General features: G+C 73.2%; 105 protein-coding genes, 2 tRNA genes and 1 riboswitch (2 of these 108 only partly in view). Of the genes, 39 read left to right on the plus strand and 68 right to left on the minus strand.

The window, feature by feature from the left end; all coding sequences use genetic code 11:
* The 4 genes in view from coaD to ACFO9I_RS19975 are tightly spaced (at most 13 nt apart) and all read right to left on the minus strand, a layout consistent with a single transcriptional unit that may run on beyond the window.
* A protein-coding gene (gene coaD / locus ACFO9I_RS19960; RefSeq protein ID WP_379184093.1) for a pantetheine-phosphate adenylyltransferase crosses the window boundary here: on the minus strand, positions 1–44 show its 5' portion. The gene continues 454 nt to the left of window position 1, outside the view; 44 of the gene's 498 nt are visible here — the first part of the coding sequence; it begins with the start codon at positions 42–44; its stop codon lies off the left edge, out of view.
* 3 nt (positions 45–47) lie between these two features.
* A complete protein-coding gene (gene rsmD, locus ACFO9I_RS19965) occupies positions 48–665 on the minus strand; it encodes a 16S rRNA (guanine(966)-N(2))-methyltransferase RsmD (protein WP_379184095.1) in 618 nt (205 codons plus the stop codon).
* Positions 666–678: 13 nt separating this feature from the next.
* A complete protein-coding gene (locus ACFO9I_RS19970) occupies positions 679–2,919 on the minus strand; it encodes an ATP-dependent DNA helicase RecG (RefSeq protein WP_379184097.1) in 2,241 nt (746 codons plus the stop codon).
* A gap of 13 nt (positions 2,920–2,932) precedes the next feature.
* Positions 2,933–4,609: a DAK2 domain-containing protein gene (locus tag ACFO9I_RS19975; RefSeq protein WP_379184099.1), complete on the minus strand. Its 1,677-nt coding sequence runs from the start codon at positions 4,607–4,609 to the stop codon at positions 2,933–2,935.
* Positions 4,610–4,894: 285 nt separating this feature from the next.
* Between ACFO9I_RS19975 and rpmB the strand changes: the two genes are divergently transcribed.
* Positions 4,895–5,080 (plus strand): 50S ribosomal protein L28, encoded by a 186-nt coding sequence (gene rpmB, locus ACFO9I_RS19980; protein ID WP_011756723.1) that lies wholly within the window; start codon positions 4,895–4,897, stop codon positions 5,078–5,080.
* Between the two features lie 88 nt (positions 5,081–5,168).
* Here rpmB and ACFO9I_RS19985 read toward each other — a convergent pair whose 3' ends face one another.
* Positions 5,169–6,128 carry a thiamine-phosphate kinase gene (locus ACFO9I_RS19985; RefSeq protein WP_379184101.1) on the minus strand — a complete coding sequence of 320 codons (960 nt, stop codon included), beginning with the start codon at positions 6,126–6,128 and terminating at the stop codon, positions 5,169–5,171.
* A gap of 117 nt (positions 6,129–6,245) precedes the next feature.
* Between ACFO9I_RS19985 and ACFO9I_RS19990 the strand changes: the two genes are divergently transcribed.
* Entirely contained in the window at positions 6,246–6,482 is a 237-nt protein-coding gene (locus tag ACFO9I_RS19990) for an Lrp/AsnC family transcriptional regulator (RefSeq protein ID WP_284536751.1), read from the plus strand.
* Entirely contained in the window at positions 6,483–6,989 is a 507-nt protein-coding gene (locus tag ACFO9I_RS19995; protein WP_379184103.1) for a DUF3515 domain-containing protein, read from the plus strand.
* Between the two features lies 1 nt (position 6,990).
* Here ACFO9I_RS19995 and ACFO9I_RS20000 read toward each other — a convergent pair whose 3' ends face one another.
* On the minus strand, positions 6,991–8,124 hold the full coding sequence (locus tag ACFO9I_RS20000; RefSeq protein WP_379184105.1) for a D-alanine--D-alanine ligase family protein: 1,134 nt from the start codon (positions 8,122–8,124) through the stop codon (positions 6,991–6,993).
* 32 nt (positions 8,125–8,156) lie between these two features.
* On the opposite strand from ACFO9I_RS20000, the gene ACFO9I_RS20005 reads away from it, so the two are divergent.
* Positions 8,157–9,278: a trans-sulfuration enzyme family protein gene (locus ACFO9I_RS20005; RefSeq protein ID WP_379184107.1), complete on the plus strand. Its 1,122-nt coding sequence runs from the start codon at positions 8,157–8,159 to the stop codon at positions 9,276–9,278.
* Between the two features lie 37 nt (positions 9,279–9,315).
* On the opposite strand, the gene ACFO9I_RS20010 is transcribed toward ACFO9I_RS20005, so the two are convergent.
* Positions 9,316–10,338 carry an NAD(P)H-dependent glycerol-3-phosphate dehydrogenase gene (locus ACFO9I_RS20010; RefSeq protein WP_379184109.1) on the minus strand — a complete coding sequence of 341 codons (1,023 nt, stop codon included), beginning with the start codon at positions 10,336–10,338 and terminating at the stop codon, positions 9,316–9,318.
* Positions 10,335–11,114 (minus strand): lysophospholipid acyltransferase family protein, encoded by a 780-nt coding sequence (locus ACFO9I_RS20015; RefSeq protein ID WP_379184111.1) that lies wholly within the window; start codon positions 11,112–11,114, stop codon positions 10,335–10,337. The genes ACFO9I_RS20010 and ACFO9I_RS20015 overlap by 4 nt, the downstream gene beginning before the upstream one ends.
* 140 nt (positions 11,115–11,254) lie before the next feature.
* On the opposite strand from ACFO9I_RS20015, the gene cofC reads away from it, so the two are divergent.
* Positions 11,255–11,890 (plus strand): 2-phospho-L-lactate guanylyltransferase, encoded by a 636-nt coding sequence (gene cofC, locus ACFO9I_RS20020; protein WP_379184113.1) that lies wholly within the window; start codon positions 11,255–11,257, stop codon positions 11,888–11,890.
* Between the two features lie 45 nt (positions 11,891–11,935).
* Here cofC and ACFO9I_RS20025 read toward each other — a convergent pair whose 3' ends face one another.
* The 3 genes from ACFO9I_RS20025 to leuC form a co-directional block, all read right to left on the minus strand.
* A complete protein-coding gene (locus ACFO9I_RS20025; protein WP_379184115.1) occupies positions 11,936–12,649 on the minus strand; it encodes an HU family DNA-binding protein in 714 nt (237 codons plus the stop codon).
* 313 nt (positions 12,650–12,962) lie between these two features.
* Positions 12,963–13,562 carry a 3-isopropylmalate dehydratase small subunit gene (gene leuD, locus ACFO9I_RS20030; RefSeq protein ID WP_379184117.1) on the minus strand — a complete coding sequence of 200 codons (600 nt, stop codon included), beginning with the start codon at positions 13,560–13,562 and terminating at the stop codon, positions 12,963–12,965.
* 19 nt (positions 13,563–13,581) lie between these two features.
* The gene (gene leuC, locus ACFO9I_RS20035) at positions 13,582–14,982 is read right to left on the minus strand and encodes a 3-isopropylmalate dehydratase large subunit (protein WP_379184119.1); all 1,401 of its coding nucleotides are present in this window, start codon (positions 14,980–14,982) and stop codon (positions 13,582–13,584) included.
* Between the two features lie 129 nt (positions 14,983–15,111).
* Between leuC and ACFO9I_RS20040 the strand changes: the two genes are divergently transcribed.
* Positions 15,112–15,834, plus strand: a complete 723-nt coding sequence (locus tag ACFO9I_RS20040; RefSeq protein WP_379184121.1) for an IclR family transcriptional regulator — start codon at positions 15,112–15,114, stop codon at positions 15,832–15,834.
* Positions 15,835–16,016: 182 nt separating this feature from the next.
* Here the strand turns inward: ACFO9I_RS20040 and ACFO9I_RS20045 are convergent, their stop codons facing one another.
* Positions 16,017–16,502, minus strand: coding sequence for a methylated-DNA--[protein]-cysteine S-methyltransferase (locus tag ACFO9I_RS20045; RefSeq protein ID WP_379184123.1), 486 nt, complete (start codon positions 16,500–16,502; stop codon positions 16,017–16,019).
* Between the two features lies 1 nt (position 16,503).
* Positions 16,504–18,027: a DNA-3-methyladenine glycosylase 2 family protein gene (locus tag ACFO9I_RS20050; protein WP_379184125.1), complete on the minus strand. Its 1,524-nt coding sequence runs from the start codon at positions 18,025–18,027 to the stop codon at positions 16,504–16,506.
* Between the two features lie 131 nt (positions 18,028–18,158).
* On the opposite strand from ACFO9I_RS20050, the gene ACFO9I_RS20055 reads away from it, so the two are divergent.
* Positions 18,159–19,268 carry an LCP family protein gene (locus ACFO9I_RS20055; protein WP_379184127.1) on the plus strand — a complete coding sequence of 370 codons (1,110 nt, stop codon included), beginning with the start codon at positions 18,159–18,161 and terminating at the stop codon, positions 19,266–19,268.
* Positions 19,269–19,462: 194 nt separating this feature from the next.
* Here the strand turns inward: ACFO9I_RS20055 and ACFO9I_RS20060 are convergent.
* The 5 genes from ACFO9I_RS20060 to ACFO9I_RS20080 form a co-directional block, all read right to left on the minus strand.
* A tRNA-Glu gene (locus ACFO9I_RS20060) sits at positions 19,463–19,535 on the minus strand.
* Between the two features lie 89 nt (positions 19,536–19,624).
* Positions 19,625–19,696 (minus strand) — tRNA-Gln (locus ACFO9I_RS20065).
* 46 nt (positions 19,697–19,742) lie between these two features.
* Entirely contained in the window at positions 19,743–20,699 is a 957-nt protein-coding gene (locus ACFO9I_RS20070; RefSeq protein ID WP_379184129.1) for a CPBP family intramembrane glutamic endopeptidase, read from the minus strand.
* Position 20,700: 1 nt separating this feature from the next.
* Positions 20,701–22,143, minus strand: coding sequence for a glutamate--tRNA ligase (gene gltX / locus ACFO9I_RS20075; protein WP_379184131.1), 1,443 nt, complete (start codon positions 22,141–22,143; stop codon positions 20,701–20,703).
* 23 nt (positions 22,144–22,166) lie between these two features.
* Positions 22,167–22,976, minus strand: coding sequence for a fumarylacetoacetate hydrolase family protein (locus ACFO9I_RS20080; protein ID WP_379184133.1), 810 nt, complete (start codon positions 22,974–22,976; stop codon positions 22,167–22,169).
* 32 nt (positions 22,977–23,008) lie between these two features.
* Between ACFO9I_RS20080 and ACFO9I_RS20085 the strand changes: the two genes are divergently transcribed.
* From ACFO9I_RS20085 to ACFO9I_RS20100, 4 genes are read left to right on the plus strand one after another with little or no spacing between them, the layout of a single operon-like run.
* The gene (locus tag ACFO9I_RS20085) at positions 23,009–23,866 is read left to right on the plus strand and encodes a 3-methyladenine DNA glycosylase (protein ID WP_379184135.1); all 858 of its coding nucleotides are present in this window, start codon (positions 23,009–23,011) and stop codon (positions 23,864–23,866) included.
* A gap of 9 nt (positions 23,867–23,875) precedes the next feature.
* Complete coding sequence (locus ACFO9I_RS20090; protein ID WP_379184137.1) at positions 23,876–24,448, plus strand: M23 family metallopeptidase; 573 nt, start codon at positions 23,876–23,878, stop codon at positions 24,446–24,448.
* Positions 24,445–24,714, plus strand: coding sequence for a DUF2087 domain-containing protein (locus ACFO9I_RS20095; protein WP_379184139.1), 270 nt, complete (start codon positions 24,445–24,447; stop codon positions 24,712–24,714). Before ACFO9I_RS20090 ends, ACFO9I_RS20095 begins: the two co-directional genes overlap by 4 nt.
* Positions 24,707–25,315, plus strand: coding sequence for a pentapeptide repeat-containing protein (locus tag ACFO9I_RS20100; RefSeq protein WP_379184141.1), 609 nt, complete (start codon positions 24,707–24,709; stop codon positions 25,313–25,315). The genes ACFO9I_RS20095 and ACFO9I_RS20100 overlap by 8 nt, the downstream gene beginning before the upstream one ends.
* Before the next feature lie 85 nt (positions 25,316–25,400).
* Here ACFO9I_RS20100 and ACFO9I_RS20105 read toward each other — a convergent pair whose 3' ends face one another.
* Complete coding sequence (locus ACFO9I_RS20105) at positions 25,401–25,967, minus strand: TetR/AcrR family transcriptional regulator C-terminal domain-containing protein (protein ID WP_379184143.1); 567 nt, start codon at positions 25,965–25,967, stop codon at positions 25,401–25,403.
* A gap of 112 nt (positions 25,968–26,079) precedes the next feature.
* Between ACFO9I_RS20105 and ACFO9I_RS20110 the strand changes: the two genes are divergently transcribed.
* Genes ACFO9I_RS20110 through ACFO9I_RS20120 form a run of 3 tightly spaced genes read left to right on the plus strand, consistent with a single transcriptional unit; the run spans position 26,080 to position 27,979 of the window.
* Positions 26,080–26,691, plus strand: a complete 612-nt coding sequence (locus tag ACFO9I_RS20110) for a biotin transporter BioY (protein WP_379184145.1) — start codon at positions 26,080–26,082, stop codon at positions 26,689–26,691.
* Positions 26,688–27,377: an energy-coupling factor ABC transporter ATP-binding protein gene (locus ACFO9I_RS20115; protein ID WP_379184147.1), complete on the plus strand. Its 690-nt coding sequence runs from the start codon at positions 26,688–26,690 to the stop codon at positions 27,375–27,377. Before ACFO9I_RS20110 ends, ACFO9I_RS20115 begins: the two co-directional genes overlap by 4 nt.
* Positions 27,374–27,979: a CbiQ family ECF transporter T component gene (locus tag ACFO9I_RS20120; protein WP_379184149.1), complete on the plus strand. Its 606-nt coding sequence runs from the start codon at positions 27,374–27,376 to the stop codon at positions 27,977–27,979. The genes ACFO9I_RS20115 and ACFO9I_RS20120 overlap by 4 nt, the downstream gene beginning before the upstream one ends.
* A gap of 40 nt (positions 27,980–28,019) precedes the next feature.
* Here ACFO9I_RS20120 and ACFO9I_RS20125 read toward each other — a convergent pair whose 3' ends face one another.
* The gene (locus ACFO9I_RS20125; RefSeq protein ID WP_379184151.1) at positions 28,020–28,202 is read right to left on the minus strand and encodes a hypothetical protein; all 183 of its coding nucleotides are present in this window, start codon (positions 28,200–28,202) and stop codon (positions 28,020–28,022) included.
* On the minus strand, positions 28,202–29,197 hold the full coding sequence (bioB, locus tag ACFO9I_RS20130) for a biotin synthase BioB (RefSeq protein ID WP_379184152.1): 996 nt from the start codon (positions 29,195–29,197) through the stop codon (positions 28,202–28,204). The genes ACFO9I_RS20125 and bioB overlap by 1 nt, the downstream gene beginning before the upstream one ends.
* Positions 29,198–29,270: 73 nt before the next feature.
* Here bioB and ACFO9I_RS20135 point away from each other — a divergent pair, with 73 nt between their 5' ends.
* Genes ACFO9I_RS20135 through bioD form a run of 3 tightly spaced genes read left to right on the plus strand, consistent with a single transcriptional unit; the run spans position 29,271 to position 32,367 of the window.
* Entirely contained in the window at positions 29,271–30,569 is a 1,299-nt protein-coding gene (locus ACFO9I_RS20135; RefSeq protein WP_379184154.1) for an adenosylmethionine--8-amino-7-oxononanoate transaminase, read from the plus strand.
* Positions 30,566–31,687 carry an 8-amino-7-oxononanoate synthase gene (locus tag ACFO9I_RS20140; protein WP_379184156.1) on the plus strand — a complete coding sequence of 374 codons (1,122 nt, stop codon included), beginning with the start codon at positions 30,566–30,568 and terminating at the stop codon, positions 31,685–31,687. The genes ACFO9I_RS20135 and ACFO9I_RS20140 overlap by 4 nt, the downstream gene beginning before the upstream one ends.
* Positions 31,684–32,367, plus strand: a complete 684-nt coding sequence (bioD, locus tag ACFO9I_RS20145; RefSeq protein WP_379184158.1) for a dethiobiotin synthase — start codon at positions 31,684–31,686, stop codon at positions 32,365–32,367. Before ACFO9I_RS20140 ends, bioD begins: the two co-directional genes overlap by 4 nt.
* Positions 32,368–32,471: 104 nt before the next feature.
* Here bioD and ACFO9I_RS20150 read toward each other — a convergent pair whose 3' ends face one another.
* Together ACFO9I_RS20150 and ACFO9I_RS20155 are read right to left on the minus strand one after the other, a co-directional pair.
* Positions 32,472–33,887: an amidase gene (locus ACFO9I_RS20150; protein WP_379184160.1), complete on the minus strand. Its 1,416-nt coding sequence runs from the start codon at positions 33,885–33,887 to the stop codon at positions 32,472–32,474.
* Positions 33,888–33,927: 40 nt separating this feature from the next.
* Positions 33,928–34,473, minus strand: a complete 546-nt coding sequence (locus ACFO9I_RS20155; RefSeq protein ID WP_379184162.1) for an NADPH-dependent FMN reductase — start codon at positions 34,471–34,473, stop codon at positions 33,928–33,930.
* Between the two features lie 131 nt (positions 34,474–34,604).
* On the opposite strand from ACFO9I_RS20155, the gene ACFO9I_RS20160 reads away from it, so the two are divergent.
* Together ACFO9I_RS20160 and ACFO9I_RS20165 are read left to right on the plus strand one after the other, a co-directional pair.
* A complete protein-coding gene (locus ACFO9I_RS20160) occupies positions 34,605–35,207 on the plus strand; it encodes a TetR/AcrR family transcriptional regulator (RefSeq protein ID WP_379184164.1) in 603 nt (200 codons plus the stop codon).
* 67 nt (positions 35,208–35,274) lie between these two features.
* Positions 35,275–36,129, plus strand: a complete 855-nt coding sequence (locus tag ACFO9I_RS20165; protein WP_379184166.1) for a hypothetical protein — start codon at positions 35,275–35,277, stop codon at positions 36,127–36,129.
* Between the two features lie 28 nt (positions 36,130–36,157).
* Here ACFO9I_RS20165 and cimA read toward each other — a convergent pair whose 3' ends face one another.
* From cimA to ACFO9I_RS20190, 5 genes are all read right to left on the minus strand, one after another.
* The gene (gene cimA, locus ACFO9I_RS20170; RefSeq protein WP_379184168.1) at positions 36,158–37,753 is read right to left on the minus strand and encodes a citramalate synthase; all 1,596 of its coding nucleotides are present in this window, start codon (positions 37,751–37,753) and stop codon (positions 36,158–36,160) included.
* Between the two features lie 211 nt (positions 37,754–37,964).
* Complete coding sequence (locus ACFO9I_RS20175) at positions 37,965–39,596, minus strand: serine/threonine-protein kinase (protein WP_379184170.1); 1,632 nt, start codon at positions 39,594–39,596, stop codon at positions 37,965–37,967.
* Positions 39,597–39,645: 49 nt separating this feature from the next.
* The gene (locus ACFO9I_RS20180; protein WP_379184172.1) at positions 39,646–40,719 is read right to left on the minus strand and encodes a branched-chain amino acid aminotransferase; all 1,074 of its coding nucleotides are present in this window, start codon (positions 40,717–40,719) and stop codon (positions 39,646–39,648) included.
* A 149-nt stretch (positions 40,720–40,868) separates the two neighbouring features.
* Entirely contained in the window at positions 40,869–41,948 is a 1,080-nt protein-coding gene (locus ACFO9I_RS20185; RefSeq protein WP_379184174.1) for a 3-isopropylmalate dehydrogenase, read from the minus strand.
* A gap of 10 nt (positions 41,949–41,958) precedes the next feature.
* Positions 41,959–42,096, minus strand: coding sequence for a hypothetical protein (locus tag ACFO9I_RS20190; RefSeq protein ID WP_379184176.1), 138 nt, complete (start codon positions 42,094–42,096; stop codon positions 41,959–41,961).
* A 408-nt stretch (positions 42,097–42,504) separates the two neighbouring features.
* Between ACFO9I_RS20190 and ACFO9I_RS20195 the strand changes: the two genes are divergently transcribed.
* Positions 42,505–43,071 carry an O-methyltransferase gene (locus tag ACFO9I_RS20195; protein WP_379184177.1) on the plus strand — a complete coding sequence of 189 codons (567 nt, stop codon included), beginning with the start codon at positions 42,505–42,507 and terminating at the stop codon, positions 43,069–43,071.
* Between the two features lie 56 nt (positions 43,072–43,127).
* On the opposite strand, the gene ACFO9I_RS20200 is transcribed toward ACFO9I_RS20195, so the two are convergent.
* Both ACFO9I_RS20200 and ACFO9I_RS20205 read right to left on the minus strand, forming a co-directional pair.
* Positions 43,128–45,704: a hypothetical protein gene (locus tag ACFO9I_RS20200; RefSeq protein ID WP_379184179.1), complete on the minus strand. Its 2,577-nt coding sequence runs from the start codon at positions 45,702–45,704 to the stop codon at positions 43,128–43,130.
* A gap of 132 nt (positions 45,705–45,836) precedes the next feature.
* Positions 45,837–46,538 carry a YczE/YyaS/YitT family protein gene (locus ACFO9I_RS20205; RefSeq protein ID WP_379184181.1) on the minus strand — a complete coding sequence of 234 codons (702 nt, stop codon included), beginning with the start codon at positions 46,536–46,538 and terminating at the stop codon, positions 45,837–45,839.
* Between the two features lie 62 nt (positions 46,539–46,600).
* On the opposite strand from ACFO9I_RS20205, the gene ACFO9I_RS20210 reads away from it, so the two are divergent.
* Positions 46,601–48,049 (plus strand): PLP-dependent aminotransferase family protein, encoded by a 1,449-nt coding sequence (locus tag ACFO9I_RS20210; protein WP_379184183.1) that lies wholly within the window; start codon positions 46,601–46,603, stop codon positions 48,047–48,049.
* Between the two features lie 10 nt (positions 48,050–48,059).
* Here the strand turns inward: ACFO9I_RS20210 and ACFO9I_RS20215 are convergent, their stop codons facing one another.
* Both ACFO9I_RS20215 and ACFO9I_RS20220 read right to left on the minus strand, forming a co-directional pair.
* Positions 48,060–48,575 (minus strand): hypothetical protein, encoded by a 516-nt coding sequence (locus tag ACFO9I_RS20215; protein ID WP_379184185.1) that lies wholly within the window; start codon positions 48,573–48,575, stop codon positions 48,060–48,062.
* Between the two features lie 11 nt (positions 48,576–48,586).
* Positions 48,587–49,051 (minus strand): hypothetical protein, encoded by a 465-nt coding sequence (locus ACFO9I_RS20220; protein ID WP_379184187.1) that lies wholly within the window; start codon positions 49,049–49,051, stop codon positions 48,587–48,589.
* Positions 49,052–49,211: 160 nt separating this feature from the next.
* Between ACFO9I_RS20220 and ACFO9I_RS20225 the strand changes: the two genes are divergently transcribed.
* Together ACFO9I_RS20225 and ACFO9I_RS20230 are read left to right on the plus strand one after the other, a co-directional pair.
* Positions 49,212–51,206: a sensor histidine kinase gene (locus ACFO9I_RS20225; RefSeq protein WP_379184189.1), complete on the plus strand. Its 1,995-nt coding sequence runs from the start codon at positions 49,212–49,214 to the stop codon at positions 51,204–51,206.
* Positions 51,203–51,865, plus strand: coding sequence for a response regulator (locus ACFO9I_RS20230; protein ID WP_379184191.1), 663 nt, complete (start codon positions 51,203–51,205; stop codon positions 51,863–51,865). Before ACFO9I_RS20225 ends, ACFO9I_RS20230 begins: the two co-directional genes overlap by 4 nt.
* 34 nt (positions 51,866–51,899) lie before the next feature.
* Here ACFO9I_RS20230 and serA read toward each other — a convergent pair whose 3' ends face one another.
* On the minus strand, positions 51,900–53,486 hold the full coding sequence (serA, locus tag ACFO9I_RS20235) for a phosphoglycerate dehydrogenase (protein ID WP_379184193.1): 1,587 nt from the start codon (positions 53,484–53,486) through the stop codon (positions 51,900–51,902).
* A 195-nt stretch (positions 53,487–53,681) separates the two neighbouring features.
* Here serA and ACFO9I_RS20240 point away from each other — a divergent pair, with 195 nt between their 5' ends.
* Entirely contained in the window at positions 53,682–55,334 is a 1,653-nt protein-coding gene (locus tag ACFO9I_RS20240; protein ID WP_379184195.1) for an ABC-F family ATP-binding cassette domain-containing protein, read from the plus strand.
* 158 nt (positions 55,335–55,492) lie between these two features.
* On the opposite strand, the gene efeB is transcribed toward ACFO9I_RS20240, so the two are convergent.
* The 9 genes from efeB to ACFO9I_RS20285 form a co-directional block, all read right to left on the minus strand.
* Positions 55,493–56,761, minus strand: a complete 1,269-nt coding sequence (gene efeB, locus ACFO9I_RS20245; protein ID WP_379184197.1) for an iron uptake transporter deferrochelatase/peroxidase subunit — start codon at positions 56,759–56,761, stop codon at positions 55,493–55,495.
* Between the two features lie 2 nt (positions 56,762–56,763).
* Positions 56,764–57,924 (minus strand): iron uptake system protein EfeO, encoded by a 1,161-nt coding sequence (efeO, locus tag ACFO9I_RS20250; protein ID WP_379184199.1) that lies wholly within the window; start codon positions 57,922–57,924, stop codon positions 56,764–56,766.
* Between the two features lie 44 nt (positions 57,925–57,968).
* Positions 57,969–58,847, minus strand: a complete 879-nt coding sequence (efeU, locus tag ACFO9I_RS20255) for an iron uptake transporter permease EfeU (protein ID WP_379184201.1) — start codon at positions 58,845–58,847, stop codon at positions 57,969–57,971.
* Positions 58,848–59,279: 432 nt separating this feature from the next.
* On the minus strand, positions 59,280–59,999 hold the full coding sequence (locus ACFO9I_RS20260; protein WP_379184203.1) for a DsbA family oxidoreductase: 720 nt from the start codon (positions 59,997–59,999) through the stop codon (positions 59,280–59,282).
* A 117-nt stretch (positions 60,000–60,116) separates the two neighbouring features.
* Complete coding sequence (gene ilvC, locus ACFO9I_RS20265; protein ID WP_379184205.1) at positions 60,117–61,145, minus strand: ketol-acid reductoisomerase; 1,029 nt, start codon at positions 61,143–61,145, stop codon at positions 60,117–60,119.
* 51 nt (positions 61,146–61,196) lie between these two features.
* Positions 61,197–61,739: an acetolactate synthase small subunit gene (gene ilvN / locus ACFO9I_RS20270; protein ID WP_379184207.1), complete on the minus strand. Its 543-nt coding sequence runs from the start codon at positions 61,737–61,739 to the stop codon at positions 61,197–61,199.
* A gap of 28 nt (positions 61,740–61,767) precedes the next feature.
* Positions 61,768–63,534, minus strand: coding sequence for an acetolactate synthase large subunit (locus ACFO9I_RS20275; RefSeq protein WP_379184209.1), 1,767 nt, complete (start codon positions 63,532–63,534; stop codon positions 61,768–61,770).
* 269 nt (positions 63,535–63,803) lie between these two features.
* Entirely contained in the window at positions 63,804–64,469 is a 666-nt protein-coding gene (locus ACFO9I_RS20280) for a 4a-hydroxytetrahydrobiopterin dehydratase (protein WP_379184211.1), read from the minus strand.
* The gene (locus ACFO9I_RS20285; protein ID WP_379184213.1) at positions 64,466–64,882 is read right to left on the minus strand and encodes a VOC family protein; all 417 of its coding nucleotides are present in this window, start codon (positions 64,880–64,882) and stop codon (positions 64,466–64,468) included. The genes ACFO9I_RS20280 and ACFO9I_RS20285 overlap by 4 nt, the downstream gene beginning before the upstream one ends.
* 47 nt (positions 64,883–64,929) lie before the next feature.
* Between ACFO9I_RS20285 and ACFO9I_RS20290 the strand changes: the two genes are divergently transcribed.
* On the plus strand, positions 64,930–65,277 hold the full coding sequence (locus ACFO9I_RS20290) for a UBP-type zinc finger domain-containing protein (RefSeq protein WP_379184215.1): 348 nt from the start codon (positions 64,930–64,932) through the stop codon (positions 65,275–65,277).
* A 6-nt stretch (positions 65,278–65,283) separates the two neighbouring features.
* On the opposite strand, the gene ACFO9I_RS20295 is transcribed toward ACFO9I_RS20290, so the two are convergent.
* Positions 65,284–66,270 (minus strand): GlxA family transcriptional regulator, encoded by a 987-nt coding sequence (locus tag ACFO9I_RS20295; protein ID WP_379184217.1) that lies wholly within the window; start codon positions 66,268–66,270, stop codon positions 65,284–65,286.
* Positions 66,271–66,469: 199 nt separating this feature from the next.
* Between ACFO9I_RS20295 and ACFO9I_RS20300 the strand changes: the two genes are divergently transcribed.
* Complete coding sequence (locus tag ACFO9I_RS20300) at positions 66,470–67,483, plus strand: DMT family transporter (RefSeq protein ID WP_379184219.1); 1,014 nt, start codon at positions 66,470–66,472, stop codon at positions 67,481–67,483.
* On the opposite strand, the gene ACFO9I_RS20305 is transcribed toward ACFO9I_RS20300, so the two are convergent.
* From ACFO9I_RS20305 to ilvD, 3 genes are read right to left on the minus strand one after another with little or no spacing between them, the layout of a single operon-like run.
* Entirely contained in the window at positions 67,369–68,586 is a 1,218-nt protein-coding gene (locus ACFO9I_RS20305; protein WP_379184221.1) for a kynureninase, read from the minus strand. The genes ACFO9I_RS20300 and ACFO9I_RS20305 overlap by 115 nt on opposite strands.
* A complete protein-coding gene (locus ACFO9I_RS20310) occupies positions 68,579–69,565 on the minus strand; it encodes an FUSC family protein (protein ID WP_379184223.1) in 987 nt (328 codons plus the stop codon). The genes ACFO9I_RS20305 and ACFO9I_RS20310 overlap by 8 nt, the downstream gene beginning before the upstream one ends.
* Positions 69,566–69,609: 44 nt before the next feature.
* Complete coding sequence (ilvD, locus tag ACFO9I_RS20315; RefSeq protein WP_379184225.1) at positions 69,610–71,313, minus strand: dihydroxy-acid dehydratase; 1,704 nt, start codon at positions 71,311–71,313, stop codon at positions 69,610–69,612.
* A gap of 118 nt (positions 71,314–71,431) precedes the next feature.
* Here ilvD and ACFO9I_RS20320 point away from each other — a divergent pair, with 118 nt between their 5' ends.
* Positions 71,432–72,370, plus strand: coding sequence for a phosphotransferase enzyme family protein (locus tag ACFO9I_RS20320; RefSeq protein ID WP_379184227.1), 939 nt, complete (start codon positions 71,432–71,434; stop codon positions 72,368–72,370).
* 7 nt (positions 72,371–72,377) lie between these two features.
* On the opposite strand, the gene ACFO9I_RS20325 is transcribed toward ACFO9I_RS20320, so the two are convergent.
* Positions 72,378–72,836, minus strand: coding sequence for an SRPBCC family protein (locus ACFO9I_RS20325; RefSeq protein WP_379184229.1), 459 nt, complete (start codon positions 72,834–72,836; stop codon positions 72,378–72,380).
* 115 nt (positions 72,837–72,951) lie between these two features.
* On the opposite strand from ACFO9I_RS20325, the gene ACFO9I_RS20330 reads away from it, so the two are divergent.
* The gene (locus tag ACFO9I_RS20330; protein ID WP_379184231.1) at positions 72,952–74,622 is read left to right on the plus strand and encodes an APC family permease; all 1,671 of its coding nucleotides are present in this window, start codon (positions 72,952–72,954) and stop codon (positions 74,620–74,622) included.
* Between the two features lie 67 nt (positions 74,623–74,689).
* On the opposite strand, the gene ACFO9I_RS20335 is transcribed toward ACFO9I_RS20330, so the two are convergent.
* Positions 74,690–75,772, minus strand: coding sequence for a WD40/YVTN/BNR-like repeat-containing protein (locus tag ACFO9I_RS20335; RefSeq protein WP_379184232.1), 1,083 nt, complete (start codon positions 75,770–75,772; stop codon positions 74,690–74,692).
* Between the two features lie 74 nt (positions 75,773–75,846).
* On the opposite strand from ACFO9I_RS20335, the gene ACFO9I_RS20340 reads away from it, so the two are divergent.
* From ACFO9I_RS20340 to ACFO9I_RS20355, 4 genes are all read left to right on the plus strand, one after another.
* Positions 75,847–76,698, plus strand: coding sequence for an EamA family transporter (locus ACFO9I_RS20340; protein WP_379184234.1), 852 nt, complete (start codon positions 75,847–75,849; stop codon positions 76,696–76,698).
* Positions 76,699–76,803: 105 nt separating this feature from the next.
* On the plus strand, positions 76,804–77,046 hold the full coding sequence (locus tag ACFO9I_RS20345; RefSeq protein WP_379184236.1) for a hypothetical protein: 243 nt from the start codon (positions 76,804–76,806) through the stop codon (positions 77,044–77,046).
* A 91-nt stretch (positions 77,047–77,137) separates the two neighbouring features.
* Entirely contained in the window at positions 77,138–78,052 is a 915-nt protein-coding gene (locus ACFO9I_RS20350; RefSeq protein ID WP_379184238.1) for an alpha/beta fold hydrolase, read from the plus strand.
* 1 nt (position 78,053) lies between these two features.
* The gene (locus ACFO9I_RS20355; protein ID WP_379184240.1) at positions 78,054–79,214 is read left to right on the plus strand and encodes a PQQ-dependent sugar dehydrogenase; all 1,161 of its coding nucleotides are present in this window, start codon (positions 78,054–78,056) and stop codon (positions 79,212–79,214) included.
* Between the two features lie 110 nt (positions 79,215–79,324).
* Here ACFO9I_RS20355 and ACFO9I_RS20360 read toward each other — a convergent pair whose 3' ends face one another.
* The 8 genes from ACFO9I_RS20360 to gatC form a co-directional block, all read right to left on the minus strand.
* On the minus strand, positions 79,325–80,149 hold the full coding sequence (locus tag ACFO9I_RS20360) for an ECF transporter S component (RefSeq protein ID WP_379184242.1): 825 nt from the start codon (positions 80,147–80,149) through the stop codon (positions 79,325–79,327).
* Complete coding sequence (locus ACFO9I_RS20365) at positions 80,146–81,723, minus strand: ABC transporter ATP-binding protein (protein WP_379184244.1); 1,578 nt, start codon at positions 81,721–81,723, stop codon at positions 80,146–80,148. Before ACFO9I_RS20365 ends, ACFO9I_RS20360 begins: the two co-directional genes overlap by 4 nt.
* On the minus strand, positions 81,720–82,829 hold the full coding sequence (locus ACFO9I_RS20370; RefSeq protein WP_379184246.1) for an energy-coupling factor transporter transmembrane component T: 1,110 nt from the start codon (positions 82,827–82,829) through the stop codon (positions 81,720–81,722). Before ACFO9I_RS20370 ends, ACFO9I_RS20365 begins: the two co-directional genes overlap by 4 nt.
* Positions 82,826–83,746: a hypothetical protein gene (locus ACFO9I_RS20375; protein ID WP_379184248.1), complete on the minus strand. Its 921-nt coding sequence runs from the start codon at positions 83,744–83,746 to the stop codon at positions 82,826–82,828. Before ACFO9I_RS20375 ends, ACFO9I_RS20370 begins: the two co-directional genes overlap by 4 nt.
* Positions 83,746–84,819 (minus strand): hypothetical protein, encoded by a 1,074-nt coding sequence (locus ACFO9I_RS20380; RefSeq protein WP_379184249.1) that lies wholly within the window; start codon positions 84,817–84,819, stop codon positions 83,746–83,748. Before ACFO9I_RS20380 ends, ACFO9I_RS20375 begins: the two co-directional genes overlap by 1 nt.
* A gap of 100 nt (positions 84,820–84,919) precedes the next feature.
* Positions 84,920–85,010: riboswitch (cobalamin riboswitch) on the minus strand.
* 364 nt (positions 85,011–85,374) lie between these two features.
* Complete coding sequence (gene gatB / locus ACFO9I_RS20385; protein WP_379184251.1) at positions 85,375–86,871, minus strand: Asp-tRNA(Asn)/Glu-tRNA(Gln) amidotransferase subunit GatB; 1,497 nt, start codon at positions 86,869–86,871, stop codon at positions 85,375–85,377.
* A complete protein-coding gene (gene gatA / locus ACFO9I_RS20390; RefSeq protein WP_379184253.1) occupies positions 86,868–88,382 on the minus strand; it encodes an Asp-tRNA(Asn)/Glu-tRNA(Gln) amidotransferase subunit GatA in 1,515 nt (504 codons plus the stop codon). Before gatA ends, gatB begins: the two co-directional genes overlap by 4 nt.
* The gene (gene gatC, locus ACFO9I_RS20395; RefSeq protein ID WP_379184255.1) at positions 88,379–88,678 is read right to left on the minus strand and encodes an Asp-tRNA(Asn)/Glu-tRNA(Gln) amidotransferase subunit GatC; all 300 of its coding nucleotides are present in this window, start codon (positions 88,676–88,678) and stop codon (positions 88,379–88,381) included. Before gatC ends, gatA begins: the two co-directional genes overlap by 4 nt.
* A gap of 541 nt (positions 88,679–89,219) precedes the next feature.
* Here gatC and ACFO9I_RS20400 point away from each other — a divergent pair.
* The 4 genes from ACFO9I_RS20400 to ACFO9I_RS20415 are packed head-to-tail and all read left to right on the plus strand — an operon-like array spanning position 89,220 to position 93,243.
* Entirely contained in the window at positions 89,220–90,557 is a 1,338-nt protein-coding gene (locus tag ACFO9I_RS20400; RefSeq protein ID WP_379184257.1) for a PP2C family protein-serine/threonine phosphatase, read from the plus strand.
* The gene (locus ACFO9I_RS20405) at positions 90,554–91,573 is read left to right on the plus strand and encodes a cobalamin B12-binding domain-containing protein (RefSeq protein WP_379184259.1); all 1,020 of its coding nucleotides are present in this window, start codon (positions 90,554–90,556) and stop codon (positions 91,571–91,573) included. Before ACFO9I_RS20400 ends, ACFO9I_RS20405 begins: the two co-directional genes overlap by 4 nt.
* A 55-nt stretch (positions 91,574–91,628) precedes the next feature.
* Complete coding sequence (locus ACFO9I_RS20410) at positions 91,629–92,147, plus strand: SigE family RNA polymerase sigma factor (RefSeq protein ID WP_379184261.1); 519 nt, start codon at positions 91,629–91,631, stop codon at positions 92,145–92,147.
* Entirely contained in the window at positions 92,140–93,243 is a 1,104-nt protein-coding gene (locus tag ACFO9I_RS20415) for a hypothetical protein (protein WP_379184263.1), read from the plus strand. Before ACFO9I_RS20410 ends, ACFO9I_RS20415 begins: the two co-directional genes overlap by 8 nt.
* Positions 93,244–93,293: 50 nt before the next feature.
* On the opposite strand, the gene ligA is transcribed toward ACFO9I_RS20415, so the two are convergent.
* The gene (gene ligA / locus ACFO9I_RS20420) at positions 93,294–95,450 is read right to left on the minus strand and encodes an NAD-dependent DNA ligase LigA (RefSeq protein ID WP_379184265.1); all 2,157 of its coding nucleotides are present in this window, start codon (positions 95,448–95,450) and stop codon (positions 93,294–93,296) included.
* A 39-nt stretch (positions 95,451–95,489) separates the two neighbouring features.
* On the opposite strand from ligA, the gene ACFO9I_RS20425 reads away from it, so the two are divergent.
* The 3 genes from ACFO9I_RS20425 to ACFO9I_RS20435 all read left to right on the plus strand — a co-directional run bounded on the left by ACFO9I_RS20425 (position 95,490) and on the right by ACFO9I_RS20435 (position 98,513).
* A complete protein-coding gene (locus ACFO9I_RS20425; protein ID WP_379184267.1) occupies positions 95,490–96,116 on the plus strand; it encodes an alpha/beta hydrolase in 627 nt (208 codons plus the stop codon).
* A gap of 122 nt (positions 96,117–96,238) precedes the next feature.
* The gene (locus tag ACFO9I_RS20430) at positions 96,239–96,841 is read left to right on the plus strand and encodes a TetR/AcrR family transcriptional regulator (protein WP_379184269.1); all 603 of its coding nucleotides are present in this window, start codon (positions 96,239–96,241) and stop codon (positions 96,839–96,841) included.
* Between the two features lie 31 nt (positions 96,842–96,872).
* Complete coding sequence (locus tag ACFO9I_RS20435; RefSeq protein WP_379184271.1) at positions 96,873–98,513, plus strand: MFS transporter; 1,641 nt, start codon at positions 96,873–96,875, stop codon at positions 98,511–98,513.
* Positions 98,514–98,582: 69 nt separating this feature from the next.
* Here ACFO9I_RS20435 and ACFO9I_RS20440 read toward each other — a convergent pair whose 3' ends face one another.
* The 11 genes from ACFO9I_RS20440 to ACFO9I_RS20490 all read right to left on the minus strand — a co-directional run.
* Positions 98,583–100,343, minus strand: coding sequence for a type 1 glutamine amidotransferase domain-containing protein (locus ACFO9I_RS20440; RefSeq protein ID WP_379184272.1), 1,761 nt, complete (start codon positions 100,341–100,343; stop codon positions 98,583–98,585).
* Positions 100,344–100,374: 31 nt separating this feature from the next.
* Positions 100,375–101,388, minus strand: a complete 1,014-nt coding sequence (locus ACFO9I_RS20445; RefSeq protein WP_379184274.1) for a methionine synthase — start codon at positions 101,386–101,388, stop codon at positions 100,375–100,377.
* Positions 101,385–102,494: a tRNA 2-thiouridine(34) synthase MnmA gene (gene mnmA, locus ACFO9I_RS20450; protein WP_379184276.1), complete on the minus strand. Its 1,110-nt coding sequence runs from the start codon at positions 102,492–102,494 to the stop codon at positions 101,385–101,387. Before mnmA ends, ACFO9I_RS20445 begins: the two co-directional genes overlap by 4 nt.
* On the minus strand, positions 102,491–103,684 hold the full coding sequence (locus ACFO9I_RS20455; protein ID WP_379184278.1) for a cysteine desulfurase family protein: 1,194 nt from the start codon (positions 103,682–103,684) through the stop codon (positions 102,491–102,493). The genes mnmA and ACFO9I_RS20455 overlap by 4 nt, the downstream gene beginning before the upstream one ends.
* Positions 103,685–103,738: 54 nt before the next feature.
* Positions 103,739–104,395 carry a nucleotidyltransferase domain-containing protein gene (locus ACFO9I_RS20460; RefSeq protein WP_379184280.1) on the minus strand — a complete coding sequence of 219 codons (657 nt, stop codon included), beginning with the start codon at positions 104,393–104,395 and terminating at the stop codon, positions 103,739–103,741.
* A gap of 9 nt (positions 104,396–104,404) precedes the next feature.
* A complete protein-coding gene (proB, locus tag ACFO9I_RS20465) occupies positions 104,405–105,520 on the minus strand; it encodes a glutamate 5-kinase (protein WP_379184282.1) in 1,116 nt (371 codons plus the stop codon).
* Positions 105,517–107,058 carry a GTPase ObgE gene (gene obgE / locus ACFO9I_RS20470; protein ID WP_379184284.1) on the minus strand — a complete coding sequence of 514 codons (1,542 nt, stop codon included), beginning with the start codon at positions 107,056–107,058 and terminating at the stop codon, positions 105,517–105,519. The genes proB and obgE overlap by 4 nt, the downstream gene beginning before the upstream one ends.
* 98 nt (positions 107,059–107,156) lie before the next feature.
* A complete protein-coding gene (gene rpmA / locus ACFO9I_RS20475) occupies positions 107,157–107,411 on the minus strand; it encodes a 50S ribosomal protein L27 (RefSeq protein WP_379184286.1) in 255 nt (84 codons plus the stop codon).
* 35 nt (positions 107,412–107,446) lie between these two features.
* On the minus strand, positions 107,447–107,755 hold the full coding sequence (gene rplU / locus ACFO9I_RS20480) for a 50S ribosomal protein L21 (protein ID WP_379184288.1): 309 nt from the start codon (positions 107,753–107,755) through the stop codon (positions 107,447–107,449).
* 281 nt (positions 107,756–108,036) lie between these two features.
* A complete protein-coding gene (locus tag ACFO9I_RS20485; protein ID WP_379184289.1) occupies positions 108,037–111,336 on the minus strand; it encodes an Rne/Rng family ribonuclease in 3,300 nt (1,099 codons plus the stop codon).
* Between the two features lie 341 nt (positions 111,337–111,677).
* Positions 111,678–112,296: the 3' portion of a TIGR03936 family radical SAM-associated protein gene (locus tag ACFO9I_RS20490; protein WP_379184291.1), read on the minus strand. It continues 98 nt past the right edge of the window; the window shows 619 of its 717 coding nt (coding positions 99–717); its start codon lies beyond the right edge, outside the window — the gene reads right to left on this strand; the stop codon is at positions 111,678–111,680.

Below are 112,296 nucleotides of genomic sequence, written 5' to 3' on the forward strand. Positions count from 1 at the left end.
TTGGTGACCGGGTCGAAGGATCCGGGACAGACGGCTCGGCGCACTTGCTACTCCTCGGGGGCTGGCGTTGAGGCGGCGTGACCGTACCAGAGCACGGTCTCGCCGTAGCGCTTCTCCCGGGTGCCGCTGAAGCCCTCGGGCCAGCGGGGCTCCGGGCTGCGGGCGGACCGCTCGACGACCACCAGCGCGCCCGGCACGAGCCAGTGCTGGGCCACCAGCGCCCGCAGGTCGGCGGCCACGGCGGTGTCCTCCAGGGGGTACGGCGGGTCGAGGAAGGCGACGTCGTACGGCGCCGCGGGGGGCCGGCGCAACGTGGTCGAGACCGGGGCCGCCACCACGTTGGCCCGGCTGAACCCCAGCGCGCGGGCGTTGTGGGAGATCAGCGCAGCGGTCCGGCGGTCCTGCTCCACCAGCGTGACGACGCCGGCGCCGCGCGACCACGCCTCCAGGCCCACCGCGCCGGAGCCGGCGTACAGGTCGAGGAACCGCAGGCCGTGCAGCGAGCCGCACCACGACTCCACCGCCGAGAAGAGCGCCTCGCGCACCCGGTCGCTCGTCGGCCGCGTGCTGGCGCCGCGCGGCGTCGTGATCCGCCGTCCCCCTGCGGCTCCGCCGATGATCCGCGTCATGCCCCACCCCCGTGCGACAAGGAGAGCCCCGAGCACCCGGCGCGGGCGCTCACGACTTCTCCATGAACTCAGACTGCACCGACCGCTCCATCTCTTCCACCGCCGCGGCCAGGCCCGGAGCCTGGCGCAGCTCGAAGTCGGCGTCGAGCAGGTCCTTGGCCGCCGCGCGGGCGTCGAGGATGGTCTCCTCGTCGCGCAGCACGCGGAGGTTCTGCAGGCTGGACCGGAAGCCGGACTGGTTCTTGCCGAGGACGTCGCCCTCGCGCCGCTGCTCGAGGTCGACCCGGCTCAGCTCGAACCCGTCGGTGGTGCGCGCGACCGCCTCGAGGCGGTCGCGGGCCGGCGAGCCCGTCTCGGCGCGGGTGACCAGCAGGCACAGCCCGTGGTGGCCACCGCGACCCACCCGGCCGCGCAGCTGGTGGAGCTGGGAGACCCCGAACCGGTCGGCGTCGAGGAGCACCATGGCGGTGGCGTTGGCCACGTCGACCCCGACCTCGATCACCGTCGTCGAGACGAGCACGTCGATCTCGCCCGCGGCGAAGGCGCGCATGGTGCGGTCCTTCTCGTCGGCCGCCAGCTTGCCGTGGAGGACCCCGATGCGCAGGCCGGGCAGCCGGGCGTCGGCGAGGTCGGCGGCCACGTCGACCACCGAGCTGAGGCCGGTGCCGGTGCGGTCCACGACGAGGTTGCCGTCCTCGTCGAGGTCGAGCTGGTCCCGCTCCCCCTGCTCCATCTCGTCGCGGACGATGCGCGGGCAGACGACGTAGGCCTGGTGGCCCTTGCCGACCTCCTCGCGCAGCCGCTCCCACACCCGGTTGATCCACAGCGGCTGCTCCCCCAGCGGGACCACGTTGGTCTGGATGGGGGCGCGACCCGACGGGAGCTCGGTCAGCGTGGAGGTCTCGAGGTCACCGAAGACGGTCATCGCGACCGTGCGCGGGATCGGGGTCGCGGTCATGACCAGGACGTGCGGGGGGCTGGCGGCCTTGTCGGTGAGGGCGGCCCGCTGCTCGACGCCGAAGCGGTGCTGCTCGTCGACGACCACGAGGCCGAGGTCGGCGAACATCACCCGGTCCTCGAGCAGCGCGTGGGTGCCCACCACGATGCCGGCCTCGCCGGTGGCGATGCGCGAGAGCGGGGCGGTGCGCTGGGCCTTGGTCATCGAGCCGGTCAGGAGCTCGACGTTGGTGGCGTCGGCGGCGCCGCCGAGCATGCCGCCCGCGGCCAGGTCGCCGAGCATCGCCGTGATCGACCGGTGGTGCTGCTGGGCCAGGACCTCCGTGGGCGCCAGCAGCGCCGCCTGGCCACCCGAGTCGACGGTGCGCAGCATCGCACGCAGCGCCACCACGGTCTTGCCGGAGCCGACCTCGCCCTGGAGCAGCCGGTGCATGGGGTGGGGCTGGGCCAGGTCGGCCTCGATCTCGGCGCCGACGGTCCGCTGGCCCTCGGTGAGCTCGAACTGCAGCCGCGCGTCGAAGGCCTCGAGCAGCCCGCCCGCGCGGCCGGTGCGCGCCTGCGCACCGAGCGCCATCAGCTCGCGCCGCCGTCGGGCGAGCACCAGCTGGGTGACCAGGGCCTCCTCGAAGCGGAACCTGCGCTGCGCGCGGCGCACCTCGCCGAGGTCCTGGGGCGCGTGGATCCAGTGGTAGGCCTCCTGGATGTCGAGCAGCCGGTAGGTCTCCCGCACCTCCGCGGGGAGCAGCTCGGGCACGTCGTCGAGGACCGTGAGCGCGAAGGTCACCGCACGCTGCAGGTCCCAGGAGTCGACGCCCTTGGTCTGCGGGTAGATCGGGTAGAGGTCGCGCATCGCGTCCAGCGACATCTGCGCGGCGTCCTCCTCGCCGGACCCGAACAGCACCGTCTGCGGGTTGGTGAGCTGCCACTCCCCCCGGAAGGTGCCCGCCTTGCCGAGGAAGATCCCGCGGCGCCCGACGCACATCCGGCCGGCCTGCCACTCGCTGATGCGCTGGGACTTGGCGAAGAACGACATGCGCAGGGACGGGCCCTCGGTGCGCACCACGACATCGAGACGGTACGCCGGGCGGCCGGTGCGCCGGTCCTGGTAGGTGTTGACCTTGCTGCGGACCACGTCGCCGACGATCGTCAGCAGCTGTCCTTCCTGCAGGTCCTCCAGCCGCGAGACCTCGCCGGTCTCGAGGTACCTGCGGGGGAAGTGGCGCAGCAGGTCGCCCACCGTGCGCAGCCCGAGCCCCTCCACGATCCCGGTGCGCAGACCGCGCTTGGCGTTGCCCCCGAGCACGGACTCGACGGGTGAGGAGAGGGTGATCATGCGCGGCTCCGGCTCACTCGACCGACATCAGGAGCTGGTAGCGCTCCTGACCCCCGTCGTACACCACGACGTCGACAGCGGGGTGGTGCTCCTCGACCCACGCGGCGCTCCGCGCGGCCAGCTCGGCGGGGTGGGGGTGCGCTGCGGCGTCGTCCGCGGGCGCCCCGGCGACGATCGTGACCAGCTCGCCGCCACCGCCCAGGAGCCGGTCGAGCACGTCGGTGGCCACGGCGTACAGGTCCTCGCCGACGAGCGCGAAGTCGCCCGCGACCACGCCGAGGACGTCACCCGGCTCGCAGGGCCCGGCCATCGTGATGGCCCGACGCGCGGCGATGGTGACGGCCCCGTGCCGGGCGTGCCGGGCGGTGGCCGTCATCTCGAGCACGTCCTGGTCGAAGGTGCGGCCGGGCTCGTGCACGGCCAGCGCCGCCAGCCCCTGCACCTGGGCCTGGGTGGGGATGACCGCGACGCGCAGCCCGTGGTCCTCCTCGGCGGTGCGGGCCGCGATCTCGGCCACCCGCACGGAGTCGGGGTCGTTGGGGAGCACCACCACCTCCACCGCACCGCAGGTGGTGATCGCCTCGAGCAGCTGGCCGGTGGAGGGGCGCCGCCCCGGGCCGCCGTCGACCACCACCGCGCCGGCCTCGACGAACAGCTCGGCCAGGCCGGGGCCGGCGGCCACCGTGACGATGCGCCGACCCGCCCGCTCGCGGGCGCGCTCGCGGGCGCGATCCACCTGCTCGGCGAAGTGTGTGACCCGTACCCGGTGGGGGCGTCCGGCCTCGATGCCCGCCTCGATCGCGGCGCCGACGTCGTCGACGTGGACGTGGACGTTCCAGAGCCCCTCGCCACCCACGACGACCAGCGAGTCGCCGAGGCCGGCCAGGGTCTTGCGCAGCACCGCCACCCGGTCGTCGTCGGCGTCGAGGAGGTACATCACCTCGTAGGCGGGGCCGTCGGCGGTGAGGTCGCCCTCCCGGGCCTCGGGGTGCGGCACGGGGATGTGGTGCCGGCCGAACGGCGCAGTCACGGGCGTCGGGCGGCGCCCGGTGAGCACGGTCTCGGCGGCGTCGAGGATGACGCTCACTCCCCGCCCGCCGGCGTCGACGACCCCGGCGTTGGCCAGCGCCGGGAGCTGCTCGGGGGTCCGCGCCAACGCCTCGCGGGCCGCCGCGGCGGCCGCCGTGAACACGTCGCGGGCGCGGGCGCCGGGGTCGACCGCCCGCTCCTCGGCGGCCTCCGCCGCCGCGCGGGCGACGGTCAGCATGGTGCCCTCGACCGGCGTGCCGACCGCGGCGTAGCTGGCGTCGGCGGCCCGCCGCAGCGCCTCGGCCATGACGACCGCGTTGCGCTCGTCGGGGCGCGACGCGGCGATCCGGTGGCAGATGGCGCCGAGCATCTCGCTGAGGATCACCCCCGAGTTGCCGCGGGCCCCGAGCAGCGCACCGCGGCTGCACGCGGCCAGGGCGGGCCCGCGCTCGGCCCGGGGGTCTCCCCCGGTCGCCTCCCGGATCGCGTCGCGTGCGGCGGAGACGGTGAGGAACATGTTGGTGCCGGTGTCCCCGTCGGGCACCGGGTAGACGTTCAGCGCGTCGATCTCCTCGCGCGCCTGCGCCAGGGCGTCGGTGGCGATGTCGACGAAGCGCAGCACGACGGAGAGCTCGATCGTGCCCCCGTGCGGTACTTCCATCGCCTGCCTCTGCCGCCTGCCTGTGACCCTGCCGTCCGACCTTGCCGTGCGACCCGAGCCCGTCGCCCGCTCCGGAGCGGTCACGGGTACGCCGGGTGAGGGCCACAGGATAGGGCGTGGCACCATGGAGTCGCTCCGCACCGCCCGCAGGACGTCGCGGGCGCGGGTCGCCCCAGCGGCGGCCCGTCACGATTCGCACCGGGCCGGGGGCATCGGATACTCTGGCTCGGTTGCCCGCTCGCTCGGGCCCATTTTCTGGTACCTCGATTTCTTCAGGAGTTCACGGTGGCTGCCGTCTGCGACATCTGCGCCAAGAAGCCTGGCTTCGGCAACAACCGGCCGTGGTCGCGCAAGATCACGAAGCGACGCTTCGACCCCAACATCCAGCGCGTGCGGGCGACCGTGAACGGCACCCCCAAGCGCCTCAACGTGTGCACCGGCTGCCTCAAGGCCGGCAAGGTCACGCGCTGACGCAACCACGAAGGCCCCCGAGAGCGCACCGCGCTCCCGGGGGCCTTCTGCGTGCGTGAGCAGGGGCCGGCTCGCCGCTCCTGCTGCGTCAGAAGTGCACCCAGCCGGTGGGGCCGTCGTACGCCGCACCGTCGACCGTGACCACCGGGCCGTCCTCGCCCGCCTCGGCGACCGAACCGACCACCGACCACCCCTCGGGCACCGAGCCCTCGGGGAAGGTGGCCAGCAGGGCGTGGTCGTCACCGCCCCCGAGGATGAACTGCAGCGGGTCCGCGCCCAGGGCGGCGCCCACGGCCTGCAGGGGGTCGGGCACCGCGAAGGCCGAGCGGCGCACGTCGATGGTCACCCCGGAGTCCGCGGCGATGTGCCCGGCGTCGGCGAGCAGCCCGTCGGAGACGTCGATCATGGCGGTGGCGCCGGCCTCGGCGGCGACCTGCCCCGCGGCGTACGGCGGCTCGGGGCGCCGGTAGGCCTCGACGAGCACCCGCGGTGAGCGGAACCCGCGGCCGAGCACCGCCAGTCCCCCGGCCGCCCAGCCCTGGCGTCCGCAGAGCGCGAGCACGTCCCCGGGCTCGGCCCCGGACCGCACCACGGGCGCCTGCGTGCACGCGCCGAGCACGGTCACCGCGATGACCAGCTGGTCGGACCGGGTCACGTCCCCTCCGACCACGCTGGCGCCGACGAGCGCGCACTCGTCGGCGAACCCGCGGGCGAAGTCGAGCGCCCACTGCACCGGCAGGTCCGCCGGGGCGGCCAGCCCGATGGTCAGCGAGGTCGCCCGGCCACCCATGGCGTTGACGTCGGAGAGGTTCTGCGCGGCGGCGCGGTGCCCGACGTCCTCCGCCGAGGCCCACTCGCGGCGGAAGTGGCGACCCTCGACCATGAGGTCGGTCGAGACCACCACGTGGCCCGTCCGCACGCGCAGGACGGCGGCGTCGTCACCGGGGCCGATCAGCACCTGCTCCCCCTGCTCGAAGACGTCGGTGAGGGCGCTGATGAGACCGAACTCGCCGGCGTCGGCGAGCGTGGCGTCGGGGGGAAGGGCCATGCGCTCATCCCACCAGATCCCACTCCACGGCCCGGACATGGGCGCACCTATCGACAGCCGCGGGTCGCACGGTAGGTTGACCGGCACACGATCCCCGCACCACACGAGGAGTCCACGATGGTCGTCCAGGCGTACATCCTGATCCAGACCGATGTCGGCAAGGCAGCCGAGGTCGCCTCAGCCATTGCCCAGGTCAAGGGGGTCACCCTCGCCGAGGACGTCACCGGCCCGTACGACGTGATCGTCCGCGCCGAGGCCCGCAACGTCGACGAGCTCGGCAAGCTGGTGGTCTCGAAGGTCCAGAACCTCGAGGGCATCACCCGCACCCTGACCTGCCCGGTCGTGCACATCTGAGTGCCTGACCGCACCGCACGTCGACGACGCCCCGGGTCCACCAGGACCCGGGGCGTCGTCGCGTCCTCCTGCCTGCTGCTGGTCGCGTGCAGCGCCGGTCCCCCGGAGATCGACAGCGGCGACCTGTCCGCCGCCGACGCCCGGACCTGCCGCGAGCTGGTGGCCGACCTCCCCGACACGCTGGTCGGACAGCAGTCGGTGGAGGTCAGCGGCGACAGCGCGTACGGCGCCGCCTGGGGCGACCCTCCGATCGTCCTGACCTGCGGCGTCGGACCCGCCGACCTCAGCGACCTCCCCGGCTGCTCCCAGGTCGACGGTGTCGGCTGGCTGGTGCCGCCCGACGAGACCGGGGGCGACCGGGACGCCACGTTCACCGCGGACGGCTACCGGCCGCGGGTGCGGCTGGAGGTGCCCCGCGACTACCTGCCCGAGAAGGCCGCGGCCGCGCTCGGCGAGCTGGCCGGCCCGGTCAAGCGACACCTGGAGCGCGTGGAGCGCTGCCTCTAGCTCAACGCAGGCCGGTGTCGCGCTGCAGGGCCAGCTGGATGAGCCGGTCCACCAGCGCGGGGTAGTCCAGCCCGCTGGCGGCCCACATCTGCGGGAACATCGAGGTGGGCGTGAAGCCGGGCATCGTGTTGATCTCGTTGACGACCAGCGAGCCGTCGGGCATCACGAAGAAGTCGACCCGGGCCAGGCCCTCGCACCCGACCGCGTCGAAGGCGCGGGCCGCCATGTCCCGCAGCGCGCCGGAGAGGTCGTCGGGCAGGTCGGCCGGGATGTCGATCTCGGTGTGCTCGCCGGGGAGGTACTTCGCGGCGAAGTCGTAGAACTCGTGGTCGCCGCCGACCCGCAGCTCGGCGGGGAGACTGGTCTCCGGCGTGCCGTCGAGCGCCTGGAGCACGCCGCACTCGACCTCACGGGCGCCGTCGGCCGAGACCTCGACGAGCACCTTCGGGTCGTGGCGCAGGGCCTCCTCGATCGCCTCGTCGATCTCGGAGGCGTCGTGGGCCTTGGAGATCCCGAAGCTCGAGCCGCCCCGGGCGGGCTTCACGAAGAGCGGGTACCCCAGCGCGGCCGCTCGCTCGCGGCACGCCTGCGGGTCCCGCGCCCACTCCCGCGCCGTGACCGTCACCGACGGCATGACCGGGAGGCCGGCCGACTGCAGGACCACCTTCATGTAGGCCTTGTCCATGCTCACCGCGGAGGCGAGCACGCCGGCGCCGACGTACCGCACCCCGGCCATCTCGAACATGCCCTGGATGGTGCCGTCCTCGCCCCACGGACCGTGCAGGAGCGGGAAGACCACGTCGACCTCGCCGAGCTTCTGCGGCGGCTGGGAGGGCTCGCTGACGACGAGGTCGGTGGAGCCGACCTGCTGGGCCAGCGCGACCGAGGACCCGGTCGGGTCGACCTCGGGCAGCTTGTCCGCGCTCTCGATGCGCAGCCGGTCGGGGTCGCCGGACTCGAGCACCCACCGGCCGTCCGTGGCGATGCCGACCGGCACCACGTCGTACTTCGTGCGGTCGATGGCCTGCAGCACGCTGCCGGCCGTCACGCACGAGATGCCGTGCTCGCTGGAGCGGCCGCCGAAGACGACGGCGACACGAGGCCTGTGCTGGGTGGCGGGGGTGGGCTCGTTCATCGCCCTGACACTATCCACCTAGGCTCGGGGCCATGTCCCAGGACTCGCCCGCCACCCCCCAGCCAGTGTCCGGCCCCACATCCGTGCCGCTCGACCCGTCGTGGAGGCCCTCGACGGTCGCGGTGACCGCCGGGCGGCCGGGGCACGCCCCCGACCAGCCGCTCAACGAGCCGCTCGTGATGGCCTCGACGTACGTCGCCGGCGGCGACCTGGAGTACGGCCGTTACGGCAACCCGACGTGGACCGCGTTCGAGGAGGCGCTCGGCGCCCTCGAGGGTGGGCGGTGCCTGACCTTCGCCTCGGGTCTCGCCGCGGTCGCCACGGTGCTCGACCTCGTCGGGAACGACGCCAAGGTGGTCGCACCGCGGCACGCCTACAACGGAACCGTCCTGCAGCTCGGCGACCTCGAGTCGCGGGGACGCCTGCGGACCGAGCTGGTCGACATCACCGACACCGACGCGGTCGCGGCCGCCTGCGAGGACGCGGCCCTGGTCTGGCTGGAGTCCCCGACCAACCCGGCGCTGGAGGTCGCCGACATCGAGACGATCCGCAAGGCGGCGCACGACGCCGGGGCCTACGTCGTCGTCGACAACACCTTCGCCACTCCCCTGCTGCAGAAGCCGCTGGACCTCGAGGTCGACCTCGTCGTCCACTCCGCCACCAAGTACCTCGCCGGCCACAGCGACGTCCTGATGGGGGCGGTGGTCACCCGCGACGAGGAGCTGTACGCCGTGCTGAAGGGGCGGCGCGACCTGCTCGGCGCCGTGCCGGGCACGCTCGAGTCGTGGCTGGCCCTGCGCGGGCTGCGCACCCTCCACCTGCGCGTGGAGCGGGCCCAGGCCAACGCCCAGGAGCTGGTGCGGCGGCTCTCCGCGCACCCGGCGGTGGGCGAGGTCCGCTACCCGGGGTTCGGCGGCATCGTGTCGATCGTGCTGGCGCAGGGGGCCATGGCTGCGGACCTGCTGACCCGCAAGACCAAGCTCTGGGTGCACGCGACCTCGCTCGGTGGCGTGGAGTCGACCTTCGAGCGGCGGCGCCGCTGGAAGTCAGAGCCCGCGACGATCCCCGACGGCCTGGTCCGGCTGTCGGTGGGCATCGAGGACGTCGACGACCTCTGGGACGACCTGGCGCGGGCGCTCGACACCCTGGTGTGATCGCGGCACGCTCGCTGCTCGCGCGCCGCCGCCCTGCTCAGTCCGTCTCCGCCTTGGTGTCGCGGGCGATGAAGGCGTCCATCATCTCGTTGGCCGTCATCCGCCCCGCCACCACGGCGTCCACGTGCTCGGCGATCGGCGCGTCGATGCCGGTCCGCCGGGCCAGGGCCAGCAGCGAGGAGCAGGACTTCGCGCCCTCGGCGACCTGCCGGGTGGAGGCGTAGATCTCCTCGGTGGTCATGCCCTGGCCGAGCTTCTCGCCGAAGCTGCGGTTGCGCGAGAGCGGTGAGGAGCAGGTGGCGACCAGGTCGCCGAGGCCGGCCAGGCCCATCAGCGTGAGTGGATTGGCGCCGAGGGCGGTGGCGAGGCGAGCCGTCTCCGCGAGCCCGCGGGTGATCACCGACGCCGTCGTGTTGTCGCCGAAGCCCAGGCCCACCGCCATGCCGACGGCGAGGCCCACGACGTTCTTGTAGGCGCCTCCGAGCTCGCAGCCGAGGACGTCGGTGCTGGTGTAGGGACGGAAGGCGGGCGAGTGGATGCGGTGCTGGATCAGCTTCGCCACCGACTCGTCCTCGCAGGCGACCACGGAGGCGGCCGGCTCGCGTCGGGCGATCTCCGGGGAGAGGTTCGGGCCGCTGACGACGGCGATCCGCTCCGGGCCGGCACCGGTGATCTGCGCGATGACCTCGCTCATCCGCTCCAGCGTGCCGAGCTCGACGCCCTTCATCAGGGAGACGATCACGGCGTCCCGCTCGATGTACGGCGCCCACTCGGTCAGGCTCCCACGCAGGGACTGCGAGGGGGTCGCGAGCACCACGATGTCGGCGCCGTGCAGGGCCTTCTCGACGTCCGAGGTGGCCGAGACCGTCCGCGGCAGCTCGATGCCGGGCTGGTAGTCGGGGTTCTCGTGGCCGTCGTTGATCGCGCGCGCCAGCTCCTCGCGACGGGACCACAGGACGACCTCGTTGCCGGCGTCGGCCAGCACGATGGAGAACGCCGTGCCCCACGACCCGGCGGTGAACACGGCGACCTTGCCATGCTTCGTCGGCTCGTGGTTCATGGGCGCTCCTTCTTCCGGGACTTCTTCTCGGGCTTGTTCGGGTTGCCGGTCTGGCGCACGCCGGCCTTGCGCATGTCGAACCGCTCGGCGGGTGCCTGCTCGCCGCGGATGTCCTCGACCAGCGAGGTGATCGCGGCCATGATCCGCTCGGTCGCCTGGTGGGTGACCGCGGGCGAGGGCGGCAGCGCGAGCAGGTCGGCGAGGTCGACCGGGTCGCCGACCTTCATGGTGATCCGCTTGCGCGGGAACAGGTCGGGCTTCCTGGCGTAGGGAGCCAGCAGGTCCTGGGCGCCCCACTGCCCCACGGGGATCACCGGGCATCCGGTGGCCAGCGCGATCCGTGCCGCGCCCGACTTTCCGGTCATGGGCCACATGCCGGGGTCGCGGGTGATCGTGCCCTCGGGGTAGACGACGACGCACTCGCCGTCCTGCACCGCGCGCACGGCGGCGTCGTACGCGCCGACGGCGTTGCGGCTGAGCCGCTCGACCGGGATCTGCCCTGCGGCCGAGAGGAAGTACGCGAGCGCCTTGTTCCTGAACAGGCCGGACTTCGCGAGGTAGCGCGGGAGTCTGCCGTGGTCGTAGACGATGTGCGCAGCGGTCAGCGGGTCGATGTGGGAGATGTGGTTGAGCACGAGGATGAAGCCGCCGGTCTCGGGGATCTTCTCCCCGTCGATCCACTCGTGCTTCGTCGTCGCGAGCAGCGCGGGCTTGACGATGGGCACGGCGATGTTGAACGCCCATCCACGCCGCTGCTGCAGCTTGCGAACCTTCACGTGCGTCCCTGTCCTCACTCCGGCCCCACGGCCGTGGCGCTCTCTACGTGGAGTGCAGGCTACTCGGTCGTAGCCGTCGGGTGCCTCGCCACGACACACCGGCGCGACCGCTCTCAGGACGGCCTGACAGGATCGTCACGATGACTTCTCCGCAGTACGTCGTGCTGGTCCCGGTCAAGCCACCGGCCCACGGCAAGTCCCGGCTCGCGGGCGCCTCCGACGAGCGCCGCCGCGAGCTCGCGGCCGCGTTCGCCCTCGACACCGTGTCCGCGTGCCTCGCCGCCGACCGCGTCCACGCGGTGCTGGCCGTCACCGACGATGCTCCGTTCGCCGCTCGACTGGCCGCCCTCGGCTGCTCGTCCATCCCGGACGGCGTCACCGGCGACCTCAACGCCACCCTGGGCCAGGCGGCAGCCGAGGTGGACCGGCGCTGGCCGGGGCTCGTTCCGGTCGCGGTCTGCGCGGACCTGCCGGCGCTGCGTCCCGAGGAGCTCGACGACGTGCTGGGCCGGGTGCCGGCGGACACCGCGGCGTTCGTGGCCGACCAGGAGGGCGTCGGCACCACGCTGTACGCCGCGCCGTACGCCCTGTTCGCGCCGCGGTTCGGTCCGGGGTCCCGCTTCGCGCACCTGGGCACGGGCGCGCTCGAGATCGAGGGTGCGCTCCCGACCCTGCGCCGTGACGTCGACGACCTCGACGACCTTCGCGGGGCCCTGGCACTCGGGGTCGGCCGCCACACGGCCGCGGTCACTGCGTCGGCGCCCGAAATGCAGTGATGGTGGGCCTCCCGGAGGAGGCCCACCATCAGGCGCCGCAGCTGGTCAGGACTTCTTGGCTGCGGTCTTCTTCGCTGCGGACTTCTTCGCGGGCGCCTTCTTGGCCGGCGCCTTCTTGGCCGGCGCCGCCTTGGCGGTGCTGGTCTTCTTGGCCGGGGTCGACTTCTTGGCCGGCGCCGACTTCGCGGTGCTGGTCTTCTTGGCTGCCGCGGACTTGGTCGCCGTGGCGGTCTTCTTGGCGGGCGCCTTCTTCGCCGGCGCCGCCTTGGCGGTGGTCGTCTTCTTGGTGGGCGTCGACTTGGCAGCCGTCTTCTTGGCCGGCGCCGACTTCGCGGTGCTGGTCTTCTTGGCGGCCGTCGACTTGGCAGCCGTCTTCTTGGCCGGCGCCGCCTTCTTGGCAGCGGACGCCGCGGCCTTCGCGGGAGCCGCAGCCTTCTTGGCCGCGGTGCCCGAGGCCGCCAGGGTCAGCTTGGGCAGCTTCTTGGCGCCGGAGACGACGTTCTTGAGGTCCTGGCCGGGGCTGAACTTGGGGACCGCCGTCTTCTTCGCCTTGATCCGCTGGCCGGTCTGCGGGTTGCGGACCCAGCGCGCCTCGCGGATGCGCTTCTCGAAGGAGCCGAACCCGGTGATCGCGACCTTCTCGCCCTTGGCGACCTCGCGAGTGATCGTGTCCAGCACGGAATCGAGCGCGTGCGCGGCAGCCTTCCGGTTCCCCTCGTACCGCTGGGCCAGCGCGTCGATGAGCTGAGTTTTGTTCACTAGCTTCCCTTCCAATGAACTGTGGGCCGAGCCCGTGCTCGACTTTCTTCAACGCACGCTAGGTATTCGTGGCCTTTGCCACAATCACCACGCCGACTATTTGGCGTTCTTTTTTCGCGGCCGTCCAGACCGATATCCCGCATGGAATCAGGGAATCGCCGTCGATTCGCGTCGTCGCGTGAAAGACGAAGTGCCCGAATCCCCAGTCCTGCTTGGGGATTCGGGCACCTCGAGGTCGGGTCAGTCAGGGACAGATGCGAGCAGTCCCCCGGCAAGGCGTCGTCACGGGCCGGCTCCCGCCCGAGGCCGAATGTCAGAGCGTGGCGGGCTTCCAGGCCGGGCGGGAGGACTCGTACGACGCGATGTCCGCCTCGTGGCCGAGGGTGATGCCGACGTCGTCGAGGCCCTCGAGCAGGCGCCAGCGGGTGTAGTCGTCGATGTCGAAGGAGTCCTCGATCGCGTCGGGGCCCTCCCCCGCGCGGACGGTGCGGGACTCGAGGTCCACGGTCACCGTGGCACCCGGGCTCTCCTCCAGGAGGTCCCAGAGCCGCTGCACGACCTTCTCGTCGACCTTGGCCGCGACCAGGCCCGCCTTGCCGGCGTTGCCGCGGAAGATGTCGCCGAACCTCGGCGAGACGACGGCCTTGAACCCGTAGTTCTGCAGGGCCCAGACGGCATGCTCGCGCGACGAGCCCGTGCCGAAGTCGGGGCCCGCCACGAGCACCGAGCCGCCGGCGTACGCCGGGTTGTTGAGCACGAAGGACTCGTCGTTGCGCCAAGCCGCGAAGAGGCCGTCCTCGAAGCCGGTGCGGGTCACGCGCTTGAGGTAGACCGCCGGGATGATCTGGTCGGTGTCGACGTTGCTGCGGCGCAGCGGGACGCCGACGCCGGTGTGGCTGGTGAACTTCTCCATCGGATGTCCTTCGGTGGTCTCAGTCGAGGTCGGCGGGCGAGGAGAGGGTGCCGCGGATGGCGGTGGCGGCGGCGACCGGCACCGACACCAGGTGAGTGCGGCCGCCCTTGCCCTGCCGCCCCTCGAAGTTGCGGTTGGAGGTCGACGCACTGCGCTCACCGGGCTGGAGCTGGTCGGGGTTCATGCCCAGGCACATCGAGCATCCGGCCCCGCGCCACTCGGCGCCCGCCTCCTTGAAGATGACGTCGAGCCCCTCCTGCTCGGCCTGGAGGCGGACCCGGACCGAGCCGGGCACCACGAGCAGCCGGGTGTCCTTGTCGACCTTGCGGCCCTCGACGATGGCCGCGGCCGCGCGCAGGTCCTCGATGCGGCCGTTGGTGCACGACCCGACGAAGACGGTGTCGACCTTGACGTCACGCATCGGCGTGCCGGCCTCGAGGCCCATGTACTGCAGGGCCTTCTCCGCGGCGATGCGGTCCTGGGCGTCCTCGAAGTCCGACGGGTCCGGCACGCTGGCTCCCAGCGGGACGCCCTGCCCGGGGTTGGTGCCCCACGTGACGAACGGGGTCATCGTGCCCGCGTCGAGGACGATCTCCTCGTCGAACTGCGCGTCCGCGTCGGTGACCAGCGTCCTCCAGTGCTCGACCGCGGCGTCCCAGTCCGCGCCCTTCGGCGCCTCGGGACGACCCTCGATGTAGTCGAACGTCGTCTGGTCGGGAGCGATGAGGCCGGCCTTGGCGCCCCACTCGATGCTCATGTTGCACACGGTCATCCGGGCCTCCATCGAGAGCTCCTCGATGGCCTGGCCGCGGTACTCCACGATGTAGCCCTGGCCGCCGCCGGTGCCGGTGTGCGCGATCAGGGTGAGGACGAGGTCCTTGGCGGTGACACCCTCGGGCAGGCTGCCGTTGACGGTGACCGCCATGGTCTTCGGCTTGGCCTGCGGCAGCGTCTGGGTCGCGAGCACGTGCTCGACCTCCGACGTACCGATGCCGAAGGCGATGGCGCCGAAGGCGCCGTGGGTGCTGGTGTGGCTGTCGCCGCAGACGATCGTCATGCCCGGCTGGGTCAGCCCCAGCTGCGGGCCGACGACGTGCACGATGCCCTGCTCGATGTCGCCGAGCGGGTGCAACCGCACCCCGAACTCCTCGCAGTTCTTGCGCAGCGTCTCCACCTGGGTGCGGGAGACCGGGTCGGCGATCGGCTTGTCCCAGTCCACCGTGGGCACGTTGTGGTCCTCGGTGGCCAGGGTCAGGTCCGGGCGGCGAACGGTCCGGCCGGCGAGACGCAGGCCGTCGAACGCCTGCGGGGAGGTGACCTCGTGCAGGAGGTGGAGATCGATGTAGAGGAGGTCCGGCTCTCCGTCGGCGGTCCGGACGACGTGCTCGTCCCAGACCTTCTCGGCCAGGGTCTTGCCCATGACTGTCTCCCTCTTGCTCGTTCGTCTTCTCTGTTCACCTCGGCGGTCGACCCGGTGGGGACCACGCTCTCGAGGACGTCACACAGGCTACCGCTTGCATCCCATGATCTGAGACGGCAGTATTGCCATATGGACAACTCTAGCGGAGTCGGCGTCCTCGACAAGGCCGCCCTCGTGCTCACCGCCCTCGAGTCCGGCCCGGCGACCCTGGCCGGCCTCGTCGCCGGCACCGGCCTCGCCCGCCCGACGGCCCACCGGCTGGCCGTGGCGCTCGAGCACCACCGTCTGGTCGCCCGGGACATGCAGGGCCGCTTCGTGCTCGGCCCCCGGCTCGCCGAGCTCTCGGCCGCCGCCGGCGAGGACCGGCTGCTCGCGACGGCCGGGCCGGTGCTGGCCCGGCTGCGCGACATCACCGGGGAGTCGGCGCAGCTGTGGCGCCGCCAGGGCGAGCACCGGGTCTGCGTGGCCGCCGCCGAGCGGCCCAGCGGCCTGCGCGACACCATCCCGGTGGGCTCGCAGCTCACGATGCGGGCGGGCTCCGCCGCGCAGGTCCTGCTCGCCTGGGAGGACCCCGAGCGGATGCATCGCGGGCTCCAGAACGCCGCGTTCTCCGCCGCCGCCCTCTCCGGCATCCGCCGTCGCGGCTGGGCCCAGTCGGTGGGCGAGCGCGAGCAGGGCGTGGCCTCGGTCTCCGCCCCCGTCCGCTCCCCCAGCGGCAAGATCATCGCCGCCGTCTCGGTGTCCGGGCCGCTCGAGCGGCTCTCCCGCCAGCCCGGCCGCATGCACGCCCCCGCCGTCCTCGCCGCGGCCGAGCGGCTCTCGGAGTCCCTGCGCCGGGCCGCCGCCGAGTAGTCGAGTCGGCGCAACTGCCGCCGCGAACGACGTCGAGTCGGCGCAACTGCCGCCCCGAACGACGTCGAGTCGGCGCAAGTGCGTCGCGTTGCTCACGAGCTTGCGCCGACTCGAGCTCTATTGCCGGCGAGCTTGCGCCGACTCGAGCACTTTTTCCGGCGAGCTTGCGCCGACTCGACCCTTCAGAAGAGGGCGTGGGCGGCCTGCTCGAGCTCGAGGAGCGTCTGCTTGCGCTCGAGCCCGCCGGCGTAGCCGGTGAGGGTGCCGTCGGCGCCCACGACGCGGTGGCACGGAACCACGATCGGGATCGGGTTGCGGCCGTTGGCCAGGCCCACCGCCCGGGAGCCGTGGCCGGTGAGGCCGAGGCGCAGGGCGATCTGGCCGTACGTCGCGGTCTCGCCGTACCCGATCGTGCGCAGCTGCTCCCAGACCCTCTGCTGGAAGGCCGTGCCCACCGGCGCGAGCGGAAGGTCGAACTCCTTGAGGTCGCGGTCGAAGTAGGCGCGCAGCTGGCGCACCGCCTCCACGAGCACGGGGAGGCTGTCGTCGCGCTCCCCCCGCGGCCGCGTGCCGCCGTCCTCGAACGGCGAGAACTCGATCGCGGAGATCGCGCCGTCGGTCTCGATGATGCGCAGCTCGCCCACGGGGCTCTCGGTCACGGTCCACATGTCAGTCCTCCTCGTTCTCGGGTCCCGATGCCGCCGACACGGGCGGCATCAGGGTGTTCCACAGGTGCATCAGGGCGTAGGAGCGCCACGGGCGCCAGTCGTCCTGTCGGGCGACGGCGGCGGCCGGGTCGTGCCCGAGGCCCGTCAGCGCATTGCGCACGCCCACGTCGGTGGGCAGGAAGACGTCGGGGTGCGCCAGGGCGCGCAACGCGACGTAGTCGGCCGTCCACGGCCCGATGCCGGGCAGCTCCAGCAGCGCGGCCCGGACGCCGTCCCGGTCAGGGCCGCGGTCCAGGGCGACCTGGCCGGACGCGAGCGACCGTGCCAGGCCGACCAGCGCTCTCCCCCGCGCCCGCGGCATGGGCAGTGACTCCGGATCCACGTCGGCCAGGGCCTCGGGGGTCGGGAACAGGTGGCTGAGGCCGGGGATCGAGCTCTGCACGGGCCGGCCGTGCTCGGCGACGAGACGACCGGTCACCGTGCAGGCCCCGACGACGCTGACCTGCTGGCCGATCACGGTGCGGATGGCGACCTCGTCCCCGTCGACCTGGCCGGGCACGCGCAGACCGGGCTGCCGTCGCACCAGCGGCCCGATGACCGGGTCGCCGGCGAAGTGCTGGTCCACCGCGAGCGGGTCGCAGTCGGCGTCCACGAGGCGCCGGGTCCGCTCGACCGCGGCCGCGGTGTCGCGCAGGTCGTGCAGCTCGAACGTCGCGGCCACGAAGGCGGTCTGGCCCTCCTCCAGGGCGTCACCGACGTCCAGCCGCACGGTGCCCGGCCCGTGCGGCAGGTCCAGGGTGCGGGCGTACCAACCGTCGCCGGCGACCTCCACGCCCGGCACCAGGTGGTAGGCCAGGAAGTCCAGCAGCGCCCGGCCTGCGAAGGGCGTTCGTACGGCGAGCCGCATCGTGACCGTGCCCGTGGCCGGACGCCCGCCCCGGCGGCCGCGCAGCTCGGTCGGCGAGGCGGCGTACACCTCGCGCAGGGTGTCGTTGAACTGCCGCACGCTGGAGAACCCGGCCGCGAACGCGACGTCGGCGTAGGTCAGCTCCGTGGTCTCGATGAGCACGCGAGCGGTCTGGGCGCGACGCGCCCGCGCGAGCGCGAGGGGTCCGGCGCCGAGCTCGGCGGCGAGGATCCGGCTGAGGTGACGGGGGGTGTAGCCGACCCGGCGAGCGAGCCCGTCCACGCCCTCGCGGTCGACGACCCCGTCGGCGATCAGCCGCATCGCCCGGCCGGCCGCGGTCGCGGCGACGTCCCAGTCCGGGCTGCCCGGCGTCGCGTCGGGCAGGCAGCGCTTGCAGGCGCGGTAGCCCGCCGCCTGGGCCGAGGCGGCGCTCGGGTGGAAGGTGACGTTGGCGAACGCCGGGGTGCGCGCGGGACATGACGGACGGCAGTAGATGCCGGTGGTGCGGACGGCGGTGTAGAAGACACCGTCGAAGCGGCGGTCCCGCGACTTCACGGCCCGGTAGCAGGACTCTCGGTCGAGTCCTGCAGCCGAAGTGGTGCTGGGGGCGGTGTCCATGCGTCCATCATCACCCACGCCACCGACCGGTTCTGGCGGGAATCGGACACGGCCTGTGCCGGCGGTGCAACACTGAGCGCCCGGATCTCGTCATAGTCTCCGAGACCTCACCCGCGGACCGAAGGACGACGATGCCCGCAGCCACCGATCGGCGTCACCGCTCGCGCGTGCTGCGCGTCATCCTCGTCGCGGAGCTGGTGGTCGCGCTGGTCACCGGCGTGGGCGTGGTCCTGGCCTACCGGCACCTCGACGCCAACATCACGGCCGGCCCGGCCATCAAGCACCACAACACCAAGTTGCCCAAGGCCGCCGACCAGCCGCACGAGCCGCTCAACATCCTGATCATGGGCAACGACACCCGCGACTGCGCGGGCTGCCACGTCGACGGCGAGACGGGCGGCGGGGTCTCGGACACCACGATCCTGCTCCACGTCGCGGCCGACCGGAAGTCGGCGTACGGCATCTCGGTCCCCCGCGACCTCCTCGTCGACCGCCCGGACTGCACGGTCGACGGAAAGGTCGTGCCGGGCGGGAAGGACGTGCTCTGGAACGACGCCTTCGCCCGCGGCGGCCCGGAGTGCACGGTCGAGCAGTTCGAGTCGGTGTTCGCCCCGGTGTACGTCGACGAGTACCTGACGATCGACTTCGCCGGCTTCAAGGACATGGTCGACGCGATCCACGGTGTGGACGTCTGCATCCCGGAGCCGCTCGACGACCCGACGTACCTCCACGTCCACTTCGACGCCGGCGCCGACGTCCATCTCGACGGTCGGCAGGCCCTCAGCTACGTGCGGTTGCGCCACGTCCTCAGCGGCACCGACATCGGCCGGATGAAGCGTCAGCAGTCCTTCATCGCCGCGATGACCAACAAGGTCCTCTCCGCCGACACCCTGACCCGGCCCGACCGCCTGCTCGGCTTCGCTAACGCACTCACCAGCTCGCTCCAGGCCAGCCCCGACCTGGCCAGCGCCAGCGCGCTCGTCGACCTCGCGGGGCAGCTCAAGGACGCCGATCCGACGCACATCAAGTTCGTCACCATGCCGAACTTCCTCTACGCCCCGGGGACGGCCGGCTACCCGCACGTGGGCCTCGACCCGTCGTACGAGAAGCTCATCCAGCACGTGCACGACGACGCCCCGCTGGGCTCGTTCGTGCGCGACTCGCTGTCGGCCGACGGCCCGAAGAGGCACGCCTCCAGGGCCCAGCGCGACGCAGCCGCGGAGGCGGGGATCTGCGCCTGAGTCGCGAGCGTCACACCGTCGCTGCGGCCGGGCGCGGTCACCGATGCAAGAAGGCCCGGTCCTGGTGGACCGGGCCTTCTCTGTTGCGCACCCCCGACCGGATTCGAACCGGCGCTACCGCCTTGCCACGCTGCGCGGCGTGCCAGCACGCAACAGGCCCCCAGCCCGGAGGGCTGGGGGCCTGTTCTGGCTTGTACCCCCGACCGGATTCGAACCGGCGCTACCGCCTTGAGAGGGCGGCGTGCTAGGCCGCTACACAACGGGGGCTTGCCTTGCTGCTCTTCTCGAGCAGCGGGTGAAACCTTAGCGAAACCGCCGGTTTCACACCAAATCCCGGCCGGCTGACCGGGACTTCGCTGGGATACTAGGACTCGAACCTAGACTAACTGAACCAGAATCAGTCGTGCTGCCAATTACACCATATCCCATTGACTTTGGCTGGTTCGGATCACCGCCCCGAGCCGAGAAGGAACCTTACACGCGACCTCTCGGGGCCGCCAAAACGGCCTCGCGCGACGTCGTTTCCAGGCCCGTGCGGCGGGCCACGAGCAGCGCCAGGCCGAGGTAGACCAGCGACTGGGTGAGGGTCACCGGCAGGGTCCACCAGCTCCCTCCCGTGGGGTTCAGGGTCGACCCCATGTCGCCGAACGCGAGGGCGAGGCCGAAGGCCAGCCAGTTGTTCAGCACGTGCATCGCGATGCCGGCCTCGAGGCCCCCGGTGAGGACCACGAGCGTGCCGGCGACCACGCCGAACGCGAAGCGGTCGAAGAACACCGGCGCGCTCTGGGCGCCGTGCGCCAGCGCGAACAGGACGGCCGGGCCCACGACCGCCGCCCACCGGCTGCGGAACAGGCCGCCGAACGCCTGGGTCAGGTAGCCGCGGAAGGCGTACTCCTCCCCGGCGGCCTGCAACGGCGTGAGCAGCAGCACGACCAGCAGGAAGTCGCGCGTGGTGCTGGTGAAGTCGTTGACCGAGGCACTGACCTGCGGGTCGCTGGACGACGACGGCACCATCGCCGAGACCATCAGCGTCGCGATCAGCGAGAGGACGGCCAGCCCCAGGCAGGTCGCGAACCAGCGCCAGCGGATCCGCGGCCGGACCGACGCCAGCCAGCGCGGCAGGATGCCGTGCACGAGCCGGACGACCGCCCAAGTGACCGGGATCGCCGCAGCGAGCACCAGGTTGAGGTAGGCCAGCCCCAGGGGCGTCGGGTCCTCCAGGTCGACCAGCCGTTGCAGGCTGTCGCCGACGTCACGCCCGGCGACGGCGTACCCCAGGGCGAAGAGCACCTGGAGCAGCAGCGGCACCACGCCCAGCATCACCACCACGAACCCGACCGTCCCCACCACCGGGCGCCACCAGCCGGGCCGGCCGCCGCGCTGGACGAGGTGGTAGGGCAGCCCCTCCTCGGGGACGGACGGGCCGCTCATGTCAGGCCAGGGCGCTGCGCAGTCGACCGAGCCCGCGCTCGCGGCCCAGCAGCTCCAGCGACTCGAAGAGCGGCGGCGAGACCCGGCGACCGGTGACGGCCACCCGGACCGGCCCGAACGCGACGCGCGGCTTGAGCCCCATCTCCTCGACCAGCGTGGCCTGGAGGGCCTCCTGGATCGCCGCCGCCGACCACTCGTGCAGACCGGCGAGGGCGTCGTACGACGCCTGGACGACCTGCTTGCCCTGCTCGTCGAGCACCTTGGCCACGTCGGCCTCGTCGCGCGTGAACGACTCCTCGTCGGCGAACAGGAAGCCGAGCATGTCGACGGCCTCGGTGAGCTTGTTGATCCGCTCGGCGACCAGGGGCATGGCCAGGTCGAGCAGCTGCCGGTCCGCGAGGTTCCTGGGGTCCATGACCCCGGCCGCCTCGAGGAACGGCAACACCCGCTCGGTCATCTCCTCGACCGACAGCATCCGCATGTGCGCGGCGTTGATCGCCTCGGCCTTCTTCAGGTCGAAGCGCGCCGGGTTGGGGTTGACGTCGCCGATCTCGAACGCCTCGACCATCTCGTCGAGCGTGAAGATGTCGCGGTCGCCCGAGATCGACCAGCCCAGCAGCGCGAGGTAGTTGAGCAGCCCCTCGGGCAGGAAGCCCTGGTCGCGGTAGGCCATCAGGTGGGCCTGCGGGTCGCGCTTGGAGAGCTTCTTGTTGCCCTCGCCCATGACGTAGGGCAGGTGGCCGACGCGCGGCACCGTTCCGTTGCCGACGCCGATCTGGTTCAGCGCGTCGTAGAGGGCCAGCTGCCGCGGCGTCGAGCTGAGGAGGTCCTCGCCGCGCAGGACGTGGGTGATCTCCATCATCAGGTCGTCCACCGGGGCGACCAGCGTGTAGAGCGGGGCCCCGCTGGCCCGGCACAGCGCGAAGTCGGGGACGAACTCGGTCTGGAAGGTGATCTCGCCCCGGACCAGGTCGTCGAAGGTGATCTCGCCCTCGGGCATCCGGAAGCGCACGATCGGCTCGCGGTGCTCGGCCCGGAAGGCCTCGACCTGCTCGTCGCTCAGCTCGCGGCAGAAGCCGTCGTACCCCATCACCTTGGAGCCGGACGCCTTGCGGCGCGCCTCGACCTCCTCGGTGGTGCAGTAGCAGTCGTAGGTGAACCGGCTCTCGCGCAGCCGCGCCAGCACGTCGGTGTAGATCTCCGAGCGCTCGGACTGGCGGTACGGCGCGAACGGGCCGCCCTTGAGCGGCCCCTCGTCCCAGTCGAGGCCCAGCCACTGCAGCACCTCGATGAGGCCCTCGTAGGACTCCTCGGTGTTGCGGGCGGCGTCGGTGTCCTCGATGCGGAACACGAACGTGCCACCGTGGTGGCGGGCGAAGGCCCAGTTGTACAGGGCCGTCCGGGCGAGCCCGACGTGCGGGCTGCCGGTCGGGGACGGAGCCATCCGGACGCGGACGGGAGTGCTTGTCAACGCAGTGCCACCTTGTTCGTGAGAGTGCCGAGTCCGGCGATCGAGACCTCGACCTCGTCGCCGACGTTCATGGGGCCGACACCCTCGGGGGTGCCGGTGAGGATGACGTCGCCCGGGAGCAGCGTCATCACGCTCGAGACGTGAGCGATGAGCGTGGGGATGTCGAAGATCAGGTCGCTGGTGCTGCCGTCCTGCACGACGTCGCCGTTGAGGAACGTCTGGATCTTCACGCCGTCGGCGAACGTCTGCGGGTCCAGGTCGGTCTCGATCCACGGGCCCAGCGGGCAGAACGAGTCGAAGCCCTTGGCGCGCGTGAACTGCACGTCGGACTTCTGCAGGTCGCGCGCGGTCACGTCGTTGGCGATCGTGTAGCCGTGGATGACGTCGGTGGCCTGCTCCGGCGGCACGTCGCGGCAGATGCGGCCGATCACGACGGCCAGCTCGCCCTCGTACTGCAGGTTCTGGGTCTGCGGCGGGTAGAAGATCGGGTCGCCCGGGCCGACCACGCTGGTGTTGGGCTTGAGGAACATCAGGGGCTCGGAGGGCACGTCGTTGCCGAGCTCGGCGGCGTGGGCGGCGTAGTTCCGGCCGATGCCCACCACCTTGCTGCGCGGCAGCACCGGCGCCAGCAGCCGGACGTCCTCGAGGCGGTGCTCCTGGTCGAGCAGCTTGACCCCGACGTACAGCGGGTCGCCGGCCAGGGCCACGACCATGCTGTCCTCGGCGGGTTGCCCGAACTCGTCGAGCTCCCCCGTCACGACTCCGTAGAGCGGGTCTTCTCCGGTGGTGAATCTCGCGATGCGCACCTGCCGAGCCTATCGACCTAGGGTTTGTGCCCGTGGAGGTGCTGGACGAGGTCGAGTGGAGGGCGTGCGCTGCCGCACACGCCGAGCGCGTGGACGCGTTCGTGCAGCCGCACCTGGCCCGCCGCGAGTCGCGGGTCAAGCACCCCGTCCACGACTTCCTGTTCACCTACTACTCCCAGCGCCCGGCGCAGCTGCGCCGCTGGCACCCGGGGTACGGCGTGGGGCTGAGTGGCGACGCCTCGGCGTACGCGGGCCTGAAGGGGTACGTCGACGGCGACGTGGTCACGGTCTCCGAGGAGCACGTCGCCTCGCAGCGTCTGCTGCTCGAGTCGCTGCACACGCTGCTCTCGGCGACGGCGGGCAGGACCCCGAACTTCGGCTGCTTCGGCATGCACGAGTGGGCGATGGTCTACCGGCTCGCCGAGGACGAGACCCGGCACGCCGACTGGCCGCTGCGGCTGGGGCCGGAGGGGACGGACGCGGTGGTCGAGTCGCACCGGATCGCGTGCTCCCACTTCGACGCCTACCGGTTCTTCACCGGGCCGGCGCGTCCGCTGAACACGCTCTCCCCCACCTCGGCGGACCGGCCCGCTTTCGAGCAGCCGGCCTGCCTGCACGCCGGGATGGACCTCTACAAGCACGCCTTCCGGCTCACCCCGATGATCTGCTCGGACCTGGTGGCCGACTGCTTCGAGCTCGCGCGGGACATCCGGGTGCTCGACATGCGCGCCGCGCCGTACGACCTCGCCGACCTCGGCTTCGACCCGGTCCGGGTCGAGACCGCCGAGGGCAAGCAGGAGTACGCCGCCGCACAGCGGGTCTTCGCCGAGCGGGGTGCGCCGTTGCGTGCCCGGCTCGTCGCCGAGTGCGAGCGCCTGCTCGCGGTCTAGCGTGGGCGCATGCGACTCGGACGTGCCCTCGCCGCCCTGCTCCTGCTGCCCCTGCTCCTGGGGGTCCTGACCGCGCCGGCCGACGCCGGGGGTGACCCGCGCTGGGTCTTCTACACCAACGAGAAGACCCGCTACACCTCGCCGTGGTACGCCGGGGCGCACCGGATCATGGTCCGCTACGGCTGCACGCCGGCGCCCTACTACGACCCCGACCCGCGCTGCGCGCACGACCGGGGCTTCCACCACGGGATCGACATCGCCATGAAGTGCGGCACCCCGCTGTACGCGCGCTTCCGCGGCCGGGTGGTGTCGCACGAGTCGCTGGGGCCGGCGTACGGCACCAACCCGATGCTGATCCGCAACCGCCACCGCGGCTACGACCTCGTCATCGGCCACACCCGCAAGGTCTTCGCCCACCCGGGCGACCGGGTCCGCCGGGGCGAGAAGATCGCGCTGGTCTCCGACAACGGGGCCCCGGACGGGTGCCACCTGCACTTCGAGCGGCGGGCGGTCGGGGGCGGGCTCGACAGCGCCGTCCTGCCGCGCCGGCTGCTCAAGCTCACCGCGAAGGAGAAGTCGTGACCGACGACCGGGTCCTGCGCAGCTTCCTGGACGCGGACGGACGGCTGCACACCATCCCGTCCAAGCGCTCCAAGCTGCTGGTGGTGCTCGACCACCTCGCCCAGTCGTTCGAGCCGGGCGAGCGCTACCCCGAGGCGAAGGTCAACGAGGTCCTGAACGAGTTCCATCCCGACCACGCCGCGCTGCGCCGCTACCTCGTGGAGAGCCAGTTCCTGACCCGTGAGGACGGCGTCTACTGGCGCAGCGGGGGCACCGTCGATGTCTGAGGCCTCGACCGGCACCGGCTTCCGCGACGAGGACTGGTACGGCGAGGACCTCGGCGCCGCGCGCTTCGAGGAGTGCACGTTCACCGGCGTGGACCTCAGCGAGGTCAGCACCGCCGGTGCGACCTTCGACCGGTGCACCTTCCACAACTGCCGCTTCAACGCGTCGGTCCACCAGAGCTCGGCGTTCGTGGCCTGCGACTTCCGTCGTACCAGCTTCTTCGACACGACGTTCGAGGGCTGCAAGATGCTCGGCTCGGTGTTCTCGGAGTGCACCCTGCGGCCGATGCGCGTGACCGGCGGCCAGTGGCGCGGCGTGACGGTCCGCGGCGCCAACCTCTCGAAGCTCGACCTGGCCGGCCTCGACCTGCGCGAGGCGGACCTGTCCCTCGCCGACCTGAGCGGGACGTCGCTGCGCGGCGCCCGGCTCGAGGGGGCCACGCTCCGCGACACCGACCTGGGCGAGGCCGACCTGCGCGGAGCCCGGCTGGACCGGGTCGACCTGGCCGCCGCCCGCCTGCGGCGTACCCGCCTGGACCTCGCCGGTGCCGTCCTGCTCGCCGAGCTGCACGGCGCCGAGGTGGACGTCGCTCCCCCCGGATAGTCCGGCACCTTCTCGTCGTCACCGGGACAGTCCGGCACGTTCCGGTCACGCCGGCACCGGGGCGAGGTGCAGGAAACGTGCCGGACTACCGGGTGGCAGCGTCCTGGTGCAGCCGGATCCCGTCGACCACGATCGCGAGGCCGAGGTCGAAGTCGGACTCCTCGCGGGGGGCTCCGTCGATCGCGCCGGCGCTGCCGGCCTGGAGGTGGGTCTGCTCCTCCGAGACGTGGCCGAAGACGAAGTGCAGGAGGGTCCGCGCGGCGGTACGACGCAGCTCGGGGGCCAGGCCGCCGTCGGCGAGGGCGTCCCCGAGGGCCTGCTCGGGCTCGGCGGCCCCGAGCCCGAACGCGTGCACGGTCGCGACCACCTCGGCGCCGTCGCGGTAGGCCAGCATCGCGTCGCGCAGCTCGGAGCAGACGGCGACCACGCGCTCGTCCCAGGCGAGCCCGACGGCGCGCTCACGACGACCCCGGGCCAGGATCTCGTCGGCGACGGCCGCCAGCAGGGTCTGCTTGTTGGCGAAGTGGTGATAGAGCGCGCTCGGCTGCACCCCCAGCTCGGAGCCGAGCCGCCGCATGGTCAGGTCGGCGAGGCCGTAGGTGTCGAGCACGGCGATCGCCCGCTCGACGACGTCGGACCGTTGGTAGCGCATGGGACTCCTGGGCTCGGGGCGGCCCCGCTTTGACGGGCACCGGCCCCGAACCTAACCTGAACGCCGTTCACCTGACCACCCGGACAGGCCGCTCCCCCGAGAAGGAACCCACGTGACGAGCAACGACTCCGCCCGGCGCAGCACCGACCTCGCCCTGATCGCCGGCTTCGCCGCGCTCGTGGCGGTCTGCGCCGTGCTGCCGTCGATCAACATCACCGGCCCCGTGCCGATCACGCTGCAGACCTTCGGGGTGCTGCTGTCCGGTGCGGTGCTCGGCGCCCGGCGCGGCTTCCTGGCCGTGCTGCTCTACCTCGTCGTGGGAGCCGCCGGCCTGCCGGTCTTCGCGAACGGCGCCTCCGGGCTGGCCGTCTTCAGCGGCCCGACGGTCGGCTACCTGGTCGGCTTCCCGCTGGCCGCCGGCCTGTGCGGCCTGATCGTGGAGCGCCTCCCCCGACGCACGATCCAGTCCAGCGTGCCGGCGATCTTCCTGGCCGGGCTGGTCAGCAGCGCCCTGTGCATCCACACCCTCGGCATGGCCGGACTGGTCTGGCGCATCGACGGCATGACCTGGTCGGCCGCCTTCGACATCGACAAGGTCTTCTGGATCGGCGACGTCATCAAGAACGTCGCGATGGCGCTGGTCGCCACCGCGGTCCACCGCGCCTTCCCCGACCTGCTCGACCGCCGTCCGGTCGAGTCCCGGGAGAGCTCGCTCGCCGCGTGAGCACCATCCGGCTCGACGCGGCCACCGTGCGCGTCCCCACCGCCGACGGGGACGTCTGCATCCTCGAGGAGACCACCCTCGAGCTCACCGAGCAGCGGATCGCGCTGGTGGGGGCCAACGGCTCGGGCAAGTCCACCCTCGCCCGGTTGCTCAACGGCCTGGTCTCCGCCACGAGCGGACGGGTGCTCGTCGACGACCTCGACGTCGCCCGCCAGGGACGGGAGGTACGCCGCCGGGTGGGCTTCGTGTTCACCGACCCGGCGGCCCAGCTGGTGATGCCGACGGTGGTCGAGGACGTGGCGCTGTCGCTGCGGCGGACCCACCGGAGCAAGGCGGACCGCCGCCTTGCGGCCCTCGAGGTGCTGGCGTCGTACGGCCTCGAGGAGCTCGCGGACCGGAGCGTGCACACGCTCTCGGGCGGGCAGCGCCAGCTGCTGGCCCTCGCCGGTGTGCTGGCGACCGGGCCGCGGGTGCTGGTGGCCGACGAGCCCACGACGCTGCTGGACCTCGCGAACAGCCGCCGCATCGGCGAGCTGCTGCTCGGTCTCCCCCAGCAGCTGGTGCTGGTCACCCACGACCTCGAGCTCGCCGCCCGGTGCGAGCGGGCGCTGCTGGTCGACGGAGGGCGGGTCGTCGCCGACGGCGAGGCGGCCTCGGTCGTGGAGCACTACCGGGCCACGGCATGAGCATGCTCGGCCTGCACCAGCCGGGCTCGACGCTGCTCCACCGCCTCCCGGCCGGAGCCAAGCTGCTCGGGCTCCTCGTCGCGGGCGTGCTCGTGGTGGCGCTGCGCGGGCCGCTCAGCAGCCTCGTGCTGCTGGTGGCCGCCGCGTCGCTCCTCGCCTGGTCGGGCGCGGGCGTGCGGGTCACCCTCCGGGCGCTGCGCGGCATGCTGCTGGTGGCCGTGGCCCTGGGCGCCTACCAGCTCTGGCAGCGGGGCTGGCCGCGCGCGGTGGAGTCGGTGGGTGACCTGCTCGCCCTCGTGCTGCTCGCGACCGTGCTGACCGTCACCACGTCGGTCGACGAGATCCTCGACACCGTCACCCGGGCGCTGCGGCCGTTGCACCGCCTGGGCGTCGACGCGGACCGGGTGGCGCTGGCCTTCGCGCTGATGATCCGGGCCGTCCCCACGACGATCGCGATCGCGGACGAGACCCGGGACGCCGCCCTGGCGCGCGGGCTCGAGCGGGATCCCCGGGCGCGGCTGACGCCGATGGTGATCCGGGTGGTCGCGCACGCCCGGGCGACGGGCGACGCGCTGCACGCCCGCGGGATCGGCGAGGACTGACGGATGAGTCACCGGTTCACCGGCGACTCCGCCGGGTGCCTCACCCCGTGCGGACGCCGTGCTCCACGCACTCCGCCGACCACCCCCGCGGGGTGACCTGGACCTTCATCCGGCGGCGGCAGGAGGGGCAGAAGCGCGGGGGCTCCAGCACCAGCCGACGGGCGCACGACGCGTGGTCCCGCTCGTCCCGGAGCTCGCCGCAGAGGCCGCAGTAGGTCTCCACTAGAGGGTCTTCGCGAGTTCCTTGATCGGCATCCTGAGGTCCGAGAGGAGTGCGAGGTCCTGGTCGGCGTCGCGGCCGAGCGTCGTCAGGTAGTTGCCGACGATCACCGCGTTGATCCCACCGAGCAGGCCGTCGCGGGTGCCGAGGTCACCGAGGGTGAGCTCGCGGCCGCCGGCGTACCGCAGGATCGTGCGCGGCATCGCCAGCCGGAACGTCGCGATCGTGCGCAGCGCGTCGGCGGAGTCCATGACCGGCAGGTCCCCGAAGGGGGTGCCGGGGCGGGGGTTGAGGAAGTTGAGCGGGACCTCGTGCGGGTCGAGCTCGGCGAGCTGGGCGGCGAGCTCGGCCCGCTGCTCGAGGGTCTCGCCCATGCCGACCAGGCCGCCGCAGCACAGCTCCATCCCGGCTGCACGGACCATCTCGCAGGTCTCCCAGCGCTCCTCCCACGTGTGGGTGGTCACCACGTTCCTGAAGTACGACCGTGCCGCCTCGAGGTTGTGGTTGTAGCGGTGCACGCCCATAGCGGCGAGGTCGTCGACCTGCGCCTGGGTGAGCATGCCCAGCGAGCAGGCGACGTTGATGTCGACGGCCTCCCGGATCGCCCGGATCCCGTCGCGGACCTGCGACATCAGCCGCTCGTCGGGACCGCGGACCGCGGCGACGATGCAGAACTCGGTGGCCCCGGTCGCTGCGGTCTCCTGCGCCGCCCGGACCAGCTGCGGGATGTCGAGCCACACCGATCGCACCGGCGAGGTGAACTGGCCGGACTGGCCGCAGAAGTGGCAGTCCTCGGGGCAGCCACCGGTCTTGAGGCTGATGATGCCCTCGACCTCGACCTCCGGGCCGCAGTGCTTCAGGCGTACGCCGTGGGCGAGCTCGAGCAGCTCGGGGACCCGGTCGTCGGGGAGCCGGAGGACCTCCACCAGCTCGTCGTACGACAGGCCTTCGCCGTGGTCGAGGGTGGTGGTGCGGGCGCGCTCCAGGATGTCGGTCACGGACGTCATCGTAGACCAGAACTGAACACCGTTCTGAACGGCGTTCAGGAATGGGCCTAGACTCGGGTCCGCCATGAGCCGCACTCCCGAAGCCCCTGCCGCCCACGAGGCCCTGCTCGATCTCGACCGCACCCACGTGTGGCACCCCTACACCTCGATGACCGAGCCGGCACCGACGCGGCTGGTCACCGGCGCCCGGGGCGTGCACCTGACCCTGGCCGACGGCACCGAGCTCGTCGACGGCATGTCGTCGTGGTGGGCGGCGATCCACGGCTACAACCACCCCGCACTCAACGCGGCCCTGACCGGGCAGGCCGCCCACTTCGCGCACGTGATGTTCGGCGGCCTGACCCACGAGCCGGCCATCCGGCTCGCCCAGCGGCTGGTCGACCTCGCCCCGGCCGGGCTCCAGCACGTCTTCCTCGCCGACTCCGGGTCGGTGAGCGTCGAGGTGGCCCTGAAGATGGTGCTGCAGTACCAGCGCGGCGTCGGCCACCCCGAGCGCACCCGGATGCTGACCGTGCGCGGCGGCTACCACGGCGACACGTTCGGCTGCATGAGCGTGTGCGACCCGGTCGGCGGGATGCACTCGATGTTCGTCGACGTGCTGCCGCAGCAGGTGTTCGCGCCCCGCCCACCCGCCTCCGAGGACGGCGTCGCCGCCTGGGCCGCAAAGCTCGAGGCGGTCGCCGCCGAGCACGCCCACGAGCTGGCCGGCATCGTGGTCGAGCCGCTGCTCCAGGGCGCGGGCGGGATGCACGTCTACCCGGCGGCCTGCCTGACGGTGATGCGGGAGGTCGCCGACCGGCACGGGCTGGTGCTGGTCCTCGACGAGATCGCGACCGGGTTCGGCCGCACCGGCAGCTTCTTCGCCGCCGAGGCCGCGGGCGTGACGCCCGACATCCTGTGCCTCGGCAAGGCGCTCACCGGCGGGTACCTCACCCTGGCCGCCACGCTGTGCACACCGCGGGTCGCGGCCGGGCTGTCGCACTCCGAGTCCGGGGTCCTGATGCACGGGCCGACGTACATGGGCAACCCGCTCGCCTGCGCGGTCGCGCTCGCCAGCCTCGACCTGCTCGCCGGTGGGGACTGGCGGGCCGACGTCGCGCGCATCAACGCCGGGCTGCGTGCGGGACTGGCACCCGTGCGGCACCTGCCGGGCGTCGCCGACGTCCGGACGCTCGGCGCCGTCGGGGTGGTGCAGCTCGACCACCCGGTCGACGTCGCCAAGGCCACCGAGGCCGCGATCGAGAACGGCGTGTGGCTGCGCCCGTTCCGCGACCTGATCTACACGATGCCGCCGTACGTCTCCACCGACGACGACGTCGCCCGCATCTGCGCAGCGATCGAGGCCGCGGCGGGTGTCGCATGAGCCGCTGGGAGGAGTGGCTGGCCGGGCAGGCCGAGCAGCGAGACCGGGACGGGCTGCGGCGTACGCTCACGCCGCGCGCGGCCGGCGACCGGGTCGTCGACCTGGCCGGCAACGACTACCTCGGGCTCTCGCGACACGCCGCGGTGGTCGCGGCGACCGCGGCCGCGGCCCGCACCTGGGGCGCCGGCGCCAGGGCATCGCGTCTGGTGACGGGCACCTTGCAGGTCCACGCCGACCTCGAGTCCGCGCTGGCGGCGTACCTCCGCCAGCCGGCGGCGCTGGTCCTCTCGTCCGGCTACCACGCCAACCTCTCGGTCGTCGGCGCCCTGGCCGACCGTGGGTGCACGGTGGTCTCCGACGCCCACATCCACGCCTCGCTCGTCGACGCCGTCCGGCTCTCCCGGGCCTCCCTCACCGTCACCCCCCACAACGACGTGGCCGCGGTGCGGGCCGCGCTGGCCGGCGCCGGCGAGCAGCGCGCGCTGGTGCTGGCCGAGTCGGTCTACTCGGTGCTCGGCGACCGGGCGCCGCTGGTCGAGCTGGCCGCCGTCTGCGAGGAGCTCGACGCCCTCCTGGTCGTGGACGAGGCCCACGGCCTCGGCGTCCACGGCCCGGGTCTCGTGGCGGAGCTGGGCCTGGCCGGCCTGCCCCACGTCGTGGTCACGGCGACGCTGTCGAAGTCGCTCGGCAGCCAGGGCGGAGCCGTGCTCGGCCCCGGCGCCGTCGTCGAGCACCTGGTCAACCGGGCGAGGCCGTTCATCTTCGACACCGGCCTGGCCCCGACGTCGACCGCGGCCGCGCTCGCCGCCCTGGAGGTGCTGCGCGACCACCCCGACCTCCCCCGGCTGGTGCACAGCCGGGTCGCGGACCTGGCTGCCGCGCTCGGCGTCGCGCCACCCGCCGGTGCGGTGCTGTCGGTGCCGATGCCGTCACCGCGGGCCGCCCTCGCCGCGCAGGCGCAGGCGCTCGCGCACGGCGTCCGCGTCGGGTGCTTCCGGCCGCCGTCGGTGCCGGACGGAGTCTCCCGGCTGCGGGTGACGGCGGGCGCCGGAGTTGCCGCCCGGGACTGGGCACGCGCCGTCGAGGTGCTCGTCGCGGTCGTGAAGGACCACGCGTGAACGCCCGGCCCGGCCGCGTCGTCGTCGTCACCGGCACGTCCACCGGTGTCGGCAAGACCGTCGCGACCGCCGCCCTGGCCCGGCGCGCCCTCGACGCGGGCGAGGCGGTCGTGGTGGTGAAGCCGGTGCAGACCGGCGTCGCCGATGGCGACTCGGACGCCGAGGAGGTGCACCGGCTGACCGGGTGTGCGGTGCAGGAGCACACGGCGCTCGACGAACCCCTCGCCCCCGACACCGCGGCCCGTCGCGCCGGGGTGCGGATCCCGTCGGTGGCGGAGCACGCCGACCGGGTCCGGGTGCTCACGGAGTTCCACGACACGGTGATCGTCGAGGGCGCGGGCGGGCTGCTGGTGCGGCTGGACACCGACGGCGGCACGTTGCTCGACCTGGCCGCCGCGCTCGCCGAGTCGGTGCCGACCGAGGTGGTCGTGGTCGTGGCAGCCGGGCTCGGCACCCTGAACCACAGCGAGCTGACCGTCGCCGCGCTGCGCGCCCGCGGGCTCGAGCCGGCCGGACTCGTGGTCGGCTCGTGGCCCGCCGCACCCGGGCTGGCCGAGCGCTGCAACGCCGAGGACCTGCCCCGCGTCACGGGCGTCCCCCTGCTCGCCACGATCCCTGCGGGGGCAGGCGCGCTGGACCGGCCGGCCTTCGCGGAGCAGGCGCCGGGCTGGTTCGATTGAGCCGGTGCCGGGCCGGGCACTTGTGACGCTCCGTTGAGGGCTCTGGTGCTCCGTTGCAGGGGGGGTCCCAGAGTCCCTGACGGAGCGTGACAGGCAGCGGGCGCTCACCACCCCGGCGGGTGCCGGTCCCTCCAGGGGGCGGCGGCCTCGACCTGCGCGGCGAGCGAGAGCAGCAGCTCCTCCTCCGCGGGCCGGGCGGCGAGCATCACGCCGACCGGGAGGCCGGACACGGTCTGGTGCAGGGGCAGCGAGACGGCCGGCATGCCAGTGACGTTCCACGCCGAGGTCCAGGGTGTGAACGCCTTCTGGGCCTCGAAGTCCGCGGCCGGGTCGTCGTCGTCGCGCAGCGCACCGACCGGGAGCGGTGGGGTGGCCAGAGTGGGGGTCAGGACCGCGTCGTACGACGCCAGAGCGGTCAGCGCCTCGGCGGCAAAGCGGCGCATCGCCCCGATCGCCAGGCCGAACTCAGGCCCGCTCACGGCCCGGCCCCGCTCGGTCAGCCACCGGGTCAGCGGGCGCAGCAGGTGCTCACGCTCGGGCGGGACGACGGAGAGCGCGGTCAGCACCGACCAGCAGGTCTCGAAGACCGGCACCGCCTCGCGCGGCAGCGGCACGGGGACGTCGACGACCTCGTGGCCGAGCGACTCCAGCAGCCGCGAGGCGTCCTCCCAGGCCTGCACGCAGTCCGGGTCCACCGCCACGTCGGCGATCACCGGCTCCACGAACCGCGCGACCCGCAGCGGCCCCGGTTCCCGGTCGCACGCCGACAGGAAGGACGCGGCGGGGGCGGGCGCCCACGACGGGTCCCCCGGGCGGCGGCCGGCGAGCACGTCGAGCAGGGCCGCGGCGTCGCGCACCGTGCGGGCCAGCGAGCCGGCGGTGGCCAGCCCCACCGGGTCGCCGTACATCGGGAACCCGCTGATCCGCCCGCGGCTCGGCTTGAGGCCGACCAGCCCGCAGCACGACGCGGGGATCCGGATCGAGCCGCCGCCGTCGGACCCCTGGGCCACCGGCACCAGCCCGGCAGCCACGGCCGCGGCCGCGCCGCCCGAGGAGCCGCCGGCCATCCTGGTCGGGTCGTACGGCGTCACGGACGGGGCCGCCACGTCCGGCTCGGTGTAGCAGGGCGAGCCGAACTCGGGGGTGCTCGTCTTGCCGATGCTGACCATGCCGGCGGCCTCGATGGACAGCGTCACCCCGTCGGAGACGTCGGGCACGAAGTCGGCGAAGGCCGCGGAGCCGAAGGTCGTGCGCACCCCCGCGGTCAGGTTCAGGTCCTTGATCGCGGTGGGCACCCCGAACAGCGGCGAGGCCGCCTGCTCCCCCGACCCCAGCTCCCCCAGCGCCAGCGCGGCGGCCCGCTCCCGCGCCGGCTCCGGGGTGAGCGTGACGAACGCGCCGACCGAGTCGAGCCGGTCGGCGCGTTCGAGGTAGTGCTCGACGAGCTCCGCGGGTGACACCTCGCGGCGCCGCACGAGCTCGCCCTGCTCGAGCGCGGTCAGGTCGTGGAGGTCGGCCATGCGCCGACGCTACCCACCCCGCGCGAACGGGCAGCCGCGGTCAGGCGGCGACCGCGGCGTCGTACTCCGCCAGCGTGGTCACCGCGCCGACGAGGCGCTCGAGCACGGCGGCGTCGCTGAGCACGTCCACCTCGAGGGCGGACTGGGAGACGGTGACGTCCTCGACCACCACGGCGCCCGCGATGCCGGCGGAGCGGGCGGTGTCCTGGTGCGCCCACTTGCCGCCGTACGGCGTGGGGGTGGCACCGACGACACCGAACGGCTTGCCCTTGATCGCGCCCTGCCCGTAGGGGCGGGAGAGCCAGTCGATGGCGTTGTTGAGCACGGCCGGCATGGTGCCGTTGTACTCGGGGGTGACCGCCAGGACGCGGTCGGCGCCGCCGACCAGGTCACGCAGCGCGGAGGCCGCGGCGGGCACGCTCTCGCCGTCGAGGTCCTCGTTGTAGAACGGCAGCTCGTGCAGGTTCTCGGCGATCTCGACGGTGACGCCGGCCGGGGCCAGCTCACGCAGCTTCTCGGCGATCCGGCGGTTGAGCGAGTCGGCGCGCAGGCTGCCGACGAGGACGACGATGCGGGTGTCGGTCATGGAATGACTCCTGAGGGGTCGGGGGTGGTCCAGTCACGAGGCTAAACGGACCGCAGTCCGTTTCGCATTCCCCAGTCGGGACCTTCTTCCCGCGACCTCGCCGCCCGCCCCCGCCTAGAGTGAGCGACGTCATGTCCGAGCACACCCTTCTCCCCCTCGTGGACGCGCCCACGCGCGAGCGCCGCGACGCGGCCCGCAACCGGCTGGCGCTGCTCGAGGCGGCCCAGCGCCTGGTGGACCGCTGCGGCGTCGACGGGGTGACCATGGACGCCGTGGCCGCGGCCGCCGGGGTGGGCAAGGGCACGGTCTTCCGACGCTTCGAGTCCCGCGAGGGGCTGATGGCGGCGCTGCTGAACCACTCCGAGACCGAGTGGCAGGCCGCGGTCATGTCGGGGCCCCCTCCGCTGGGTCCGGGCGCGGACCCGTGGGACCGGCTGATGGCCTTCGGCCGCTCGCGGCTGGAGACCACGTTGCTGCACGCCGACCTGATCCGCGAGGCCGGACGGGCCGGCTCCCGGTCGTACGCCGCCTACTCGTTCGCGGCCATGCACGTGCGCTACCTGCTCGGGCAGCTGCAGGTCAGCGGCGACCTCCCACTGCTCGCGACCGCGCTGATGGCGCCCCTGGAGGCGCCGATCCTCGACCAGCAGGTGCGGATCGAGGGGATCGACGTGGACCGCGTGTACGCCGGCTGGGTCGACCTCGCGCGCCGGATCGTCGGCCGGCCCGCCTGAGCCGGGAACCCGGAGCCGGCCGCGCGCGTCCGACCTCCAGGAACGGGGGCGAGAGATGGGGGCACCAGTGCGCACGATGATCCTGGCCGCGGCCGGACTGCTGCTCGCCGCCTGCGGCGAGACGCAGGTGGGCGTGGACAGCCCGGTGGCCGACCCGTACGACGGCCCGCTGACCGTCGCGCCGCGCCCCGACAGCCCCGACCCGGCCAAGCGCGGCGGCTCGGCGGCCCTGGCCCTGGAGTGCGAGGGCGACGTCTATGCCGCCGGCGGGGGCGACTACGCCGACAGCGGGCTGGAGACGGTCCAGGACGACCCGCGCGCCGCGTTCTCGGACTTCGCCGACCAGGAGGGGGGCGCCTACCCCGGACCCGTCGACGACTTCGTGGTCGAGCGGGTCGAGGACGGCCGGGTGCTGCTCTCCTACGACGTGGACGGCGAGACCAAGGTGGCGCTGGTCGTCGCCGACGGCGTCCGCGACTGGAAGGACGACACCGGGTGGGGCGTCGAGGCCTGGGCGCAGTGCGACCCCGCGGAGCTTCCGGCCGGGGTCGCCGAGGCGCACGGCGACGAGGTCTGGGAGGACGCGCAGGGCAACCGGGTCCCGGTCACGACCGTCACGTCCCACCGCGGGCCCGAGCACTGCGACTGGCAGGACATCGTCTTCCTGAGCATGGGCAGCGAGAGGTACCCCGCCGACCACCTGTTCCTCCGCGACGAGGAGGGCCTGCTCCAGGACCTGCTGCGCACCACCTTCTCCGACTCGGTCGCGCTCCCCCGCGACGCGACCGACACCGGCTACCAGCACGACGGCCGCCGGCTGTGGCTGGCCGCCGACGGCAGCGCGGCGTACCTGGTGAGCACCAGCGACCGGACCGACGTCGAGCGCTGGCCGGCGGCGAGCTCGCTCATCGGCTGCGACTGAGCGCCGCCGGTCCGGGCCGGGCGGGCGCTCAGCCGGTGTGGTGCCGGCGCAGGCCGAACGTCAGCCCGTCGACCAGGGCTCCCCACGACGCCTCGATCACGTTGTGGCCGACGCCGACGGTGACCCACGACGACTCGCCGTCGCTCGTCTCGATCAGCACCCGGGTGATCGCGTCGGTGCCGTGTCCCTGGTCGAGGATGCGGACCTTGTAGTCGATCAGCTCGAACTTCGCGACCTCCGGGAACGCCTGGCCGATCGCCGAGCGCAGCGCCGCGTCCAGCGCGTTGACCGGGCCGTTCCCCTCCCCGGTCACGACGTAGCGCACACCCGCGGCCCTCAGCTTCACCGTGGCCTCGGAGACCGCCTCGTCGTCCACGGTGCGGTTGCTCAGGGTCTCGGTGATGACCCGCCACGACTCCACCTCGAAGTACGACGGCCGCACGCCCTCGACCTCCTCCAGGAGGAGCAGCTCGAAGGAGGCGTCCGCGGCCTCGAAGGTGTAGCCGCGCGACTCCAGCTTCTTGACCCGGTCGGTCACCCGGGTCACGAGGTCCCTGTCGCCGGACAGGTCGAAGCCCAGCTCCCGGCCCTTGAGCTCGATCGAGGCCCGGCCGGCCATGTCCGAGACGAGCAGCCTCATGTCGTTGCCGACCTCGACCGGGTCCAGGTGCTGGTAGAGGTTCGGGTCGACCTTGATCGCGCTCGCGTGCAGCCCGGCCTTGTGGGTGAACGCCGACGTGCCGACGTAGGGCTGGCGGGAGGCCGGCGGGACGTTGGTGACCTCGGCGACCGCGTGCGCGATGCGGGTCGCCTCGCGCAGCAGCCCGTCGGGCAGCACCCGGTGGTCCAGCTTGAGCTGGAGGTTGGCCACCACCGAGACGAGGTCGGCGTTGCCGGTGCGCTCGCCGTACCCGTTGATCGTGCCCTGCACGTGGCTGGCGCCGGCGGCTACCGCCGCGAGGGTGTTGGCCACCGCGCAGCCGGTGTCGTTGTGGCAGTGGATCCCCACCCGGACGCCGGTGGTCTCGATGACGTCGTGCACCACGTCGGCGACCCAGCCCGGGAGCATGCCGCCGTTGGTGTCGCACAGGGCGACCACCTCGGCGCCCGCGTCGTACGCCGTGGTCAGCACCTCGAGCGCGTAGTCCCGGTTGGCGCGGTAGCCGTCGAAGAAGTGCTCGGCGTCGAGGAAGACCTGCTGCCCCTCGGCCCGCAGGTGGGAGACGGTGTCGCGGACCATGGCGAGGTTCTCCTCCAGGGTGGTCCGCAGGGCCAGCTCCACGTGCCGGTCGTGGGACTTGGCGACCAGCGTGACCACCCCGGCGCCGCTGTCGCGCAGCGCGGCCACCAGCGGGTCGTCGGCGGCCCGCACCCCTGCCCGGCGGGTCGCCCCGAACGCCGCGAGCTGCGCGTGCCGGAGGTCGAGCTCCTGCGCGGCGCGGCGGAAGAACTCGGTGTCCTTGGGATTGGCGCCCGGCCAGCCGCCCTCGATGTACCCGACCCCCAGGCCGTCGAGCTGGCGCGCGATGCTCAGCTTGTCGGCGACGGAGAGGTTCAGCCCCTCCTGCTGCGCACCGTCGCGCAGCGTGGTGTCGTAGACGTGGAACGCGCCGTGCAGGTCCATCGGTCAGTCCCTTTTCCTTGAGCAGTCGTGAAGCGGTCCGGGCAACAAAAAAACCTCCCGTGGCACGAGAGGTTGGCGCGTCGGCGGCCCCGGTCGGGGCGACGACGCGCTAGGGAATGATCCCGTTCTGCTGCATGCCGTCCATGCTGCCACGGGTGTCCGCAGGGCGGGCGTGGATCTCGCCATACGAACCACCCCCCCCGGCCGCGGCTCAGCCCAGCGGGAGGCCGTCGGGAATCGTCAGCCCCGCGAACGGCTGGTCCCGGAACGGGACCCACGAGGTGCCTGCGGTGTCGACCCGGATGGCCAGCAGCAGCGTCAGCGCGAGGACCACCAGCACCGCCCCGATCCAGGCCTGCGGCGACGCCGAGGCCGGGTTGACGAGCCGGCCCAGCGGTGAGCGGACCCGGGACCCGCCGGGACCGAGCCACAGCGACGCGGCGAACACCGCGCCGCTGGCGGCGAGCGTCGTGGACACGCTCGCGGCCACCGCGTAGCAGATGAGCGCGGCGGCGACAGCGAGGCCGAGGCTCCAGAGGGCGAGGAGGACGCTGCCCGCGATCGAGCGGACCAGGTGCCACGGCGCCGCGACCAGGAACTGCACGCCGTCGTACCACTTCCGGCCGCGCAGGCGCCGGCGGTCACCGGCCGCGCTGGCGGCCAGGGACCCGCTGCGCAGGAGCCAGGTCAGCGCGACCAGGAGTGCCGTGGCCGGCCACGGGAACGCCGCGACCGCCCCACCGGCCGCGAGCGCAAAGCCGCCGAGCAGCAGCCCGCGGCGCAGCCGCTCGGGCCACGGCACTGGCGGCGCTGCGGCCGGCCAGGGCTGCGCGTCGTCCGACCAGCCCTCGTGCTGCCGGTCGGACCACGCGGGACCCTCGTCGGGGAAGATCCGGGTGGTCGGCTCCGGGCCGTCGACCAGGGTCTCGTGACGGAGCTGGTCGGTGGGGTCGTCCGCCGCTGACTGTGCCGCGAGCGCCAGCGGGACGGTGTAGGGGTCCTCGGCCGGCGCGGCGGCCGGCGGGACGCGGGTCGCGTCCGGGCGCAGCCAGCGCAGCAGGTCCTCGACCGTGGGGCGGCGAGCAGGGTCCGGGTCGAGGGCGGCGCCGACGATGCCCCGCAGCTCGGCGGGCAGCCCGTCGAGGTCGTGCTCACCGCGGCGGACGCGGTCCATGATCGCCATCGACGGGCCGCGTCCGAACGGCGGCCGGCCGGTGCCGGCGTACGCCACCGTCGCCGCCCATGAGTGGACGTCGGACGCGGTCGTGGCGTCGTCGCCGTAGAGGATCTCGGGGGCGAGGTAGCCCGGGGTGCCGAGCAGCCAGCCCGTGTGGGTCAGCTTGGGGTCGTCGGCGACCCGGGCCAGGCCGAAGTCGATGAGGATGGGCGTGCGCCCCTCCATCAGGACGTTCGAGGGCTTGACGTCGCGGTGCAGCACGCCGACCGCGTGCACCGAGGCCAGCCCCTCCGCGAGGCAGCCGGCGAACCAGGTCAGGTCACCGCCGGTGATCGGCCCCTCGTCGACGACGTGGTCGTGGAGCGAGAGCCCCGGGACGTAGCGGGTGGCGACGTACGGGACCTCCGCCCAGGGGTCCGCGTCGACGATCTCGGCGACCCACCGGCTGCGGATCCGGCTCAGCGAGCTGACCTCGCGGGCCAGCCGCTGACGCGCCTCGTCGTCACCGACGATGTGGGGGCGCAGCACCTTCAGCGCCACCCGCTCGCCGCCCGGCCTGCGGGCCAGGTGGACGACGCCCATGCCGCCCTCGCCGATGCGCGCGAGGAGGGTGTAGTCGCCCACGGTCCTGCTGACGGGCAGGTCGGGGCGTGGTGCGGTCGTCACGGGAGGAGGTTACCTGCGCCGGCGTGCCGGCGCGGTCGGGCGCGCTGCCTCAGACGATGCGGTGCATCCAGCCGAAGGTGTCCTCGGCGCGGCCGTACTGGATGTCGACCAGGGCCTGGCGCACCTTCGTCGTGAGCTCGGTGCTCGCCGGTGCGGGCACCTCGCCGCCGTCCCACTTCAGCGAGCCGACGGGGGTCACCACCGCGGCGGTGCCGCAGGCGAAGATCTCGGTGATCCGGCCGCTCGAGACGCCCTCGCGCCACTCGTCGATCGAGAACTTCCGCTCCTCGACCTGGTGGCCCAGCTTGCCGGCGAGCTCGATGATGCTGGAGCGGGTGATGCCCTCGAGGATGGTGCCGGTCTCGGGGGTCACGATGCGCCCGTCGTCGAAGACGAAGTACATGTTCATCCCGCCGAGCTCCTCGACGTACCTGCCCTCCTGGGCGTCGAGGAACACGACCTGGTCGCAGCCCTGGGCGGTCGCCTCCTGCTGCGCGACCAGCGAGCTGGCGTAGTTGCCGCCGGTCTTGGCCGCGCCCATGCCGCCCCGGCCGGCGCGGGTGTACTCCTCGGTGAGCCACAGCGTCACCGGCTTGACGCCGCCCTTGAAGTAGGAACCCGCCGGGCTGGCGATCACCATGAACGTGACGTGCTGGCTGGGTCGCACGCCGAGGAACTTCTCGGTGGCGATCATGAACGGGCGGACGTAGAGGCTCTTCTCCCCCTCCGCGTCCGGCACCCAGCGCCGGTCGACCTTGACGAGCTCGTCGACGGCCTCGACGAAGTCGGCGACGTCGAGGACGGGGAAGGCGAGCCGCTTGCTCGAGCGCGCCATCCGGGCGGCGTTCTCCTCGGGCCGGAACGACCAGATCGAGCCGTCCTCGTGGCGGTAGGCCTTCATGCCCTCGAAGGTCTCCTGGGCGTAGTGCAGGACCGCCGTGGCCGGGTCGAGCGTCAGCGGCCCGTAGGGCTCGATCCGGGCGTCGTGCCAGCCGGCGTCCGGGGTCCACTCGACGGTGAACATGTGGTCGGTGAAGTGCTGGCCGAACCCCGGGTTGGCGAGGATCTCGGCGAGGCGCGCGTCGTCGACCGGCTGGGCGTTGTGGGTGGTGCTGATCTGCATGGGGCTCACGGTAGTCGACCTTTCGGGAAGCGGGAGGGGCAGCCGGGGGCCGCGCGGTCGACTTGTCAGGTGAGACCGGCACTCGTCAGGGGACGCACCACCTGGCAAGTGCCGGTTCCACCGGCTGACCGGTGGAGCTGCGCGCGGCCTCAGCCCGCTACTCGCGCGGCGATCGCGTCGCCGACCTCGGAGGTACGACGCGTGGTGCCGGGGGCGCGGTCGGCCAGGTCGGCGATGACGGCGGTCTCGACGGCCGCCGCCGCGTCGGCGTACCCGAGGTGGTCGAGCAGCAGCGAGGCGGACAGGATCGCCGCGGTGGGGTCGGCCTTCTGCTGCCCGGCGATGTCGGGAGCGGAGCCGTGGACCGGCTCGAACATGGAGGGGGCGGTGCGGTCCGGGTTGATGTTCCCGGACGCCGCCAGCCCGATGCCGCCGGTGATCGCGGCGGCGAGGTCGGTGATGATGTCGCCGAAGAGGTTGTCGGTGACGATCACGTCGAAGCGCGCGGGGTCGGTCGTCATGAAGATCGTCGCCGCGTCGATGTGCAGGTAGTCCACGGTCACGTCGGGGAACTCCTCGGCCACCTCGTTGACCAGGCGCGACCAGACGGCCCCCGCGTTCACCAGCACGTTGGTCTTGTGGACCAGGGTGAGCTTGCGGCGGGGCCGGCGCTGGGCCCGCGCGAACGCGTCGCGGACGACCCGCTCCACGCCGAACGCCGTGTTCACCGAGACCTCGGTCGCCACCTCGTGGGGGGTGCCCACGCGCAGCGCGCCGCCGTTGCCCGTGTAGGGGCCCTCGGTGCCCTCGCGGACGACCACGAAGTCGACGTCGCCGGGGTCGGCCAGCGGGGAGGAGACGCCCGGGAAGATGCGGGACGGGCGCAGGTTCACGTAGTGGTCGAGCTCGAAGCGGAGCCGCAGCAGCAGTCCCCGCTCGAGGATCCCGGGCGGGAGGTTCGGGTCGCCGGGCTTGCCGCCCACCGCGCCGAGCAGGATCGCGTCGTGGCCGCGGATCTCCTCGAGCACCGAGTCCGGGAGCACCTCGCCGGTCGCGAGGTAGCGCTCCGCGCCGAGGTCGTAGCGGGTCGGCTCGAACTTCACCCCGCTGGGCGCGCCGGCCTCGAGGACCTTGAGCGCCTCGGCGGTGACCTCCTGGCCGATGCCGTCGCCGGGGATGACGGCGAGCTTGAGCGTGCCGGAGCTGGGGTTCGGGCTGCTGGTGGACATGGGCGGAACGTTAGTTGTCGTCGGGGCGCTGGCCGCCGTTGTCCCGCAGGTCGAGCGAGGCCTGGACCGCCGCGTGCGTGTTCTCGACGCTGCGGGGGTTCTCGGGGTGGTGGCTGGCGGGTCCCCACTCGGGATACATGTCGTACATCGGAGTTCTCCTCTGGTGATCGGTGCCGCTGGTCGGGCGACTGCGGCTGCTGGATGAGTCGTGCACGTGGGTCGTGCGCTGAGACGCCCCGCGGCGGGGGCTGGTCGACTCATGGATCACATGAGAGGAAACGGGAACCATCAGGTTGCGGGTCGCGCACGTGCTGTGGGGTGCGGTCCCGCCGCGGAGGCGTCTTCAGATGAGACGTGAAGCCGTGCAACGCCGAACTCCGCGGCGAGGTGGCCTCACTCGCAGTGCTACTGCTGGGCCTCGCCGCGGCGCTCGATAAGTACGAACACGCTCCGCATGGTGTGGAAACCGTACGACGCGGGCCCGGGTCGGCGACACGTCTTTTCGCGGACTGCTCAGGATGCGAGACGACGTTCCCAGGATGAAAGACTCCGCAGCATGAGTGCCCCACCCGAGCTCCCCGACATCGTGTCCCGCGCGTTCGCCGTCTCCCGCAAGTCGGGCTACGTGTCGTTCTGCCGCAACGAGACCGGGCGCCTGCTGGCCACGCTGGCCGCGACCCGGGGCGGGACGATGGCCGAGTTCGGCACCGGGTGCGGGGTCGGGACGGCCTGGCTGCGCTCCGGCGTGCGCGGCGACGCGCGGATCGTGACCGCCGAGCTCGACCCGAAGCTGGCCGGCGCGGCCGCGGAGATCTTCGTCGACGACCCGCAGGTGGAGGTGCTCGCAGCGGACTGGTCGACGCTGCTGGACAAGGGACCGTTCTCGCTGCTGTTCCTCGACTCCGGGGAGCCCACCGAGGTCGGCGTCGACGCGATCGCCGACCTCGTCGAGGAGGGCGGGATCGTCGTCCTCGACGACTTCACGCCGTGCGAGATCTGGCCGCCCATCTCGGGCGGTCGCGTCGACACCCTGCGCGAGCAGTGGCTCACCGACGAGCGGTTCACCGCCGTCGAGGTGATGGTCGCCTCGGACGCCTCCACCCTGATCGCCACCCGCCGCTGACGCGGCACCGGGCCGGCGCACCTGGGCGCCGGCCCGACGCGTCTACGGCTGCGACCTCACCTCGCCCTGACCTTCTTCCACCTGGTCGCGCGCAGGACGTGGTCGCTGCTGTCGAGGCTCGTGACCCGCCAGCTGTACCGCCCCTTGGCCAGCGCTGTCGTCGGCGCATAGCTGGTGGACGCCGTCGTGGCCGTCTGCTCGACGTACGAGCCGCGTCGGAGCTCCCACCGGTAGGAGGCAGCCTGCCGGGTGGCCCGCCAGGTGAAGAGCCCGTGCGTTCGGCTGACCCTGCGACCGGGCTGCAGCAGCTTCGGCAGCTGGGCGGCCACCCGGAAGCGGTGCCACGGGCCCCATGCACCGGCATGGACGTCGTAGTCGGTGCGGCGTACCCGCCACACGAAGTCCTTGCCGAGCGCCTGCAGCGGCTCGCTGGCCGTGTAGGCCGCCTGGCGGATGTTGGTCACCTTCAGGGCCAGGTTGGCCGGCGACGCCGTGGTGTCGCTGTTCCGGTAGACCTCGAGGTCGTAGTAGTGCGCGTACGGCAGCGGGCGCCACCGGAAGGGCTGGACGCCGTTGACGACGTCGCCGTCCGACGGCGACGTCACGTCCGGCCTCGGCGAGCTCTTGGTGAACTGGCGCACCGGGCTCCAGGTGAGACCGTTGCCGGCGCCGTCGATCGCCTGCACCCGCCAGTAGAGGACTCCCTCCGGGTAGGAGTGCGCGAACTCGGTGTACGTCGTCTGGTCCACCACCTGCTCGTAGACCGCGTCCTGCCGAGTCGCCGCGAACGACGGGTTCTGCGACACCTGGATCCGGTAGCTGCGAGCGGCCTGCGTCGGGTGCTCCCCCGTCGCCGGGTCGGTCGTCGCCTGGTTGGTGGCGAGGTAGTCGGTCCAGTCGAAGGTGACCTGGTCGGCCACGACCGCGTCGTCGGCGGGCGAGACCAGGTTGATCGCCGGCGACTTCTTCTGGAAGGCGTTGGACGCCTCGTCCGGTGTCAGTCCGCAACCGCTGGCGTTGCAGGAACGGATGAACCAGTAGTACGCCTCCCCGGCCTGGGTGTCCGGCAGCGCCTCGAACGGGGCGAAGCGGGTGTTGGACGTGCGGACCCAGGTCGACGGGCTGCCGATGTCGCCGTAGCCGTCCACCATGTTCGTGAAGTTGCGGTCGTGGGCCAGGTAGACGATGTACGACGTCGCCCCCGGCGCCGGGTCCCAGTCCAGCACGGGCGTCGAGGTCACGCCGGCGCAGACCCCACCCCCGTCGGCGAGCGAGGCGGTGCAGGGCGAGGATCCGTTGCCGTCGATGACGAGCCGCTGGCCGGTGACCGGCCCGAGCTGGCCGGTCGGCGCGGCCGGCGGGTCCCAGGTGAAGGAGCCCACCTCGGAGAATCGGCCGTTGACGTCGGGGCCCCACTGGCTGTTGTCGTCGATGGCGCGCACCCGCCAGTAGTACGTGCCCTTGGCGCCGGGCATGCAGTGCTCCCAGTAGTACGAGTAGCCGGACCAGCCCGGCGTGTAGGTGGTCTGCGTGGTCGGGCAGGACCCGAAGCTCCCGGGGATCGAGAAGCCGGGGTCGGTGCCCACGTCGAGGATGTAGCTCGCGGCGTGCTGCGCCGGGGTCCACTGGAAGGAGAGGTCGCCGGCCGGCGTGGAGTTGGAGGCAGGGCTCACCAGGGTGGGCTTGTCCGGCCAGGTGCGCCGGAAGACGCCGGTGCGGTCCGGGTAGACGGGCCACTCCTCGGTCTGGCCGAACACGTCGCGGGCCCGGACCTGCCACCAGTACGACGCGTTGTCGTAGGTCGTGGGAGGCGAGTAGCGGGTCCCGGTGACGTACTGGCGGTCGGTGATGACGTTGAAGCCGTTGTCCGTGCTGACCCGGACCTCGTAGTCGACGGCGCCAGGGACCGGGTCCCACTGCAGCACCACGTCCTCCATGGTGTCGTCCGTCGCCTTGAGGCCGACCCGGGGCAGCGGCGAGATGGAGTAGGACCACTCGGCCGAGGGACGGGAGTTGACCTCGTTGCCGAAGAACGCGCGCACCCGCCACCAGTAGGTGCCCGGCTGCTGGGTCTCGGTGGGCACCAAGGACGTGGTCCGGGTCGTGTAGGACTCGGTGTCGACCCAGTCGCGCTCCTCGCCGTCGATCTCCACCTGGTAGCTGCGGGCGCCCCGGACCGGGTCCCACGTCAGCACCGGGGGATGTGCGGGCTGGTCGAGGACCGACCCGTCGGCGGGCTCGGCCAGGACCGGGCCGCTGCGCTGGGAGTGGTTGAACGAGGCCGTGGCCCACTTGCTCCAGCCGCCGCCCCTGGTCGCCGAGACGCGCCAGTAGACCTTGCCGAACGGCACGACCGCGGTCGGCGTGGCGTGGGTGTTGACCGTGACCACGTCGAGGATCGAGTCACCGAACGACCGCGTGGTCGCGGCCTGCACGTGGTAGGACGTCGCGCCCCTGACCGGCTTCCAGGACAGCACCACGGCCGTCTTGCTCGACTGGCTGTCCAGCCCCGACGGCCTCGCCACCGCGGCCAGGGCCGGCGTTCCGGCCCACCCCACGAGCAGTGGCGCCAGCACCGCCAGGACCAGCATCCCGATGCGCGCGCCGGATCGGGCGCGACGTGTCTCCCCCATTGTTCCTCCCCCTGTCGTCAGGGGACGCAGCGTTGCAGCGCACCTGCGGCGTCGGGGGGCGAACAGACCAAGCGGGAACGACCGGCCGGAGGCGGCTGGCCCGATCGGGGGGTCCGGTCGACACCGGGGGGACTACTCCGGATCGTCCGTCCGGACCGGGCCGGCGGCAGGGGTCGGGGTCAGGTCGACGGTCCAGCGCGGCAGCCAGCGCTGGGTCAGCGGTCCGATCGCGAGCGCGTAGAGCACCGTGCCGAGGCCGGCGACGCCGCCGAGCAGCAGCCCGACCAGCACGACGGCGACCTCGAGGGCGGTGCGCACCAGGCGCAACGACAGCCCGGTGCGCCGGTGCAGGCCCGTCATCAGGCCGTCACGAGGCCCGCGACCCAGCTGGGCCCCGATGTACATCGCGCTCGCGAGCCCGCACAGCAGCACGCCGCCGACGGTCAGGCCTCCGCGCAGCGCCAGCTCGTCGGGACGACCCAGGAGCGCGAGCGTGGCGTCGGCGGAGAACCCGACCACGAGCGCGTTGGAGATGGTGCCGATCCCGGGTGCCTCCCGCAGCGGGATCCAGGCGAGCAGCACCACGAAGCTCATCACCACGACCGCCTGGCCCAGACTGATCGGCACGTGCCGGATCAGGCCCGAGTGCAGCACGTCCCAGGGCGCCAGGCCCAGGTCACCGCGGACCATCATCGCCAGCGAGACGCCGTACAGCACCAGCCCGACGTAGAGCTGGGGCAGCCGGCGGGCCAACCGGCCCGCACGCAGCTGGGCGACTGGGCCGAGGTCGGTCAGCCCGGGACGGGCGGTGACGGGGGTGGCGATCACGGACATGGTGCCATCCTGACGAGCGATTGGCCTTCTCCTCAATAGCCAATTGTGGTTCAGTGGACTGCATGACCCAGTCCACAGCCCGCGCCGTGAGTGCCACCCGGGTCGCCACCCTGGTGGAGGGCTTCGACCGCACCCCGGCCTACGCCGGCCTCGCCGACGCGCTCACCCTGCTCATCGGCGACGGCCGGATCGGCCTCGGAACCCGCCTGCCCAGCGAGCGCGAGCTGACCGAGGCCCTCGGCGTCTCGCGCACCACCGTGACCCGGGCGTACGCCGCCCTGCGCGACACGGGCTACGCGGAGGCCCGGCAGGGATCGGGCACCTACACCCGGGTGCCGGGAGGACGGGCCCGCGCGCACGACCGGGCCCTGCTCCCCCGACCCGGCGACGACGAGGCCATCGACCTCAACTGCGCTGCCGCGTCCGCGCCACCCGGCGTGGCGGCGGCGTACGCCGAGGCCGCGGCCGACCTGCCGGCGTACCTCGGCGGCCACGGCTACTTCCCGGCCGGTCTCCCCCAGCTCCAGCAGGCCATCGCCGCGACGTACGACGCCCGTGGCCTCCCGACCCACCCCGACCAGGTCATGGTGACGCCGGGAGCGCTGAGCGCCGCCTCGATCGTCGCGCAGGCGTTCACCGGCCCCGGGGACCGGGTGCTGGTCGAGTCGCCGGTCTACCCGAACGCCACCCAGGCGATCCGGCACAGCGGCGCCCGGCTGGTGCCCGCCCCGGTCGACCCCGACGGCTGGGACCTCGACGCCGTCGGCGCCACCCTGCGGCAGTCGGCCCCGAAGCTGGCCTACCTGATCCCCGACTTCCAGAACCCCACCGGCCACGTGATGACCGACGCCCAGCGCGAGGAGTACGCCGCAGCCCTGCGCCGCACCCGCACCGTCGCCGTGGTCGACGAGGCCCACCAGGCGCTGGCGCTCGAGGGCCAGGAGATGCCGCGGCCGTTCGCGGCGTACTCACCGGAGGCGATCACCATCGGGAGCGCCAGCAAGAGCTTCTGGGGTGGCCTGCGGCTGGGCTGGATCCGCTCGCCCGAGGGCCGGATGGACGACCTGACCCGGGCGCGGGTCGGCCTCGACCTCGGCGCGCCGGTGATGGAGCAGCTGGTGCTCGCCCGGTTGCTGGCGGACGCCGGCCCGATCCTCCGCGACCACCGGGCGCGGCTGCGCGAGCAGCGCGACGCCCTGGCCGCCGCGCTGCGGGACCTCCTTCCCGAGTGGCGCTTCCGGCTGCCCGCGGGCGGCCTGGCCCTGTGGTGCGAGCTGCCCGGTCCGCTCGGCACCGTCGTGGTCGCGGAGGCCGAGCGGCGCGGTGTGATCATCGCGCCCGGTCCGGTCTTCGCCGCGGAGGGTGGGCTCGACCGGTTCGTCCGCATCCCGTGGACGCGTCCTCCCGAGGAGCTCGAGGAGGCGGTGCGGCGCCTGGTCGCTGCGTGGGAGGTCGTGCGCGGCCGCACCGGCCGGGCCGAGAGCGGCGCCGGCCGGGTGATGGTGGCCTGACCGAGGCGCCTCACGCGCAGGTGAACTGCTCGCGGTCGACGACCAGCTCACCGTGGGCGTTGAGCGTCACCTTGCCCGAGCCCCGCAACGTGTACGTCGACCCGTCGGTCCCGCGCAGGGTGCTGCGCAGCCGGAACTGCGCGACCCGCAGGAGGTCGTCGCCCTCCGGGGTGGTGCCCAGGAATATGCCGTCGACCTTCTCCCGGTAGGTGCCGGTGTAGGTCGGCAGTGCGGTGTCATCGGGGATCAGCTCGACCAGTCCGTCGACCGCCCCGTTGACGTGCACCTCGCCCGGCTGCTGGCCGCCCGGCGCGGTGACGGCGCGGTACCCCCCGTGCCGCACCTCGTGGAAGGTGCCGGCCCAGGGGACGCACAAGCCCTCCCCCGCGGCGAAGTGCTCGGCCGCGTCGTAGTCCTCCGGGACGAAGCCGTGCTCGGCACCGGCGGTGGCAGGGGCCGGGGTGCCGACGAGCGCTGAGACCGCGGCGGCTGCGGCGACGACGGAGAGCAGGGCGCGCTTCGACATGTCGATCCCCGTCAGCCGATGACGCAGAACAGCGCTGCGACGGACAGGGCGAGGGCGCCGACGACGGCCGCGCCTGCGCTGGTGGCGGACAGCGACCCGAGGCGGCGCCGGTGCTCCATCGCCAGGGCGACCGCGGTGGCGCCGAAGACCAGCGGCCAGCTCGACCAGAAGGCGACGACGGTGACGGCCGCGGCCACGGCGAGCCCGAGGGCGGTGCGCGACAGCCGCCGGGGTGATCCTGCCCGTGCCCAGAGGCCCAGCGAGACCGCGATCACCGCGGCGGCGAGGACGAAGCCGGCGTAGGCGAGCAGGTCGCTCGTCCCCACCCCACTGTCCGACCCGGAGTCGGCGTTGAGGTCGAACGCCTCGCCCGCGGCCATGGAGGTCGCGAAGACCGCGGCCCCGAAGGCCGAGGCCACCAGCGGATGGAGGACGTCCACGCCGTGCGAGTGGACGGTCGTTGCCGGTGTGGTCATTGGCTTGCTCCCTCTCCTGGGGTGTGGGACCCGGCCAGCACAGCACCGCGACCGCCGGGCCGGATGAGCCTCGAGACCCGGCCCGCCCGGGAGGGTCTCCCGGGTGTCCCGAGACCCCGGTCCCGGGACAGCACGGCCCTCGCGGGCGCACACTGCAGACATGTGGGCCGAGCGTCACGAGCGGTGGGTGCGGGCAGCCGGCTGGTCCCTGGCCGCCCTCGCCCTCCTGCTGCTCGCCACGGTGCCGTTCTCCATCTCCGGGGGCGTGTACACGCGGCCGGACGTGGTCGCCCCGGCGCCCGACGGATGGGTCGCCCCGGCCGTGGTCTCCTTCGCCCTCTCGGGAGCGGCGCTCATCCACCTGCGACCGCGCAACGCGATCGGCTGGCTGCTCGTCGGGTCCGCGCTCCTGCAGGTCGCCAACGTGGCCGCCGACGCCTACGCGACGCGCGCCCTCACCGACCCCGACGGCTCGCTGCCGCTCGGCCTGCCCGCTGCCTGGCTGGCGTCGTTCACGTGGTTCCCGTCGCTGCTGCTGCCGATCATCGTGCTGCCGCCGCTCTACCCCACCGGCCGACCGGCGTCACGGTTCTGGTCCTGGCACGTGCGCGTTGCGCTGCTGGGCATCGCCCTGGCCGTGCTGGCCGTCGCGACCGGGCCCGGCGGCGTCGACGACACCGTGCGCGGCACCGAGCTCCCCTGGGACGCACCCTCCTGGTGGATGTACGTCGTCGGCCCGCCGGCCGGCGCGCTGCTGATCGGGACCGCCGCGGTCACCATCGTCGGCACCCTGGTCCGCGTGGTGGGCGCCCGCGCACCCGAGCGGCAGCAGCTGCTGTGGCTGCTCGTCGTGGTCACCGCGATGCTCGCCACGGTCTTCAGCGAGTACCGCGTGCTGTTCGTGGTGTCGTACTGCCTGGTCCCCGTCGCCGTCGCGGTGGGGGTGCTGCGGTACCGGCTGCTGGGCATCGAGGTGGTGGTCCGCCGCACGCTGCTCTACGTCCCGCTCACGCTGCTCGTCGCCCTGGTCGTCGGGGGCCTCACCACGACCCTCGCCCGACTCGCACCCGACGGACCGCTGCCGCTGCTGGCCGCCTCCGCGGTCGTGGCGGTCCTGGTCATCCCGCTCGCGGCCCGGCTGCGGGTGCTGGTCGACAGGTTCGTGCGCGGACAGCAGGCGGACCCCCTCGCCGTCGTCGACCGACTGGGCGCCGGGCTGGCCGTCGAGCACGACGACCCGGTCGTCGCGATGCTCGAGGCCGTCGCATCCGCGGCCGGTGCGACGTACGCCGCGGTACGCGACGACGAGGGGCACCGGCTCGCGGCCGTCGGGGAGCAGACCGCGGTCACCCTCGACCTGCCGCTGCGCCACGGCGGCTCCGTCCTCGGCACGCTCTCGGTCGGCCCCCGACGCGGCGCGCGCGAGGTGGCGGACACCGACGCCCGGCTGCTGCTCGCGCTCGCGCCCCACCTCGCGGTCGTCGTCCGCTCGCAGCGGCTGACCGCTGACCTCGCACAGGAGCGGGCGCGCGTCACCGAGGCGACGCTGGCCGAGCGCGACCGCCTGCGCAGGGACCTGCACGACGGCCTCGGGCCCTCCCTGTCCGGCATCGCGCTGGGGCTGGAGGCGGCCGCCACCGCGCTGCGGAGCGACCCGGACGCGGTCGCCGAGCTGCTCGCCCGGACCCGGGACGAGTCCGAGGCAGCGGTGCGCGAGGTCCGGCGGGTCATCGACGGGCTGCGGCCGACGTCGCTCGACCTGCATGGCCTGGAGGGCGCCGTCCGCGACACGGCCTCCTCGCTCGGCATGGGCAGGCTCGGCGCCCCCTGCCTCGAGCTCTCCGCGGACCGGCTCCCGGCCCTGCCACCCGCCGTCGAGGAGGCCGCCTTCCGGATCCTCTCGGAGTCGCTCACCAACGTGGTGCGGCACGCGGACGCGCGGCGCTGCGCCGTACGCCTGGCCCGCGCCAACGGCGACCTGCGCCTGCTCGTGACCGACGACGGCCACGGCTTCGCCGCCGGGCCCGGCCCCGGGCACGGTCTCGACTCGATGCGGCGGCGGGCCGCGGACCTGGGCGGGACCCTCGAGGTGGGGCCGGCCCGTCCCCACGGGACCGTCGTCAGCGCCGTGCTGCCCCTGGCAGGGACGTCATGACCATCCGCGTGGTGCTGGCCGACGACCACCCGATGTACCGCTACGGCCTGACGGCGGTGCTGCAGCAGGCGGACTCGATCGACGTCGTGGCGGACGTCGGGGACGGCGCCGAGCTCGTGGTGCGCGTCCGCGAGCTGGAGCCGGACGTGGTCATCACCGACCTGTCGATGCCGGGCCTCGACGGCCTCCAGGTGACGCGCCGGTTGCTGGAGGCCAGCCCCGACCTGCCGATCCTGGTCCTGACCATGCACGAGGACGACGAGCACGTGTTCGCCGCGCTGCGCGCGGGTGCCCGCGGCTACCTGGTGAAGGGGTCGGACGGCGCGGAGATCGTGCGCGCCGTGGAGTCGGTCGCAGCGGGCGAGGCGGTCTACGGCGCGTCCGTCGCGCGGCGGATCGTCGCGTACCTGGGCGGCCCCGACCGCACCCCGGCCGCTCCCCCGACGCCGGCCTTCCCGCACCTCACGCCCCGCGAGCGCGAGGTCCTCGAGCTGCTGGCCGAGGGCTGCCGCAACCACGAGATCGCGCGGCGTCTCGGCATGTCGGAGAAGACCGTCCGCAACCACATCTCGCAGGTGCTCGCCAAGCTCCAGGTACCGGACCGCACCGCGGCCGCCCTGCGCGCCCGGGAGGCGGGGCTGCGCCCTCCGAGCGGGTGAGTGCCGGTTCGTCCAGAACGTGCCGGACCATCCGTCAGACCAGGTTGACCGCGCGCACCGACACGGCGTCGATGGCCTGCTGGATCTCGGCGAGTGCCTCGTGGGGGATGGCGGAGTCGACGGAAAGGGCGACGAGCGCCTGGCCACCCTTGGAGTCGCGGGCGACCTGCATGCCGGCGATGTTCACGCCAGCGTCGCCGAGGATCCCGCCGACCGTGCCGACCATGCCGGGCCGGTCGGAGTAGCGGAAGAACGCGAGGTGGTCGGTCGGCTCGATGTCGACGTCGAAGCCGTTCACCTCGACGAGCCGTTCCTTCTGGTTGATCCCGATCAGGGTGCCGCTCACCGAGACCTGTGACCCGTCGGCGAGCGTGCCGCGGATCGTGATCAGGTTGCGGTGGTCGGGGCTCTCCGGGTCAGCGACGAGGCGTACGGCGCAGCCGCGCTCGGCCGCGAGCAGCGGTGCGTTCACGTAGGAGACCTGCTCCTCGACGATGTCGGCGAACACTCCCTTGAGCGCGGCGAGCTCGAGCACCTTGACGTCGTAGTCGGTGATCTCGCCGCGGACCTCCACGTCGATCTGCTGGGCCACCTCCCCCGCCAGCCCGGTGAAGACCCGCCCCAGCTTCTCGGTCAGCGGGATGCCCGGCCGCACGTCCTCGGCGATCACGCCGCCCTGCACGTTGACGGCGTCGGGCACCAGCTCGCCGGCCAGCGCGAGCCGCACCGACCGGGCGACCGCGAGGCCGGCCTTCTCCTGCGCCTCGTCGGTGGAGGCGCCGAGGTGCGGCGTCGCGACGACGTTCTCGAGCTCGAACAGCGGGCTGTCGGTGCAGGGCTCCTGCGCGAAGACGTCGAGCCCGGCGGCCGCCACGCGGCCCTCCTTGAGCGCGGCGTAGAGCGCGGTCTCGTCGACGATGCCCCCGCGTGCGGCGTTCACGAGGACGAGGGAGCGCTTGACCTTCGCGAGCTGTTCGGCGCCGATCAGCCCGATCGTCTCGGGGGTCCTCGGCAGGTGCACCGACATGAAGTCGGCCTCGGCGAGCAGGGTGTCGAGGTCGACCAGGCGGACCCCCATCTGCGCGGCGCGGCCGGCCTGCACGTAGGGGTCGTGGGCCACGACCCTCATCCCGAAGGCCGAGAGCCGCTGGGCGACGAGGACGCCGATCCGGCCCAGCCCGACGATGCCCACGGTCTTCTCGTAGAGCTCGGTGCCGGTGTAGCGCGACCGCTTCCACTCACCGTGCCGCAGGGCCTGGTGCGCGGGCGAGATGTGCCGGGCCGCGGCCAGCATCAGCCCGACCGCGAGCTCGGCGGCCGAGACGATGTTGGAGGTGGGGGCGTTGACCACCATGACGCCGGCCTGGGTGGCCGATCGCACGTCGACGTTGTCGAGTCCCACGCCCGCGCGCGCCACGACCTTCAAGCGGGACGCGGCGGCCAGCGCCTCGGCATCGACCTTCGTCGCCGAGCGGACCAGGATCGCGTCGGCGTCGGCGATGGCGGGCAGCAGCTCGCCACGGTCCGCGCCGTCGCAGGAGCGGATCTCGAAGTCCGGGCCGAGCGCCTCGACGGTGGCCGGGCTCAGCTCCTCGGCGATGAGTACGACGGGCTTGGTCACAGCGGTGTCCTCGCTCCTGGAGGTACAGGTTGGCATGCACGACGCTGTGCGGCTTTCCACACTACCCGAGCGCACGTCGCGAAATCGGTTGTGTCCGCGCCCATCCTCGCCGCTACTCTTCCTCCGTGGACATCGCCTGACGACCTCGAGCCCTCCCGCCCGCGCGGGGCCCTTCTCGTCATACCTGGAGCGCCCATGTCCACCACTCTCACCATTGCCGGCCTCGACGTCTCGTTCGCCGCCCGCACGCTCTTCACCGGCCTCGACCTGGTCCTGGCCGACGGCTCGGTGACCGCCGTCGTCGGCCCCAACGGTGCCGGCAAGTCGACCCTGATGCGGACCATCGTCGGTGAGCTGCCGGTGGAGTCCGGCTCCATCAGGCTGGCCCCGCGCGACGCGACCGTCGGCTGGCTCCCGCAGGTGGTGCCCGACCCGACGGAGTCCCTCCTCGACTACGCCCGCCGGCGTACCGGCGTCGGGGCCGCCGACCGCGACCTCGAGCGCACCACCGCGGCCCTCGCGGCGGAGGAGCCCGGGGCCGACGAGGAGTACGCCGCGGCGCTGGACCGCTGGCTGGCGCTCGGTGCCGCGGACCTCGAGGACAGGCTGCCGCAGGTGGCCGCGTCCGTGGGTCTGGACGTCGCCCCGGACCGCCCCCTGGGCAGCCTCTCGGGCGGCCAGGCGGCCCGGGCGGCGTTGGTGGCCGTGCTGCTCAGCAGGTACGACGTGCTGCTGCTCGACGAGCCGACCAACGACCTCGACGCCCGCGGGCTCGCGCTCGTGGTGGACTTCGTGACCTCGCACCGCGGGCCGGTCCTGATCGCCAGCCACGACCGCGCGTTCCTGGACCGGGTCGCCACCGACGTCGTCGAGCTCGACCTTCCCCAGCAGCGGATCGGCCACTACACCGGCGGCTGGTCGGAGTACGCCGCCGCCCGCGAGCTGGTGCGTCGCCAGGCCCGGGAGGCCTACGAGACCTACGCCGGCCGCCGCGACGACCTGCTCTCCCAGGCCCGGCGCCGCGACGACTGGGCCGCCAAGGGTCGCCGCAACGTCGCCGGCGGGGACGAGCCGGACAAGCACATCAGGGAGAAGCACCGGGCCCGCGCGGACCGGCAGGGCGCCAAGGCGGCGCGGCTGAAGAAGGCCGTCGACCGCCTCGACGCGGTCGAGCAGCCCCGCAAGGAGTGGGAGCTGCGCTACTCGATCACGCCGGGACCGGACCCGGCGGCCGTGGTCGCCACGTTGGACGGCGCCGAGGTGGTCCGGGACGGCTTCCGGCTCGGACCGGTCGACCTGACCGTGGGACGCGGCGACCGGATCGCGATCGCGGGCGACAACGGCAGCGGCAAGACCACCCTGGTCAAGGCGCTGCTGGGCGACCTCCCGCTGTCCGCCGGCCGGCAGTCGCTCGGGACCCGGGTCCGGACCGGCGTCCTGGACCAGCGCCGGACGTTGCTCGACTCCGACGCGTCGGTGGTCGACGTCGTGCGCGCCGAGCTGGCGGGCCCCGACGGCCAGGGGCCGGGCCGCGGGGAGGTGCGCACGCTGCTGGCGAAGTTCGGCCTCGGCAGCGAGCACGTCGACCGCCCCGCCCGCACCCTGTCCATGGGTGAGCGGACCCGGGCGCTGATGGCGGTCTTCCAGGCGCGGGAGGTCAACGTGCTCGTCCTCGACGAGCCGACCAACCACCTCGACGTGGCCGCCATCGAGCAGCTGGAGTCGGCCCTCGCCGACTACCCGGGCACCCTGCTGGTGGTCAGCCACGACGAGGCGCTCGTCGAGTCGCTGGGGGTCACCCACCGCTGGCACGTCGACGCGGGCCGGGTGTCGGTCTCCCAGCCCTGACGTCGACCCGTCGCGAATTCACCTGCGAGAACGTCGACCCGTCGTGAATTCACGACGGGTCGACGCCCTGAGGCGTGAAGCTGCGACGGGTCGGCGCCCTGCGCCGTGAAGCTGCGACGGGTCGGCGCCCTGCGCCGTGAAGCTGCGACAGGTCGGCCTCAGGTGAAGAGCGCCTGGCCGACGTACTCCCCCGGCCGCGCGCCCGGCGGGACCGCGAACAGCGCGGAGCCGGAGACCTTGAGGTACTCCATCAGCGCGTCGACCTTCGCCATCTTCGTCTGCACCGGGATGAAGTGGGTCCGCGGGTCGCGCACGTAGGCGAGGAAGAACAGGCCGGCGTTGAGGCCGCCGAGCGCGTCGGTGCCGTCGACGAAGTTGTAGCCGCGGCGCAGCATCCGCACCCCGTCGTTGTGGTCGGGGTGCACGACGCTGACGTGGGAGTCGCGCGGGATGATCGGCCCGTCGCTCCCCGGCATCGAGAAGTCGGGCTCGCTGAACTCCTCACCCCCGGACAGGGGCGCACCGCTGGCCTTGGTGCGGCCCACGAACGCCTCCTGGTCACCGAGCGGCTGCCGGTCCCAGACCTCGATGGTCATGTTGATCCGGCGCGCGACGAGGTAGGAGCCACCGGCCAGCCAGTCGGCCGCCGCGTCGTCGCCGGCACCGACCCAGACGTGCTCGTCGAGCGCGTCGGACTCCTCCGCCTTGACGTTGGCGGTGCCGTCTTTGAAGCCGAACAGGTTGCGCGGCGTGGACTGGGCGGTCGAGGTGGTGGAGGTGCGCCCGAAGCCGAGCTGCGACCAGCGCACGGCGACCACGCCGAAGCCGATCCGGGCGAGGTTGCGGATCGCGTGCACGGCCACCTGCGGGTCGTCGGCGCACGCCTGGACGCACAGGTCGCCCCCCGAGCGCGCCGGGTCGAGGTTGTCACCCGGGAAGTGCGGCAGGTCGCGCAGCGCCTCGGGTTGCCGGTCAGCGAGGCCGAAGCGGTCCTTGCCGTCGGCGTCGCGGAACAGGCCGGGCCCGAAGCCGAACGTGATCGTCAGGCCGCCCGGGTCCAGACCGATCGCCTCGCCGGTGTCGTCGGGCGGCAGGTTCGCGGCACCCTCGACCGGCCCGATCTCACCGGCGGGCAGCCCCCGGGTCATCCGGTCCGCCGCCTCGGTCCAGGACTCGAGCAGCGCGATGAGCTGGGCCCGGGACCTCGTGGTGACGTCGAACGCGGCGAAGTGGAGGCGGTCCTGCGCGGGGGTGACGATGCCGGCCTGGTGCTCGCCACGGAAGGCGTACGCCGCGCCGGCACGGCCCGGCGTGCCGACGCTGTCGTCGGCGGTAGCCCGGCCGGCGACGAACGCGCCGGCCACGCCGACGGCGGCGGCGCCGCCCCCGACCAGGCCGCGGCGGGAGACGTTCAGCGGTCCGGACATGGTCAGCCGATGACCGCCGCGGTCAGGTGGGACAGCGGCTCTGCGAGGGCGTTGACCGCGTCGGCGAGCTGCTTGACCTCCTCCGGCGAGAGGTAGTCGTAGGTCCGGAAGCCGTCGCCCTCGCGCTGCGCGTCGAGCAGCTCCTGGAGCGCGTCGAAGCGCTCGTCGAGGGTCTCCTCGAGCTCGGGGTCGTTGCGCTCGAGGACGGGCTCGAGGACCTCGAACGCCTTCTTGGCGCCGTCGACGTTGGCCTGGAAGTCCCACAGGTCGGTGCGCGACCAGTACTCCTCCTCGCCGGTCACCTTGCCGGTCGCGACCTCCTCCATCAGCCCGCGGGAGCCGTTGGCGATCTGGTCGACGGTGAACTCCAGCTCACCGATGCGGCCGTCGAGGGTCTTGGTGTTGGCCAGGAGGTCGTCGGCGAAGACGGCGCGCTGCTTCATGGTCAGCGACTCGTACTTCTCGGCACGGGCCGGCCAGAGGTCCTTCTCGATGCGGTGCCAGCCGGTCCACTTCTGGCCGGGCTCGAGGTCGGCCTCGCGGGCGTCCATCTTCGGGTCGAGGTCACCGAAGGACTCGGCCACCGTCTCGATCCGCTCCCAGTGGGTGCGGACCTCCGGGTAGAGCGCCTTCGCGGTCCGGTCGTCCCCCGACTTGTACGCCGCGACGAACTTCGCCGTGCCGGCGAGCAGCTGGTCGGACTCGTCCTGGACGAACTCGCCGTACTCCTCCTGCGCCTTGTCGACCATGGCCTGCTCGTCGGCGGAGGTGTCGACCTTCTCCCCCGAGTCGGTGACGGTGAAGTCGGCCCGGATGCCGTCGCCCTTCATGCCGGGCTTGCACGCCGTCACGTAGGTGCCCGCGGCGGCGTTGACGACCAGCTGACGGGTGAGGTTCGGCCCGATGTTCTCCACCTCGCCGACGATGCGCTCGCCGTCCTCGTCGTACAGGTAGAACTCGGTGACCTTCGAGCCGTCGTTGGTGACGTCGAACGTCAGCTTGCCCGACGGGGCCTCGTCGACCGAGAGGTCGCAGGCGTCGTCGGTGGAGCTGACCGTGATCGTGCGGTCGTCGTCGCTCGCGGTGTCGGTGGAGCCGTTCTGGGTGCAGGCGGCCAGGGCGGGGACCGCCAGGAGGGCGGCCGTGAGCAGGGGAAGACGCATCGGGGTGAGGGTCCTTCAGGTGCGTGCGGTCAGGGCGGGGACGGTCAGTGGGCGACCGGGGCGGGCTGCGGCTGCTTCGCGGGCTGCGGCTGCGCCGAGCGGCGGCGTACGCCGAGGAAGAACAGGGTCATCGTCGGCACCGCGTAGAGCAGCCAGGCGACCGCCTCGAGCACCGTGGTGACCGGCGAGAAGTTGAAGACGCCCTTGAGGAGCGTGGCGTACCACGTGCCGGGGTCGATGGTGCCGGACACGTCGAACGCGATGGTGTTCAGGCCCGGCAGGATGCCGGCCTCCTGCAGGTCGTGGATGCCGTAGGACAGCACGCCGGCGGCGACCAGGATCAGGAACGCGCCGGTCCAGGTGAAGAAGCGGCTGAGGTTGATCGAGATCGCGCCGCGGTAGATGAGGTAGCCCAGCACGACGGCGGTGGCCAGCCCGAGCGCGGCACCGAGCAGCGGCTGCCAGGTGGCGGTCGCGGCACCGGCGGCCTCGCGGGTGCCGGCCTGGGTGGCCGCCCACAGGAAGAGCGCGGTCTCCAGGCCCTCGCGCCCGACGGCGAGGACGGCGACGAGCGCCAGAGACCAGCGGGTCCCGTCGGCGGCCCTGTCGATCTGGCCGCGCAGCTCCCCGCCCATGGCGCGGGCCGCCCGGGCCATCCAGAAGATCATCCAGGTCACGAAGCCGACGGCGACGATCGAGAGCGTGCCGCCGATGGCCTCCTGCGCCTCGAACGTGAGGCCGCGCGGACCCCAGGTGAGGAGCGCGCCGAACGCGAGGCTGACCGCGACCGCGAGCCCCACGCCGGCCCAGATGCGGGGCAGCAGGTGACGGCGGTCCGTCTTCACGAGGTAGGCGACGAGGATGCTCACGACGAGCGCGGCCTCGAGGCCCTCGCGAAGGCCGATCAGGTAGTTGGCGAGCACGGCGCTTTCCTTTGCAGGTGAGGCTGGGCTTACTTAGGTACGCCTAACCTTACAGCCGCCGCCCCGGTCCGCGGAACCCGCGTCCGGCCCCCGGTCCGCGCGAACTGGGTCACACTCCCCCGTCGAGTCGGCGCAAGCTCGCCGCAGCAAGAGGTCGAGTCGGCGCAAGCTCGCCGCAGAAAGAGGCCGAGTCGGCGCAAGCTCGCCGCAGAAAGAGGCCGAGTCGGCGCAAGCTCGCCGCAGCAAGAGGCCGAGTCGGCGCAAGCTCGCCGTGAAAAGAGGTCGAGTCGGCGCAAGCTCGCCGCAGCAAGAGGCCGAGTCGGCGCAAGCTCGCCGCGAAAAGAGGTCGAGTCGGCGCAAGCTCGCCGCAGAGAGAGGTCGAGTCGGCGCAAGCTCCTCACTCAGCGCGGAGCCGGCGCCGACCCGACAGGGTCAGACGGCGCAGCCGTCCGGGCCACAGGCGTCCCCACCGCCGACCAGGTCGAGGCCGGGCCGCGACTCGGCCCAGGCGCGCTCGAGGACGTGGTCGAACACCTCACCCGGCTGGGCCCCGGAGACGCCGTACTTCTCGTCGATGACGAAGAACGGCACGCCGGTGGCGCCGTAGGCCCGGGCCCGGGCGACGTCCGCCGCGACGGCCTCGGCGTACTCGTCGGTGGTCAGGACCTCCTTGACCCGGACCTCGTCGAGGCCGACGCCGGTGGCGACGGCGGCAAGGACCTCGTGGTCACCCACGTCGCGGGCGTCGAGGAAGTACGCCGCGAGCAGCGCCTCCTTCAGCTGCACCTGGAGGGCGGGACCGGCGGTCTCGAGTGCCAGGTGCAGCAGACGGTGCGCGTCCACGGTGTTGGTGTGCACGTTGTCGAAGAGCCGGAACGCCAGGCCCTCCTCGGCGGCGAGGTCGATAAGCTGCTGCTGCATCTGCCGCATCTCGGCCTCGCTGCGGCCGGACTTGCGGGCCAGCACGCCGGTCGTCAGCTCGTGGCCGTGGTGCGGCGCCGAGGGGTCGAGCTCGAACGAGCGGTAGACCACCTCGACCCGGTCGGCCGCAGCCGGGTCCGACTCCGCGAGCCGGGCCAGAGCACCCTCCAGCCGGCGCTTGCCGACGTAGCACCACGGACAGACGACGTCACTCCAGATCTCGATGCGCATACGTGGTGGAACGTTCAACCATCCCGGTCTTGTTCCTGAAATGCGATAGTCCGGCACGTTCCTGACATGCAGGAACGTGCCGGACTATCCGTCAAGAACGTGCCGGACTATCCGTCGTCAGCGGGCGGAGGTGCCCTCGACGTAGTCGGAGTCGTGGCTCTTCACCCACGACATCAGCTTGCGCAGCTCGCGACCGGTCTTCTCGATCGGGTGCTGCTCGGCCTGCTCGCGGAACTTCTTGAACTCCGGCGAGCCCGCCTCCTGGTCGTCGATGAAGCGCTTGGCGAAGGAGCCGTTCTTGATGTCCTCGAGGACACCCTTCATGTTCTCCTTGACGTGCTCGTCGATGACCCGGGGGCCGGAGACGTAGTCGCCGTACTCCGCGGTGTCGGAGACCGACCAGCGCTGCTTGGCGATGCCGCCCTCGTACATCAGGTCGACGATCAGCTTGAGCTCGTGCAGGCACTCGAAGTAGGCGACCTCGGGCTGGTAGCCGGCCTCGGTGAGCACCTCGAAGCCGTACATCACCAGCTGGCTGGCGCCACCGCACAGCACGGCCTGCTCGCCGAACAGGTCGGTCTCGGTCTCCTCGGTGAAGGTGGTCTTGATGCCGCCCGCGCGCAGGCCGCCGATCGCCTTGGCGTAGGACAGCGCGAGGTCCCAGGCCCGGCCCGAGGCGTCCTTCTCGACCGCGACCAGCACCGGCACGCCGCGCCCGTCGACGTACTCGCGCCGGACCAGGTGGCCGGGGCCCTTCGGCGCGACCATGAAGACGTCCACGCCCTCGGGCGGGGTGATGTAGCCGAAGCGGATGTTGAACCCGTGGCCGAACACCAGGGTGTCGCCCTCGGCGAGCTGCGGGGCGATCTCCTCGGCGTACAGCTTCCGCTGGTGCTGGTCGGGCGCCAGGATCACGATGACGTCGGCCTCCTCGGCCGCCTCCGCCGGCGTGAGCACGCGCAGGCCCTCGGCCTCCGCCTTCGCCCGGCTCTTCGACCCCGGCTGCAGGCCGACCCGGACGTCGACGCCCGAGTCGCGCAGCGACAGGGCGTGGGCGTGGCCCTGGCTGCCGTAGCCGATGACGGCCACGTTCTTGCCCTGGATCAGGGCGAGGTCGGCGTCGTCGTCGTAGAACATCTCAGCCACTGGGGCTCTCCTTCTGGGTTGTCTTCTGTGTACGTCGGGTGGTGCTGGTGGTCAGCCGGTGGCCGCCGGCGGCGCGGGGATCGGGACGGGGCGCAGCGTCCGCTCGCTGATGGACCGGGAGCCGCGGCCGATGGCGACCATGCCGGACTGGACGAGCTCGCGGATGCCGAAGGGCTCCACGACCTTCAGGAACGACGCGAGCTTGTCGCCGTTGCCGGTCACCTCGATCGTGATCGCGTCGGTCGCGACGTCGACGACCCGGGCCTTGAACAGGCCGACGGCGTCGAGGACCTGGCCGCGGGTGTCCGCGTCGGCCCGGACCTTGACCAGGAGCAGCTCGCGGTTGACCGAGGCGGTCCCGTCGAGCTCGACGATCTTGATCACCTCGACCAGCTTGTTCAGCTGCTTGGTCACCTGCTCGAGCGGGGACTCCTCGACGTTGACCACGATGGTCATCCGGGAGACCTCGTCGTGCTCGGTCGGGCCCACGGCCAGCGAGTCGATGTTGAAGCCGCGGCGGCTGAACAGGCCCGCGATCCGGGCCAGGACGCCCGGCTTGTTCTCGACCAGGACGCTCAGGGTGTGCTTGCTCATCGACGTCCTCCGTTGCTGCGTCGCTCACTCACGGGTTCCGGACCTCCCAGTCGTCCTCGACGTCGTCGAACTTCGGCGCCATGTCGCGGGCGTACTTGATGTCGTCGTTGCTGGTGCCGGCGGCCACCATCGGCCACACCATCGCGTCGCGGTGGACCCGGAAGTCCACGACGACGGGGACGTCGTCGATCTCCATCGCCTTGGCGATGGTCGCGTCGACGTCGGCCGGGCTGTCGCACGAGAGCCCCACGCAGCCGTAGGCCTCGGCGAGCTTCACGAAGTCGGGGATCCGCTTGGAGTGCAGGTCGGTGTTGGAGTAGCGCTCGTTGTAGAAGAGCGTCTGCCACTGACGCACCATGCCGAGCGACTCGTTGTTGATCACCGCGACCTTGATCGGGATGTCGTTGATCGCACAGGTGGCCAGCTCCTGGTTGGTCATCTGGAAACAGCCGTCGCCGTCGATCGCCCACACCGTGGTGTCCGGGCAGCCGACCTTCGCACCCATGGCGGCGGGCACGGAGTAGCCCATGGTGCCGAGACCGCCGGAGTTGAGCCAGGTGTTCGGCTTCTCGTAGCCGATGAAGTGCGCGGCCCACATCTGGTGCTGGCCGACGCCGGAGGTGTAGATCGCGTCCGGGCCGGCGATCCTGCCCAGCCGCTCGATGACGTACTGCGGCGCGAGGCTGCCGTCGGCGGGCTCGTCGTACCCCAGCGGGTAGCGCTGCTTGATCCCGGCCAGGAACTCGACCCAGGCCTCGTAGTCGCCGGTGTGCCCGGCGTCGGCCTCGGCCTTGAGCGCCACCAGCAGGTCGCTGATCACCTCGCGGCAGTCGCCGACGATCGGGACGTCGGCGATGCGGTTCTTGCCGATCTCGGCGGGGTCGATGTCGGCATGGACGACCTTGGCACCGGGGGCGAACGAGTCGAGGTTGCCGGTGACCCGGTCGTCGAAGCGCGCCCCGAGGCTGATGATCAGGTCGCTGCGCTGGAGGCCGGCCACCGCCGCGACGGTGCCGTGCATCCCGGGCATGCCGAGGTGCTGGGGGTGGCTGTCGGGGAACGCGCCCCGCGCCATCAGCGTGGTGACCACGGGCATGCCGGTGAACTCCGCGAGCACCTTCAGCTCGCGCGACGCCCCGGCCCTGATCGTGCCGCCGCCCACGTAGAGCACCGGCCGCCTGGCCTCGAGGATCAGCTTGGCCGCCTCGCGGATCTGCTTGGAGTGCGGCCGCGTGACGGGACGGTAGCCGGGCAGGTTCAGCTCGGTCGGCCAGCGGAACGACGTGGCGGCCTGGAGGGCCGACTTCGCCACGTCCACGAGCACCGGGCCGGGCCGCCCGGTCGAGGCGAGGTAGAACGCCTCGGCCACCGTCCGGGGGATCTCGGCGGGGTCGGTCACCAGGAAGTTGTGCTTGGTGATGGGCATCGTGATGCCCCGGATGTCGGCCTCCTGGAACGCGTCGGTGCCGATCATCGACGCGCCGACCTGGCCGGTGACCGCCACCATCGGGACCGAGTCCATGTGCGCGTCGGCCAGCGGCGTCACCAGGTTGGTCGCGCCCGGGCCGGAGGTGGCCATGCAGACGCCCACCTTGCCGGTGGCGGCGGCGTACCCCTGGGCGGCGTGGCCGGCCCCCTGCTCGTGGCGCACGAGGATGTGGCGGATCGCCCGGGAGTCCATCAGGGGGTCGTACGCCGGGAGGATCGCGCCGCCCGGGATGCCGAAGATGTTCTCGGCACCGGCCGCCTCCAGCGACTTGATCAGGCTCTGCGCGCCCGTGATCTGCTCGCTCATCTGGTGCTTCCTCGTCCTCACTGTCTGCGATCTCGCCCGTCCGGGCCCCGGCCAACAAAAAACCCCTCGGCCGTTGGGCAACGAGGGGTCGACGCGCGTGCTGTGGTCGGTGGACTCAGCTCACGCGTCGCGTGCGTACAAGAATCTGCTGGCGCATGCGAGCACGGTAGCCGTCGGGCCTCGTGTCCGTCATCCGAGTCTGTCAGGCGTCCCACTATCTGGTACGCCGGTCCCGGGTTCCGAGACGCTCAGGCGGCTGAGGTGGACCCTCAGCCGCGTCCCTCCGGCGTGCACACGCAGGCCCGGTTGCCCTCCGCGTCGGCGAGCACCCAGAACGCCGGCGCCTCCTCGTCAGAGACCATCGTGCCGCCGGCCGCGAGCGCCGCGTCGATGCGCGCCTGCGCCTGCTCGATCGGCACGATGACGTCGAGGTGCCACCGCTGCCGGGGGGTGTCGTGGGCGTCGGTCTCCTGGGTCCAGACCGTCGGCAGCCGGCCGTCGCGGTCGAGGATCTCGCGACCGGGGAAGGACCGGCTGTCGTCGAAGCCGAGCAGCGCACGCCAGAACGGGAGCACCGCGTCGCGGTCGGCCGTGTCGAGGCCGAGCTCGAGGGTGGAGATCCTGTCGGGCGCTGCCGGCACGCCCTGCGCCGCCGCGAGCTCGCTGATCCGGCGGGCGAGCCGCAGGTCGCGGTCGGTCACACCGCCCACGTCGTGGCTGACCAGCTTCACGGCGAGGAACGGGTAGCGCAGGTCGAGGTCGGGATGGTGGTCGGCCTCCTCGGCCGCCGCCGCGATGGCGTCGGCGAGGGCGATGCCGGTCGCGAAGTCGCCGGTCGCGAACCGGGCGTGCAGCCCGCCGACCAGCCAGCGCCAGTCGTCGAGGCCGGCCTCCTTGACCTCGGCGTACCTGCGGATCGTCCTGTCGTCGCTCACGGCAGCACCTCCTGTCCGATCGGGCCTGGGTTGACGGCGATCTCCCAGCGGAAGCCGTCGGGGTCGCCGAAGTAGCCGGTGTAGCCGCCCCAGTCGCGCCGGACCGCCGCGGTGACGGGGTCGGCCCCGGCCGCGCGGGCGGTCTCGAGGACGGCGTCGGCCTCCTCCTCGGTGCGCACGTTGTGGGACAGGGTGATCGGCACGAGCCCCTCGCCCCGGCGGATCGGGCCGACCTCGGCCTCGAAGCCGCTCTCGCTCCACAACGAGAGCACGACGTGCTCCCCCACCTTGATCATCAGCACCTCCCCCGGGACGTCGAGCGCCGGCGTCCACCCGAGGCCCTCGACGTAGAAGGCGCGGGTCGCGTCGAGGTCGCGCACAGCCAGGGTCACGAAGCTGATCCGCTGGTCCATGGCGACACTGTGACACAGGCCACCGACATGCCCCTACGCTCGTGAGGGTGAGCCACGACGACATCGACCCGACCGTGCCGCCCTCCGGGACCGGATGCGTGGAGTGCGACGCCGGCGGCGGCTGGTGGGTCCATCTCCGGCGCTGCGCGCGGTGCGGCCACGTCGGCTGCTGCGACAGCTCGCCGGCGCAGCACGCCACCGCCCACTACCGCGCGACCGGGCACGCGGTCGTCACCAGCTTCGAGCCGGGCGAGGACTGGTTCTGGGACTACGCCCGGGAGAAGGGGGTCGTCGGCGTCGCGCTGGCGCCACCGACGTCGCACCCCGAGGACCAGCCGGCGCCGGGTCCGCGCGGCCGGGTCCCCGCGGACTGGCGGGACCACGTGCACGGCTGAGTGTCGCTACCCCGCCGTGATGCGCTCGAGCTCGGGGTGGGCGTCGCGCGAGAACGTCGCACGGTAGTCCCGCGGCGAGGTTCCCAGCGAGCGCTGGAAGTGGCTGCGCAGCGTGACCGCCGACCCGAAGCCGCTGCGGTGCGCGACGACCTCGACCGGCAGGTCGGTGGTCTCCAGCAGCCGCTGGGCCAGCAGCGTGCGCTGCTGCAGCAGCCACTGGTGGGCACTGGTGCCGGTTCGCTGGCGGAACTGGCGGGTGAAGGTGCGCCGGCTCATCACGGCCCGGTCGGCGAGGTCCTCGACCCCGAGGGGCTCGTCGAGGTGCTCGAGCGCCCAGCGCATGGCGACGGCCAGCCCGTCGTCGTCGCGCACGGCGGGGACGGGTACGTCGACGTACTGCGCCTGGCCACCCGACCGGTGCGGCGGCACCACCATCCGCCGGGCGACCGCGTTGGCCACCTCGGCACCGCTCAGGCTGCGCAGCAGGTGCAGGCACAGGTCGATCGCCGCGGCGGTGCCGGCCGAGGTGAGCACGTCCCCCTCGTCGACGTAGAGCACCTTCGGCTCCACCCGCACGAGCGGGTACCTCGTGGCCAGCTCGTCGGCGTACCGCCAGTGGGTCGTGGCCCGGCGCCCGTCGAGCAGCCCCGCCTCGGCGAGGACGAACGCTCCCCCGCACAGCCCGGCGATCCTCGCCCCGCGGGCGTGCGCGCGGCGCAGCGCGGCCAGCAGCCGGGCGGGCGGGGCCTCGCCGGCGAGCCGCCCCCACCACGGGACGATGACGATCTCGGCGTCCTCGAGGACCTCGAGGCCGTACGGCGTCTGCAGCGTGACCCCGCTGCTGGTCTGCAGCGGGCCACGCTCGGCCCGCGCCACCAGCACCTCGTGGCGCGGCAACCCCATGTCGCTGCGGTCGGCGCCGAGCACCTCGCAGGGCACGGACAGGTGGAACAGCGGGGTCCGGTCCATGGCGACCACGGCGATCCTGGCCATCGGGCCTCCTTTCGTCGGCCCCAGCCTAGGGACCGGACGTCGCCGTCACCACGGCCCGCGGGCCATCTGTCGCTCGGTTCGGGCCACACGCGCATCGATGGCCCGAATCTGGCGAACCCTGTCCTGCGGGCCACTGTCGACTGGCCCCGGCCGGTCGCACGCTGGGCGGGTCAGATCCACCCGTCCGGAAGGTCCTCAGATGCCCAACCCCCGCTCCCTCGGCGCCGTTGCCGCGGTCGTCACGACCCTGACCTGGGGTGGTCAGTTCGTCGTCGCCGCCTCGGCCTTCGACCAGGTCGACCCCGTCTGGCAGACGGCCATCCGGTACGGCTCGGCCGGTCTCGTCCTGCTCGTCCTGCTCGCCGCCGTGGAGGGGCGTACGGCGTTCGCCCGCGACGCGCAGCTCCCCCGCGTGGCGGTGCTCGGCACCATCGGCTTCGCCGGCTTCAACCTGCTCGCCTTCGTCGGTCTCACGATGACGACCCCGCAGGCGGCGTCCCTGATCGTCTCGACGATGCCGCTCATCACGGCGTTCGTGCTGTGGGCCCGTACCGGCGTCGTACCTCGGCCGGCCACCTGGTGGACCAGCGCCGTCGCCCTCCTCGGCGTGGCGCTCGTGCTCGGCGACGGGCACGTCGGGCGGGTGCTGCACGGCGGCGTCGGGTGGGGCGAGCTCCTGGTGCTCCTCGGTGCCACCTCGTGGGTCGTCTACACGACGGGGGCGGCGACGGTGCCCGGCTGGTCGCCGCTGCGCTACACCGCGCTGAGCGCCAGCGCCGGCAGCGTGGTGATCATCGCGATCGCGGTCGCCCTCAGCGCCGTCGGCGTGCTGCACGCGCCGGCCCCCGTCGACGTGGCGGCCGTGGGGTGGCAGCTCGCCTACATCACGCTCGCGGCCGGGGTCGTGGCCGTGCTCTGCTGGAACCACGCCATGCGCGCGCTCGGCGCCCAGGACGGCGTCCTGTTCATCAACCTGGTGCCCGTGACGACGTTCGCGCTCCAGGCGCTGCGCGGCGACTCACCCCACCCCGGGGAGCTGCTCGGCGTCGCGGTCACCCTGGCCGCGCTGGTCGCCAGCAACCTGCTCGCCCGGCGGGCTCAGCCCACCTCGGCCACCAGCACCTCGCGGACGGCCTCGAGCCCGCGGCGTACCTCCTCGAAGGAGGTCGAGAGCGGCGAGAGCCCGATCCTGAGCCCGTCCGGGTCCCGGTAGTCCGGGATCACGTCGCGCTGCCACAGCGTCGCGGTCACCTCGCGCATCCGCGGGTGGTTCAGCGTCACGTGGCCACCGCGTCGCTTCGGGTCCCGGGGCGAGGCGAGCGTGACGCCGGCCGGCGCGAGCAGCTCGTCGGCCACCGCGACGGCGTACTCGGTCAGGGCCACCGACTTGTCCCGGACCGCGGGCATCCCCACCTCGTCGACGAGCGCCAGCATGTCCTGCACGGCGAGCATCCCCAGGATCGGCGGCGTCCCGGACAGGAAGCGCCTGATCCCGTCCGCGGGTGCGTACTCGGGGCCCATCAGGAACGGGTCGGCGGCACCCATCCAGCCCTGGATCGGCTGGGTGAGGTCGGCGAGGTGGCGCTCGGCGACGTAGACGAAGGCCGGCGAGCCGGGTCCGCCGTTGAGGTACTTGTAGGTGCAGCCCACGGCGAGGTCCACCTCGGCCGTGTCGAGCTGCAGCGGCACCGATCCGACCGAGTGGCTGAGGTCCCACAGCACGAGCGCGCCGGCGTCGTGGGCGATGCGGGTCAGCTCGGGCAGGTCGGCGAGCCAGGCCGAGCGGTAGGCCACGTGGCTGAGCAGCACCAGCGCCGTCTGCGCTCCGACGGCCCCCGCGAGCTGCTCGGCGGTCACGCCGGCGGTCGGGTCCGCGTCGATCCAGCGCAGCCGGACACCGCACTCGCGCTCGAGGCCCTGGGCCAGGAAGCGGTCGGTCGGGAAGTTGTCGCGGTCCACGACGACCTCGGTGCGTCCCGGCCGTGCCGCGAGGGCCGCGCGCATGGCCTTGTAGAGCAGCACGGTCGTGGAGTCGCCGATCGTGGTCTGGCCGGGACCCGCACCGAGGCAGGTCCGCCCGAGCTCGTCCCCGATCGCGAGGGGCAGCTCGAACCACCGCTCGTCCCACCCGCGGATCAGCCGGCCGCCCCACTCCTCCTCCACGAAGCGGGCCAGCCGCGGCCCGGTCACCCGCAGCGGACGGCCCAGCGAGTTGCCGTCGAAGTAGACCAGCGGCGCCTCCGCACCGACGAAGTGGTCACGGTACGACGCCAGCGGGTCGTCGCGGTCGAGCTGCTCGGCCATGGGATCAGTCACGCGCCATGTCTACCGGACCCGGTGCCTCCCGGGCCGGCCGACGCGTCAGCCAGCCGACGCCGAGCCCGATCACGACGCCGATGACCGTCTCGACGCCGCGGTCCCAGAGCAGGGTGCCGGCAGGGGTCGGCGCGACGACGTGCACCATCAGCAGCGCCAGCGGGGTGACCGCCACCAGCGCCAGCGCGTAGTTGCGGCCGACGAGCAGCTCCGCGGCGACCTGGAGCAGCACGATCACGCCGATGAGCACCAGCCCGCGGGGGTCGAGCGCGAACAGCACTGCCGCGACGGCGAGCCCCAGCCCGGTGCCGACGACGCGGTGCAGGCCGCGGGAGGCCTGGTGGCCGAGGTCGCGAGCCGCCAGCGGCACGACCGCGGAGACCATCGCCCAGTACGGGTGCCCGATCCCGGCCGCCGTCGCGATCGTCCCGGCGAGCAGCACCGCGAGAGCGTTGCGCAGCGCGTGCCGGCGCGCGACCTCGGCGTACCCGCTGCGTCGTACGGCGGGGCGTGGCGCGGCAGGCTCGGTGCGGGCCCGGCGCCACCAGCCCCCCGCCGCGCCGACGAGCACGGAGAAGGCCGCGGAGGAGCCCGCGACGGCCACCGCCGCGAGCACGTCGACGGGAGCGCTCGGGAGCGAGGCGCACGCCGCGAACGCGAACACCAGGAACAGCGGCCCGGGCGGGTGCCAGTCCTGGGCGTCGGAGACGAGGGACCCGCCGGCCGCCACCAGTGCCGTTGCGGGCACCGCCAGCCAGGCTCGGTGCGGCGAGAGGCCCACGACGACACCGGCCGCGGTCGCCGCGGTGAGCAGCACCGCCAGCGTGGCCTGCATACGGGTCCGCGACAGCTGCAGGTGGTTGCGCCCGTAGAGCGAGGTGAACGCGCCGAACGCCGCGTAGATCGACCACTCCTGCCGGCCGACGGCCCACAGGGCCAGCAGCGGGACGAGGACGCTGACGCCGGCCCGCAGGGCCACCCGGTGGGCGCCGGCGTGGGGGCCGACCGCGAGCAGCCGGGAGGTCAGCTGGTGACCGCGCCGTGGGCGGCGGACTGCACGACCTTGGCGTACTTGCCGAGCACCCCGCGGGTGTACTTCGGCGGGTGCGGCTCCCAGCCCTGCTTGCGCGCCCCCCACTCGTCGTCGCCGTCGATCTCGACGTCGAGCCGGCGGTTGGCGACGTCGAGCGTGATCCGGTCACCGTCGCGGACGAAGGCGATCGGGCCGGCGTCGACGGCCTCGGGGGCGACGTGGCCGACGCACAGGCCGGTCGTGCCACCGGAGAACCGGCCGTCGGTGAGCAGCAGCACGTCCTTGCCGAGACCGGCGCCCTTGATGGCGCCGGTGATCGCCAGCATCTCGCGCATGCCGGGACCGCCCTTGGGACCCTCGTAGCGGATCACCACGACGTCTCCGGCGGTGATCCGGCCGGCGGCCAGGGCGTCCATGGCGGCCCGCTCGCCGTCGAACACCCGGGCCGTGCCGGTGAAGACCGACTCGTCGAACCCGGCGGACTTCACCACCGCACCCTCGGGCGCCAGTGTGCCCTTGAGGATGGTCAGGCCTCCGGTCCTGTGGATCGGCCGGTCGAGCCTGCGGATGACGTCGTCGTCGACGGCCGGCGGGGCCAGCGCCTCGAGGTTCTCGCGCATCGTGCGCCCGGTGACGGTCAGGCAGTCGCCGTGCATCAGGCCGGCGTCGAGCAGCGCCTTCATCACCATGGGGATGCCGCCGACCTTGTCGACGTCGTTCATGACGTACTTCCCGAAGGGCTTGAGGTCGCCGAGGTGCGGGACCTTGTCGCCGATCCGGTTGAAGTCGTCGAGGGTCAGGTCGACCTCGGCCTCGCGGGCGATCGCGAGCAGGTGCAGGACCGCGTTGGTGGAGCCGCCGAGCGCCATGACGACGGTGATGGCGTTCTCGAACGCCTCCTTCGTCATGATCTGGCGGGCGGTGATGCCGCGCCGCAGCATCTCCACAACCGCCTCCCCGGAGCGGTGCGCGAAGCCGTCCCGCCGCCGGTCCACGGCCGGCGGCGCGGCCGATCCGGGCAGCGACATGCCGAGCGCCTCCCCCACCGCGGCCATGGTGTTGGCGGTGTACATGCCACCGCAGGCGCCCTCACCCGGGCAGATCGCGCGCTCGATGCGGTCGACCTCCTCGCGGCTGATCTTGCCGGCCAGGCAGGCACCGACCGCCTCGAAGGCGTCGATGATCGTGACGTCCCGGCCGTCGACCTGCCCCGGCATGATCGACCCGGCGTAGAGGAACACGCTGGCCAGGTCGAGCCGCGCGGCCGCCATCAGCATGCCCGGCAGCGACTTGTCGCAGCCGGCCAGCAGGACCGAGCCGTCGAGCCGCTCGGCCATCATCACGGTCTCGACCGAGTCCGCGATGACCTCGCGCGACACCAGCGAGAAGTGCATGCCCTCGTGACCCATGGAGATGCCGTCGGAGACCGAGATCGTGCCGAACTCGAGCGGGTAGCCGCCGGCCGCGTGCACGCCGTTCTTCACCGCCTTGGCGAGCCGGTCGAGCGACAGGTTGCAGGGGGTGATCTCGTTCCAGCTCGACGCGACACCGATCTGGGGCTTGGCGAAGTCCTCGTCCCCCATGCCGACCGCGCGCAGCATGCCGCGGGCGGCCGCCTTCTCGAGGCCGTCGGTGACGTCGCGGGAGCGGGGCTTGATGTCGATCTGTCCGTCCTGGGCGCGCTCGTCGGTCATGGCGTGGAGCCTAGTCCGGGTCGAGGGCACCGCCGGGCCCAGGCTCGTACGCCGAGAAGGTGCACGGGTGCGGCCGGAAACCCCTCGCGACCGTCCCGGCCGTGCCTACAGTGCCGTCATGCTGGAGCCGCACCTCGGCGCTCGGGTGGCCGGGGCCTTCGCGCTCGGCGGGCACGCCACCCTGACGGGGCCGGTGGCCGCCGGCCGGCTGGGACGCGTGTGGCGGCTGGAGACCGACCGCGGGACCTGGGCGGTCAAGGACACCCCGCACCCGGTCTCGGCCGCCGAGGTGGCGCGGGACGCGGCGTACCAGGACACCGTGCGGGCGCACGGTGTGCCGATGCCCGCGGTGGTCCGCGCCCCCGACGGCTCGGCACTCGTCGACGTGGAGGGGCCGGTCCGCGCCTACAGCTGGGTCGACGTGCAGCCACGTGAGCAGCGGCTGGACCCCGTCGCGGTCGGCCGGCTGCTGGCGGCCGTGCACGCCGTGCGGGTGCCGACCCGCGAGCCCGTCGACGGGTGGTACGTCGACGCCGTCGACCACGCGGTCTGGGACGTCCTGGTCACCCGGCTGGAGTCCGCCGGCGCGCCGTTCGCCGGTCGGCTGGCCACACTGCTGCCGGCGATGGGCGAGGCGGCCCGCGTGCTCGCCCCGCCGGACGACGTCCAGCTCTGCCACCGCGACCTCTGGGCCGACAACCTGCTGCGACGCCACGACGGTGGCCTGGTCGTCCTCGACTGGGAGAACAGCGGCCCGGCCGGCCCCGCCCACGAGCTCGCGATGGTGACCTACGAGTTCGGCTGCGGCGAGCCGGCCCGGATGCGGGCCGTGCGTGACGCGTACGCCGACGCGGGCGGAACCGCCCGGATCACCGGACCCGCCGACCTCACCATGCTGGTGGCCCAGACCCACCACATCCTCCAGACCGGGTGCGAGCGCTGGCTCGCGTCGGTCGACGAGGAGGGGCGCGCGGACAACGAGGCCTGGGTCTCGGAGTTCCTCGACGACCCGGTCGACGGCGGTACCGTCGAGCTGCTGCTCTCCGCCCTGGCCTGACCGGGGGTCAGCCGGCCTCGGCGACCGCCCTGAGCCGGGCGAGCCCCTTCTCGAAGTCCCTGCCGACCAGCCTGTCCATCGGCACGACCTTCGCCAGCACCCTGCCGAAGCCGCGGTGCTCGCCGTCCATCCGCCAGGTGACCTCGGTCCCGGACCCGGTGGGCACGAAGGTGAACGTGACGTCGTTCGTGGCCGCCCACGGCTTGAGGAAGGCCAGCTTGATCCCGATCGCCTCGGACGTCGACGACGTGATCTCCATGCTGCCCTCACCGGCCTTGCGGTTGCCGGCCCACGCGTAGTAGGCCCCCACCCCCGAGTCCGGCCCGGAGTAGGTGCGCCGCAGGTCGGGGTCCAGCCCCTCCCAGGGCGACCAGGCGGTCCACGCGTGGAAATCGACCACCAGTGCGTGCACCCGCGCCGGCTCGGCCTGGACCTGCGTCGAGCGGACGACCTCGAAGTGGCTCATGCCGACATCCTGCTGCGTCCGCCTCGGGTTTGCCACGTCACACGTCGGGTATCGGAAAGTGTTCGGCCGAATCGCCGGACCCAGCCCGACCCTCGGTGGAAAAGAGATGGTGCACATGTCCACGGACACCCAGCCCAGATCGGCGGAACGGACCGATCTCAAACGTCATGTCGGAGTGGTCGGCCTGCTGTTCGCCAGCGTCGGCTCCATCATCGGCTCCGGATGGCTGTTCGGCGCGCTGAACGCGGCCGTGGCGGCCGGGCCGGCGGCCATCATCTCCTGGGCGCTCGGTGGCGTGATGATCCTGCTGATCGCCCTCGTCTACGCCGAGCTCGGGACGATGTTCCCGCTGTCCGGCGGCGTCGTCCGGTTCCCCCACCTGGCCTTCGGCTCGTTCGCGAGCTACTCCGCCGGCTGGATCACGTGGGTGGCGGTCGCGACCACGGCCCCCATCGAGGTCGAGGCTGCGCTGCAGTACGCCACGAAGTACGCCCCGTTCACCGCGGCCCACACGGTCGCCGGCGAGACCGTCTACACGCTGACCGGCCTGGGCTACGTGAGCGCCGTGATCCTGATGGCCCTCTTCGTCGTCGTGAACTTCTTCGGCGTCCGCTGGTTCGCCCGGGTCAACAACGCCCTGGTCGGGTGGAAGGTCTTCATCATCCTCGTCGTGATCGCCGCGTTCCTCCTGAGCGCGGTGCACGGCGAGAACTTCACCAGCCACGGCTTCATGCCGCAGGGCTGGCACGGCGTCTTCACCGCCATCGCGACGTCCGGCGTCGTGTTCTCCTACCTCGGCTTCCGCCAGGGCATCGAGTTCGCGGGCGAGACCGACAACCCGCGTCGCAACGTCCCGATCGCGGTCGTCGGCTCAGTGCTGATCACCGGCCTGATCTACATCGCCCTGCAGGTCGCCTTCATCGGCGCCCTCGACCCGGCCAACCTGGAGAAGTCCGGCAGCTGGTCGGCACTGTCGTTCAGCGGCGACTTCGGGCCGCTCGCCGCGGTCGCGACCGCGCTCGGCCTCGGCTGGCTGGCGGTCCTGCTGTACGCCGACGCCATCGTCTCCCCCGGTGACACCGGCCTGATCTACACGACCACGACCTCGCGCATCTCCTATGCGATGGCGAAGAACCGCAACGCGCCGCAGGCGCTGGCCCGCACCACCGACCGCGGGGTCCCGATGATCTCGCTGATCGTGACGTTCTTCGTCGGCCTGATCGTGTTCCTGCCGTTCCCCAGCTGGCAGCAGCTGGTCGGCTTCATCACCTCCGCCACGGTGCTCTCGTTCGCCTCGGGCCCGCTGGTGCTGGGAGCGCTGCGCCGCCAGCTGCCGAACGCCGAGCGGCCGTTCCGGGTCCCGGGCGGCCACGTGATCCCGGTGCTCGCCTTCTGGGCCTCGAACATGATCGTGTACTGGTCCGGCTGGGACATCGTCTGGAAGCTGGGCGTCGCCGTGGCGATCGGCTTCGTGCTCCTACCGATCTACAAGGTGCTCGGCAACGACGTGCCCGAGCTCGACTTCGCCGCCGGCGCGAGCTGGGTGCTCCCCTGGCTGGGCGGGCTGGTGCTGCTGTCCTGGATCGGCAACTACCCCGAGCCGGCCGCCGGCAACCTCAACCTCCTGACGTTCCAGTCCTCGGTCCCGCTCATCCTCGTCTTCTCGGTCGCCATCTACGCGCTGGCGATGAAGTTCTGCCTCCCCACCGGGGAGATGGAGCGCCACATCGAGAACACGCGCGCCGAGGCCGCGCTCGAGGACGAGGAGCTCGAGGGCTCGCACTGACCCGAGCCGTCGCACGAGCACGCCAGACCCGCCCCGGCCGTCGTCGGGGCGGGTCTGCTGTTCGGGGTCAGACCGCCGCGGCCCGCACGCACATCACGTCGGGCAGGTCGCTGACCACGTTGCGCCAGGTCTCGCCGCCGTCCGCCGAGCCCCAGACCGCGCCGTTGCGGGCGCCGAAGTAGAGACCCGCCTGCTCGTGGCCGTCGGCGCACATGGCGTCGCGCATGACCGCGACGTAGAACCCGTCGGGCAGCCCCTTGCCGAGCTCCTCCCACGACTCCCCGGCATCCCGCGAGCGCCAGACCCGCGCCTTCGCCTGCGGTGGGTAGCGCCCGTCGCCGCCGTTGATCGGGAAGACGTAGACGGTGTCGGGCTCGTGCGGGTGGACCACGACCGGGAAGCCGAAGTCGGCCGGCAGTCCGTCCGCGATCGACTGCCACGAGGCGGCGTGGTCGTCGGAGCGGTAGACACCGCCGTGGTTCTGGAGGAAGAGCCGCTCGGGGCGGGAGGGGTGCCGGGCCACCTTGTGCACGCACTGGCCGAACTCGGGGTACTGCTGCCCCTCGGGCAGGAACTCCGCCCGGATGCCCTGGTTGCGCGGCTCCCACGAGGCACCGCCGTCCGCGGTCTGGTAGACGCCGCCGGTCGAGAGCGCGGCCGTGACCGAGGCCGGGTCGGTCGGGTGCGGGAGCACGGTGTGGAAGGCCTGGCCGCCGAAGCCGGCGTTCCACTGCGGGCGGTGCGGGTGGTCCCAGAGCGCCTGCTCGAGCGCGAAGCTCGCACCGCCGTCGGTCGAGCGCCAGACCGCGCCCGGCTCCGTGCCGGCGTACACGACGCCGGGCTCGGCGCCGGGAACGAGCTGCCACACCCGCTCGACCTTGGCGTCGGAGCCCTCGGGGAAGCGGATCGCGCCGCCCGGGGTCTCCTCCCAGGAGGCGCCGAGGTCGTCGGAACGACGCACCTGGGGACCCAGCCACGGACTGGAGGTGCCGACGAGGAGCCGTGGCCGCTCCCCCCGCGTGTCGACCAGGCAGGAGTAGACCTCCTCCATGTCGAAGTGGGGACCGGTGAACCGCCACTCCTCGCGCGCCTCGTCGGAGGTTCCGATCCACAGGCCCTTGCGGGTGCCCACCAACAGCACGGTGTCCATCCAACTGCTCCCTTCGCGACGCGCCCCTGACCCCGTTGATCACAGCATGCGCCGCCGACACCTACATTGACCCGGTGACGTCTCGGATTTCACCGGTCTGGCTGGTGCTTGTCGGGATCCTGTCGGTCCAGTTCGGCGCGGGCGTCGCGAAGAGCCTCTTCGACGAGGTCTCCCCCACGCTGATCGTGTGGCTGCGGCTGGTCACCAGCGCGGTCGTGCTGGTCGCGATCGCGCGCCCGGCGCTGCGGCGTACGGGCCGGGACTGGCTGGTCGTCGCGGGGTTCGGGGCCAGCCTCGGGGTCATGAACTGGGCGATCTACCAGTCCTTCGCCCGGATCCCCCTCGGCATCGCGGTCACCGTCGAGTTCGTCGGCCCGCTCGCGCTGGCGGTGCTCGGCTCCCGGCGCCCGCGGGACCTGGTCTGGGTGGGCCTGGCGGCGCTGGGCGTCGCCCTGCTGGGCCTGGAGCGCGGCGACGTCACCCTCGCGGGCGTGCTGTTCGCGCTGCTCGCCGGCATCGCCTGGGCGACCTACATCCTGCTGAGCGCGCAGACGGGACGCCGGTGGCCGGGCCTCGACGGGCTGGCGGTGGCCAGCGTCGTGGCCACCCTGCTGCTCACCCCGCTCGCCCTGGGCGCCGGTGGCTCCGACCTCGCGGACGGGCGGGTGGTGCTGCTGGGCGCGCTGGTCGGCCTGCTCAGCTCGGTCATCCCCTACAGCTGCGAGCTCGTCGCCCTGCGGTCCCTGAGCCCCGCGGTCTTCAGCATCCTGATGAGCCTCGAGCCGGCCGCCGCCGCGCTCGCCGGCATCGTGGTGCTCGGGGAGTTCCTCGAGCCCGTGCAGTGGGTCGCGATGGCCTGCGTGGTGATCGCGAGCGTCGGCGCGACGCGCAGCGGCCACGCCATCACCGAGCCCGTCCCGGACTGATGCGGACCGGGGCAGGCGGAGTTCACGTAGACGTCACACGACGTTGACGCCGGTGACGCGCACGGCTCCTAGCGTGGAGGCACGACCACGTCACGGGAGCCGCTCATGTTCACCACCGCACTGCTGACCCAGCCGCTGTCGCCGCTCACGCAGCCGGCCCACCGCCTGGCGAGCGCCGTGCTGAGCTGGCCCGTCGAGTCCCAGCAGCGGGCTCGACGCAACGCCCTGATCGCCTCCACGGCACTCGCACAACGGCGTGCGGAGCTCGACGAGGTCGAGGAGTTCCTCGCCGCTCTCGGCAAGGGCTCGTTCGCGGAGGAGGCAGCCCGCAGGGCTGCGAACGGCTGAGCTCACCGGGCTCTCCCCCCTCCCTGGGGGACCCGGTGAGCTCAGCCACTCCTCCCACGTCGCAGCTCGACGCTGGGGCACAATCGGGCGCATGCCCGCCCCCGCCACGCGCACCGCGACCACCACCGCGGTCGGCTTCCACGACGTGCTCTCCGACGACGGGACCCGGCTGCGGGCCTGGACCAACGACCCGGACGGCGTCATCGACGGCCCCACCGTGGTGCTCTGCAACGGCCTCGGCACCAACCCGTGGGCCTGGCCGGCGCTGCTGAGCCCGGACTGCGGCGTCCGCGTCGTGTCGTGGAACCACCGGGGCACCGGCGGCTCCGACCGACCCACCGATCCCGACCGGGTCGGCATCGAGGAGTTCGTCGAGGACGGGCTGTCGGTCATGGATCACTTCGGCATCGACCGTGCGGTGCTGGTCGGCTGGTCGATGGGCGTCAACACGATGTTCGAGCTCGCGCTCGCCCACCCCGAGCGGGTCTCCGGCCTGTTCGCGGTGGCCGGCGTCCCGGGCGACACCTTCTCCACGATGCTCGGCCCACTGCTGCTCCCCCGCTTCGCCGCCCGAGCGATCACGGTCAACCTCTCCCGCGCGCTGAGGCTCGGCGGCCGGCTGCTCACCCCCGTCGCCTCCCGGCTCCCGGTCGGGCCCCGGGGCATCGCCGTGCTCTCCCGCACCGGCTTCATGTTCCCGGTGCCCGACCCCGAGCTGGCGGCGCACGCGGTCGCGGAGTTCCTCAAGACCCCGGTCGAGTGGTACTTCCACCTCGCGCTGCGCACCTCCGAGCACGCCCGGGTCCCGCTCAGCCAGATCCGGGTCCCGGTCGTGCTGGTGGCCGGCACCTTCGACGTGCTCGCCGGCGCCCGGCACATGGCCACCGCGGCCGAGCGACTCGTGGACGCGACGTACGTCGAGCTGCGGGGCAGCCACTTCCTCCAGATGGAGCACCCCGACCGCGTCCACGGCCTGCTGCGCGCCTTCCTGGAGCGGGTGGGCTGACGTGCGGACGCGCGAGGCGTCGTCCCTGGCCGGGTGCCTGCTCGCGGCGTGCGTCCTCGCGGGGTGCTCCGAGAACGGGTCTCCGCGCCCCGACGAGACGGTCACCGCCACCGCGTCGCCGACCGGTGGCGCGTCGTCGCAGGAGCCGTCCACGCCGTCCACGTCCTCGCCCCGTCCGGCCCGGCCGCCGCGCGTCGTGGGCACCGTCGCCACCGGCCTCAGCGTGCCGTGGGGCATCGGCTTCCTGCCGGGCGGAGACGCGATCGTCACCGAGCGGGACACCCGCCGGGTGCTGCGCATCCACGGCCCCGCACACCGGGTCGAGGTCGTCGACACGCTCGACGACCCGGTCGGGCCCGGCGACGCCGGCGAGTCCGGGCTGCTCGGTGTCGCGGTGTCCCCCGACTTCCGCAGCGACCGCACGCTGTACCTCTACCTGACCACCGCGGTCGACAACCGGATCGTGCAGACGACGTACGACGGTGGACGCCTGGGACCGCTCGAGGTGGTCCTCGACGGCATCCCCAACGGCTTCATCCACGACGGCGGCCGGCTCGCGTTCGGCCCCGACGGCTACCTGTACGCCTCGACCGGTGAGACGGGGGTCGGCGACCTCGCCCAGGACAAGGACTCCCTGGCCGGCAAGATCCTGCGGATCACCCCCGACGGCGACCCCGCCCCCGGCAACCCCTTCCCCGGCTCGCCGGTCTGGTCCTACGGGCACCGCAACGTGCAGGGCCTCGCCTTCGACGACCGCGACCGGCTGTGGGCCTCGGAGTTCGGCCAGGACACCTTCGACGAGCTCAACCTGATCGAGCCGGGGCACGACTACGGGTGGCCGATCGTCGAAGGGCGTGGCGGTCGCGACGGGCTCACCGACCCCCAGGTGGTCTGGGACCCCGAGGTCGCCTCCCCGTCCGGGCTGGCCTTCGCCGACGGCCACCTCTGGCTCGGCTCGCTGCGCGGGCAGCGGCTGTGGCGCATCGACGTCAGCGGTCCCCGGGCCACCGACCCCACGGACTTCTTCGTCGGGCGGTACGGCCGGATGCGCACCGTCGTCGTCGCACCCGACGGCCGGCTCTGGGTGACGACCAGCAACCGCGACGGCCGGGGCGACCCGGTCGCCGGCGACGACCGGATCCTCCTCGTCGACCCCGTGTGACCCGGTGGACGAGGTCGTCCCGACGAGGCCGAGCTGCGCTCCCGCGGTGTCGCCGTGCACCGGACGTCGTAGAACGACCAGGACCCGCGCAGCAGGGCACGCAGGATCGGCTAGCCCGCCGCCCGGCTCGGCTCGCGGGTGCCGATCGTGCCGGTGACGGTCGCCCGCCGCGACGCCCGCCGCAGCGTCGTCAGCACGGCCGGGCCGAGCACCACCAGCGCGAGCGAGTTGGTGATCGCGCGGCCGGTGTCCCAGCTGCCCGTGGAGGTCAGCAGCGTGTAGACGCCGAACCGCTGCAGGTTCTCCCACACCGGGTCACCAGGCACGAACGACAGCGAGCCCTCGTGGCCCGGCACCTCGATGCCGAGGGTGAAGGGCCAGCTGGAGAGGTTCATCAGCAGGCCGAACGCGTACGCCGCGAACACGCCGTACACCACCAGCATGAGGATCTCGGCCCGACCGGTCACGCGTCCCGGGAGCAGGCCGGCACCCATCCCGACCCACGCCGACACGAGCATCTGGAACGGCAGCCAGGGCCCCACCCCGGCCGTCATCAGCGCCGAGGCGAACAGCGACGTGCAGCCGAGCACGAAGCCGAAGCCGGGCCCGAAGACGCGGCCGGCCAGGATCAGCAGGAAGAACACCAGCTCCACGCCGGCCACGCCCGCCGAGAGGCCGCGCAGCAGCGCGTTGATCGCGCTCAGCACGCCCAGCACCGCGAGGACCCGCGGGTCCATGCCGCCCTCGCTCACCTCCGCGAGGACCACCGCGATGACGATCGGCAGCAGGGCCAGGAACAGGAACGGCGGATCCACACGCGCGTGGTCGGGCACCCGCACCAGCAACGGCCAGGCGAGCATCATCAGGCCGGCGATCGAGGCGACGGCGAGCACCACCGCAGACCGGGGCGCGAGCGCGACGGCGGGGCGGCTCATGAGGCGTCCAGCGCGGCGACGACCTCGTCGACGCGCAACCACGGGGCGCCGAGGACCTTGGTGACCTGGGGGGCGAAGGCGGGCGACTCGGCGACCACCCGGCGTACCGGCCCGGAGGAGACGACCTCACCCTCGGCCAGCACGACCACGTCGTCGGCCGCCTGGGCCACGAACTCGACGTCGTGGGTGGCCACCAGCACCGCGTGCCCGTCCGCGGCGAGGTCGCGCAGGATCCCGGCCAGCACGTGCTTGGCGGCGTAGTCGAGGCCGCGGGTCGGCTCGTCGAGGAGCACGACGTCGGGTCGGGTCGCCAGCACGAGCGCCAGCGCGAGCGAGAGCCGCTGCCCCTCGGAGAGGTCGCGGGGGTGGTGGTCGTCCGGGATCCCCGGCACCAGCCGGTCCAGGATCCGGCGGCACTCGCCGGAGCCGCCGTCCGCCGCGGCGCACTCCTCGCCGACCGTCTCGAGATAGAGCAGGTCCGCGGCACTCTGCGGCACCAGCCCGACCAGCGAGCGACGCCCGGCGGCATCGAGCCGCGCGGGGTCCAGCGCCCCGACCCGCACGTCCCCGGAGTGCCGGCGACCGCTGCCCTGCAGCGCCCACAGCAGCGACGACTTGCCGGAGCCGTTGCGCCCCATCAGGGCGGTGACGCGACGACCGGGGAGCGCGACGTCGACGTCGCGCAGCGCCACGGTCGGCCCGTGCACCACGGTCACCCCCTGCGCCTGCAGGCCCGCCTCGGTCGCGACCTCGGGCTGCAGGGGCGGCGTGCCCAGCCGCTCGCCGAGGCCACGGGCCCGACGCCGCGCGTCGCGGACGCTGAGCGGCAGCGGGTGCCAACCGGCGGCGCGGCCGAGCTCCACGATCGGCGGCACCACCGGGGAGTCGGCGAGCAGGTCGACCGGCTCCCCCACCCGCACGGCGCCGTCCCCGGTCATCAGGCACATCCGGTCGACGAACGGCACCACGCGCTCGAGGCGGTGCTCGGCCAGCAGCACCGACACCCCGAGGTCGTGCACCAGCCGGGTCAGGGTGGCGAGCACGTCCTCGGCCGCCGTGGGATCGAGGGCGGACGTCGGCTCGTCGAGCACCAGCAGCCGGGGGTGCATGGTCAGCACGGAGCCGATCGCGACCCGCTGCTGCTGCCCGCCCGAGAGGGTGCGCAGCGCCCGGTGCCGCAGGTCGGCGATGCCGAGCAGGTCCAGCGTCTCCTCGACCCGGCGGCGCATCGTCTCCGGCGGTAGCCCGAGCTGCTCCATGCCGTAGGCCAGCTCCTCCTCGACCGTGTCGGTGACGAAGCCGGCGGCCGGGTCCTGGCCGACGTACCCGACGACGTGCGCGCGCTCGCGCGGCGGACGACCCACGACGCTCTCGCCGTCCAGCAGCACGTCGCCGTCGAGACGACCGCCGCTGAACCGCGGGACCAGCCCGGTCACGACCCCGAGCAGCGTCGACTTGCCGACCCCGGTGGGGCCGGACACGAGGACCAGCTCGCCCTCGTCGATGGTCAGGTCGACCCCGTCGAGCACCGGGGCGTCGTCGTAGGCGAAACGGATGCCGCGCAGCTCGATCATGCCGCCACCTCCTGCCGGACGGGTCGCGGGGCGACGTACGGCGTGGGGGGCGGCGGCGCGCAGAGCCCGCCGCCGAGCGCGACCGCGACCGCGAGCAGCGACACCGCGCTGACCTGGGGGAACGTCGATAGATCGGGGAACGCGAGCGGCACCTGGTGGCGCGACACCCACCAGCCGAGCGCGCCGGTGACCACCCCGGCGGCGACCACGGCGAGCTCCGGCCACTCCCAGGGGTCGGGCCGGTAGCGGGACCGCTCGACCCGGCGCCCCGCGCTCAGCAGGCCCACGACGGCGGCGAGCGTGCCGGCGGCGAGCATCGGGAGCGCGAGGTAGCGCGGGGCGGTCCGGTCGAGCACCGCGTAGACACCCACGCAGATGCCCCCGAGACCGGCCAGCATCAGCGCGCCGGTCAGCCGCCGGCGCCCGGCCGAGAGACCGCCGGTGCGGCCGTAGCCGCGGGCGTCCATCCCGGCGGCGAGCGCCAGGGAGCGCTCGAGCGCGTCCTCGAGCACGGGCACCAGGAACCGGCGCAACCGGCCGACGCGGCTCGTGTCCCCGGCCCGGAGGCTCTGCGCGGCGCGCACCCGCCGCGCGCTGTCGGCGAGCTGCGGCAGCACCGAGACCGCGACGACCAGCGCCGTGCCGATCTCGTAGAGGGCCGGCGGGACCGAGCGCAGCAGGCGCTTGGGGTTCGCCAGCGAGTTGGCGGCGCCGACGCAGATCACGATGGTGCCGAGGCGGAGGCCGTCGTAGAGCCCGGCCAGCAGCGACTCCAGGGTCACCGGCCCCAGCAGCGTGATGCCCGCGACCCAGTCGGGCAGCGGCACCTCGGGCAGGTCGAGCAGCACGGTGCCGGCGTACCCGCCCCCGAAGACCAGCCGGAAGACCACCCGCACGACCACGATCACCACGGCCATCCCGACGTAGAGCCGGAAGGACCGCGCCCACGGCTGGTCCGACCGCCGCGCGACCACCACCACCGTCGTCGCCGCCACCAGGAGCAGCAGGACGAACGGGTTGGTGGTCAGCGAGGCGGCCGTGGCCAGGCCGATGGCCCACAGCCACCAGGCCACGGGGTGCAGGTCGCGCGGGAGTCGGGAGCTCACGGTCCGGGGGTCCCCCGTCTGCGGCGTACGACGGCCGTGCCCGCCGCGGCTGCGAACAGCAGGCCGATGGCGGCCGGGGCCACCCACGACGGCAGGCCACCCGAGTCGGTGCCGGGCGGGTCCGAGGTCGCCGAGGCGGGGCTGGGGGACGCACTGTCCTCCGCGGAGGGCGACGCCCCGTCGGTCGGACCGTGGGTGTGCTTCTTCTTCTCCGCGGAGTCCCGCTTCTCCGAACGCTTGCCGGCCTCCTGCTTCGCCATCTGGTCGTCCGGGACCGCCGAGCCCGAGGCCGACGGCGACGTCGAGGTGGAGCCCGACGGGGAGCTGCCGTCGGTCGTGCCTCCGGACGGGCTGCTCCCCCCGGTCCCGGGACCGGTGCCACCGCCGCTGGTCGTGGGATGGGCCGTGGGGTGCGGCGTCGGGCTGGGAGAGCTGCTCGCGTGGGCCCTCGGGGCCGCCCCCGGCGGGGACTTGGTGGAGCTGCCGTTCCACGACAGGGCCACGTAGCCGCCCTCGGGGACCTCGAGCGCGTCCACGCCCTCGGTCGCGTAGGTCCAGGTGCCGGAGGTGCCGTCGGACCACCACAGGCCCCAGTAGGCGTCCGCGGGAGGCGTGCGGACGCAGGACTCCTCGTCCTGGGTCGGCAGGCCGTCGACGCGGCAGACGAAACCGGGCTGCTGCTGCACACGGGTCAGCGTGAAGCCGGACTCGGTGAGCTGCTGGGCGGCGGTCTTGCCGGCGCCGCCGGAGTCACAGACCTGCTGCAGCCCTCCCCCGAGCTCGTGGTAGTCGACGACCACGGTCACGCCGTCGGCGTCGGGGCAGGCGGCGGCCGTCGCCGGCGCGGCGGGTACGACGAGCCCGGCCGCCGCGGTCAGCACGACCGCGGCGGCGAGGCGGGCGACGAGCGCGCGCATCAGCGGCAGTTCTCGACCTGCAGGTAGGCCAGGGCCGGGGCGGCCTGCGAGGTCGCCCGACGCCACTGGTCGCGCTGCGCGTCGCCGATGCCGTCGCTCTTGGCAGCCTTGAACGCGGCGCGGTCGTAGGCGATCGCGCCCTTCTCGCCCGCGAGCGGGGTGCCGGACACGTCGCCCGAGACCTGCAGGCCCTTGACCCACCGCGCAGCCCTGGCCGCGGGCTTGCAGGCGCCCGCCTCGGCCAGCGCCCACCCGGCCAGGCCGGTGCTGTTGGCGTTGCTGGCCTCGGTGGCAGGGCCGCCGCCGAAGCTGCCGTTGTCCTTCTGGTGCCGCTTCAGCCAGGCCACGGCGTCCTTGATCGCGGACCGCACGGCCTTCGTCTTGTGGGGCGTCGCCCTGAGGTTCAGCACCGCCAGCGCCGTCACGTCGGTGTCCGGGGCGCTGGTCGTGGCGCGCTTGCCCGCGTCGCAGCTCTGGTCCTTCTTGGCGAGGCCGGCGAAGTTCAGCCGAAAGTAGCCCGCGCTGCACTGCTGCTCCAGCAGGAACCGGACCGCCTCGTCGGCCTTGCCCGACCCGGCCTTGGCGAGCCCGCGGGCCGCGAGCGCCTGGCCGATGGTGTTGGCGTAGTCCGTCTGGGCCTTGTCCTGGATCCGGCCGACCGTGGGCTTGCTGCTGCTGACCCGGGCCGCCAGTCGCTTGACCAGGTCGACGCCGCCGAACGAACGCGGATCGGCACCGGTCGTCTCGGCCAGCACGAGGGCCTTGGCCACCGAGCCGGCGTAGACGTCGTCGCCGAAGGTGGTCCAGGCGTCGACGTTCCCGGCGAGCGCCTTGCGCACCTGCTTGACCGCCGGGCGGTGGCCGCCGATGGCGTCCAGGGCGATCGCGGTGTCGGCGGTCAGGCCGTAGTCGTCGAAGTCGTACTGGTCGTTGTGGACGAGCCCGTCGGTCAGCTGGCGGTCCAGCCACTGCCCGCTCCGGTCGGCGGGGGCCGCCTGGGCGGCGCCGGCGATGGTGGTGGCGATGAGGGCGCCGGCGGCCAGGACGGCGGCCGGACGGTGGAGGTGACGCATGGTGTTTCCTTCCCGCTGCAGAGCGGGCAGGAACCGAGGCCGGAGGCCGGGCGCCACCCGCTGCTTTCCTCGACAGCGTGTGATCAGGACGCGTCGCAGCGGGTGCTCCGGCTCGCAGTCCCGATCCTGCCGGGGCAGGTGCGGGACGGCCTACGGTTGCGGGTCAGCGCCGGACTTCGACCGGCTTTCCCCAGTGCGGGCGTGATGAGTGGTGGCGGCAGCCTACCAACGCCGGACGGCCAGGTGTCAGTGCCGTCCGTCACCGCCCCGGAACGACGCCGACTCGGCGCAAGCTCGCCGCACAACGACGCCGAGTCGGCGCAAGCTCGCCGCGCAACGACGCCGAGTCGGCGCAAGCTCGCCGCACAACGACGCCGAGTCGGCGCAAGCTCGCCGCACAACGACGCCGAGTCGGCGCAAGCTCGCCGCACAACGACGCCGAGTCGGCGCAAGCTCGCCGGTTGCCGACGAGCTTGCGCCGACTCGACCCGAATTCCCACGGCACTTGCGCCGACTCGACCCGGATTCCCACGGCACTTGCGCCGACTCGACGTCCTAGGAGAGCTTCTCCAGGATCAGCTCGCGGACCCGGGCGGCGTCGGCCTGGCCGCGCATCTCCTTCATGACCGCGCCGATGAGCGCGCCGGCCGCCGCGACCTTGCCGTCGCGGATCTTGTCCGCCACGTCGGGGTTGGCTGCGATGGCGTTGTCGACCGCGGTCCCGAGGGCGCCGTCGTCGGAGACGATCGCGAGCCCGCGGGACTCGACGATCTCGTCGGGTGTGCCCTCGCCGGCCAGCAGTCCGTCGAAGACCTGGCGAGCCAGCTTGTCGTTGATCTTGCCCTCGTCCACCAGCGCCTGGACGCGTGCGACGTCACCCGGGGTGACGGCCAGCGAGGTCAGCTCCACGCCGGCCTCGTTCGCGCGTCGCGCCATGTCCGAGAGCCACCACTTGCGCGCCGCCTGCGGGGTCGCACCGGCCGCGATGGTCTGCTCGACCAGGCCGAGCGCGCCGGCGCCGACGGTGTCGCGCATCTCGAGGTCGGAGAAGCCCCACTCGGCCTGCAGGCGGGCCCGCTTCTGGGTGGGGTTCTCCGGCAGCGTGCCGCGGAGCTCCTCGACCCACTCGCGCGACGGCGCCACCGGCACCAGGTCCGGCTCGGGGAAGTAGCGGTAGTCCTCGGCGTCGGACTTCTCACGACCGCTGGTCGTGATCCCGGTGTCCTCGTGCCAGTGCCGGGTCTCCTGCAGGATCGACCGGCCCTCCTCGAGGACCGCTGCGTGCCGCGACATCTCGTAGCGGACCGCCCGCTCGACCGAGCGCAGGGAGTTGACGTTCTTGGTCTCGGTGCGGGTGCCGAGCACCCCCGAGCCCTTGGGGGCCAGCGAGAGGTTGACGTCGGCGCGGATGGAGCCCTGGTCCATCCGGGCGTCCGAGACACCGAGCGCGACGATCAGCTCGCGCAGCTGGGCGACGTACGCCTTGGCGATCTCCGGCGCCTTGGCGCCGGCGCCCACGATCGGCCTGGTGACGATCTCGATCAGCGGGATGCCGGCGCGGTTGTAGTCGACCAGCGAGTAGTCGGCGCCGTGGATGCGACCGGTGGCACCGCCGACGTGCAGGGACTTGCCGGTGTCCTCCTCCATGTGGGCGCGCTCGATCTCGACCCGGAACGTGTCACCGTCGACCTCGACGTCCATGTAGCCGTCGAAGGCGATCGGCTCGTCGTACTGGGAGGTCTGGAAGTTCTTCGGCATGTCCGGGTAGAAGTAGTTCTTCCGGGCGAACCGGCACCACTCCGCGATCCGGCAGTTCAGCGCGAGGCCGATCCGGATCGCCGACTCCACGGCCTTGCCGTTGACGACGGGCATCGCACCGGGGAGACCGAGGCAGGTCGGGCAGACCTGGGTGTTCGGCTCGGCGCCGAACTCCGTGGGGCAGCCGCAGAACATCTTCGAAGCGGTGTTGAGCTCGACGTGGACCTCGAGGCCGAGCGCCGGGTCGAAGCGCTCGAGCACCTCGTCGAAGGGGACCAGGACATCGGCGGTCATCGGGCCGCTCCTTCCAGGGCAGGGGCCTTGTCGAGCAACGGGCCGCCCCACTGCTCGAGCAGCGCCGCCTCGAGGGCGGCGCCGACCCGGTAGAGCCGGTCGTCGGCCAGGGCCGGGGCGAGGACCTGGACGCCCGCGGGGAGCCCGTCCTCGTCGGCCAGCCCGCTCGGCACCGAGATGCCGGGCACGCCGGCCAGGTTGGCGGGGATGGTCGCGAGGTCGTTGAGGTACATCGCGATCGGGTCGTCGAGCTTCTCGCCGAGCTTGAACGCCGTGGTCGGAGCGGTCGGCGACACCAGCACGTCGGCCTTGTCGAACGCGGCGGCGAAGTCGCGGCTGATCAGGGTCCGGACCTTCTGCGCCTGGCCGTAGTAGGCGTCGTAGTAGCCGCTGGACAGCGCGTAGGTGCCGAGGATGATGCGGCGCTTCACCTCGTCGCCGAAGCCGGCGTCACGCGTGGCGCGCATGACCTCCTCGGCGCTCGGGTTCTCGATGTGCTCCGGCAGCACCCGCAGGCCGTAGCGCATCGCGTCGAACTTCGCGAGGTTGCTGGAGGCCTCGGCCGGCAGGATCAGGTAGTACGCAGCCAGGGCGTGCACGAAGCTGGGGCAGGACACCTCGACGACCTCGGCGCCGGCCTTGACCATCAGGTCGACCGACTCCCGGAAGCGCGCCAGCACGCCGGCCTGGTAGCCGTCCCCGCCGAGCTCCTTCACGACGCCGATGCGCACGCCGGTCAGGTCGCCGGCCGCACCCTGCCGGGCCGCGTCGACGAGCGACGGGAGCGGCTGGTCGATGCTGGTGGAGTCGAGCGGGTCGTGGCCGCCGATCACCTCGTGCAGCAGCGCGGAGTCGAGCACGGTCCGGGTCACCGGGCCGGCCTGGTCGAGGGAGTTGGCGAGCGCGACGAGCCCGTAGCGCGACACACCGCCGTACGTCGGCTTCACGCCGACCGTGCCGGTGACGGCACCGGGCTGCCGGATCGAGCCGCCGGTGTCGGTGCCGATCGCCAGTGGTGCCTCGAACGCGGCGACCGCAGCGGCCGACCCGCCTCCGGAGCCGCCGGGGATCCGGTCGAGGTCCCACGGGTTGTGCGTGGGCCCGTAGGCCGAGTGCTCGGTGGAGGAGCCCATGGCGAACTCGTCCATGTTGGTCTTGCCGAGGATCGGCAGGCCGGCCTGCTTCAGCCGGGCGACGACGGTGGCGTCGTACGGCGGGATCCAGCCCTCGAGGATCCTCGAGCCGCAGGTGGTGGGCAGGCCCTCGGTGGCCAGCACGTCCTTGACCGCGATCGGCACGCCGTCGAGGGCCGAGGCGGGGTTGCCCGCCGCCCGGCGCTCGTCGGCCGCGGCGGCCTGCGCGAGCGCACCCTCGGCGTCGACGTGGAGGAACGCGTGGACGGCGCCGTCGACCTCGGCGATCCGGTCGAGGTGGGCGCGGGTGACCTCGACCGAGGTCGTCTCCCCTGCCGCGAGCGCGTCGGCGAGCTCGGCCGCCGTACGGCGGATCACTGCTCGTCCCCGAGGATGCGCGGCACCGCGAAGCGCTGCTGCTCCTGCGCCGGGGCGCCGGCCAGCGCCTGCTCGGCGGTGAGGCACGGGCGCACGACGTCGTCGCGGAAGACGTTCGTCAGCGGGATCGCGTGGGAGGTCGGGGGGACGTCTTCGCCGGCGACCCCGCTGATCGACGCCACCGACTCCAGGATCACCGACAGCTGCGGTGCGAGGTGGTCGAGCTCGGCGTCGTCGAGGTCGATCCGGGCGAGGTCGGCCAGGTGGGCGACCTCGTCGCGGGTGATATCGGGCATGGGCTCAATCCTAGGAGAGCCCGGCGCGGCGGCTCCCCCCGCCCGGCACCGGGCGGCGGCGCGACGTCCGTCAGCCCTGACCTGGGCGGTGCTCGCCGTCCTTGGTCCGCTTCCCGTGGGACGCGGCCCACGGCGGCTTGCCGGGGTGGGAGCCACGCTGGGTCGTGCCAGGGGACGGTTCGGAGGGCGCGGACCGGTCCGCCGGCGGTGAGGACGTCGGGGACGGGGTGTCCGACGACCCGCCGGAGCGGCTCGGCGTCGACCGGCCGTGCTCGGGGGCGGGCACCGTGGCCCGCGGCGGCACGCTGCCCGGGCGCGGTCAGCCAGGTGGCGACCGGGCGTCGCGCGCCCCGGTGCCGGTGTGCGGGGCGCGTGGTGCGTGGAGAATCCGCGCCACCGGAGTGGCCGTGCCGCTTCACCCTTTGGGGCGGACCTTCGTGGTTTCACGCCCGTTGGTGCCCGGATCCCTCCCGGCTCCGCCTAGAATCCGCGCACGGGACGCATACGCCACTCGGGCCTGCGCGCGACGGCGGGAGCAGCGGTGACCACCTCGGTCCGGGAGCGGCACGCACGTCTGCTCGCCGAGTCACGCTCGGCCGAGCCTCGGGCCCGGCTCGCGCAGGCCTCCACGCGCGCGGAGTTCCTGCTCCGCCTGTCCCGCACCGTCTCGGCGATCCAGAACCCGCAACGTGCCCTCGAGACGCTGGTCGCGGTGCTGCTCGAGGAGATGGTCGACGTCGCCCAGGTGGTCGTGCGGACCGGCCAGTGGCAGCTGGTGGCCGGCGCCGTCCAGGACGGACCACTGCGCAGCCGGTCCTCGCGGCTGGTCGACGGCACGCCCGTGGACCTCGACAACGCCCTGCGCCGGGGGCTTCGTGACGACGTCGTGGTGCCAGCGGGCGGGCCCGCGCGGCGCGAGGCGCTCGCGGCCTTCCTCCCCGACCCCGACCTGCTGGCCGAGGTCGACGCGCTCGGCACCGAGCAGCTCGCGGTGCTGCCGCTGGCGGCCCGGGGGCGCTCATTCGGCGTGCTGGTGATCGGCCGGGCCCCCGGGTTCGGCTTCGGCGACGCCCAGAACTTCCTCGACGACCTCGCCGCCCGCGTCGCGGTCGGCCTCGACGCCACCCTCGTCGTGGCGGAGAGTCGGTACGTCGCCTCGGTGCTGCGCCGCTCGCTCGCGCCTGCCGAGATGCCGCGCGTGCCCGGCCTCCAGCTCGCGACGTACTACCGGGTCGCCCACCAGTCCCAGGAGCTCGGCGGGGACTTCCTGGACGTGCACGGCCCCGACGACGACCTGATCCTGCTGTGCGGCGACGTCGCCGGGAAGGGCGTCGAGGCGGCGGTCCACGCCAAGCGGATCCGCAACGCGGTCCGGACCGCCTCGCACGTCGACCGCGCACCCAGCTGGATCCTGGGCCTCACCAACCGGGTGCTCGTGGCCGAGGCCGAGGAGTTCTCCGAGGGCATGGCGACCGGCGTCTGCGCCCGCCTGCGTCCCTGCGACGGCCACCTGCGCGTCGACCTCGCCAACGCCGGGCACCCCCCGGCGCTGGTGGTCCGGGCGGACGGCACGCTGGAGGAGGTGACCGCCGACGGGGTCGCCCTGGCCCTGCTCGACGGCGCCGTCTACGGCGAGACGCAGGTGCAGCTCGGGCCGCTCGACACGTTGCTCGTCCACACCGACGGCGTGACCGAGGCCCGTGGCGCCGACGACCTGTTCGGCGACCACCGCCTCCGGGCGGCGTTGCGCGACCTCGGTGGCCTGCCGCCGTCCGCCCTGATCGAGTCGGTGGCCGTCGCGGTGTCCGACCACCTCGGCGAACGCGCCCACGACGACATCGCCCTGCTCGCGGCCCAGTTCAGCCCGGACTCCCCGTGACCGGGGCGACGGCCGCGGTGGAGGGCGCCGACCTCGACGCCTACTGGTCGGCCGTCGCGTCCGGGGACGAGCGGACGGCGCACGCCACTGCGGCAGCGGTCCGGGAGCGCGGGGTCCCGCTCGACGTGCTCCTCGACGGGCTGGTCATCGCCACCCAGCGCCGGGTGGGCGCCCTGTGGGCGGCCGGCGAGTGGACCGTGGCCAGGGAGCACGCCGCCACCGCGGTGAACGAGGCGGTGGTCCGGCGGCTCGGCGACACCCTCGCCCCCGTGGACACCGGTCCGCTGCTGGCCGTCGCCTGCGTCGAGCGCGAGTGGCACTCGCTCCCGGCCCTGGTGGTGGCGGTCGGCCTGCAGGCGCACGGCTGCCGCGTGGCCTACCTCGGGCCCAGCGCCTCGCGTGACCACCTCGTGAGCGCGATCCTCGACACCGGCCCGCGGGCGGTCCTGCTCAGCGCCTCCCTGACCTCGTCGTTGCCCCGGGTCCGCCGCGCGATCGAGGCGGTGCGCGGGACCGGGACACCGGTGGTGGTCGGCGGCCGGGCGTTCGACGACGACGGGGTCCGGGCGCAGCGGCTCGGCGCCACCGGCTTCGCCCCGAGGCCGGAGGACGCCGTGCGGCTGGTCGCCTCCCTGCCCGTCCACGCGGCCCCCGTCCCGGCCCTGCGGCACCCGGGCGCGCTGGAGGCGCGCAGCATCGAGGCCGAGGTCGACACCATCAGCCGGGACGTCATCGCCGCGATCGGCGCCACCCTGGGCCTGGACACCGGGACCGGGGCGACCAGCGTCGACGACTGGCGGGTGGTGCTCGCGACCTTCGTCCCCCACCTCGTCGACTGCCTGGCCGGCGCCCTGCTGACCGAGGACCCCCGCGTCGTCGCGGAGAACCGCGGCTGGCTGGAGGGCGTCCTCGCCGGACGCGGCGCGCCCCCCGGCGCGGTACGGGTCACCGAGGAGGCACTCCGGCAGCGCCTGCACGACCACCCCGAGGCCGTCCGCCTCCTCGACGGGGTGTGACCCAACCGATCCGGGACCCACCGCATCCTTCGTGGTGACCACTCGAGGAGGATCGATGGCACGACCACTGACGGACGACGAGTTCACCGAGTTCGTCCATGCCACCTGGCCGGGGCTCTACCGCACCGCCTATCTCATGCTCGGCGAGCACCAGCTCGCCGAGGACCTGGTGCAGACGTCGTTGGCCAAGACCTACGCGTCCTGGCGCAAGGTGCAGGACCTCGCCGCCGCACCGGCGTACGCCCGCGTCGTGCTCGCGAACACGGCCGCGTCGTGGTTCCGGCGCCGGTCCTGGCGCAACGAGCACCCCACCGAGCTGCTGCCGGAGCAGGAGCTCCACCACGACCCGAGCAGCCGGCCCGCCGTCGTCGGCGCACTGCGGATGCTGCCGCCGCGACAGCGGGCGGTCGTCGTCCTGCGCTACTACGACGACCTCAGCGTCCGCGAGGTCGCCACCGCCCTCGGCGTCAGCGAGGGCACCGTCAAGAGCCAGACCTCGGACGCGCTGGCCCGCCTTCGCGGCCTCCTCGGCGACGCCGTCGTCCCCCAGACCCTGGGAGCCCTCCATGACTGAACGACTCTCCACGCTCCTCCACGAGGAGGCCTCCTCCCTCGAGGTCCCGACCCCCGCCGCCGGGGCCGTCCTCGCCCGCGGGCGCACCCTGCGCCGGCGCCGGCGCGGCGCCGTCGTGGTCGCCGCGGCGGCGGCGCTGGCCGTGCTGGGCTCGGGTGCCACGCTGGCGACGGACGCGTTCCGCCACGACGACCGCGCCGTCGAGCCCGCCGGGACCACGTCCGACTTCGCCTCCACCGGCGCCTTCGCGATCGGGTCCGACCTCCACATCGGCGGCCGGGTCGTCGACCTCGGGGAGCCGGTCAAGGCCGTCTACTACACCTCCGCGGGCGCTGTCGTGCGCAGCGGAGACCGCGCCGCGACCGATGCGGCCGGCGACTCCCACTACACGCTGGTGACCCCGGACGGCGCACGGTCCGCGATCGACGTGACCACGGGCGACCGGATCGTCGGCCTGGAGCCCGACAGCACGCACCTCGCGTACGCCGCGGCGCACGGCGACCGCTGGGACGTGGTGGTCCACGACGTCGTCTCCGACACCGAGCTGGCCCGGGTCACCGTCGACGGCACGTTCACGTGGGGCGGCTGGGAGGCACCCCCGGTGGTGCTGGACGGCGACACGGTGTGGGTGCACTTCGACGGCCGGTGGACCGAGGTGGACTGGCGGACCGGACGGGCCCACGAGGTCCCCGGCACCGACGGCGTGTTCGAGGCCGCGGACGGGTCCTACGCGACCCGCGACGCCGGGGACGCGTGGACCGTCCATGCCATGGCGGACGGCCGGGTGACCGGGACCGTGCCGCTGCGCAGGGGGTGGTACGCGTTCTTCTCACCCGACGGTCGCTACCTGCACGCCTTCGACAACGAGGGCATGGGCGACGACGGCCCGGCCGCGGTCGTGTACGACGCCCGCACCGGGCGCGAACGCGACGTCGCCGGCCCCCTGGACGACCTCGGCTGGACGCCGGACGGTCACACCATGGAGGTCCGCGGCCACACGCTCTCGACCTGCACGCCGGTCGGCGGCGACTGCACGGCGTACACCGTCGAGGGCGGCGGGCAGCTCAAGCTCGGCGGGAACCCGTACGGCTCCTGACGTCACTGCCGTCACGGCGCCGCGCCCCCGGGCCGGCGCCGTGACGTCGCTCAGAGAGCGTCCGGTCCCCCGTCGAGCAGCCGCTTGAACGCATCCTCGTCGAGGACCGGCACGCCGAGCTGCTCGGCCTTGTCGGCCTTGGAGCCGGCGTTCTCCCCGACCACCACGTAGTCGGTCTTCTTCGACACCGAGCCGGCGGCCTTGCCACCGCGGGCCAGGATCGCCTCCTTGGCGGAGTCGCGACTGAAGTCGACCAGGGAACCGGTCACCACGACCGTCAGCCCCTCGAGGGTGCGCGGGGTCGACTCGTCGCGCTCGTCGGCCATCGAGACCCCGGCGCGCTCCCACTTGTCGACGATGTCGCGGTGCCAGTCGACCGAGAACCACTCGATCACCGACTCGGCGATGGTCGGCCCGACCCCCTCGGCCGCGGCGAGCTCCTCCTCGGTGGCCGCGCGGATCGCCTCCATCGAGCCGAACTCGGTGGCCAGCGCGCGGGCCGCCGTGGGCCCCACGTGGCGGATCGAGAGGGCCACCAGCACCCGCCACAGCGGCACCTGCCTGGCCTTGCCGAGGTTGTCGAGCAGGCGTCGGCCGTTGGCCGAGAGCACCGGCTGGTCGCCCTCGTCCTTCTTCGGGGCGCGCGTGAACAGCGGCGCGCGGCGCAGCGCGGCCTCGTCGAGGTCGAACACGTCGCCCTCGTCGGTCACCACGCCGGCCTCGAGCAGCGCCACGGCCGCCTCGTAGCCGAGCCCCTCGATGTCGAAGGCACCCCGGCCGGCCACGTGGAAGATGCGCTCGCGCACCTGGGCCGGGCACTTCTGGTGGTTGGGGCAACGCAGGTCCTTGTCGCCCTCCTTCTGCTGCACCAGCGGGGTGCCGCAGGCGGGGCACTCGGTCGGCATCACCCACTCCGGGAGCCCCTCGGGCCGCAGCGCCAGCACCGGCCCGACGATCTCGGGGATCACGTCACCGGCCTTGCGCAGGATGACCGTGTCACCGGGCCGCACGTCCTTGCGCTTGACCTCGTGGGCGTTGTGGAGCGTCGCCATCTCCACCGTCGATCCGGCCACCCGGGTCGGCACCATCCGGCCGAACGGCGTCACCCGCCCGGTCCGGCCGGTGTTGACCTCGATCGCGAGCAGCTCGGCGTTGACCTCCTCGGGCGGGTACTTGTAGGCGATCGCCCACCGGGGGGCCCGGCTGGTCGAGCCGAGCCGCCGCTGCAGCTGCACGTCGTCGACCTTGACCACCACGCCGTCGATCTCGTGCTCGACGTCGTGGCGGTGCTCGCCGTAGTGCTCGATGAACTCCTCGACCTCGGCCAGGCTGGAGAGCACCCGGACCCGGTCGGAGACCGGGAGGCCCCAGGCCGCGAGCGCGTCGTAGGCCCGGGACTGCGACGCGGGCTCGAAGCCCTTCCGGGCGCCGATGCCGTGGCAGACCATGCCGAGCGCGCGGGTGGCCGTGACCCGGGGGTCCTTCTGCCGCAGCGAGCCGGCGGCCGCGTTGCGAGGGTTGGCGAACATCGGCTTGCCGGCGTCGGCCATCGACGCGTTGAGCCGCTCGAACGCCTCCACCGGGAGGAACACCTCGCCGCGCACCTCCACCAGCGCCGGCACGGGGAACTCGTCGGTCGGGGTGAGCCGGTGCGGCACCGAGTCGATGGTCTTCACGTTGGGCGTGACGTCCTCCCCGGTGCGGCCGTCACCGCGGGTCAGCGCGCGGACCAGGCGTCCGTCCTCGTAGAGGATGTTGATGGCCAGGCCGTCGACCTTGAGCTCGCACAGCAGGGCGGGGTCGGCCACGCCGTCGCGGGCCAGCCGGGCGTGCCAGGCCGCGAGCTCCTCGGCCGAGAAGGCGTTGTCGAGGCTCTCCATCCGCTGAAGGTGGTCGACCGCGGTGAACTCGGTCGAGACCGCTCCCCCGACCTTCTGGGTGGGCGAGTCGGGAGTACGCAGCTCGGGGAACTCCTCCTCGAGCTCCTCGAGCCGTCGCATCCTGAGGTCGAAGTCGGCGTCCGAGAGCGTCGGGTCGTCGAGGACGTAGTAGCGCCAGCGCGCCTCCTCGACCTCCTCGGTGAGCAGCCGGTGCTCGTCCCGGGCCTCGTCGGTCGCCGGGGTCGGGGCAGCGTCGGTCTTCTCCACGGGTCTATCTTGCCGAACACCACCGACAGCCCGGTGACGCCGACACCCGCGAAGGCCCATCCGCGCGCGGGGCGGCTCCGAACCACCGACGTGGCAGCCGTGGAGACGACCGTGACCGACCCCTCGCTCCGAGTCCTCGACCCGCCCGGGCGCCCGCGCGCGGTGGTGCTGATGCTGCACGGCGGCAAGGAGCGCTCCACGACGCCGGTCGACGGGCGCAGCGCCTCGTGGCGGCGTACGGCCGCGATGCAGCGCGCCATCGCCCCGCGCGTCCACGCGGCGGGCGCGAGCACCTGGCTGCTGCGCTACCGCGAGCGTGGCTGGAACGGCGGCAGCGGGCCGGTCGCGGACGGGCGCCGGGCCCTCGAGCAGGTACGACGCGCGCACGGCGACGTCCCGGTCGTCCTGCTCGGCCACTCGATGGGCGCACGCACCTCCGTGCACGTGGCCGACGACCCGTCGGTGGTCGGCGTGGTGGGCCTGGCGCCGTGGTTCCCGGCCGACGAGCCGGTCACCGCCCTGGCCGGCAAGCAGCTCGTGGCCGCCCACGGCCGGCGCGACCACATCACGTCGTACCGCGCCACGGAGGCGTTCGTCGCCCGCGCCCGGGGCGTGGCCGCGCGGGCCGAGCTGCGGGACATGGGACCGGTCGGCCACTACATGCTCAAGCGGGTCGCGGCCTGGAACGACGTCGCCGCGGAGGCGGCGCTCGCCCAGCTGGGCTGACCCCGGGCAAGCCGGCCGGGTGGACCAGACCACCCGGGGTAATTCGGTCGAGGGGGAATGGTGCCCCGGCCTACCCTGTTCGACGAAACGAAACCGTTTCGTTTCATCGACGCAGGAGAGCCATGACACCCGCCCCCGCCACCGACACCGCGGTCAGCCGACCCCGCGTCGAGGGCGACCGTGAGCAGCAGATCCTCGACGCCACCCTCGAGGTGCTGGCCGACGTCGGCTACGACCGGCTCACGATGGACGCGGTCGCGACCCGCGCCAAGGCATCGAAGGCCACGCTCTACCGCCGCTGGAACGGCAAGGTGAGCCTGGTCATCGACGCCCTGCTCTCGGTCAAGACCACGCCCGAGGTGCCCGACACCGGCTCGCTGCGCGGCGACCTGATCGCCTCGTTCTGCGGTATGGGCGGCCTCACCGACGAGCAGTCGGTCGGGACGTTCGCCAGCGTCCTCACCGCGATCCACCGCGACCGCGACTTCGCCGAGGCGTTCCGCCGCGACGTCATCGGCCCCAAGTCCCAGATCGCCCGCACCGTCTTCGAGCGGGCACGGGACCGGGGCGAGCTGGCCGAGGGCGTCGACATCGACCTGTTCGCGCCGGCGCTCGCCGGCATCGTCCTGCACCGCATGTACGTCATGGGTGAGCTGCCCGACGAGGCGCTCATCACCCGTGTCATCGACCAGATCATCCTCCCGGCCGCCACCGGCCGGCGCTGACCGGATCCACACACACCGAAGGACCTCTCTCATGACCGACGTCACCCAGACCGAGGCGCGCGCCCCCGGGCAGCACGCCCACCTCGGATGGGCCCTGGTGCTCATCTCGGTCGCCCAGCTGATGGTCGTGCTCGACGCGACGATCGCCAACATCGCCCTGCCCTACATCGGGCAGGACCTCGACATCTCCCAGGCGAACCTGTCCTGGATCGTCACCGGCTACGCGCTGGCGTTCGGCGGCCTCCTGCTGCTGGGCGGACGCCTCGGCGACCTCTACGGCCGGCGCCGGATCTTCATGACCGGCCTGATCGTCTTCGCGGTCGCCTCGCTGCTCGGCGGCCTCGCCCAGAACGAGGCGCTGCTGCTGGGTGCCCGGGGCCTGCAAGGCTTCGGCGCCGCCCTGGCCTCCCCCGCTGCCCTGGCGCTGATCACCACGACCTTCCCGGCCGGCCCGCAGCGCAACCGCGCCTTCGCGGTGTACGCCGCGATGTCCGGCGCGGGCGCGGCGGTCGGCCTGATCCTCGGCGGCTGGCTGACCGGCCTCGACGGCGTCGGCGGCCTCGAGTTCAGCGGCTGGCGGCTGACCTTCCTCATCAACGTGCCGATCGGCCTGGCCGCGGCCGCGCTGGCCCCGCGCCTGCTCGCCGAGTCCGAGTCCCACCACGGGCAGCTCGACATCCCCGGCGCCCTGACCGGCACCCTGGGCCTGCTCGGCATCGTCTTCGGCCTGACCCGCGCCGGCGAGGCCGCGCACGGCTGGGACGACCCGTGGACGATCGCCTCGCTCGCGGCCGGTGTCGCGCTGCTCGGCCTCTTCGCCTGGGTCGAGTCCCGGGTCGAGCACCCGCTGCTGCCGATCCGCATCCTCCAGAACCGCACCCGCGCGACCAGCTTCGTCGTGATGATGCTGGTGCCCGCGGCGATGTTCGCGATGTTCTTCTTCCTCAGCCTGTTCATCCAGCAGCTCGTCGGCTACAGCCCGCTGCGCACCGGCTTCGCGTTCCTGCCGTTCTCGGTCGGCATCGTGATCGGCGCGGGCCTGTCGTCCAACCTCGTGGCCCGGATCGACCCGCGCTGGATCGCCGGGGTCGGCACGCTGCTCGCCGCGGGCGCGCTCTTCGGCTTCTCGAGGCTCGCGATCGACGACTCGCCGTCTGCCGTGGTCCAGGCGATCGCCAGCGGCACCCCGGCCGGCGCCGACGTGAACTACTGGACCTCGATCCTGCCCTTCATCGTGATGATGTCGATCGGCATGGGCATGACGTTCGTGCCGCTCACCCTGACGGCGGTCCACCACGTCCGTCCCGAGGACTCCGGCATCGGGTCCGGGGTGCTGAACACCATGCAGCAGGTCGGTGGCGCGCTCGGCCTGGCCACGCTGAGCACGGTCTCCCTGCACTTCACCAACACCCGTGCCGACGAGATCGGTCCGGGCCTGGCGCAGGCCGCCCAGGGTGCGGGCATCGACCCCACGGCGCAGGTGCCCGGGACGTCGCTGTCGTTCCTGCAGGCCGCCGGCTTCCAGGCCACGTTCACGGAGGGCGCGACGCACGCGTTCCTCGTGGGCTCGGGGATGATCCTGCTCGCCTCGCTGCTCATCTGGGTCTTCCTCGACGTCAAGCACGAGGAGCTGGCCACCGACGGCCCCGAGGGTGCCGTGCACGTGGGCTGACGCCCGTCGTACGACGAGGGCCCGGTCACCGCAGTGGTGACCGGGCCCTCGTCTCTTCGAGGGTGCGGCTCAGGACAGCGCGTCCTCCAGGGCCTTGATGAACGCCGGCAGGTCGCCGGGGTTGCGGCTGGTGATCAGGTTGCCGTCCACGACGACCTCCTCGTCGACCCAGTCACCGCCGGCGTTGCGCACGTCGTCGGCGAGGCTGGAGTACGACGTCAGCCGCCGGCCCTTCGCGAGCCCGGCCGAGACCAGCAGCCACGGCGCGTGGCAGATCACCGCGAGCGGCTTGCCGGCCTCGGTGACGGCCCGGACGATGGCCTGCGCCTTCGCGTCGGTGCGGATCGTGTCGGCGTTGACCGTGCCGCCGGGCACCACCACCGCGTCCACCGCACCGGTGTCGAGGTCGTCGAAGGTGCCGTCCACCTCGATCTTCTGCTTCGGCTCGGTGTCACCCTCCACGGCCTGGATGGGATCGGTCCCGCTGGAGTAGATCCTCACCTCGGCGCCCGCCCGGGTCAGGGCGTCGCGCGGCTCGACGAGCTCGGCCTCCTCGAAGTGGTCGGTGGCGATGATGGCCACCTTCTTGCCGGTCAGGTCGCTCATGGGCACTCCTCTCGGGGCTCGGTTGTCTCCCTCCTGAGTACCCGCCACCCGGTGAGCGATGCCCCTGGGCTCAACGCCCGGCGTCCTGGGCCGCCTCGAGGTCGAAGTCGAGCAGCCGCTTCTCGACGCGCACCCCGACGGTCCGGCTGCCGAGCACGCGCTTGACCAGGAACCACTCGGTGCGCGCCTCCACCCGCTGGCGCGACTCGGGGCCTTGAAGCCCGAGAGCCGGATACCCACCACCTGGCGGGCGCGCAGCTGGAGGCCCCACACCTCGCCGCCCTCGGCAGCCCGGCCCGGCACCCAGGCCAGGTAGCGCGGGCCACGGCGTCCCGACAGCTCCACGCAGTGCCCCTTGAAGCGGGCCGTGCGGCACGGGTCCGTCGCCAGCCAGGCCGGGCCGCCGCGGGAGGCCAGCACGTCGATCGCACGCCCCGGGAACTGGCCGTCGCCCTCGCGGTGCACCCGGCCGCCCACCGCCCCGACCCCGAAGTCGGCCTTGACCGGCGAGGTCCGCGGGCGGGCGTAGTAGAGGTAGCCGCCGTTGAGGAACGGGTAGGCAACGGCCAGCGCGTAGTCGGTCGCCGGGAGGAGGTCGTAGGCGTGCGGGTCCGGCTCGCCGCCGCTCCAGTCCTGCAGGTCGGCCCCGGCGTCGACGACGTCCTGGGTGGTCATCAGGTGGAGGCGGTCGTCACGGACGAGCTCCTCGAGGGTCGGGACCGGCACCCGCAGCTGCTGCTTGCGGGGGTCCTTGCGGATGACCTCGCCCGCGGTGAGCGCCACGACCTGCTCGCCCTCGCGCTGGAGCACCACGGCGACGTAGCCGGGGTCCTCCTCGGGCTCCTCGACGTCCCAGAGCAGGAAGGCCCGACCGGTGGTGTCGTCCGAGAGCCGGACGCACCCGTCCGCACCGTCGCCGCGGCACGGGTGCGGCGTCACCTCGGGGCTCAGGGTGACCCGCACCAGGTCGCCGTCGTCCTCGCCGCCGTACCCGTAGCGCAGGTCGGCGCCGAGCAGGCCCCGCGGCGAGCGCCGGTCGGTGTACGTCGCCTGGAGGTGGTTCGGCTCCGCCGGCAGGTGGTCGAGCGCCACGGCGGCGATGGCCCGCTGGGTGATCGGCACGTCACCCGCACCAGCGGCCGGGCCGCTGCCGCTCGCCCCGGTCGCGAGCAGGCCCACGACCAGCAAGGCCAGGCTCCCGGTCGCCAGCAGTCGTCTCGTCATCGTTCCCCCTGTGTTCCGCCCCGAGAGCGGGTCAGCCGGTGAGCTCCCGCGCGGCGGCGCGCAGGAGCGCGGGCGCACGGCGCGCCCACTCCTCAGACGCACCGGCCAGCCCGCAGGTTGCGGTGAGCACCAGGCCGGATCCGGTCGTTGCCGGATCGAGACCCACCATGTCCAGCCACCGGTGCACCGACTCGGCCAGCTGGCCCGGCGTCGGCGCGGTTGCGGGTGGGGTCGTCGGCAGCACGCCCAGCGCGACGCTCTCGCCGGCCTCCAGCGCCTCGGCCAGCACGTCGTGGTCGGCGGCGCTCATCTGGGACAGGTCGACCGAGAGGCCGCGGGCGCCCGCGCCCCGGAGCAGGCCCAGGGGCGTGCCGGCAGCGCAGGTGTGGACCCACGGCTCGGCGCCTTCCTCGGCGATCGCGGCGAGGACCCACTCCAGGGCCGCCGAGGCGTGCGGCAGGTCGACGCTGCGGTGCCGGTGGAAGCCGGAGGCGGTCGGCACCCGGCCGGCGAGGACGGCGGCCAGGACGGGCTCGTCGAGCTGGACGACGAGCCGGTCGACCCCGGGGAGCCGCCGGCGTACGTCGCGCACGTGGACGCGCAGCCCCTCCGCGAGGGCCTGGGCCAGCTCGCGCCGGGCACCGACGTCGCTGAGCACGCGGTCGCCGCGCGGCTTCTCGACGGTCGCGGCCAGCGTCCACGGACCCGCGACCTGGATCTTGAACGCGCCGCCCTCGACCGGCAGCGCGCCCTCGGCCAGCTCCTCGAGGCCGTCGAGGTCCTGGCCGAGCAGGCTGCGCGCGCGCCGGTGGTCGATCCCGGGGCCGTCGCTGCCGGTCAGCCGCCAGCCGGCGGGCTGCAGGTCGGCGCCCAGCTCGCTGACGACCGCCAGCGCCCGACCGGTCATGGTGGCGATCGCCCCGCGACCGGGGACCTCGGGCAGGTGGGGCAGGTCGGGCAGCTCGCCGAGGACCAGGCGCACGGCCTCGTCGTAGGCACGCTGGTCCTCGCCGGGCATCGACCCGACGCCGGTGGCGATCGTCATGAGCCCACCCGGTCCCGTCGGGTCGCGGAGATCGTGGCGGACCCGACCACGCGGGTGCCGTCGTACAGCACCGCCGCCTGGCCCGGCGCGATCCCGTAGGCGGGGTCGAGCAGCTCGATGTCCAGCTCGTGGCCGGCCGCACCGACGGTCACCACCGCCCGGTGCTCCTCGCCGTGCGCGCGCAGCTGGACGGTGCCCTCCAGCCGGCCGGGCACGGTGCCGCACCAGCGCGGGCGGATGCCGGTCAGCCCGTCGACGGCGAGGCGCTCGCGGGGGCCGACGGTGACCGTGCCGCTGACCGGCTCGATGTCGAGGACGAAGCGGGGCTTGCCGTCGGGCGCCGGTCGGCCGATCCGCAGCCCCTTGCGCTGGCCGATCGTGTAGGCGTAGGTGCCGTCGTGCTGCCCGAGCACCTCCCCCGACGCCTCGTCGACGATGTCGCCGCCGTGGTTCGGGGCGCGCTCGCCCAGCTTCTCGCGCAGCCAGCCGGCGTTGTCACCGTCGGCGACGAAGCAGATGTCGTGGCTGTCGGGCTTGTCGGCCACCAGCAGGCCCCGCTCGGCCGCTTCGGCCCGCACAGCCGTCTTGGTCGAGTCGCCGAGCGGGAAGAGCGAGTGCGCGAGCTGCTGCTGGTCCAGCACCCCGAGGACGTAGGACTGGTCCTTGCCGGCGTCGACGGCCCGGTGCATCTCGATCAGCCCGTCCGCGCCGGTGCGCAGCTGCGCGTAGTGGCCGGTGGCGACCGCGTCGAAGCCGAGCGCGAGGGCGCGGTCCAGCACGGCCGCGAACTTGATCTTCTCGTTGCAGCGCAGGCACGGGTTGGGCGTGCGGCCGGCGGCGTACTCGTCCATGAAGTCCTCGACGACGTCCTCGTGGAAGCGCTCGGAGAGGTCCCAGACGTAGAAGGGGATGCCGATCACGTCGGCGGCCCGGCGGGCGTCGTTGCTGTCCTCGATCGTGCAGCAGCCGCGGGCTCCCGAGCGGTACGACGCGGGGTTGCGCGACAGGGCGAGGTGGATGCCGGTGACGTCGTGGCCGGCCTCGGCAGCGCGGGCTGCGGCGACGGCCGAGTCGACGCCGCCGGACATGGCGGCGAGGACCCTCATGCCGGCCTCTTCGCCATCCTGGCGCGGTCGACCACCGGCGCGATGGCCTCGACGAGGGCGTCGACGTCGGCCTGGGTGGAGGTGTGCCCGAGGGAGAACCGCAACGAGTGCCGGGCGGCCTCGTCGGTGCAGCCCATGGCCAGCAGGACGTGGGAGGGCTGGGGAACGCCCGCCGAGCAGGCCGAGCCGGTGGAGCACTCGATGCCGCGGGCGTCGAGCAGCATCAGCAGGCTGTCGCCCTCGCAGTCGGGGAAGCCGAGGTGGGCGTTGCCGGGGAGGCGGTGCACGCCGGTCGGGTCGAGCGCGGCGCCGTGCAGGTGCGCGTCGGGGACCGCCTCGATGACCCGGGCCACCAGGTCGTCGCGCAGCGCGCCGACCCGGACGGCGTGGTCGGCCTGCTGCTTGACCGAAAGCTCCACGGCGGCGGCGAAGCCGGCGATGGCGGGGGTGTCGATGGTGCCGCTGCGGATGTCGCGCTCCTGGCCGCCCCCGTGCACGAGCGCGGTGACCTCGACCTCGCGGCGTACGACGAGGGCGCCCACGCCGTAGGGCCCGCCGACCTTGTGGCCGGTCAGGGTCAGCGCGTCGACGCCGGAGGCGGCGAAGTCCACCGGCACCGCCCCGACCGCCTGGACGGCGTCGGTGTGCACGGGGATGCCGTGCTCTGCGGCGATCGCGACGACCTCGTCGATGGGCTGCACGGTGCCGACCTCGTTGTTGGCCCACATCACCGAGATGAGCGCGACCGAGCCCGGGTCGCGCTCCACGCTGGACCGCAGCGCGTCCACGTCGAGGCGGGCCCGGGAGTCGACCGGCAGCAGCTCGATCTCGGCACCCTCGCGCTCCGCCAGCCAGTCCAGCGCGTCGAGGACGGCGTGGTGCTCCACGGCGGTGGACAGGATGCGGGTCCGGGACGGGTCGGCAGCGCGTCGGGACCAGTAGATGCCCTTGAGGGCCAGGTTGTCGGCCTCGGTGCCCCCGGAGGTGAAGACCACCTCGCCGGGACGGCAGCCCAGGGCCCGTGCGATCGTCTCGCGGGACTCCTCCACGACACGACGGGCCTTGCGGCCGGACGCGTGCAGCGAGCTGGGGTTGCCCACGTCGAGCAGGTGCCGCGTCATCGCCTCAACGGCCTCAGCACGCATCGGCGTGGTGGCGGCATGGTCGAGGTAGGCGGTACGGGTGGTCATCGCACCGACCAGCGTACGGCGCCCCCGGCTGCGGCGCCCAACCGCCGGGGACCGTCAGGCCAGGCGCTCCAGCCAGGCGTGCTCAGGGTGGAGCCGGAGGACGGCGTCGCGCAGCCACGCACGGGCCGCGTCGCCGAGCAGCGGCCAGGTCCGGTCGAGGTCGCGGTCGTCCTTGGGCCGGGCCAGGGCGGCCTTGTAGAGCAGCGCGATCTCCGGCTTCAGGTAGCGGATGCCGTCCGCGGCCACCCAGGTGACCTCCTCGAGCGGGGCCACGTGGTCGGGCATCCGCTTGTTGGTCCACAGGCCGTCCCGGTCCGGCGTGATCGGGAGGTCGATGATCCACGGGTGCTGCGCGCCGGCCCGCACCCAGATCTGGCTCTCGACGCTGATCGGCTCGGGAAACCGGTCGTCGAGCGGACGCAGGGTGCCGCCGTGGTTGCTCCACAGGTGCCACCGGTCCCCCACGTGCTCGCGCAGCCGCGGCACGTCGCAGGCGAGGATGGAGAGGTCGACGTCCTCGTGCTCGCGCGGCGCCCCGGTGAACGCCTCGATCGACCAGCCGCCCACGATCCACCAGGGCCGCGGGAACCCGCTCATGAAGTCGGCCAGCCCGGCCGGGTCGAGGGGCGCCCAGGGGCCGTACCGCCGGAAGAACTCCTCGTCCTCGGCCACGTCCTCGGCCGTCCGGGGCAGGGGCTCGCGGGCCGTCACGCTCGCAGCCTAGAGCAGCACCAGGTCGTCACGGTGGACGACTTCACGCTCGTAGCCCGAGCCGAGCTCGCGCTTGAGCTCGTGGCTGGAGCGCCCGAGCAGGCTCGGGACCTCCTCGGCGTCGAAGTTGACCAGGCCCCGGGCCACCGCGACCCCGTCCGGCCCGCACAGGTCGACGGGGTCGCCGGCGACGAAGGTCCCCGTCGCACCCGTGACTCCCGCCGCCAGCAGCGACGCCCGGCGCTCCACCACCGCGCGGACCGCACCGGTGTCGAGGTGCAGGCTGCCCTTGGGCTCGGTGGCGTGGGCCAGCCAGAGCAGGCGCGTGGGGCGACGGCGCCCGGTCGCGTGGAACAGCGTCCCGACCCGGCGTCCCTCGAGCGCCTCGGGGGCGCGGTCCGCGCCCGTCAGCACCACCGGGATGCCGGCGCCGGTGGCGATCCGGGCCGCCTCGACCTTGGTCTGCATGCCGCCGGTGCCGACGCCGGCCGCACCGGCGCTGCCGATGCTCACGGCGTCGAGGTCGGCCTCGCTGACGACGTCGGCCACCAGGGAGCTGCCCGGCGCCGACGGGTCGGCGTCGTAGAGCCCGTCCACGTCGGAGAGCAGCACCAGCAGGTCGGCGTGGACCAGGTGTGCCACGAGGGCCGCGAGCCGGTCGTTGTCGCCGAACCGGATCTCGGTCGTGGCCACGGTGTCGTTCTCGTTGACGATCGGCAGCACGCCGAGGTCGAGCAGCTTGGCGAAGGTCTGGTAGGCGTTGCGGTAGTGCGAGCGCCGGGTCACGTCGTCGAGGGTGAGCAGCACCTGGCCGGCGATCAGGCCGTGCCGGGCGAGCTCCTCGGTGTAGCGGTGCACGAGCAGCCCCTGGCCCACCGACGCCGCCGCCTGCTGGGCCGCGAGGCCCCGGGGACGCCGGCTCAGCCCGAGCGGGGCCAGCCCCGCGGCGATCGCCCCGGAGGACACCAGCACGACCTCGGCACCCCGCGCCCGGACGGCGGCCAGCACGTCGACCAGCCGGCTCACCCGGTCCGGGTCGATGCCGCCGGCGGCGGTGGTGAGGGACGAGGAACCGACCTTGACCACCACGCGACGAGCGGCGACGACCTCCGGGCGAACGGTCATGCCCGGTCGTCCGCGCCCGGGTCGTTCTCCGCCCAGTCCGGGTCCTGCGCGCTGCCGATCTCGTACGACGTGGGGCCGGCGGGGCGGTCGAGGCGGCGGGCCACGTCGGCCCGGGTCTCGCCCTCCTCGCGTTCCGGCATCGCCTCGTCGATGGCACGGCGCCGTCGGGCCGCCGGACGCGACTCGTCGAAGCGCTGGTCCTCGCCACGGCGTCCCAGCATCTCCGCGCCCGCGTCGATGCCGGGCTTGAAGTCGAAGACGACCGCGTTGTCGGGGTGACCGATCAGCACCGCGTCACCCTCCTGCGCGCCCATCTCGACCAGCCGCGTCTCCACGCCGAGCCGGTTCAGCCGGTCGGCGAGGAAGCCGACCGCCTCGTCGTTGCTGAAGTCGGTCTGGCGCACCCAGCGCTCGGGCTTCTCGCCACGGACGCGCCAGCCCTCACCTGTCTGCTTGACCGTGAAGGAGTCGGCCCCGTCGGCCGAGGCCGGGCGCAGCACGATCCGGGTCGCCTCGACGACCGGCTTCTCGGCGCGGGACCGGGCCACAATCTCGGCCATCGCGAAGGTCAGCTCGCGCAGCCCCTCACCGGAGGCGGCCGAGACGGGGAAGACCCGCAGGCCGCGCTCGCGCAGCTCCTCGACGACGAAGTCGGAGATGTCGCGGCCGTCGGGCACGTCGACCTTGTTCAGCGCGACCAGCCGGGGCCGGTCCTCGAGACCGCCGTACCGGCTGAGCTCGTTCTCGATGATGTCGAGGTCCTCGACCGGGTTGCGGCCGGGCTCCATGGTGGCGGTGTCGATGACGTGCACCAGCGCCGCGCAGCGCTCGATGTGGCGCAGGAAGTCGTGGCCCAGGCCGCGGCCGTCGCTCGCGCCCTCGATGAGGCCGGGCACGTCGGCCACCGTGAAGGTCGTGTCCCCGGCCGTGACCACGCCGAGGTTGGGCACCAGGGTGGTGAACGGGTAGTCGGCGATCTTGGGCCGGGCGCGGCTGATCGCCGCGATCAGGCTGGACTTGCCGGCGCTCGGGAAGCCGACCAGGCCGATGTCGGCCACGACCTTGAGCTCGAGGCCGATCTCGAGCTCGTCGCCGGGCTCGCCGAGCAGGGCGAAGCCGGGGGCCTTGCGCTTGGACGACGCGAGCGCGGCGTTCCCGAGGCCGCCCCGGCCACCCTGGGCGACCACGAGCTCGGTGCCCGGACCGACCATGTCGGCGAGGACCTTGCCGGAGGAGTCGGTGACGACGGTGCCGTCGGGGACGGGCAGCACCAGGTCGGCGCCGTGCCCGCCGTTGCGGTGGCCGCCGGCGCCGTGCCCGCCGTGCTCGGCGCGGCGCTTGGGGCTGTGGTGGTAGTCGATCAGCGTGGTCACGTCGGGGTCGACGCGCAGGATCACCGACCCGCCCGGACCGCCGTTGCCGCCGTCGGGGCCCCCGAGGGGCTTGAACTTCTCGCGGTGGACGGACGCGACGCCGTTGCCGCCCCGACCGGCGCTGACGTGCAACGTCACCCGGTCCACGAAGGTGGGTACAGCCATGGTCAACCGCCGATCGGACGTGGGTGGATCAAATGGACGAAGGGCGCCCCGTCGACAGGGACGCCCTTCGAAAAGACTTGCCTCAGGTGAGCGTCAGGTCACTCGCCCGGGACGATGTTCACGACGCGGCGACCGCGACGGGTACCGAACTCGACCGCGCCCGCGACCAGCGCGAACAGGGTGTCGTCGCCACCGCGACCCACGCCGGCGCCCGGGTGGAAGTGGGTGCCGCGCTGGCGCACGATGATCTCGCCCGCGTTGACAGTCTGGCCGCCGTACCGCTTGACGCCGAGCCGCTGCGCGTTGGAGTCGCGACCGTTCTTGGTCGACGCCGCGCCCTTCTTGTGTGCCATTTCGAGTCCTTAGGTGTCTCGGAGCAGTGCTGCGCTCAGAGGGAGATGTCGGTGACCTTGACCTGGGTGTACTTCTGACGGTGACCCTGGCGCTTCTTGTAACCGGTCTTGTTCTTGTACTTCTGGATGATGATCTTGGGGCCCTTGGTGGCGCCGAGGACCTCGACGGTCACGGAGGCCTTGTCGAGCGCCTTCGCGTCGGAGGTGATCTTCTCGCCGTCGACGACGAGCACGACCGGGAGCTTGACCGAGTCGCCGACCCCCGTCGTGACCTTGTCGATCTCGATGACGTCGCCCACGGCAACCTTCTGCTGGGTGGCGCCTGCGCGCACGATCGCGTACACCGCGGTCTCCTTCGTCGAACTCTCGCTTACGTCATGGTCTGGGGCTGACCTGCACGCACCGACGATCCCCGGGTCGAGCCTGGATCGAGCGCGGCGCGGACTGCCACACAGAGAGAGGCACGCACAAGCGCACCGAGGGTCAATAGTACGGATCGGGCCCGGTCACCGCAAAACGCGAGTCCACGGGCGCCGCATTCCCCTCACCGGTCAGAGCCGGCAGTGCGAAGGACCCGGCGCACGAGGTGCTCCGGGTCCGACGCATCACTGCCTCGAGCGGGTGCTCAGCGCTTGCGCGAGCCCTTCTTCTTGATCGGGACGTGCTCCACCGGGTGGGTGTCCTCGTGCGCGTCGACGACCTCCGCACCGGGCTCCGTCACCGCGGTGCCCGGCTCGACCACGCCGTGCTCCGGCGGGACCCCGACGCTGCCGACGCTGCCCGAGGGAGCGCCCGCCGCGGGCGCCATGGCGGGCACCGTCGCGCTCTGGGGCGCCGCCGGCGGGCCCGCGGGGCGGCTCGCGCTGCGGCCACGGGTGCGGGTCACGACCTTCGGCGGCTCCGCCGGGCCGGCCGGCGCCTCCGGCTCGCTGGTGGCGGCCACCGGGGTGGCCGGCGCCGGCACCACGACCGGCTGCGGGGCGGTCTGCTGCTCGGGCTGTCCGGCCGGGCGGCTGGCGGCGCGGCGTCGCGTGCGGGTGACCACCTTGGGGGCGGCCGGCTCCGCCGGCTCGGACCGCTGCTCGGGCTCCGCAGGCTGGGCCTGGGTCTCAGGCTGGGGCTGGGGCTGGGCCTGCTTCGGCTCGGCCTCGGGCGCCGTGCCGGCCGGCTCGTCGGCCTGCTTCTGCTCGACCTGCTTCTGCTCGGCCTGCTTCGGCTCGGCCTGCCGGGGCTCCTGGCCGTCGTGGGCGGCCTTCTCGGCGTTCTCGGGCTTGGCGACCGCAGCGATGTCCTTGGGCGAGGGCGCCTTGCTGCCGTGCTCGGCGCCCTGCCCGTTGCCGGACTCGTGGCCGTGCCCGTCGCCGTCCTGGCCGCGACCGCGGCCGCCACGGCTGCGGCGACCACCGCGACGCGACTCGTCCTCGGCCTTCTTCGGCTCGACCGGCGCGTCCTTGATGACGACGCCGCGGCCCTGGCAGTGCTCGCAGTTCTCGCTGAACGACTCGACGAGGCCGGTGCCGATCCGCTTGCGGGTCATCTGCACCAGGCCGAGCGAGGTCACCTCGGCCACCTGGTGGCGGGTGCGGTCTCGGCCCAGGCACTCGACCAGGCGACGCAGCACCAGGTCGCGGTTGGACTCGAGGACCATGTCGATGAAGTCGACGACGATGATGCCGCCGATGTCGCGCAGCCGGAGCTGGCGGACGATCTCCTCGGCCGCCTCGAGGTTGTTCTTGGTGACGGTCTCCTCGAGGTTACCGCCCGAGCCGGTGAACTTGCCGGTGTTCACGTCGACGACCGTCATCGCCTCGGTGCGGTCGATGATCAGGGATCCGCCCGAGGGCAGCCAGACCTTGCGGTCCAGCCCCTTGGCGATCTGCTCGTCGATGCGGTACGTCGCGAACACGTCCTTGCCGTTCTCCGGCACGTAGCGCTCCAGCCTGCTCTCGAGGTCCGGTGCGACGTGCGAGACGTAGCCCTGCACGGTGTCCCAGGCGTCGTCACCCTGGATCACGAGCTTGGAGAAGTCCTCGGTGAACAGGTCGCGGACCACCTTGAGCGTCAGGTCCGGCTCGCCGTACAGCAGCTGCGGGGCGCTGCCCTTGGACTTCTTCTCGATGTCCTCCCAGCGGGCCTTGAGGCGCTCGACGTCGCGCGTGAGCTCGTCCTCGCTGGCGCCCTCGGCGGCCGTGCGGACGATGACGCCGGCGCTGTCGGGGACGATCTCCTTCAGCAGCGCCTTGAGCCGGTTGCGCTCGGTGTCCGGGAGCTTGCGGGAGATGCCGCTGGTGGTGCCGTCCGGCACGTAGACGAGGAACCGCCCCGCGAGGCTGATCTGGCTGGTCAGGCGGGCACCCTTGTGCCCGATCGGGTCCTTGGTGACCTGCACGAGCACGGGCTGCCCGGAGGTGAGCACCGACTCGATCTTGCGGGGCTGACCCTCGCGGTGGCCGAGCGCCGACCAGTTGACCTCGCCGGCGTACAGCACGGCGTTGCGGCCCTTGCCGATGTCGATGAACGCGGCCTCCATCGAGGGCAGCACGTTCTGGACGCGGCCGAGGTAGACGTTGCCGATCAGCGAGGTCTGCGACTCCCGGGCGACGTAGTGCTCCACGAGCACCTTGTCCTCGAGGACGCCGATCTGGGTCAGCTCGTCCCGCTGGCGGACCACCATCACGCGCTCGACCGACTCGCGGCGGGCGAGGAACTCGGCCTCGCTCACGATCGGGGCGCGGCGACGGCCGGCCTCGCGGCCCTCGCGGCGGCGCTGCTTCTTGGCCTCGAGGCGGGTCGAGCCGGAGACCGCGGTGATCTCGTCCTCGGCGTTGCGCGGCTTGCGCACCCGGGTGACGGTGTTCTGCGGCTCGTCGCCCGAGTCATCTGCGGAGTCACCGGAACGACGACGGCGGCGACGCCGGCGCGAGGTGCCACCCTCGCCGCTGGTCTCCTCCTGGTCGCCCTCGGCCTGCGCGGGCTGCTCGGGCTCCTCCTCGGTCGCGGCGGCGGAGCCGTCCTGCGCCTCGGTGGACTCGCCGTCACCGGACTTGCGGCGACGACGCCCGCCGCGGCGGCGACGGCGGCGACCGCCGCCCTCGCCCTCCTCGCCCTCACCGGTGCCCTGCTGCTGCTCCTGCTCGGCCGACGACTCGTCGGCGGCCTCGACCGGCTGCGACTCGGCGGCCTCGGTCTCGGCCGGTTTCTCGATCTCGGCCTGCTCCTCGGCCGGCTGGGCCTCGGGCTCGGTCGTGGCCTCGGTCTTCTGCTGGGTCTTGGGCTCCGTCTTGGACTGGGCGGCCTTGCGGGTCCGCTTGGCCGGCGCCTTGGTCGGCTCGGGGGCCTGGAAGAGCACCAGCGGGGCCACCGCCTCCGCGGCGGGCGCAGCCGACTCGGTCGAGGTGGGCTCGATCGAGGTGGACTCGATCGACTCCTCGTCGGGCTCCGCGGCCTCGACGGGCGCCTCTGCCGCGGGCTCCTCGACGACGGCGGCCGTCTTCTTGGCCGCGGTCTTCTTCGCGGGGGCCTTCTTGGCCGGCGCCTTCTTGGCGGTCTTCTTGGCCGCCGTCTTCCTGGCCGTCGCCTTCTTGGCGGGGACCTCGGCGGTGTCGCCGGTCAGCTCGGCGGCGGGCTCGACGGCGCCGGGCTCCTGCGGAGCGGGCTCGACGTCGGTGGAGGCGAGGGGGGCCGGCTCGACGGAGGCGTCCCCGGCCACCGCCTTCTTCGCGGCCGCCTTCTTCGTGCCCGACTGCCGGGTGGTGGTCTTCTTCGCGGGGGCCTTCTTGGCCGCCGTCTTCCTGGCCGCGGTCTTCTTCACCGGGGCCGGGTCGTCAGGGGTGGTCCCGGGAGCGGACCCAGCGGGGCTCCCGCTGGACTCGGCCGAGGGTTCCTCACCGTGCGAGGGGGTTCCTGCGTTGAGGTCGTCGGGCATGTACTGCTCCTCGACCCGGCGTCGCGCGCCGGGCGTGTCGGACGCTGGGGGCCCGCGAGTTCAGGGCCGACAGCGCAAAGCCTTCGGTGGCGGCGACACTCTCCGCAGTGCGTCACTGGCTGTTCGCTGCCTCACCTGCCGCGGTCGCCGGGCACAGCCCTGGGGGACTGCTGCGGATCGCTGTCACCGACCCTCTGCCGCGTCGCGGTCTGGCGAGGACGTACAACCACTGTGCCGACCCCGCGAGGGGGACGGCGAGAACGTCGTCGGGTCGAGTCCGGAACGGCCAGGCCGTCCCTCGTCAACCACGGCGAGTATCGCACACGGACCGCGAAAGCGACCTATGACGAACGGAGCAGCGGGTCGCCGATGGCGCCGGTGGCCTGGTCGAGCGGCCCCTGGGCGAGCCGGGTGAGCAGCGGCGACTCCCCCACGTCGAGACCGGAGACGGCGGCCAGCCCGGTGAGCACGTCGTCGGGGCGCACGGCGGGAACGGTGTGGCGCAGGACCAGGTCGAGCCGCGCGCCGCGCTCGTGCGGGGCGACCTCGAGGGACACGACGGCCGCGCGGCAGTCGAACTCGCGCCGCCCCTTCTTCGTCATCCGCTCCACCGACACGGCCTCGGCCGCCAGGAACTGCTCGACCGCGGGAGCCACGGCCTCCGCGGCGATGGCCACGTCGAGGCTCCACCGGCTGGCCTCGAGCCGGTCCGCCAGCGACCCGCCCGCCGACTCCACGACCTCGAGGATGTCCAGCCCGTCGGGCAGGGCCTCCTCGAGGGCGGCGCGCACGTCGGCGGGGCGGACCACCTCGGCCAGCGCGATCTCGAGGTACTCCGCCTCGCTGGCCGAGCCGGTCGGCGCGGCGCCGGCGTACGAGATGCGCGGGTGCGGGTTGAACCCCGAGGAGTACGCCATCGGGATGCGGGCCCGGAAGACGGCACGCTCGAACGCCCGGCTG

This window comes from Nocardioides sp. GCM10023255, from assembly GCF_042653125.1.
Lineage (GTDB): Bacteria > Actinomycetota > Actinomycetes > Propionibacteriales > Nocardioidaceae > Nocardioides.

Coding starts and splice junctions, on each gene's coding strand:
- ACFO9I_RS20160 (WP_379184164.1), top strand. CDS start 34,605: ATGTCCGAGCACACCCTTCTCCCCCTCGTGGACGCGCCCACGCGCGAG.
- ACFO9I_RS19990 (WP_284536751.1), top strand. CDS start 6,246: ATGGTCGTCCAGGCGTACATCCTGATCCAGACCGATGTCGGCAAGGCA.
- ACFO9I_RS20350 (WP_379184238.1), top strand. CDS start 77,138: ATGCCCGCCCCCGCCACGCGCACCGCGACCACCACCGCGGTCGGCTTC.
- ACFO9I_RS20275 (WP_379184209.1), bottom strand. CDS start 63,534: ATGAGCGAGCAGATCACGGGCGCGCAGAGCCTGATCAAGTCGCTGGAG.
- ACFO9I_RS20440 (WP_379184272.1), bottom strand. CDS start 100,343: ATGACGAGACGACTGCTGGCGACCGGGAGCCTGGCCTTGCTGGTCGTG.
- ACFO9I_RS20445 (WP_379184274.1), bottom strand. CDS start 101,388: ATGACGATCGCCACCGGCGTCGGGTCGATGCCCGGCGAGGACCAGCGT.
- ACFO9I_RS20180 (WP_379184172.1), bottom strand. CDS start 40,719: ATGCAGATCAGCACCACCCACAACGCCCAGCCGGTCGACGACGCGCGC.
- ACFO9I_RS20055 (WP_379184127.1), top strand. CDS start 18,159: ATGCCCGCAGCCACCGATCGGCGTCACCGCTCGCGCGTGCTGCGCGTC.
- ACFO9I_RS20190 (WP_379184176.1), bottom strand. CDS start 42,096: ATGTACGACATGTATCCCGAGTGGGGACCCGCCAGCCACCACCCCGAG.
- ACFO9I_RS20230 (WP_379184191.1), top strand. CDS start 51,203: ATGACCATCCGCGTGGTGCTGGCCGACGACCACCCGATGTACCGCTAC.
- cofC (WP_379184113.1), top strand. CDS start 11,255: ATGACTTCTCCGCAGTACGTCGTGCTGGTCCCGGTCAAGCCACCGGCC.
- ACFO9I_RS20285 (WP_379184213.1), bottom strand. CDS start 64,882: ATGGACCAGCGGATCAGCTTCGTGACCCTGGCTGTGCGCGACCTCGAC.
- ACFO9I_RS20455 (WP_379184278.1), bottom strand. CDS start 103,684: ATGACCACCCGTACCGCCTACCTCGACCATGCCGCCACCACGCCGATG.
- ACFO9I_RS20070 (WP_379184129.1), bottom strand. CDS start 20,699: ATGAGCGGCCCGTCCGTCCCCGAGGAGGGGCTGCCCTACCACCTCGTC.
- efeO (WP_379184199.1), bottom strand. CDS start 57,924: ATGCGTCTTCCCCTGCTCACGGCCGCCCTCCTGGCGGTCCCCGCCCTG.
- ACFO9I_RS20360 (WP_379184242.1), bottom strand. CDS start 80,149: ATGAGCCGCCCCGCCGTCGCGCTCGCGCCCCGGTCTGCGGTGGTGCTC.
- ACFO9I_RS20120 (WP_379184149.1), top strand. CDS start 27,374: ATGAGCATGCTCGGCCTGCACCAGCCGGGCTCGACGCTGCTCCACCGC.
- ACFO9I_RS20100 (WP_379184141.1), top strand. CDS start 24,707: ATGTCTGAGGCCTCGACCGGCACCGGCTTCCGCGACGAGGACTGGTAC.
- gltX (WP_379184131.1), bottom strand. CDS start 22,143: ATGGCTCCGTCCCCGACCGGCAGCCCGCACGTCGGGCTCGCCCGGACG.
- ACFO9I_RS20205 (WP_379184181.1), bottom strand. CDS start 46,538: ATGTCCGTGATCGCCACCCCCGTCACCGCCCGTCCCGGGCTGACCGAC.
- ACFO9I_RS20215 (WP_379184185.1), bottom strand. CDS start 48,575: ATGTCGAAGCGCGCCCTGCTCTCCGTCGTCGCCGCAGCCGCCGCGGTC.
- ACFO9I_RS20295 (WP_379184217.1), bottom strand. CDS start 66,270: ATGGCCAGGATCGCCGTGGTCGCCATGGACCGGACCCCGCTGTTCCAC.
- ACFO9I_RS20345 (WP_379184236.1), top strand. CDS start 76,804: ATGTTCACCACCGCACTGCTGACCCAGCCGCTGTCGCCGCTCACGCAG.
- ACFO9I_RS20135 (WP_379184154.1), top strand. CDS start 29,271: ATGAGCCGCACTCCCGAAGCCCCTGCCGCCCACGAGGCCCTGCTCGAT.
- ACFO9I_RS20210 (WP_379184183.1), top strand. CDS start 46,601: ATGACCCAGTCCACAGCCCGCGCCGTGAGTGCCACCCGGGTCGCCACC.
- proB (WP_379184282.1), bottom strand. CDS start 105,520: ATGACCGTTCGCCCGGAGGTCGTCGCCGCTCGTCGCGTGGTGGTCAAG.
- ACFO9I_RS20260 (WP_379184203.1), bottom strand. CDS start 59,999: ATGCGCATCGAGATCTGGAGTGACGTCGTCTGTCCGTGGTGCTACGTC.
- ACFO9I_RS19985 (WP_379184101.1), bottom strand. CDS start 6,128: ATGGCCCTTCCCCCCGACGCCACGCTCGCCGACGCCGGCGAGTTCGGT.
- ACFO9I_RS20240 (WP_379184195.1), top strand. CDS start 53,682: ATGTCCACCACTCTCACCATTGCCGGCCTCGACGTCTCGTTCGCCGCC.
- ACFO9I_RS20435 (WP_379184271.1), top strand. CDS start 96,873: ATGACCGACGTCACCCAGACCGAGGCGCGCGCCCCCGGGCAGCACGCC.
- leuC (WP_379184119.1), bottom strand. CDS start 14,982: ATGGGCAAGACCCTGGCCGAGAAGGTCTGGGACGAGCACGTCGTCCGG.
- ACFO9I_RS20335 (WP_379184232.1), bottom strand. CDS start 75,772: ATGGACACCGTGCTGTTGGTGGGCACCCGCAAGGGCCTGTGGATCGGA.
- ACFO9I_RS20045 (WP_379184123.1), bottom strand. CDS start 16,502: ATGTGGACCGTGACCGAGAGCCCCGTGGGCGAGCTGCGCATCATCGAG.
- ACFO9I_RS20320 (WP_379184227.1), top strand. CDS start 71,432: ATGCTGGAGCCGCACCTCGGCGCTCGGGTGGCCGGGGCCTTCGCGCTC.
- ACFO9I_RS20195 (WP_379184177.1), top strand. CDS start 42,505: ATGAGTGCCCCACCCGAGCTCCCCGACATCGTGTCCCGCGCGTTCGCC.
- ACFO9I_RS20200 (WP_379184179.1), bottom strand. CDS start 45,704: ATGGGGGAGACACGTCGCGCCCGATCCGGCGCGCGCATCGGGATGCTG.
- ACFO9I_RS20105 (WP_379184143.1), bottom strand. CDS start 25,967: ATGCGCTACCAACGGTCCGACGTCGTCGAGCGGGCGATCGCCGTGCTC.
- ACFO9I_RS20485 (WP_379184289.1), bottom strand. CDS start 111,336: ATGCCCGACGACCTCAACGCAGGAACCCCCTCGCACGGTGAGGAACCC.
- ACFO9I_RS20225 (WP_379184189.1), top strand. CDS start 49,212: ATGTGGGCCGAGCGTCACGAGCGGTGGGTGCGGGCAGCCGGCTGGTCC.
- ACFO9I_RS20375 (WP_379184248.1), bottom strand. CDS start 83,746: ATGCGCGCGCTCGTCGCCCGCCTCGCCGCCGCGGTCGTGCTGACCGCG.
- ilvN (WP_379184207.1), bottom strand. CDS start 61,739: ATGAGCAAGCACACCCTGAGCGTCCTGGTCGAGAACAAGCCGGGCGTC.
- ACFO9I_RS20040 (WP_379184121.1), top strand. CDS start 15,112: ATGGACAACTCTAGCGGAGTCGGCGTCCTCGACAAGGCCGCCCTCGTG.
- ligA (WP_379184265.1), bottom strand. CDS start 95,450: ATGGGCCTTCGCGGGTGTCGGCGTCACCGGGCTGTCGGTGGTGTTCGG.
- ACFO9I_RS20415 (WP_379184263.1), top strand. CDS start 92,140: ATGACTGAACGACTCTCCACGCTCCTCCACGAGGAGGCCTCCTCCCTC.
- ACFO9I_RS20410 (WP_379184261.1), top strand. CDS start 91,629: ATGGCACGACCACTGACGGACGACGAGTTCACCGAGTTCGTCCATGCC.
- mnmA (WP_379184276.1), bottom strand. CDS start 102,494: ATGAGGGTCCTCGCCGCCATGTCCGGCGGCGTCGACTCGGCCGTCGCC.
- ACFO9I_RS20380 (WP_379184249.1), bottom strand. CDS start 84,819: ATGCGTCACCTCCACCGTCCGGCCGCCGTCCTGGCCGCCGGCGCCCTC.
- obgE (WP_379184284.1), bottom strand. CDS start 107,058: ATGGCTGTACCCACCTTCGTGGACCGGGTGACGTTGCACGTCAGCGCC.
- ACFO9I_RS20090 (WP_379184137.1), top strand. CDS start 23,876: ATGCGACTCGGACGTGCCCTCGCCGCCCTGCTCCTGCTGCCCCTGCTC.
- ACFO9I_RS19970 (WP_379184097.1), bottom strand. CDS start 2,919: ATGATCACCCTCTCCTCACCCGTCGAGTCCGTGCTCGGGGGCAACGCC.
- gatB (WP_379184251.1), bottom strand. CDS start 86,871: ATGACCGCCGATGTCCTGGTCCCCTTCGACGAGGTGCTCGAGCGCTTC.
- gatC (WP_379184255.1), bottom strand. CDS start 88,678: ATGCCCGATATCACCCGCGACGAGGTCGCCCACCTGGCCGACCTCGCC.
- ACFO9I_RS20365 (WP_379184244.1), bottom strand. CDS start 81,723: ATGATCGAGCTGCGCGGCATCCGTTTCGCCTACGACGACGCCCCGGTG.
- ilvD (WP_379184225.1), bottom strand. CDS start 71,313: ATGACCGACGAGCGCGCCCAGGACGGACAGATCGACATCAAGCCCCGC.
- ACFO9I_RS20140 (WP_379184156.1), top strand. CDS start 30,566: ATGAGCCGCTGGGAGGAGTGGCTGGCCGGGCAGGCCGAGCAGCGAGAC.
- cimA (WP_379184168.1), bottom strand. CDS start 37,753: ATGGACCTGCACGGCGCGTTCCACGTCTACGACACCACGCTGCGCGAC.
- ACFO9I_RS20430 (WP_379184269.1), top strand. CDS start 96,239: ATGACACCCGCCCCCGCCACCGACACCGCGGTCAGCCGACCCCGCGTC.
- ACFO9I_RS20050 (WP_379184125.1), bottom strand. CDS start 18,027: ATGGACACCGCCCCCAGCACCACTTCGGCTGCAGGACTCGACCGAGAG.
- ACFO9I_RS20005 (WP_379184107.1), top strand. CDS start 8,157: ATGTCCCAGGACTCGCCCGCCACCCCCCAGCCAGTGTCCGGCCCCACA.
- efeB (WP_379184197.1), bottom strand. CDS start 56,761: ATGTCCGGACCGCTGAACGTCTCCCGCCGCGGCCTGGTCGGGGGCGGC.
- ACFO9I_RS20220 (WP_379184187.1), bottom strand. CDS start 49,051: ATGACCACACCGGCAACGACCGTCCACTCGCACGGCGTGGACGTCCTC.
- rpmA (WP_379184286.1), bottom strand. CDS start 107,411: ATGGCACACAAGAAGGGCGCGGCGTCGACCAAGAACGGTCGCGACTCC.
- ACFO9I_RS20000 (WP_379184105.1), bottom strand. CDS start 8,124: ATGAACGAGCCCACCCCCGCCACCCAGCACAGGCCTCGTGTCGCCGTC.
- ACFO9I_RS20325 (WP_379184229.1), bottom strand. CDS start 72,836: ATGAGCCACTTCGAGGTCGTCCGCTCGACGCAGGTCCAGGCCGAGCCG.
- ACFO9I_RS20150 (WP_379184160.1), bottom strand. CDS start 33,887: ATGGCCGACCTCCACGACCTGACCGCGCTCGAGCAGGGCGAGCTCGTG.
- ACFO9I_RS20185 (WP_379184174.1), bottom strand. CDS start 41,948: ATGTCCACCAGCAGCCCGAACCCCAGCTCCGGCACGCTCAAGCTCGCC.
- ACFO9I_RS20010 (WP_379184109.1), bottom strand. CDS start 10,338: ATGAACCACGAGCCGACGAAGCATGGCAAGGTCGCCGTGTTCACCGCC.
- ACFO9I_RS20155 (WP_379184162.1), bottom strand. CDS start 34,473: ATGACCGACACCCGCATCGTCGTCCTCGTCGGCAGCCTGCGCGCCGAC.
- ACFO9I_RS19975 (WP_379184099.1), bottom strand. CDS start 4,609: ATGGAAGTACCGCACGGGGGCACGATCGAGCTCTCCGTCGTGCTGCGC.
- ACFO9I_RS20300 (WP_379184219.1), top strand. CDS start 66,470: ATGCCCAACCCCCGCTCCCTCGGCGCCGTTGCCGCGGTCGTCACGACC.
- leuD (WP_379184117.1), bottom strand. CDS start 13,562: ATGGAGAAGTTCACCAGCCACACCGGCGTCGGCGTCCCGCTGCGCCGC.
- ACFO9I_RS20330 (WP_379184231.1), top strand. CDS start 72,952: ATGTCCACGGACACCCAGCCCAGATCGGCGGAACGGACCGATCTCAAA.